96 protein-coding genes and 1 other annotated feature (2 of these 97 only partly in view) are annotated in these 115343 nt (G+C 46.3%); of the genes, 43 read left to right on the top strand and 53 right to left on the bottom strand.

Annotated elements, in window-relative coordinates:
* From OH458_RS01120 to OH458_RS01110, 3 genes are all read right to left on the bottom strand, one after another.
* Window positions 1-462, bottom strand: partial view of a lipid A deacylase LpxR family protein gene (locus OH458_RS01120; protein ID WP_443088492.1) — the 5' portion only. 534 nt of this gene lie to the left of the window's left edge; only the first 462 of its 996 coding nucleotides appear in the window; the start codon lies at window positions 460-462; its stop codon lies beyond the left edge, outside the window.
* Between the two features lie 186 nt (window positions 463-648).
* The gene (gene pflB, locus OH458_RS01115) at window positions 649-2925 is read right to left on the bottom strand and encodes a formate C-acetyltransferase (protein WP_269977000.1); all 2277 of its coding nucleotides are present in this window, start codon (window positions 2923-2925) and stop codon (window positions 649-651) included.
* 327 nt (window positions 2926-3252) lie between these two features.
* Window positions 3253-4800, bottom strand: a complete 1548-nt coding sequence (locus OH458_RS01110) for a DUF3360 family protein (protein ID WP_269976999.1) — start codon at window positions 4798-4800, stop codon at window positions 3253-3255.
* A gap of 665 nt (window positions 4801-5465) precedes the next feature.
* On the opposite strand from OH458_RS01110, the gene OH458_RS01105 reads away from it, so the two are divergent.
* The 5 genes from OH458_RS01105 to OH458_RS01085 all read left to right on the top strand — a co-directional run bounded on the left by OH458_RS01105 (window position 5466) and on the right by OH458_RS01085 (window position 11439).
* Window positions 5466-6236: an ABC transporter ATP-binding protein gene (locus OH458_RS01105; protein ID WP_005475015.1), complete on the top strand. Its 771-nt coding sequence runs from the start codon at window positions 5466-5468 to the stop codon at window positions 6234-6236.
* Window positions 6237-6300: 64 nt separating this feature from the next.
* Entirely contained in the window at window positions 6301-7071 is a 771-nt protein-coding gene (locus tag OH458_RS01100; RefSeq protein ID WP_269976998.1) for an ABC transporter substrate-binding protein, read from the top strand.
* Window positions 7072-7154: 83 nt separating this feature from the next.
* Window positions 7155-7895 (top strand): ABC transporter permease, encoded by a 741-nt coding sequence (locus OH458_RS01095; RefSeq protein ID WP_269976997.1) that lies wholly within the window; start codon window positions 7155-7157, stop codon window positions 7893-7895.
* Between the two features lie 3 nt (window positions 7896-7898).
* Window positions 7899-8576, top strand: coding sequence for an ABC transporter permease (locus OH458_RS01090; RefSeq protein WP_038191156.1), 678 nt, complete (start codon window positions 7899-7901; stop codon window positions 8574-8576).
* 142 nt (window positions 8577-8718) lie between these two features.
* Window positions 8719-11439 carry an ImpA family metalloprotease gene (locus OH458_RS01085; protein ID WP_443088487.1) on the top strand — a complete coding sequence of 907 codons (2721 nt, stop codon included), beginning with the start codon at window positions 8719-8721 and terminating at the stop codon, window positions 11437-11439.
* 50 nt (window positions 11440-11489) lie between these two features.
* Here OH458_RS01085 and OH458_RS01080 read toward each other — a convergent pair whose 3' ends face one another.
* Entirely contained in the window at window positions 11490-13172 is a 1683-nt protein-coding gene (locus OH458_RS01080; RefSeq protein ID WP_038191153.1) for an aspartate:alanine antiporter, read from the bottom strand.
* Between the two features lie 192 nt (window positions 13173-13364).
* Window positions 13365-13634, bottom strand: coding sequence for a GrxA family glutaredoxin (locus tag OH458_RS01075; protein ID WP_269976996.1), 270 nt, complete (start codon window positions 13632-13634; stop codon window positions 13365-13367).
* A 266-nt stretch (window positions 13635-13900) separates the two neighbouring features.
* Between OH458_RS01075 and OH458_RS01070 the strand changes: the two genes are divergently transcribed.
* A complete protein-coding gene (locus OH458_RS01070) occupies window positions 13901-15160 on the top strand; it encodes an iron-containing alcohol dehydrogenase (RefSeq protein WP_269976995.1) in 1260 nt (419 codons plus the stop codon).
* A gap of 25 nt (window positions 15161-15185) precedes the next feature.
* Here OH458_RS01070 and OH458_RS01065 read toward each other — a convergent pair whose 3' ends face one another.
* The 5 genes from OH458_RS01065 to OH458_RS01045 all read right to left on the bottom strand — a co-directional run bounded on the left by OH458_RS01065 (window position 15186) and on the right by OH458_RS01045 (window position 20605).
* Window positions 15186-16040, bottom strand: a complete 855-nt coding sequence (locus tag OH458_RS01065) for a MurR/RpiR family transcriptional regulator (protein ID WP_005474070.1) — start codon at window positions 16038-16040, stop codon at window positions 15186-15188.
* A gap of 282 nt (window positions 16041-16322) precedes the next feature.
* Window positions 16323-17969, bottom strand: coding sequence for a pyridoxal-dependent aspartate 1-decarboxylase PanP (gene panP, locus OH458_RS01060; protein ID WP_269976994.1), 1647 nt, complete (start codon window positions 17967-17969; stop codon window positions 16323-16325).
* Window positions 17970-18110: 141 nt separating this feature from the next.
* On the bottom strand, window positions 18111-18623 hold the full coding sequence (locus OH458_RS01055) for a hypothetical protein (RefSeq protein ID WP_005474104.1): 513 nt from the start codon (window positions 18621-18623) through the stop codon (window positions 18111-18113).
* A 140-nt stretch (window positions 18624-18763) separates the two neighbouring features.
* Window positions 18764-19669, bottom strand: coding sequence for a lysine exporter LysO family protein (locus OH458_RS01050; RefSeq protein ID WP_269976993.1), 906 nt, complete (start codon window positions 19667-19669; stop codon window positions 18764-18766).
* Window positions 19670-19684: 15 nt separating this feature from the next.
* Complete coding sequence (locus OH458_RS01045; protein ID WP_269976992.1) at window positions 19685-20605, bottom strand: HDOD domain-containing protein; 921 nt, start codon at window positions 20603-20605, stop codon at window positions 19685-19687.
* Between the two features lie 356 nt (window positions 20606-20961).
* Here OH458_RS01045 and OH458_RS01040 point away from each other — a divergent pair, with 356 nt between their 5' ends.
* Window positions 20962-21549, top strand: a complete 588-nt coding sequence (locus OH458_RS01040) for a TfoX/Sxy family DNA transformation protein (RefSeq protein ID WP_269976991.1) — start codon at window positions 20962-20964, stop codon at window positions 21547-21549.
* Between the two features lie 92 nt (window positions 21550-21641).
* Here the strand turns inward: OH458_RS01040 and OH458_RS01035 are convergent, their stop codons facing one another.
* The 3 genes from OH458_RS01035 to OH458_RS01025 form a co-directional block, all read right to left on the bottom strand.
* The gene (locus OH458_RS01035; RefSeq protein ID WP_005474055.1) at window positions 21642-22190 is read right to left on the bottom strand and encodes a hypothetical protein; all 549 of its coding nucleotides are present in this window, start codon (window positions 22188-22190) and stop codon (window positions 21642-21644) included.
* A gap of 164 nt (window positions 22191-22354) precedes the next feature.
* Complete coding sequence (locus tag OH458_RS01030) at window positions 22355-22852, bottom strand: response regulator (protein WP_269976990.1); 498 nt, start codon at window positions 22850-22852, stop codon at window positions 22355-22357.
* 20 nt (window positions 22853-22872) lie between these two features.
* On the bottom strand, window positions 22873-24798 hold the full coding sequence (locus OH458_RS01025) for an ATP-binding protein (protein WP_269976989.1): 1926 nt from the start codon (window positions 24796-24798) through the stop codon (window positions 22873-22875).
* A gap of 170 nt (window positions 24799-24968) precedes the next feature.
* Between OH458_RS01025 and OH458_RS01020 the strand changes: the two genes are divergently transcribed.
* From OH458_RS01020 to OH458_RS01010, 3 genes are all read left to right on the top strand, one after another.
* A complete protein-coding gene (locus tag OH458_RS01020) occupies window positions 24969-26237 on the top strand; it encodes a DUF945 family protein (protein WP_269976988.1) in 1269 nt (422 codons plus the stop codon).
* Between the two features lie 125 nt (window positions 26238-26362).
* Window positions 26363-27445 (top strand): 3-phosphoserine/phosphohydroxythreonine transaminase, encoded by a 1083-nt coding sequence (serC, locus tag OH458_RS01015; protein WP_269976987.1) that lies wholly within the window; start codon window positions 26363-26365, stop codon window positions 27443-27445.
* A gap of 153 nt (window positions 27446-27598) precedes the next feature.
* Window positions 27599-28120, top strand: coding sequence for a hypothetical protein (locus OH458_RS01010; RefSeq protein WP_269976986.1), 522 nt, complete (start codon window positions 27599-27601; stop codon window positions 28118-28120).
* A 42-nt stretch (window positions 28121-28162) separates the two neighbouring features.
* Here the strand turns inward: OH458_RS01010 and OH458_RS01005 are convergent, their stop codons facing one another.
* Window positions 28163-30487 carry a YgiQ family radical SAM protein gene (locus OH458_RS01005; protein ID WP_269976985.1) on the bottom strand — a complete coding sequence of 775 codons (2325 nt, stop codon included), beginning with the start codon at window positions 30485-30487 and terminating at the stop codon, window positions 28163-28165.
* Window positions 30488-30735: 248 nt separating this feature from the next.
* Between OH458_RS01005 and OH458_RS01000 the strand changes: the two genes are divergently transcribed.
* From OH458_RS01000 to OH458_RS00985, 4 genes are all read left to right on the top strand, one after another.
* Window positions 30736-33183, top strand: a complete 2448-nt coding sequence (locus OH458_RS01000; protein WP_269976984.1) for a sensor domain-containing protein — start codon at window positions 30736-30738, stop codon at window positions 33181-33183.
* 100 nt (window positions 33184-33283) lie between these two features.
* Entirely contained in the window at window positions 33284-35761 is a 2478-nt protein-coding gene (locus tag OH458_RS00995; protein ID WP_443088486.1) for an EAL domain-containing protein, read from the top strand.
* A gap of 72 nt (window positions 35762-35833) precedes the next feature.
* On the top strand, window positions 35834-36514 hold the full coding sequence (locus OH458_RS00990; RefSeq protein ID WP_269976982.1) for a hypothetical protein: 681 nt from the start codon (window positions 35834-35836) through the stop codon (window positions 36512-36514).
* A gap of 72 nt (window positions 36515-36586) precedes the next feature.
* Window positions 36587-36787: a DUF4250 domain-containing protein gene (locus tag OH458_RS00985; RefSeq protein ID WP_005474111.1), complete on the top strand. Its 201-nt coding sequence runs from the start codon at window positions 36587-36589 to the stop codon at window positions 36785-36787.
* Window positions 36788-36828: 41 nt separating this feature from the next.
* Here the strand turns inward: OH458_RS00985 and metR are convergent, their stop codons facing one another.
* Window positions 36829-37740 carry an HTH-type transcriptional regulator MetR gene (gene metR / locus OH458_RS00980; RefSeq protein ID WP_269976981.1) on the bottom strand — a complete coding sequence of 304 codons (912 nt, stop codon included), beginning with the start codon at window positions 37738-37740 and terminating at the stop codon, window positions 36829-36831.
* 268 nt (window positions 37741-38008) lie between these two features.
* Here metR and metE point away from each other — a divergent pair, with 268 nt between their 5' ends.
* The gene (gene metE / locus OH458_RS00975; protein WP_269976980.1) at window positions 38009-40291 is read left to right on the top strand and encodes a 5-methyltetrahydropteroyltriglutamate--homocysteine S-methyltransferase; all 2283 of its coding nucleotides are present in this window, start codon (window positions 38009-38011) and stop codon (window positions 40289-40291) included.
* A gap of 77 nt (window positions 40292-40368) precedes the next feature.
* Here metE and OH458_RS00970 read toward each other — a convergent pair whose 3' ends face one another.
* Window positions 40369-40791 carry an organic hydroperoxide resistance protein gene (locus OH458_RS00970; RefSeq protein WP_005474031.1) on the bottom strand — a complete coding sequence of 141 codons (423 nt, stop codon included), beginning with the start codon at window positions 40789-40791 and terminating at the stop codon, window positions 40369-40371.
* A 113-nt stretch (window positions 40792-40904) separates the two neighbouring features.
* Between OH458_RS00970 and OH458_RS00965 the strand changes: the two genes are divergently transcribed.
* Window positions 40905-41363, top strand: coding sequence for a MarR family winged helix-turn-helix transcriptional regulator (locus OH458_RS00965; protein ID WP_038134254.1), 459 nt, complete (start codon window positions 40905-40907; stop codon window positions 41361-41363).
* Window positions 41364-41429: 66 nt separating this feature from the next.
* Here the strand turns inward: OH458_RS00965 and OH458_RS00960 are convergent, their stop codons facing one another.
* Together OH458_RS00960 and OH458_RS00955 are read right to left on the bottom strand one after the other, a co-directional pair.
* Window positions 41430-43316, bottom strand: coding sequence for a bifunctional diguanylate cyclase/phosphodiesterase (locus tag OH458_RS00960; RefSeq protein ID WP_269976979.1), 1887 nt, complete (start codon window positions 43314-43316; stop codon window positions 41430-41432).
* 262 nt (window positions 43317-43578) lie between these two features.
* Entirely contained in the window at window positions 43579-44280 is a 702-nt protein-coding gene (locus OH458_RS00955) for a DNA-3-methyladenine glycosylase I (protein WP_269976978.1), read from the bottom strand.
* Between the two features lie 129 nt (window positions 44281-44409).
* On the opposite strand from OH458_RS00955, the gene OH458_RS00950 reads away from it, so the two are divergent.
* Window positions 44410-44580, top strand: a complete 171-nt coding sequence (locus OH458_RS00950; RefSeq protein WP_190277896.1) for a membrane lipoprotein lipid attachment site-containing protein — start codon at window positions 44410-44412, stop codon at window positions 44578-44580.
* A 47-nt stretch (window positions 44581-44627) separates the two neighbouring features.
* Here the strand turns inward: OH458_RS00950 and OH458_RS00945 are convergent, their stop codons facing one another.
* Together OH458_RS00945 and OH458_RS00940 are read right to left on the bottom strand one after the other, a co-directional pair.
* Window positions 44628-45227 carry a thiol:disulfide interchange protein DsbA/DsbL gene (locus OH458_RS00945; protein WP_038134258.1) on the bottom strand — a complete coding sequence of 200 codons (600 nt, stop codon included), beginning with the start codon at window positions 45225-45227 and terminating at the stop codon, window positions 44628-44630.
* Between the two features lie 487 nt (window positions 45228-45714).
* Window positions 45715-46791: a helix-turn-helix domain-containing protein gene (locus OH458_RS00940; protein ID WP_269976977.1), complete on the bottom strand. Its 1077-nt coding sequence runs from the start codon at window positions 46789-46791 to the stop codon at window positions 45715-45717.
* 197 nt (window positions 46792-46988) lie between these two features.
* Here OH458_RS00940 and OH458_RS00935 point away from each other — a divergent pair, with 197 nt between their 5' ends.
* Both OH458_RS00935 and OH458_RS00930 read left to right on the top strand, forming a co-directional pair.
* Entirely contained in the window at window positions 46989-47321 is a 333-nt protein-coding gene (locus tag OH458_RS00935) for a DUF805 domain-containing protein (RefSeq protein WP_269976976.1), read from the top strand.
* Window positions 47318-47800: a hypothetical protein gene (locus tag OH458_RS00930; protein WP_269976975.1), complete on the top strand. Its 483-nt coding sequence runs from the start codon at window positions 47318-47320 to the stop codon at window positions 47798-47800. Before OH458_RS00935 ends, OH458_RS00930 begins: the two co-directional genes overlap by 4 nt.
* Window positions 47801-47827: 27 nt before the next feature.
* On the opposite strand, the gene OH458_RS00925 is transcribed toward OH458_RS00930, so the two are convergent.
* Both OH458_RS00925 and OH458_RS00920 read right to left on the bottom strand, forming a co-directional pair.
* Window positions 47828-48676, bottom strand: coding sequence for a sterol desaturase family protein (locus tag OH458_RS00925; protein WP_269976974.1), 849 nt, complete (start codon window positions 48674-48676; stop codon window positions 47828-47830).
* A 12-nt stretch (window positions 48677-48688) separates the two neighbouring features.
* Entirely contained in the window at window positions 48689-49708 is a 1020-nt protein-coding gene (locus tag OH458_RS00920) for a DUF2804 domain-containing protein (protein ID WP_269976973.1), read from the bottom strand.
* Window positions 49709-49838: 130 nt separating this feature from the next.
* On the opposite strand from OH458_RS00920, the gene OH458_RS00915 reads away from it, so the two are divergent.
* Window positions 49839-50924, top strand: a complete 1086-nt coding sequence (locus OH458_RS00915) for an AraC family transcriptional regulator (RefSeq protein WP_269976972.1) — start codon at window positions 49839-49841, stop codon at window positions 50922-50924.
* A gap of 147 nt (window positions 50925-51071) precedes the next feature.
* On the top strand, window positions 51072-52247 hold the full coding sequence (locus tag OH458_RS00910) for a lytic polysaccharide monooxygenase (RefSeq protein ID WP_269976971.1): 1176 nt from the start codon (window positions 51072-51074) through the stop codon (window positions 52245-52247).
* 59 nt (window positions 52248-52306) lie between these two features.
* On the opposite strand, the gene OH458_RS00905 is transcribed toward OH458_RS00910, so the two are convergent.
* From OH458_RS00905 to OH458_RS00895, 3 genes are read right to left on the bottom strand one after another with little or no spacing between them, the layout of a single operon-like run.
* On the bottom strand, window positions 52307-55117 hold the full coding sequence (locus OH458_RS00905; protein ID WP_269976970.1) for an Hsp70 family protein: 2811 nt from the start codon (window positions 55115-55117) through the stop codon (window positions 52307-52309).
* Between the two features lie 56 nt (window positions 55118-55173).
* Window positions 55174-57138 (bottom strand): Hsp70 family protein, encoded by a 1965-nt coding sequence (locus OH458_RS00900; RefSeq protein WP_269976969.1) that lies wholly within the window; start codon window positions 57136-57138, stop codon window positions 55174-55176.
* On the bottom strand, window positions 57138-57770 hold the full coding sequence (locus OH458_RS00895; RefSeq protein WP_269976968.1) for a DUF2760 domain-containing protein: 633 nt from the start codon (window positions 57768-57770) through the stop codon (window positions 57138-57140). Before OH458_RS00895 ends, OH458_RS00900 begins: the two co-directional genes overlap by 1 nt.
* Window positions 57771-58076: 306 nt before the next feature.
* Here OH458_RS00895 and OH458_RS00890 point away from each other — a divergent pair, with 306 nt between their 5' ends.
* Complete coding sequence (locus OH458_RS00890; protein WP_269976967.1) at window positions 58077-59606, top strand: sensor domain-containing diguanylate cyclase; 1530 nt, start codon at window positions 58077-58079, stop codon at window positions 59604-59606.
* 87 nt (window positions 59607-59693) lie between these two features.
* Window positions 59694-60224 carry a 3'-5' exonuclease gene (locus OH458_RS00885; RefSeq protein WP_038134275.1) on the top strand — a complete coding sequence of 177 codons (531 nt, stop codon included), beginning with the start codon at window positions 59694-59696 and terminating at the stop codon, window positions 60222-60224.
* Between the two features lie 73 nt (window positions 60225-60297).
* Here OH458_RS00885 and OH458_RS00880 read toward each other — a convergent pair whose 3' ends face one another.
* The 5 genes from OH458_RS00880 to OH458_RS00860 all read right to left on the bottom strand — a co-directional run bounded on the left by OH458_RS00880 (window position 60298) and on the right by OH458_RS00860 (window position 66149).
* A complete protein-coding gene (locus OH458_RS00880; RefSeq protein ID WP_269976966.1) occupies window positions 60298-60618 on the bottom strand; it encodes a hypothetical protein in 321 nt (106 codons plus the stop codon).
* Window positions 60615-63119 carry a reprolysin-like metallopeptidase gene (locus OH458_RS00875; protein WP_269976965.1) on the bottom strand — a complete coding sequence of 835 codons (2505 nt, stop codon included), beginning with the start codon at window positions 63117-63119 and terminating at the stop codon, window positions 60615-60617. The genes OH458_RS00880 and OH458_RS00875 overlap by 4 nt, the downstream gene beginning before the upstream one ends.
* A 226-nt stretch (window positions 63120-63345) precedes the next feature.
* Complete coding sequence (locus OH458_RS00870; RefSeq protein WP_269976964.1) at window positions 63346-63798, bottom strand: tellurite resistance TerB family protein; 453 nt, start codon at window positions 63796-63798, stop codon at window positions 63346-63348.
* Between the two features lie 77 nt (window positions 63799-63875).
* The gene (locus tag OH458_RS00865) at window positions 63876-65780 is read right to left on the bottom strand and encodes an alkaline phosphatase D family protein (protein ID WP_269976963.1); all 1905 of its coding nucleotides are present in this window, start codon (window positions 65778-65780) and stop codon (window positions 63876-63878) included.
* A 3-nt stretch (window positions 65781-65783) separates the two neighbouring features.
* Complete coding sequence (locus OH458_RS00860; RefSeq protein WP_005474039.1) at window positions 65784-66149, bottom strand: hypothetical protein; 366 nt, start codon at window positions 66147-66149, stop codon at window positions 65784-65786.
* 109 nt (window positions 66150-66258) lie between these two features.
* Between OH458_RS00860 and OH458_RS00855 the strand changes: the two genes are divergently transcribed.
* The 5 genes from OH458_RS00855 (at window position 66259) to OH458_RS00835 (ending at window position 73610) form a co-directional block, all read left to right on the top strand.
* Entirely contained in the window at window positions 66259-67587 is a 1329-nt protein-coding gene (locus OH458_RS00855; RefSeq protein ID WP_269976962.1) for a MipA/OmpV family protein, read from the top strand.
* A gap of 120 nt (window positions 67588-67707) precedes the next feature.
* Entirely contained in the window at window positions 67708-71652 is a 3945-nt protein-coding gene (gene hrpA / locus OH458_RS00850; RefSeq protein ID WP_443088485.1) for an ATP-dependent RNA helicase HrpA, read from the top strand.
* Between the two features lie 105 nt (window positions 71653-71757).
* Window positions 71758-72255, top strand: a complete 498-nt coding sequence (locus OH458_RS00845) for a porin family protein (RefSeq protein ID WP_269976960.1) — start codon at window positions 71758-71760, stop codon at window positions 72253-72255.
* A 96-nt stretch (window positions 72256-72351) separates the two neighbouring features.
* Window positions 72352-72867, top strand: coding sequence for a porin family protein (locus OH458_RS00840; RefSeq protein WP_269976959.1), 516 nt, complete (start codon window positions 72352-72354; stop codon window positions 72865-72867).
* A 128-nt stretch (window positions 72868-72995) separates the two neighbouring features.
* Window positions 72996-73610, top strand: coding sequence for a DsbA family protein (locus OH458_RS00835; protein WP_269976958.1), 615 nt, complete (start codon window positions 72996-72998; stop codon window positions 73608-73610).
* A gap of 47 nt (window positions 73611-73657) precedes the next feature.
* Here the strand turns inward: OH458_RS00835 and OH458_RS00830 are convergent, their stop codons facing one another.
* From OH458_RS00830 to OH458_RS00795, 8 genes are all read right to left on the bottom strand, one after another.
* Window positions 73658-74917 carry a dicarboxylate/amino acid:cation symporter gene (locus OH458_RS00830; protein WP_269976957.1) on the bottom strand — a complete coding sequence of 420 codons (1260 nt, stop codon included), beginning with the start codon at window positions 74915-74917 and terminating at the stop codon, window positions 73658-73660.
* 338 nt (window positions 74918-75255) lie between these two features.
* On the bottom strand, window positions 75256-76062 hold the full coding sequence (gene trpA / locus OH458_RS00825) for a tryptophan synthase subunit alpha (protein ID WP_269976956.1): 807 nt from the start codon (window positions 76060-76062) through the stop codon (window positions 75256-75258).
* A complete protein-coding gene (gene trpB / locus OH458_RS00820) occupies window positions 76062-77252 on the bottom strand; it encodes a tryptophan synthase subunit beta (protein ID WP_269976955.1) in 1191 nt (396 codons plus the stop codon). Before trpB ends, trpA begins: the two co-directional genes overlap by 1 nt.
* A gap of 58 nt (window positions 77253-77310) precedes the next feature.
* Window positions 77311-78750, bottom strand: a complete 1440-nt coding sequence (gene trpCF / locus OH458_RS00815; protein WP_269976954.1) for a bifunctional indole-3-glycerol-phosphate synthase TrpC/phosphoribosylanthranilate isomerase TrpF — start codon at window positions 78748-78750, stop codon at window positions 77311-77313.
* A 13-nt stretch (window positions 78751-78763) separates the two neighbouring features.
* Window positions 78764-79762: an anthranilate phosphoribosyltransferase gene (trpD, locus tag OH458_RS00810; protein ID WP_269976953.1), complete on the bottom strand. Its 999-nt coding sequence runs from the start codon at window positions 79760-79762 to the stop codon at window positions 78764-78766.
* Window positions 79763-79773: 11 nt separating this feature from the next.
* Window positions 79774-80367 carry an aminodeoxychorismate/anthranilate synthase component II gene (locus OH458_RS00805; protein WP_269976952.1) on the bottom strand — a complete coding sequence of 198 codons (594 nt, stop codon included), beginning with the start codon at window positions 80365-80367 and terminating at the stop codon, window positions 79774-79776.
* A gap of 6 nt (window positions 80368-80373) precedes the next feature.
* A complete protein-coding gene (locus tag OH458_RS00800; RefSeq protein ID WP_269976951.1) occupies window positions 80374-81951 on the bottom strand; it encodes an anthranilate synthase component 1 in 1578 nt (525 codons plus the stop codon).
* Window positions 81952-82081: 130 nt separating this feature from the next.
* Window positions 82082-82185: a sequence feature (Trp leader region), on the bottom strand.
* A complete protein-coding gene (locus OH458_RS00795; protein WP_005472031.1) occupies window positions 82132-82269 on the bottom strand; it encodes a tryptophan operon leader peptide in 138 nt (45 codons plus the stop codon). Its footprint overlaps the feature before it by 54 nt.
* Window positions 82270-82352: 83 nt before the next feature.
* On the opposite strand from OH458_RS00795, the gene rnm reads away from it, so the two are divergent.
* From rnm to rluB, 3 genes are all read left to right on the top strand, one after another.
* Window positions 82353-83204, top strand: coding sequence for an RNase RNM (gene rnm / locus OH458_RS00790; protein WP_269976950.1), 852 nt, complete (start codon window positions 82353-82355; stop codon window positions 83202-83204).
* 65 nt (window positions 83205-83269) lie between these two features.
* On the top strand, window positions 83270-83890 hold the full coding sequence (locus OH458_RS00785) for an L-threonylcarbamoyladenylate synthase (protein WP_269976949.1): 621 nt from the start codon (window positions 83270-83272) through the stop codon (window positions 83888-83890).
* A gap of 106 nt (window positions 83891-83996) precedes the next feature.
* Window positions 83997-84965, top strand: coding sequence for a 23S rRNA pseudouridine(2605) synthase RluB (gene rluB, locus OH458_RS00780; RefSeq protein ID WP_005471913.1), 969 nt, complete (start codon window positions 83997-83999; stop codon window positions 84963-84965).
* Between the two features lie 41 nt (window positions 84966-85006).
* Here the strand turns inward: rluB and OH458_RS00775 are convergent, their stop codons facing one another.
* Complete coding sequence (locus OH458_RS00775) at window positions 85007-85570, bottom strand: flavodoxin family protein (protein WP_269976948.1); 564 nt, start codon at window positions 85568-85570, stop codon at window positions 85007-85009.
* A 412-nt stretch (window positions 85571-85982) separates the two neighbouring features.
* Here OH458_RS00775 and OH458_RS00770 point away from each other — a divergent pair, with 412 nt between their 5' ends.
* Both OH458_RS00770 and OH458_RS00765 read left to right on the top strand, forming a co-directional pair.
* Window positions 85983-86900 (top strand): leukocidin family pore-forming toxin, encoded by a 918-nt coding sequence (locus OH458_RS00770; protein ID WP_038191063.1) that lies wholly within the window; start codon window positions 85983-85985, stop codon window positions 86898-86900.
* 70 nt (window positions 86901-86970) lie between these two features.
* Window positions 86971-87660, top strand: coding sequence for a topoisomerase I (locus tag OH458_RS00765; protein WP_269976947.1), 690 nt, complete (start codon window positions 86971-86973; stop codon window positions 87658-87660).
* Window positions 87661-87680: 20 nt separating this feature from the next.
* On the opposite strand, the gene OH458_RS00760 is transcribed toward OH458_RS00765, so the two are convergent.
* On the bottom strand, window positions 87681-88418 hold the full coding sequence (locus OH458_RS00760; RefSeq protein ID WP_269976946.1) for a chromosome partitioning protein ParA: 738 nt from the start codon (window positions 88416-88418) through the stop codon (window positions 87681-87683).
* Window positions 88419-88519: 101 nt separating this feature from the next.
* On the opposite strand from OH458_RS00760, the gene OH458_RS00755 reads away from it, so the two are divergent.
* On the top strand, window positions 88520-89416 hold the full coding sequence (locus OH458_RS00755; RefSeq protein WP_269976945.1) for a response regulator: 897 nt from the start codon (window positions 88520-88522) through the stop codon (window positions 89414-89416).
* An 87-nt stretch (window positions 89417-89503) separates the two neighbouring features.
* Here the strand turns inward: OH458_RS00755 and cydC are convergent, their stop codons facing one another.
* The 3 genes from cydC to trxB form a co-directional block, all read right to left on the bottom strand.
* A complete protein-coding gene (gene cydC, locus OH458_RS00750; RefSeq protein ID WP_269976944.1) occupies window positions 89504-91225 on the bottom strand; it encodes a heme ABC transporter ATP-binding protein/permease CydC in 1722 nt (573 codons plus the stop codon).
* Window positions 91218-93005, bottom strand: coding sequence for a heme ABC transporter permease/ATP-binding protein CydD (gene cydD / locus OH458_RS00745; RefSeq protein ID WP_269976943.1), 1788 nt, complete (start codon window positions 93003-93005; stop codon window positions 91218-91220). Before cydD ends, cydC begins: the two co-directional genes overlap by 8 nt.
* A gap of 129 nt (window positions 93006-93134) precedes the next feature.
* Window positions 93135-94097, bottom strand: a complete 963-nt coding sequence (gene trxB / locus OH458_RS00740; RefSeq protein WP_269976942.1) for a thioredoxin-disulfide reductase — start codon at window positions 94095-94097, stop codon at window positions 93135-93137.
* 391 nt (window positions 94098-94488) lie between these two features.
* Here trxB and OH458_RS00735 point away from each other — a divergent pair, with 391 nt between their 5' ends.
* Together OH458_RS00735 and OH458_RS00730 are read left to right on the top strand one after the other, a co-directional pair.
* Window positions 94489-95148: a 2OG-Fe dioxygenase family protein gene (locus OH458_RS00735; protein ID WP_038213843.1), complete on the top strand. Its 660-nt coding sequence runs from the start codon at window positions 94489-94491 to the stop codon at window positions 95146-95148.
* Complete coding sequence (locus OH458_RS00730) at window positions 95132-96373, top strand: cysteine desulfurase-like protein (protein WP_269976941.1); 1242 nt, start codon at window positions 95132-95134, stop codon at window positions 96371-96373. Before OH458_RS00735 ends, OH458_RS00730 begins: the two co-directional genes overlap by 17 nt.
* Window positions 96374-96427: 54 nt before the next feature.
* Here the strand turns inward: OH458_RS00730 and OH458_RS00725 are convergent, their stop codons facing one another.
* Window positions 96428-97252, bottom strand: a complete 825-nt coding sequence (locus OH458_RS00725) for a DUF2797 domain-containing protein (RefSeq protein WP_269976940.1) — start codon at window positions 97250-97252, stop codon at window positions 96428-96430.
* 257 nt (window positions 97253-97509) lie between these two features.
* Here OH458_RS00725 and OH458_RS00720 point away from each other — a divergent pair, with 257 nt between their 5' ends.
* Window positions 97510-98811 carry a GGDEF domain-containing protein gene (locus OH458_RS00720; RefSeq protein WP_269976939.1) on the top strand — a complete coding sequence of 434 codons (1302 nt, stop codon included), beginning with the start codon at window positions 97510-97512 and terminating at the stop codon, window positions 98809-98811.
* On the opposite strand, the gene OH458_RS00715 is transcribed toward OH458_RS00720, so the two are convergent.
* Genes OH458_RS00715 through OH458_RS00705 form a run of 3 tightly spaced genes read right to left on the bottom strand, consistent with a single transcriptional unit; the run spans window position 98801 to window position 101603 of the window.
* Window positions 98801-99547 carry a SanA/YdcF family protein gene (locus tag OH458_RS00715; RefSeq protein ID WP_269976938.1) on the bottom strand — a complete coding sequence of 249 codons (747 nt, stop codon included), beginning with the start codon at window positions 99545-99547 and terminating at the stop codon, window positions 98801-98803. The two genes, OH458_RS00720 and OH458_RS00715, sit on opposite strands and share 11 nt — an antisense overlap.
* Entirely contained in the window at window positions 99547-99876 is a 330-nt protein-coding gene (locus OH458_RS00710; protein WP_005472107.1) for a DUF3392 domain-containing protein, read from the bottom strand. Before OH458_RS00710 ends, OH458_RS00715 begins: the two co-directional genes overlap by 1 nt.
* Window positions 99877-99914: 38 nt before the next feature.
* Window positions 99915-101603 (bottom strand): NAD-dependent malic enzyme, encoded by a 1689-nt coding sequence (locus OH458_RS00705; protein WP_005471895.1) that lies wholly within the window; start codon window positions 101601-101603, stop codon window positions 99915-99917.
* A 155-nt stretch (window positions 101604-101758) separates the two neighbouring features.
* Here OH458_RS00705 and OH458_RS00700 point away from each other — a divergent pair, with 155 nt between their 5' ends.
* The 3 genes from OH458_RS00700 (at window position 101759) to OH458_RS00690 (ending at window position 105486) form a co-directional block, all read left to right on the top strand.
* Window positions 101759-104104 (top strand): helicase-related protein, encoded by a 2346-nt coding sequence (locus tag OH458_RS00700; protein WP_269976937.1) that lies wholly within the window; start codon window positions 101759-101761, stop codon window positions 104102-104104.
* 203 nt (window positions 104105-104307) lie between these two features.
* Window positions 104308-104685 (top strand): hypothetical protein, encoded by a 378-nt coding sequence (locus OH458_RS00695; RefSeq protein ID WP_038134322.1) that lies wholly within the window; start codon window positions 104308-104310, stop codon window positions 104683-104685.
* A 165-nt stretch (window positions 104686-104850) separates the two neighbouring features.
* On the top strand, window positions 104851-105486 hold the full coding sequence (locus OH458_RS00690; RefSeq protein WP_269976936.1) for an outer membrane beta-barrel protein: 636 nt from the start codon (window positions 104851-104853) through the stop codon (window positions 105484-105486).
* Between the two features lie 59 nt (window positions 105487-105545).
* Here the strand turns inward: OH458_RS00690 and OH458_RS00685 are convergent, their stop codons facing one another.
* Window positions 105546-106736: an amino acid aminotransferase gene (locus OH458_RS00685; RefSeq protein ID WP_269976935.1), complete on the bottom strand. Its 1191-nt coding sequence runs from the start codon at window positions 106734-106736 to the stop codon at window positions 105546-105548.
* A gap of 330 nt (window positions 106737-107066) precedes the next feature.
* Here OH458_RS00685 and OH458_RS00680 point away from each other — a divergent pair, with 330 nt between their 5' ends.
* Window positions 107067-108578, top strand: a complete 1512-nt coding sequence (locus tag OH458_RS00680) for a vWA domain-containing protein (RefSeq protein WP_269976934.1) — start codon at window positions 107067-107069, stop codon at window positions 108576-108578.
* A gap of 51 nt (window positions 108579-108629) precedes the next feature.
* Here OH458_RS00680 and OH458_RS00675 read toward each other — a convergent pair whose 3' ends face one another.
* Together OH458_RS00675 and OH458_RS00670 are read right to left on the bottom strand one after the other, a co-directional pair.
* A complete protein-coding gene (locus OH458_RS00675) occupies window positions 108630-110120 on the bottom strand; it encodes an HD-GYP domain-containing protein (protein WP_269976933.1) in 1491 nt (496 codons plus the stop codon).
* Window positions 110121-110634: 514 nt separating this feature from the next.
* Complete coding sequence (locus OH458_RS00670) at window positions 110635-110934, bottom strand: hypothetical protein (protein ID WP_038134328.1); 300 nt, start codon at window positions 110932-110934, stop codon at window positions 110635-110637.
* 187 nt (window positions 110935-111121) lie between these two features.
* Between OH458_RS00670 and OH458_RS00665 the strand changes: the two genes are divergently transcribed.
* On the top strand, window positions 111122-112498 hold the full coding sequence (locus OH458_RS00665) for an aminotransferase-like domain-containing protein (RefSeq protein ID WP_269976932.1): 1377 nt from the start codon (window positions 111122-111124) through the stop codon (window positions 112496-112498).
* A 104-nt stretch (window positions 112499-112602) separates the two neighbouring features.
* Entirely contained in the window at window positions 112603-112812 is a 210-nt protein-coding gene (locus OH458_RS00660) for a hypothetical protein (RefSeq protein WP_269976931.1), read from the top strand.
* Window positions 112813-112848: 36 nt separating this feature from the next.
* Here OH458_RS00660 and OH458_RS00655 read toward each other — a convergent pair whose 3' ends face one another.
* The 3 genes from OH458_RS00655 to OH458_RS00645 all read right to left on the bottom strand — a co-directional run.
* Entirely contained in the window at window positions 112849-113088 is a 240-nt protein-coding gene (locus tag OH458_RS00655) for a hypothetical protein (RefSeq protein WP_005472123.1), read from the bottom strand.
* Between the two features lie 177 nt (window positions 113089-113265).
* Window positions 113266-114666 carry an asparagine--tRNA ligase gene (gene asnS / locus OH458_RS00650; RefSeq protein ID WP_038134331.1) on the bottom strand — a complete coding sequence of 467 codons (1401 nt, stop codon included), beginning with the start codon at window positions 114664-114666 and terminating at the stop codon, window positions 113266-113268.
* Window positions 114667-114846: 180 nt separating this feature from the next.
* Window positions 114847-115343, bottom strand: the end of a protein-coding gene (locus tag OH458_RS00645; RefSeq protein ID WP_269977388.1) for a methyl-accepting chemotaxis protein. The gene runs 1117 nt beyond the window's last position; the window shows 497 of its 1614 coding nt (coding positions 1118-1614); its start codon lies beyond the right edge, outside the window; it ends in the stop codon at window positions 114847-114849.

Genomic DNA, 115343 nt, shown 5'->3' with positions numbered 1-115343 from the left:
CCAGCCGTTTGGCTCTTTTGACCCTGTGAGACCGTGTACGATACTTTGAGCTCTATCAGCAAGAGAGCTCTCGCCCGTTGTACCAATTGTCAAATTGAAGCGTTGTGCTTGTTGTGGGTGGAGGCTGATGTAGTTGAATTCAGTGTGTAAGTAACCCGCGTATGGACGCTCATTTTCCAAAGGATAATCGGCTGAAATGTCGCTAGGTGTATACATTTTGTGGCCGAGCGTGAACTCAATTTTATCGAGAGACGCTGCCCCCCAAATCGATAAACTCAATGGACTGAGAAGCCAGTGAGGGTTTATCGCGCTAGAGGTGTAAGTGAGAAAAAGACCATTGGTGTAGTCTTGATCCACACCAAACAGCCCATCATTGTCTAATGCAAATGTAAAAGTTGAACGCTCTGATGCTTGAGCATTCAAAGAGAGTAAGAGCAATGGAACTAAGCAGGTTTTTTTAATCATCATTATTGTTAACCGCGGCATACAAAGTGTGAAAGCTAAGCGAAAAGTAAATTTAGATCTATCACTGATATAAGCAATTATTATGCCGGGGAAAATTTGACGATAGGGGATACATTGGGGGGTGTTTAGGGTACAAAAAAAGCCCCGCTTTTAAAGCGGGGCTTTCGATTCATTCAACTGAGATTATAGAGACTCAGTGAAAGTACGTGCGATTACGTCAGCTTGTTGCTCTGCAGTTAGAGAGTTGAAGCGTACAGCGTAACCAGATACGCGGATTGTTAGCTGAGGGTATTTCTCAGGGTGCTTAACTGCGTCTTCTAGAGTGTCACGGTTAAGTACGTTAACGTTCAGGTGCTGACCGCCTTCGATACCAGCTTCGTGGTGGAAGTAACCATCCATTAGACCAGCAAGGTTAGCGCGCTGTGAATCTTCTTCTTTACCTAGTGCGTTAGGTACGATAGAGAAGGTGTAAGAGATACCATCTTTAGCGTGAGCAAACGGCAGTTTACCTACAGATGTTAGAGATGCTACCGCACCTTTCTCATCACGGCCGTGCATTGGGTTTGCACCTGGAGCGAATGGAGCGCCTGCACGACGACCATCTGGCGTGTTACCTGTCTTCTTACCGTATACAACGTTAGATGTGATAGTAAGGATAGACTGAGTAGGAACAGCATCACGGTAAGTCTTAAGCTTACGGATCTTGTTCATGAACACTTCAACAAGTTCACAAGCGATGTCATCTACGCGAGCATCGTTGTTACCAAATTTAGGGTAGTCGCCTTCAATTTCGAAGTCGATCGCTACGCCATCTTCGTCACGGATTGGTTTAACTTTCGCGTGCTTGATTGCAGATAGTGAGTCAGCAGCGATAGATAGACCAGCAATACCACAAGCCATAGTACGGTAAACGTCACGGTCGTGTAGCGCCATTAGTGCAGACTCGTAGCTGTACTTGTCGTGCATGAAGTGGATGCTGTTTAGTGCAGCAACGTACTGCTTAGCTAACCAGTCCATGAAGTGGTCTAGGTTGCTCCACACTTCGTCGAAGTCTAGTACTTCTGAAGTGATCTTAGGCATAGCTGGACCAACTTGCATCTTCAGCTTCTCATCAACACCACCGTTGATTGCGTAAAGCATAGTCTTCGCAAGGTTCGCACGAGCGCCGAAGAACTGCATTTGCTTACCAACAACCATTGGAGATACACAACATGCGATTGCGTAGTCGTCTGACTCCATGTCTGGGCGCATTAGGTCATCATTTTCGTACTGGATAGAAGACGTATCGATAGATACTTTCGCACAGAACTTCTTGAAGCCGTCAGGTAGTTGCTCAGACCAAAGTACAGTGATGTTTGGCTCTGGAGAAGGACCCATTGTGTATAGAGAGTTTAGGAAACGGAAGTTCGTACGAGTAACTAGCGTACGGCCGTCAAGACCCATACCACCCATAGATTCTGTTGCCCAGATTGGGTCGCCAGAGAATAGGTCATCGTACTCAGGAGTACGTAGGAAACGAACCATGCGTAGTTTCATTACGAAGTGGTCAATCATTTCCTGAGCTTCTACTTCAGTGATCTTACCTGCAGCGATATCACGCTCGATGAAGATATCTAGGAACGTAGAAGTACGACCTAGAGACATAGCAGCGCCGTTTTGAGATTTAACAGCAGCTAGGTAACCGAAGTAAGTCCACTGAATAGCTTCTTGTGCAGTTTCTGCTGGGCGAGAGATATCGCAACCGTATTTCTCAGCCATAACTTTCATTTGGCCAAGAGCGCGGTGTTGCTCTGCGATCTCTTCGCGAAGCTGCATAGTCATTTGAAGATCTTCGCCGTTCTCAAATTTCTCTTGTAGAGAAGCGAACTGAGCTAGCTTGTCTTTGATCAGGAAGTCAATACCATATAGTGCAACACGACGGTAGTCACCGATGATACGGCCACGACCGTAAGCATCTGGAAGACCAGTTAGAACACCAGATTTACGACATTTTAGGATATCAGGAGTGTAGATATCGAAAACACCCGCGTTGTGTGTTTTACGGTAATCTGTGTAGATTTCTTTGATTTTAGGATCCAGTTCACGGCCGTAAACTTTACAAGAACCTTCAACCATGCGGATACCACCATTAGGGATGATAGCGCGCTTAAGAGGAGCATCAGTTTGAAGACCAACGATAGTCTCTAGATCTTTTTCGATGTAGCCTGCATCGTGAGCAGTGATGGTAGAGATAACGTCAGTATCGAAGTCAACAGGTGCGTGAGTTGAGTTCTCAATTTTGATACCTTCCATTACCTTAGCCCAAAGCTTGTTAGTTGCTTCAGTACCTTCAGAAACTAGGAAAGATTCGTCGCCTTCATACGGTGCGTAGTTCTTCTGAATGAAATCACGAACGTTTACTTCATTTTGCCAATCACCTTCAGCAAAACCTTCCCAAGCTTTAGCAAATTGCTCTGCCATGACATACCTACCTTTTTAGTAGAAAAAACACGTACCTATCTGATCCGTTGAGCGAGTCAGATTCCATATAATGGGACGGTACACTCTTATGAATAACAATATGTATAGCCTTTAAATACGTTTATCGAAAGAACATAAAGCTATAAATATTGTCACTAGTTTTTACATGCTGTCTTATCAACTTGGCTTTAAGGGTAAACTAAAATTTTTTTGCAAACCTTAAACTAAATCAATAAAACGCCTTCTAGCTAAAAAAAATTTTAAAATATTTATTGAAACTAAAAAAAAGTTGAGAGCCCAAACAGGCTCTCAACGTCTATTGTGTTTTTATAGGAATGCTGGGATTCCATATTGCCCTTCTAGCATACCAACTGCAAGCATAGCAACTAAACAGATAATCAGAACGCCAACTGGGATAACGATTTTGTCGACAAACGACAGGCGTGCTGCACGCTCTTTGTCACCAATTAGACCGTTGTTGTCTAGCAGCATTGTCAGCGCCCAAGCAAGAACTGGGTTAACAACTGCTGAACCAAAGATACAGATACCTGCTGCTTGAGAATCTTTCGAATCTTTTACCATTTGCATACCCGCTTCAAGTAGAGGTAGAGATACACCTACAAGAAGAGCAACACGCATTACTGGTGGCCATACCGCGATGTCCATTGGGAAACCAAGGATTGCGATGATCATTACTAGCAGACCTAGAAGGATTGCACCACCAGGGATAGGACGCTTAGCGATTGCTGCAGGGATCATGTAAGTACCCCAAGATGATGTGATGTTACCACCACCAACCGCTGTACCTACCATTTGACGGATAGAACACATTGTCATCGTGTCATCAACATCCATCAGTACTTTTTCAGTTTTCTTAGGGTAGTTCAGTTCTTGGAAGATACGGTGACCTAAGAAATCAGGAGACCACATCGCCACTGCAAGGATTGCAAACGGTAGTGATGCGATGAAGTGCTCCATATTAGGAAGACCTAGCATCCAACCTTCTTCTGTGCTGCCCCACCAGTAAACAGGGTTTAGGTTAGGAAGACCCGTTTCAGTAACGAACTTGATATCGAAACCTGCACCTAGAACGAGTGCAATGACCAAACCTGTGAAAGCACAGACTGGGATAGCTAACCAACGCTTGTTTACTTTCGCAAGGAATGCGTACAGTGCGATAGTCACTGCCAGTACGATAAGACCAACATAGCCCATGCTGCCAGCTGCTACTGTCTCAGACTGTAGACCAACCGCCCAAGCTTGGATCGAGTTGATTTGGCTCATGGTTCCGGTTAAACCAAGGAAGATAAGCAAACCGCCTGCGGTCCCCTGAGAGGTGAGGTTTACCAGCTTAGAGCCACCTTTAAGGAAGCTTAAAAGCAGACCAAATACACCGATAAGGATTGCCAATGCAAGAGGGTGTGCACCTGCTAAAGCGATGGTGCCGATAAGAGGGATCATTGGGCCGTGGTTACCGGCGAGGTTCGCTTTCGGGTTAATGAAGCCTGATGCGAGTACGCAGAATAGTAACGCAGGGATTAGCATTTCTACACGAGCAACCTCAATGGCGAAATCTTTACCAAGGTTTACGTGATCCCATGCTGCTGTAAGACCCTCTGCCCAAGACATCATTACCGCAGAGTACATCGCGATAATACCGATAGTACCTGCAAGCGCTGGTACCAAATCTTCTAATTCGAAACGGAAATCGCGACCAGGTAGGTTCAAACCAAAGCGGCGTGGCTTCATGATCTGAAGTTCGTGATCTAGATAGTCGCTACGGCTTTCAAACTCTGAAGCTGGACGGTGCAGCTCTCGGTAGCTCTTGTTTTCGATATCCGAATCAGAGTGCGGTTTATTGACTGCGTCTGACATAGATTCCTCATATTTAAAAAAGTTAATGATTCTTGGAAGAGTCGCCCTTAATTATTGTTTTCAGGCGTTCCTATAAAAACTCGCACAGCTTCCTGCATAAAAGTCCTTGTTCTATTGTTTTGTAGCGCAAACCCTTCGTGCTTAAGCTTAGACAATAGAAAAGACAAAAATTCGCTTATTGAGGCTTTTATCTTTGAGGCGAGTTTAACGTGCTAACCCTTAAGAGTGATTGATTTAGATCACTTTATGACAGAATGTGAAAGAAAACTACACACTTATAGGTTGTGGTTTAAATGGTGCAAACCCAAGCTGAAATTAATTTTCATAATGTAAGGTTTATAAGACAAGTTTTATAGTGTGCTTTCTGGTTCATATCGATTTCATGTTGAAGATTGCGTTAGATCTTGTTTTTATAAAAATGTTAATTGCTGGGTGTGTGATTAATTGTGCCTCCTGGTTTGATTTATGCGATAAATAAAGCCTTTTAAACTAAAAAGTGAATGATTAGTCGTAGGATCTAACTTAATATCCTAAAAATGCAGGTTAATAATTTGTTGCAACTTGCGAGTCGTAGTGCTAGTTTGTAGCGAAATGTGAGTTAACACTCCACATTTACCCATCACACTGATGAAGGATGGGCAAAATAATAACAGGGAGTTGAGCGCATGAATGAAGTAGCAGCGCTGGATATAAAAGATTTACACAAGACCTTTGGTCAAAATGAAGTGTTAAAGGGTATCTCATTAGAAGCCCACAAAGGGGACGTCATTTCTATCATCGGATCTTCAGGGTCCGGTAAAAGTACCTTTCTTAGATGTATTAATCTTCTTGAGACCCCAACTGCTGGGGAAATTTGGGTTAACGGTGAGCTAATCCAAATGAAAAACAATCGTCAAGGAGAAGCCATTCCTGCCAACGAAAAACAAGTTCAGCGTATCCGTTCGCGCTTAGCTATGGTTTTTCAAGGCTTTAATCTTTGGTCACATTTGACCGTTCTGGAAAACGTTATAGAAGCACCTGTGCACGTATTGGGTGTACCAAAAGCTCAAGCGATCGAAAACGCAGAACTTTTACTGAAAAAAGTTGGCCTCTATGAGCGCAAAGATTACTACCCAGGTCACTTGTCAGGAGGCCAGCAGCAGCGCGCTGCCATTGCCCGCGCGTTAGCCGTAGACCCAGAAGTTATGTTATTTGATGAGCCTACATCGGCTTTGGATCCAGAGTTGGTCGGTGAGGTTCTCGGTGTAATGCGTGATTTGGCAGAGGAAGGCCGAACCATGTTAGTGGTTACGCATGAAATGGCATTCGCTCGAGATGTGTCTAATCACGTGATGTTCTTACATCAAGGGTTAGTCGAAGAGCAGGGCCATCCCGACAAGCTATTTACAAATCCAGATTCTGAACGCTTGAAGCAGTTCGTATCTTCTATCTACTAGCTGTAGTGACACAGCAAACACAACATAAGCAATATTTAAAATAAGAAATCACAGGAGTATGGAAATGAAAAAGTGGTTATTAGCAGCAACACTGGCAGCAACAGCGGTATCTGGCGTTGCCCAAGCGAAAGATTGGAAAACAGTTCGCTTTGGCATTGAAGGCGCATACCCTCCATTTAGCTGGACAGAAGCAGACGGCTCTCTGAAAGGCTTTGACGTTGACATGGCCAACGCGCTTTGTACCGAGATGCAAGTCAAATGTAAGATCGTTGCGCAAGACTGGGATGGCATTATCCCTTCATTACTTGCTCGTAAATACGATGCAATCATTGCGGCAATGTCTATTACAGAAGAGCGTAAGAAGAAAGTGGACTTCACTGGCAAATACGCGCTTATCCCTAACAAGTTCATCGCTAAGAAAGGCGCAGGTCTTGATTTTGACAACTTAGACGGCCAAAAAATTGCGGTACAACGTGCAACAACGCACGACAAATACCTAACTGACAACTATGGCGACAAAGTTGAAATCGTGCGTTACGGCTCTTTTGATGAAGCGTACCTGGATCTAGCTAACGGTCGTGTTGCTGCGGTATTAGGTGATGCTTCTGCACTGGAAGAAGGTGTGTTGAATAAAGCGGGTGGCGAAGCATACGAGTTTGTTGGTCCATCACTAACAGATCCTAAGTGGTTCGGTGACGGTTTTGGTATTGCGGTTCGCAAGCAAGACAAAGACCTAACTAAGAAGCTTGATGCAGCGATTCTTTCTCTACGCGAGAAAGGTGTCTACCAAGAAATCGCAGCAAAATACTTCAACTACGACGTTTACGGTAAGTAAGCTCGATAATAAGGCCGCTGATAGGTTCCTAGAGGTAATCAGCGGCCAAGTTATATTTGAGTCTAGGGATCAGGAACTCACCTATGCTAGATCTACAAGGATACGAAGCCTCAATATTCAAAGGGGCCATAGTGACCATAGAAGTGGCACTACTTTCATTATTGCTCGCTGTTGTATTGGGCATGCTTGGTGCGCTTGCAAAAATGGCACCTTACCGTTGGGCGAGAGCCATAGCCACTATTTACACAACAGTGATTCGCGGCATTCCCGATTTAGTCCTCATGATGCTGATTTTCTTCGGTGGACAAATCTTACTTAACAACAGTCTGTATTCCATCAATGAGTCGCTTAACGAGTGGTTTGCTTCTAGCGATCCAAATCATGAGTGGACATCTTACTTACCGGATTATATTGATGTCAGCCCTTTCATTGCGGGAGTTTTGACGATCGGTTTTATCTTCGGTGCATACATGGCGGAAACCTTCCGTGGTGCGATCATGGCGGTTGATAAAGGCGAACTTGAAGCGGGTAAAGCTTATGGTATGAGTCCAATCATGTCATTTCGTCGAATTCTTTTACCACAGATGATTCGTCATGCTTTGCCTGGCTTTGGGAACAACTGGCTGGTACTGCTCAAGACCACCGCTCTGGTCTCCATCATCGGTTTAGAAGATATGGTTCGCGTGAGTGCTTTAGCGGCAGGCTCAACAAAAATGCCATTTACATTTTATATGGCGGTCGCGATGATTTTCCTTCTATTCACCAGCATCTCAACGGGCCTTCTTAAGGTGGTTGAGCGCAAATTTAGCATTCATGCGAGGTAGATTATGGACTTTTCATTAATCGTCGAAAGTTTACCTGTCTACTTGGAAGGTTTGTGGACGACTGTATGGCTGGTTTGCCTTGCACTGGTTATCGGTTTAGTTGTTGCGATACCACTTGGTGTTGCTCGCAATAGCCAGAACTATTTTATTTCAGGACCAAGTTGGGCGTTTATTTACTTCTTCCGTGGTACCCCGTTACTGATTCAACTCTATTTGATCTACTACGGAATGGATCAGTTTTTCCCAGTTAAAGACACGCTGTGGGAGAATGCTTGGTTCTGTGCTTTGGTCGCATTTGTACTCAATACCTCCGCTTACACAGCAGAGATAATCCGTGGCGCCATCAACGGTTTACCAAAAGGTGAAGTGGAAGCCGCGAAAGCTTATGGCATGAGTCATTTTATGACTTACCGAAGAATTATTTTGCCAAGTGCGTTGAGACGAGCGTTGCCAGCTTACAGTAATGAAGTGATCTTCATGCTTCACGGAAGCGCAGTTGCAGGCATCGTGACTATCGTTGACTTAACGGGTGCTGCTAGATTGGTGAATTCGCGTTACTACGCGCCGTTTGAGTCTTTCTTGACGGCCGGATTATTCTATATGGCGCTTACCTTTATCATTCTTTGGTGTTTCAAACATGCCGAGAAGCGCTTCTTGGCTTACCTAAGACCTCTGAGCTAATCAAAAACGGCACCTTTTGGTGCCGTTGTTATTTTCGTTTTGTTATCACGCTTCAAACTTTCAAATTCGCTTTTCACCACCAGATTACTTTGCCTCTTTGCTCACTTACACTCGCGAGATTGACATAACAATAATCAAGAACATGAGTAAAAAACAGACATACACAGGTTTAGCCTTTACCTTATCTTTCTTTCTAATGGGTTGCGGTGGCGGAGGGGGTAGTGATTCGCCCGCAAAAGAGACGTTAACCGAAGTAGAAAGAGCACTCATCTCCGGAAATGCACTCGCCGTGAAAGACGCGAACGCGTTTATCTCGTACAACCGAACATGGGTTGCAAGTCATAAAAAGGTATTTGATCAGGTTAAAAAGTCCATTAATGGTGAGACAAGCGGCCTATTCTGGGATCCGACTCATGACGCGGCGATTTTGTCTCCAACCTATGGTTTCAACGATACCATCTTAATGACCAACAAAGCGATGCAAGATGGCTACACGGATCAGACGCTATCGATTGGTGTCGCTGGCGTTGAACCCAGTCGATATGCCGTTTTAGCAAGTAATCCATTTCGTACGTCAAAGCGCTTTCCATCTTCGGTCAATGCACAAATGGCACAATGGATGGATAACTTACTGGTTTGGCTAAATGGGGCTCCATTCGCAGGCGAGACCAACGTGGTCATAGCGCAAATGGATCAGTCATACTACTTTCCAGACGAGACAGCAACGCGAGAGTGGCTAGATGCTCGTTACAGAAACAGGCTCAAATATAACGACGCAAACACTTGTGACGGTGCATCGCTGCTGGCTTGTGTTGAAGCCAAACCTAATTTACTGATTCTCTCTCAGCATCTTGAGCAAGCAGACGAGCTTGATTTGGTAGAGCAGGCTGTGGCGAGAGCTAAGCAACTTAACATCCCCATCTTGTACCTACATTGGGATGGCGGAATGACCGCATTAGGACAATCGCTGTTTCGTGAATTTCGCGTCAACTACGTTGGCGATAACTACTGGCGAAAGCTAGGCGTTTCCGATTGGAATGGTAACGAACTGCTGAATACGGTTCCTGAACACATTGAGTTGCAGCAAGCACTGCTCAAGCGTTTGGAGGATGACTCATTCACGGTTGATTTAACCCTATGTGACGACAAATCCTGTCCCGATGAGGCGAACATGGCGCCGGAGTTTTACTCCGCGGCGCAAAGTATTCGAAATCAGCTAGGTTTGTTGGATGAGCAGGGGATTCGTTTGTTCGACTCAAAAGGCTATGAGTATGAAAAATCCATTGTGCTATTGGCAGACCATTACCGCCAAGACGTACAGTTCCCAATGGATAAAAGCACCACAGAGCGTATCAATTTTCTGCGTTCCTACTTTGCTGACTACGTTCAGTACAATAGTCGCGACATTAACCCCGCGCAACCAGACATGGGTAACTTCAGCCGCAGCGAATTCGATGATCAAGTCGAGCGCGTTACCCATACCGTAAATCTGGAGTCAAAACGGAACTTTCGCGCTGCGGGTGTTTATGCTTTGCCTGGAGAAACATTCACTGTTACCCGAAATGATCGCTCTCCGGTGACAACAAAAATTGTCGTCAACACATTGCGAAGCGGCGCCACGCATGAGTTTTCCAAAAATGGTTACTCTAGACCTAAATTGCTAACGTCACATGCCTACACTGTACAACCGGGTGAAACGATTCGCTTAACGTCGTCCTACGGTGGTCCTGTTCAAGTACACTTTGATACCAATAATCAACCTGTGGAGCTGACATTCCAAGGCGTGGCCCGTCATCCCGTTTGGCGAAGTAGTGCAGATAACGAGAGTTTTGTGACTCAACTGAATGCAGGGCAATTTGACTGGGCGGAGTTGATAACCCCGGGTTTCGAAGTACATTCAAAAACAGACAAAATGATGGAATCAATCGGCGCGGAGGACTGGGCTCAACCTGCCGATATGGCACTAGCAACCGAGCGCTACGTGCATAACTTGCCCCATGCACTGGCGGGATTTCAAGGACCGGGAATTGATAAGATTGCCGATATCCATCAATACGCTGAAACCAAAGGTTGGCAGATCGAAACGATTGATATCGTGAAACACATGAATGCGGACCAAGCGACGTGTGGTTATGGCTGCTCTGGAAATCCATATGATGCGTATTGGTCTTTCCACCCATTGGGGCATGGAGATTTGCACGAACTGGGTCATGGATTAGAAAAGGGACGTTTCAGATTTGCTGGCTGGGAAGGACACTCGACCACTAATTATTACTCCTACTACAGTAAGTCACGCTACCTCGCTGAGACGGGTAGGGAATCAACCTGCCAGAATTTGGATTTTGCTGGTCAATACCAGTTGTTGCAACAAAGTCGTTTGAACCCAGACCCTAACGCTTTTATGGCGGCACAAAATCAGACTGGCTGGAGTTGGGGCGCACGAGTTTTTATCCAAATTATGATGCAAGCAGAGAACCAAGGTGTGGTTAACAATGGTTGGCATTTGCTTGGTCGGTTGCATATCTTGGAACGAGAGTTCAATCGCCTAAAAAGTGATGATGAACTCTGGTTGACAAACCGAGCCAATATCGGCTTTGCGAGTTACAGTCGTGATGAAGCAAATGCAATCAGCAATAACGATTGGCTGCTAATTGCATTTAGTACGATAACTAGCCGCGATATGCGCCAGTACTTGGATATGTGGGGATTCAGCTTCTCGGACAAAGCGAAGCAAGGAGTGATCGCGAAGAGCCTACAGTCGATGCCTCTGAGCTACTTTGCAACAAGTGGGACGGGCTATTGCCGAGATGAGTTCGCGAAGACAGAGATTCCTGTTGATGGGACAACCGTTTGGCCGCTATAAGCTGTAAACAAAAAGAGGAGGCTAGGCCTCCTCTTTTACGTTGTCTAGGGTCAACTCAATATAATCAAAATAGTACCTGCCAACGTCATCAAGATATTGGCGATAGCATATGTGCCAGCATAGCCTAAGGCTGGAATCGTCGACTTCGCATAGTCATTCACAATGTCCATCGCCGGAGCGCAAGTGCGCGCACCAATGATGGCACCAAACAACAAGGCTCGGTTCATCTTAAGTAAGTATGCGCCAACTAAGTAAGCACAAACAACAGGCAGTACGCTGACCAAAAATGCTAACCCGATGACCTGAACCCCCACTTGTGAGAGATGCTCAAACATTTTTCCACCGGCACTTAAGCCAATGCCGACCATGAATATCATTAAACCTAAGTCTTTGACCATGTTGAGCGCCCCCTGAGGGACATAGCCGAACGTAGGGTGATTCGCACGTAAAAAACCTAGGGTTATGCCAGAGAGTAAAAGACCAACCGCATTACCCAAGCCAAATGACACATGCCCGAAGGTCATTGTGATCAAGCCGAACATGATGCCAAGAATAAAAAAGCTACAAAAAGCGAGCAGATCCGCCATTTGGCTATGAATTGAGATGAAACCGATTTTCTCTGCAAGACCATGGACGCGACTTTTCTCGCCACTGACTTGCAGTACATCACCTTTGGCTAGAACAATGTCCAAGTCCATCGGCATTTCAATTTGAGCGCGAACTACACGGTTCAAGAAACAGCCGTATTCAGACAGGTTGAGGTCAGAAAGACGCTTTCCTGCAATCGCATCACTTTTGACGACGATTTCTTCTTCGACGATGCGTAGATCGAGCAGGTTACGATCAAATACTTCTTTGCCGTTTCTAAAGCTTGGGTCAAGGCGAGCGTGGCTATCAGGGAAGCCGACTAATGCTATTTCGTCACCTTCTTGCAGAATGGCGTCACCATCAGGGTGGGCGAGAATCCCATTACGACGGATTCGTTCAATATAACAACCGGTTTGACGATAAATCCCCAGCTCTCGAAGGTTTTTGCCATCAATCCAATCGATCAGCTCCTGGCCGACTCGGTAGGCGCGGATGATCGGTAAGTAGACCTTTCTTTGCCCGGTGCTACCAAGACCACGTTCCTGAGCAATTTGCTGGGCGGAATCCGATAAGTTTTGTTTTTGCAACTTGGGTAACAGCTTTGCAAACATGATCATGCTGATCAGACCAATCAAGTAAGCCATCGCGTAACCCACAGAAAGATTCTCAAGCACCAACGAGAAGTCCATGTTGCGTGGAACCGTTGCTAGGCCAGAAGTTAATGCATCCTGTGCGCCAACTAAAACAGGAGTTGAGGTGAGTGCGCCTGCCATCATACCGGCTGATAATCCGAACCCTAAGCCGAGGTAATGACTGCCAAAGTAAGTGATGCACACAGCTGTCGACAACACCACCATACTCAATATGAAATAGTGTTTACCATCGCGGAAGAAAATACCAAAGAAGTTTGGCCCAGCTTCTATACCAACACAGTAAATAAACAGCATGAAACCAATGGTTAATGCGTCAGCGTTGAAGGTGAAGCCAAGGTGTCCCATGACCAACGCGGTAACCAATACGCCGATTGAATTACCAAGTTGAAGGTTTCCGAAACGAATTTTGCCAATCGCGAGACCGATGGCGAGAACCACAAAAATGAGGAGGATAGGGTTTTGCTCGAGCAATTGTACGACGTCGATGTTCACTGGGCAGGTCTTGTATTTTGCCGGGGTAAGTTAAGTATGTGAATTGTATCTCAATGCTGTGAAATGGATAGTGAAATTTTTTATATTTTACTCTGAGTTTACATAACAAGAACGAATGCCAAATATCGGTCAAGCGGAGCGAACTATAGGCATTAAAAAAGCCGCGTTAAGCGGCTTTCTTGAAACAGTGGATTACTCGTCGTCGAATAAACCTAGGTGCTCTTTTGCGTATGCTTCGAAGTCATCACAACCACCGATGTGGTCTTGGTCGATAAAGATTTGAGGTACAGTCTCAACCGGTTTGCCTACTGTCTTCTCTAGGTCAGCTTTCGAGATGCCTTCCGCATGAATGTCTACATAGCGGTAGTTGAAGTCATCGCGTTTTGCTTTCAGCGTTTCAGCGTGCTCTTTCGCACGAACACAGAATGGGCAAGCTGGGCGACCAAAGATAACTACGAACATATTCTTTCTCCTATTTTTTGTTAAAGCAACTATGCCCGATCCAGAGTCGGAAATAAAGAAGCAATTACCTGTTGTTTCGATAGATGAAACCTATTGACGAAAATTTGATCGGTACTAGTGAGGTAGCGGTATAAAAAGCGAATTTGGTCGATAAAACACTATTATTAACAAGGTTATTTTGTACAAGTTGCACCAGTTCAATTTTATTTCACCTAGACAAAGGCATGCTAGAAAGAGTTTAGGCTTGCTTAAGGGGAGTCCTGTTTATGTTTCAGTTTATGACCTCCACAAGAATCATTTTTGGTGAAGGGGCGCTTCAATCCTCTCTGTCTGTACTCAACCAGTTTGGGTATAGCGTTTTATTGGTTTCCGGAAAAACGACTGACCGTGCCTCAGTACTTATCAATTATCTAAAATCACAAAACATGCGTTATCAGCACGTAGCAATATCTGGTGAACCCAACATCACCATGGTTGAAGAAACGGCGTTAGTCGGACGTAAGTTCAAGCCAGATATGGTGGTGGCGATAGGTGGTGGTAGCGTACTTGATATGGGTAAAGCGCTCGCTGCTGTGATACCCAATCAAGGGGATGTGTATGACTATGTCGAGGTGGTAGGGCGAAATGTCCCTCTAAAATCAAAACCTATACCCTTTATCGCCGTTCCAACGACCGCAAGTACGGGATCGGAAGTGACTAAAAATGCTGTGCTGCGCTCAGGACAGGATCAAGTGAAAGTCAGCCTTCGTAGCCCAGATATGCTCGCTGACGTTGCGATTGTTGACCCTACCTTAACCTATGGCACCGATCTCTATACTTCGGGTAGAGGGGCGATGGATACCTTTACTCATTTAATGGAAGCATACGTGTGTGGCGATCCTAATCCATTGACGGACATGATTTGCGAAGAGGGTCTACGACGGTTAAGCCGCTCGTTGCTTGCTGGTTGTATTGATGATGACTTTCGAGCCCGTTCTGATTTGTCTTTTGCTGCGATGCTAGGAGGCATGGCCATTACCAATGCGAAATTAGGTGCGGCTCACGGACTTGCGTCTGCACTAGGGGGGAAGTTGGAAGCACCGCACAGCGTTATTACGGCTAGACTCGCTCCTCACGTTATGGCTGAGAACATCAAGGTAGCGCAACAGCAGGGAAGAAACGATTTGTTGAGCCGCTATACGCATATGGCGAAGCTGTTAACTGGAAAAGAAGACGCAAGTCGAGAAGAAGCGATCACTTGGGTAAGTTGGGCGCTCGCTAAGCTAAACTTGCCGCAACTGAGTCAGTTTGGGGTGTGCACAACGTCGTTTGAAACCGTCGCGGAAGATGCGCTTAAATCCGTGGCGATTCGTGGAAACCCAATACCACTGACGAAAGAGAGACTTACTTACATTCTTGAGCAAGTGTGTGAGTGTCGGGGGGATTGTGAGCAAGCTCAACCGGTTGGTGAGCTGTCGAAAACTGAACTGATCCACAGTAGTGGTTACGTGGAGCCAAACAAAACGTCAAACTTACAACAAGAGTAATAAAAAAGGAGCCTAAGGCTCCTTTTTAAAACTGAGATAGCTTGTCGTAACGAGAATCTTTTAATGCGTCTTTAACACGCTTAAGGTTCTCTCTAAAGCCTGTGCCTCTACGCAATGTAAAGCCTGTTGCAAGAACGTCAATCACGGTCATCTGAACAACTCGACTTGCCATTGGCATGTACACGTCTGTGTCTTCTGGGACATCAAGAGAAATCGACAATGAACTTGCTTTGTCAAGTGGTGAATCTTTCGCGGTAATCGCAATCACCGTTGCACCATTTTCGCGAGCAAGGTTGGCAATCTCAACCAAACTTTTGGTTCGACCCGTATGAGAAATCAACACAACCACATCATTGTCAGTACAGTTAATACAACTCATGCGTTGCATCACGATGTCTTCAAAACAAGTAATTGGAATATTGAAGCGAATAAACTTGTTTTGCGCGTCTTTCGCCACTGCAGAAGATGCACCCAAACCGAAAAACGAAATTCGTTTCGCTTGGGTTAGCAGATCTACAGCGCGATTGATTTGCATCGAATCAAGGCTGTTTTTCGCAACATCCAGACACGCCATAGTAGATTCAAAAATCTTGTGCGTGTAGGCGTCTGGTCCATCGTCTTCTTCGACGTTACGATTTACATAAGGCGTACCGTTCGCCAAACTTTGGGCTAAATGCAGTTTAAAGTCTGGAAAACCTTTGGTATCCAAGCGTCGACAGAAGCGGTTAACCGTTGGCTCACTGACATCAGCCATCTTTGCCAGCGTAGCAATACTAGAGTGAATCGCAGTTTGTGGGGACGCCATAATAACTTCCGCTACTTTGCGTTCTGACTTACTGAAATTCTCTAGGTTTTTCTGAATTTTTTCTAATGTGTTCATAGTGTTCACGAGGGTAAGAGAACAACTCGCTAGACATACCAATCGAAATATTCGAGAGGAAACAAACTGTTCCCTAATAGGTACTCACTATCTAGCGCCATAGGGCCAGTATAAACCTAAGCCATAGGTTTACAGTAACAATTATCGGCTCGAAGTGGTGATAATATGACAAGCCTCAAACTAAATTTTGTCAAAACTACACAAATGAAATCTAACCCGCACATTTCATTGCTTATTTGGCCAGTATTGTTGCTCGAATTACAAGATCTTAGAAAGAAACTTTCACTTGTTGCTGATTGAATCGACGACTGATTCGATTCTAGCCATTAAATTCGGTGCTGTTTTTGCGATCTCACGTTGCTCGACCAAAACAGAGCTAAGAATGTCTCGGCTGGTTAACGGGTTGGCTAACACCACTCGGAATACGATGGTATTCAAACGCTCCCACTGACTAGGATTTAAACGAGTCCTTGATACGAAGGACTTACCCGTTTCACGTTGACGCTTTTGAATGTATTTCGTCAACTCGTTGAGAAGATCATTTAGTTCTGCTTTTTGGGTGGAGTCTGCTTTTTCTAGCGCATCACGCACATGAGTTGGAATGTAGCGATAGGTGAGTAAACACAGTTCTGGTTCAGAAACGAGTTCAAAGTCATGCTGCTGTTTGATCAATGAAGCAAAATACTTGGCTTTCTCGATACTCTGATCGATCAACAATTCATACCCAGGACGGCTGATAATGTGCATGGCTGCGTAAACCAGCATCGCCATACCGGAACGTGATCCTTCCAGTGTGTGGCTACCAAGGTCTTTCGACCCCTTACGCAGAATATATTGAGCGTGGTGTTCAATAGACTTCATGGCGTCAGGGTTTTTAAACAGCACCATTCCCGCACCCATTGGGATGTAGAGCTGCTTATGCGCATCAATAGTCACTGAGTCAGCCAGTTCTACCCCATCGAGCAGTTGACGGTAGTTGTTTGACATCAAAGTCGCGCCACCCCAAGCGGCGTCGACGTGGAAATGGCAGTCTTCTTGTGAACAAATATTGGCGATATCACGCAAAGGATCGATATTGCCTGTTTCCGTCGTGCCAGCTACACCAATTACAGCGAATGGTTTGATGTTGCTTTGCTTTAACTCGGCGATTTTCTCTTGCAAGGCAACAGGGTCAATACGGTTGTTGTTGTCGGTTTTGACAGCAACCAACCCTTCTTGGCCGATGCCTAAAACATCTGCGGCTTTTTTCAATGAATAGTGGCCGCGCTCTGAAACCAATACCGCTAATCCTTCATAGCCGTAATGCTTCATCGCTTTGAATAAGCCTTCTTTTTCTACACCTTTGAATTCACCTTGTGCTCGCAGTGCATTATTGCGAGCGACCCAAAGCGCGGTGATGTTGGCGATAGTACCACCCGAGCAAAAAGCGCCAAGGGAATGATTTGCGCTGTGCATCCACTGGCTGTAGAAAGAGTCTTCGCGGTGATAGATAAGGCGATGAAGCATCCCAAGAACTTGACGCTCTAGCGGAGTAAACGCTTTTGATGTCTCAATTTTCACCAAGTTTTGGTTAAGTGCGATCATGATTTTAGACAAGGGCATTAGAAAATAGGGTAATGCGGATGTCATATGACCAATGAAGCTTGGTGCCGAAGTATGGACGGAGTGAGAGACGAGTGTGTCGAGCAGGTGTTGTGTATGGTCCGAAACGAACTCCGGTTGCTCAGGAATCGTCGCATTAGAGAAATCTTTCTCAATTTCCCAAAGCGGTTTTTCTTCAGCAACGATATGCTCACGCAAAAACTTATTTAAGTTGCGTGATAGCTCTTCGTCAATTTGGGTTAGCGTTGAGTCTGGCCCTTCAGGTACTGTGAAAATTCGAAGTAAACTTTCGAAGCTCACATCAGCCGTTTTATGTTCAGATACCATACAGCTACATTGCTCTAATCTTTTTTCTTGCAAGCGGGACAATCTAAACGAAAACGGGCACAAAGTCCCGTTTTAAATTCGCTAATCTTAGTTTTAAGTCCGTCAAATTGGTTGCGATTTGAGCGAAAAATCGGCAATACGTTATTGACAGTTAATCGACTCTAACTCTTTGATCGCTGCATTATAGCGCTGCAATGCGGAGTCGATTTTTGTAGGGTGACTTAAAAGATCGGCAAAGGCTGAACGCAATTCGTAGTTCTTTTCGTGTGGCTTGGCTTGGCGGTCTGCAAAAGTAGTTTTGGCCAGTTGTCCTAGCTCATCACTACGCGACGCAAGTACTTTGATGTCTTTTTGTTCCAACTGTAACCAACCTTCGACTGGTTGGGCTGTTGCAACTTTCGTTGCGTCATTGTCAAGGTAGTAGTGGACAGCGGCACGATTAAGCTCAAAGTGGTTCACACGACCGTTCAGAAACCACTTAGAAACTTCGGCTAAATCCGGATATTGCTCAGCAGTGAGTTTTGACAAATCTTCATACCAATGCAGTGATGCATCGATATAAGCATCGTATTTTTTTGATAGACAAGCATTGTCGGCTGCAACAGCGAGGGACGATGAGGCACTTAGAGCGAGTGCAACAATCAGGCGTTTCATATTGATTCCTTTTGAATAATCGTTCTTATAGGCTCCGTAGATTGTATTTCAATTCTACGGGCGACTTTAAATTAGGGCTTTCTAAATTAACATTGAGCGTCGTGGTTAATATAGTGAATTTTGATAATGATTCCTGAGATCTAGCTTGCAAGAGAGACAAAGAACAGCATCATAACAGGGACAAGCAGACTGAGAATAAACCCACTGACGATAGCTATAGGCACACATCGAACGCCACCTGTGGTTTGTATGACCGGCAAAGTAAAGTCCATGGCTGTTGCACCCGCGTAGCCGATTGCAGTGCATGGTCGCGTGCGAATGAATAAAGGAATCAGCACCAGTGCGATCAACTCTCGCAGCAGCTCAATCATAAATGACGCGCCACCGTAAATCGGACCAAATGCATCACCCATCAAGATGCCTGCTAATGAATACCAGCCAAATCCAGAAGACATCGCGAGCGCTTTGAACAGGTCAATTTTGAGGATTTGCGCGGCGATAATCCCTCCAAGCATCGAGCTCACTATAATGAGTAATGCAATCACCATCCCATGCTTGTTGAGAAGTATTTGGCGTAATGTTAGACCGCTATTGCGCAATTGAATGCCAATGAAGAAAAGCAACAAGAAGAGGATCCATTCGCTCGCGGTATCGACCCAATTGAGTTCATAAGGCAGTGCCAATCCGACAATTAAACCGCTGCCGACCACAAGGATGAGTTTAACCGACTCCAACGCCATACTAGACAAGGGAAGTTTGCTATTGCTCGCGTCGGTTTGGATGGGTAAAAACTTATCGACTAAGGGCAATACCGCTAGGTTGGCTAAGCTCAGGCAAGTAAAGAACACCGCAGTGAACTTCAAAATAATTTGCAGATTTTGCCCGAGGTTGTCGAGCGCAGCCAAGCTCAAACCCATCAGCGCAAGTATGACGTAGATAAGGTTTGAGGTGGTTTTATTGATTTTATTGAGCAGTGACTGGCTTGATATCGAAATGAAATACCCGACAACAAGCGGGGTAAAGATAAACAACATCCCTGAAAACATGATACTTCCTGTACATTACAATCCACTCGCGCTGATTAACTCATCAATTTGCGCATTGAACTCAATATCACTTAAATTACTGAGTTTGTACAGTATATCTGCACCTGTAACGTCAAATTCTACCGAATGTTCATCTATGTTTTCGTCTTGACGGCGGAACATTAAGATATGATTCGCGATTCTCGCCAACGCAAGATAGCTGACCGCTTCCTCCGTTGGTTTAATCGCTTGATTCGAAGCAACCTCTAAGAAGTCATCATCAAATCCCCAGCTTTCTAAAACAAGCTTGCTCGCTTTGGAACATTGATTATCGAAGATCTGGAAAGCGATTTCTTCGTCAAGGTAGTTGCCGTTTTCCAAATAGTAGTGGTATTCGTTGACGATACAGAAAAGACCGATGTCAGCGAGCAAACCAGCAAGTAGCGCTTTGTCCACTTCTAGATGCTTGTATGCCTGTGAGCCACTTTCACGGAACCCTTTTGCCACTAGGACCATAGTTGCCGCCAATTCGCGAGAATTCGCCGCACTTTGAACTAAGATTTTGTTGCAAGAACCGCTTAAATTGACAGAGTGTTTCAACTGCTCAATCGCTTGTGCAGTCACGATATCTCGTACTCGAAGAATGCCCAACCGAGATACCGCAGTAACCAAGTCGGTACATGTGATGTTTCGGCGGTTAAATATCACCGAATTTGCCACGCGAATAACAATAGCGGCGAGCCCAGGATCTTCCAACAGTGAGTCTGCGACATCTGCTACCGTGGTTGTATCTTGGGTGCACAAACGCTGAATCTTTAAGACTACGTCAGGAATTGGAGGAAGTGATATTTTCTTATTAGCGATAGAATGCTCAATAAGTTGAGAAAACTCAGTCTCAATACCTTTGACTAATAGGTCTTTATTCTGTGGGAGCCAGTAAAATGCTAGGTGATTCATACAATATTAGAAAGTAAATTCAACGTTTACAGTGTAACGTTTCTCTCTGTATTTAAGCAAACAATTGCTTTCTAATATTGATATTTTTCGCAACGACATATTTCAAGAGCGAAATTGCTCGCACTTCTGCATGGTAGGGACTTAGGCGTGATTGATCTCTCATAAAATTCGTCATTAAGTTTAATCGATGTGACCTATGCACAGACTTATTTCGTTTCGTTAACTATCATTTGGGTACTTGCTGTGGTTGGACGAACAACATTATAAATTTCATAGTTCAACCGACAGATTTTTCGCTTTTAACTGCTGCTATCTGGTGATCGTAAATAATCGGGGTTTCGATATTTGAAGGATCAATGGATATGACAGAGCAACATTTTATTCAATATGTAAACAAGTTTGGCATGTTTCAAAAGCGTTCGATGTTTGGTGGAACAGGATTGTTCAGGGAAGACGCCATGTTCGCTTTACTTAGCGCAAACAAGATCTTTATCCGTGGTGGGGACCATTTAGATAAAGAGTTTTCTCAGCTTGGTTGCGAGAAATATCGCCATGTTAAGAAACAGACAACGGCGACCGTAAATTATTATGATATTACGGAGCTGTTTGAATCGGACAGCGATCGTTTGGATGACCTTGTTAAGCAATCTATCGATTACTCGGTGTCTGAACGACAGTTTAAACGTTCTGCGGCAAATCGTAGACTGCGAGACTTGCCAAACATGCAGCTCACTTTAGAGCGTATGGTAAAAAAAGCAGGCATCGATGATGTTGATACGTTTATGGAACTAGGTGCTCCGGCGGTATTTGCTAAAGTTAAGCAAGCCTACGGAAGCGATGTAGACGTGAAGCTACTTTGGAAATTTGCCGGTGCTATCGATGGTATTCACTGGAAATTAATCCAAGAGCCCCGCAAACGTCAGCTATTGGCAAACTGCCCATAAAGGTTGGTTTATCAACTTGTTATTATTGCGGCAATCAGAATGAAAAAACCGAGGCAAGTGCCTCGGTTTTTTTGTTTGAGATTCTAAACGGATTAGAATTTGAAACGCGTGGTAAACATCAATTGATCACCATACGTGTCATTGATGCGCGCTTCACCGCCGATCGAAAACAGCTCTGTTGAGTGGAAACGTGCATATGCAGAACCAATCCAATCTTCTTCACTATCGATAGAGGTGTAACCAACTTTGCCGCCCACTTCGAGTTGCGGGCCAAGCCATTGGCGAACTCCTAGGTTCAGTTCAAGACCTGTGTCGGTGCCGCTTGTGTCATCATTGTCCACCAAACGGAATAACATTTCACCAGTGAAATCAGCCCAGTTATTGATAGGTGCGTGGAAGCCAAAACCCGCGCCTGCGTCAAAATCACCTTCGAATTCAGAGTCAATACGGCCAATAAGGTGGGCATTTGGGTGAACAGTTTTGCTCATTGCAGCACCAAAAGTCACTGGGCTTGCGCCAATTCGAGCTTCAACGTAGTCGTAGCTAAAGTTGCTCATTACGGTTGGGCTGTTTGGATCAATTTGAGCGAAAGATTGACCAGATGCTAGCACTAAAGCTGCGGCTAAGATTGTTTTACGCATAAGGACGATAAACCTTTATCTTGTTAATTTCCTTGGTCTTAAGCGACGACTCGCTATGACGATAAATCGACATCATAATGCATCCAAGCGGTTGCCACTATAAAAATGTCATTGTTTTGTCGTGATAATAAGAATCTAGCAAGCTATGTGCCAAAATCGTTTAACTACTCACCATAGTTGAGGCGATTTTTCGCCATCTCCTCAAATATTCTTTCAGTGTTTAGTACCGATGACCAGGGCATGAGTTCAGGCTCGTTCTCAATCATGTATTGGGTCAATTGTTCTTTGATGACGTTACGTAACTCATCGCCACGCCAAGGTTTCGCAATGTAAAAGTGAAGGCTAGAGTGGTTAATGGCTTCGACCGTATCTTCGAGTCCTGCTTGGCCGGTGAGGAGCAGTTTTCGGGTCGCTTGAGTGGATGCTTGCTCGTTTAGCTCGATAAGAAAACTGATCCCAGTTTGCTCGGGCATGATATGGTCGCAAAGGATGAGCGCCAATTTTATGCCGTCGCGTTCAGCATCTTCAATGATCTGTTTGGCTTCTTGAACAGATTCGGCTGCCTCTAACGAAAAATGCTCTTCGAATTCATCCAAATCTTGGACAACGCTATCGAGAACTTCTCTTTCATCGTCGACGCATAAGATAAGGTATTTACTCATGTTAAGTTCCTCGTTATTGGTTAGTCTTGGCTAAAGGGCAGCCAAACCGACATTTTTGTGTATTGGTGTTGTTCTGACTCCACGCTGATGAAGCCGCCGTGTTGTCGAACGATTTGTTGGCAAACGGACAACCCAATCCCTAAACCGAAGTTGCCTTCTTTTTTAGTCGTGAAATTCAATTCAAAAATCTGCTGCTGAAGTTCAACAGGGATACCGTGTCCATTATCTTCGAAGCTCGCCACAAACCATTGGCGTCTGTCTTTTGTCATCAGCTCAGTCGTGATGCGCAGTTTTCCTTTTGCGGGGAACGCATCAATGGCGTTGGAAATTAAGTTGGTCCAAACCTGCTGAAGGGCGATGGGCAAACAGTACACTGAGTTTGTCGAGCAAAACGCTTTTTCTACCTTGTGAAGTTTGAGTTTGCTTTCGAATATCACCAAGGTGTCTTCGATACCCTCGTGGATATCCGCTCGGTGGAATCGTTCATCATCAGAACGCGCGTACCCTTTAAGACTTTTGACCATATCGGCAATTCGTAGCGCACAGACGTTGATTGATCTTAGCGTCGACCCAGCAAGGTAATAGTGTTCAAGTTGCTCTAGATCGCCGAGCAGGGTTGGATCTGAGTTTTGGGCGCGATCGAGCCAAGGTTGATACTGGTGTAAGTTTAACTTAACCAGTTTTTTGGCTACTCTCCGGTTGTTGATTTGCTCGTTGACCGTGTTGACTAACGCACGTTCGTCTGCGGTTGATCGCGGTTTTGCCGAAAGTGCGTGCGTCAATATTTCGATGTTTTTGCTATTACTATCGAGTTTAGGTGCGTCGACCAAGATCTGTATTTTATCGGTTAACGTCTCCGTCCCGCGCAAGATGGCGGCGACTGGGTTGTTGAGCTCGTGTGCGACACCTGCAATCAGCTGGCCTAGCATGGCCATTTTTTCTCTCTCAACCAGTTGTTTTTGTGCCTGTTCGAGTGACTCTAGCGTTTTCTGCAATTCAAGTTTTGTCGTGATGCTTCGCTGCAAGCGACGATTAAAGTGACGCAGCAGTAAGTTAGTGAATAGCGGCAATAATTCGGTGTTTGAGTGCATCACCTCGGCAAACACTTCCCGCTTGAGCTTGATCACCTCGGTCGGTTTAAGCGTAATCGCCGTTGAAAAAGAAGGCTCTCCTGTCACAAAGGACATCCCCCCAACAATGTTACCTTGTGTATGCCTAACGACTTCTCGTTGTACGCCCGTGTCGTCTTTCTTGTAAAGCGCAACTTCACCTTTGGTAATGAACCACAAAAAGCTATTTTCTTCCCCTTCTCGGGTTAGTAGGTGATCGGTGGAGTACGTGCGGCAGGCTTTGGTTTCATCTTTGTCTGCGAAAAAGGCGAGTAGGGCGTCAGTGACTTGTTGGGCGAGCTCTTGATCGGAGAGTCGATGGTGTTCACTAATAAACCCTTCTCGATACGAGCGCATTTTATTGTCGATGTGGGCTCTAAGTAGGCGCTGGTGGTCGAGTATTTGGCTGTAATGGAGCAGGTTTTCTGAGTCATTCTCGAGAATGAAGGTCGTGAGTTCTTTTTGGACGGTTTTATGGACGAGGTTGTCTTGTAGCGGTTTAGTTAAACAGTGATCTAGGCGTCCGTCGTTGACAGCAGACAGAATGGCTTGAATGTCTTGACCGCAACTGATCAGGATTTTACGAGCTTGCTGAGTGTGGCTCATTTTGTCGAGCTGGATTAAGAAATCCGCACCATTGAAACTTTCGTTGTGGCTGGCGATAACTAATGCGACGGTCTGCTTTTGCTCCAAGCAGTAATCCAATGCAGCGTTTGCATCGTCAATTGAGTCTTCCGTATGTAGATCGAATCGAGATGAAAAAGGGCTCAACTCACGACGCAGTTGTTCGACACTGACGGGATTATTATCAAGACACAAAACGGCAAATTGATTCACGTATGGGCTCTCATTCGACAAACACATTGGCTACTGTATCAGGCTCGCGCGAATTTGTTTGAGAGCTGAGTATTAGAATGCTTGCTCATTTTGGAAGAAAGCCAATACTCTGATTTATCTCAATGTTTTTTGGTGTACACTAAATCAAATTTATTGTTAAAGATGATGACATGAACCAGCTTAAAAAATATGGCGCTATTGGTGGCGCGATTGCTCTTGCTTTGTGTTGGCCACTTGCGGTTGGTCAAATCGGTCAGAATGTGGTGACTGATGGTATAAACCAACTGAATTCGGGGAGTGTAACGGCAGAAATCGTCAAGTATGACCGTGGCTATCTCTCTTCTGAAGTGCAAACGCGATACGTGGTCACCGACCCAGAAATGGCAGAGATGCTAGCCGCAGATGGCTTACCTAACCAGTTTGTGGTGAATAGTCATGTTTCTCACGGTTTACTGAGCCTAAAAGCACATTCAGTACTGGATGATGTCGATGAACTACCCGTGACTCTTGATACGGTGACACAGTTAAACGGCAATACCGACTTTACCCTTACGTTTGACGCTTGGCATCAAGCCACTGACGATGTTGACGGCGCGATGGTGTCTATTTCTCGTTCTGTTCTTAAGGGTCATGCGACTGTTCTTGGGGAGATAACCTACGATCTCAACGTACCTTCAGTCGAAGTGGATTTTAATAGTGGTGAGAAATTACTGCTGTCTGCACTGAAAGGTAGTGGTCAAGGTCGTATGTCAAATGGCTTATGGCTTGGTGAGCAAATGATGCGTTTTGGTGATGTTTCTATCTCAAGCACTGACCAAGTGACTATGTTTGGCATGAAAAACGCACAGTACGAGTTTTCTTCACTAGTAGAAGAAACGACCCAGCGCGTCAGTAGTCAGCATGTCTTTTCGGTAGAAGATCTGGTGACCACAGAAGGAACGGTAGACAAGTTATTGGTTGATGTGGAACTGGGTAACCTCGACAGCGAGTCGTTTGAACATTTGTTGAATCTTTATCAAAGTAACCCAGTGTTAACGGAAGAAGATGTACAAAGCGCTATCCCTTACGTGGAAACTTTGGTCGAAAAAGGTTTCTACTTGTCGATGAACAAAATGGCCTTAACGCTAGGAGACAATGGCGAGTTTGAAAGCCAGTGGAAAATCACCTTGCCTGAGGGTACAGACAACATCACCCAAAACCCTGCGATGATCCTTCCAGCACTGACTGGTCAATTGGATACCTTCTTCTCCAATGAATTGGTTGAGCAATACCCATTTATTAAGCAAGGTGTTGATGAAGCGATCGTGATGGAGTTTGTCGAGCAAACGGACAAAGGCTATCAAATCAACGCAGAGCTAAAAGAAGGCAATCTATTGTTTAAGAGTGGCCAAGAAATTCCCCTTATGGCTCTGCTGATTTCAGGTGCGATGCAGCCATAAGTATTCTTTTTCAATGTTTATTAAGAAAAGAGGTCTAAAGACCTCTTTTCTTGCTTTTTATCGCTGAAAAAACGTGGTATTAATCCTGTTAGTTCTCAATTGAAGCATGAGCAAGGAAACTCAGAATGGATAATGTATATAACTTTAGTGCAGGCCCTGCCGGATTGCCTAAAGCCGTGATGGAACAAGCGCAAGCTGAATTTATCAACTGGAATGAACTGGGTACTTCGGTAATGGAAATCAGCCACCGTAGTAAAGAGTTTATTAAAGTTGCTGAAGATTCGGAGCAAGATCTGCGCGATCTACTTAATATTCCTGATAACTACAAAGTTCTATTCTGTCAGGGTGGTGCTCGTGCCCAGTTTGCTGCAGTGCCACTCAATTTGCTTGGCTCGGCCAAAAAAGCGACGTACATCGATGCGGGTTACTGGGCAGAAAGTGCGGTTCAAGAAGCGCGTAAGTACTGCGACGCTGATGTGTTTGACGCAAAAGTAACCAAAGCGGGCAAAACTGCGGTACGTGACGTTAGCGAGTGGGTGATTGATCCTGAAGCGGCTTACGTTCACTTCTGTCCAAATGAAACCATTGATGGTATCGAGATCAGTGAGCTTCCTGATACAGACAAACCGATCGTAGCGGACATGTCGTCAAACATCTTATCTCGTCGAATTGATGTGTCTAAGTACGGCGTTATTTATGCGGGTGCGCAGAAAAATATTGGTCCAGCGGGTCTTTGCATCGTGATTGTTCGTGATGACCTTCTCGATCTTGCGAATGACTTGCTACCAAGCTTTATCAATTACAAAACCTTGGCTGAGAAAGATTCGATGTTCAACACGCCACCGACCTTCGCGTGGTATTTATCAGGCTTGGTGTTTAAGTGGTTGAAAGCCAATGGTGGTGTTGAAGCGATGGAGCAAATCAACCAAGAGAAAGCGACACTGCTTTACAATGCGATTGACCAGTCCGACTTCTACCGCAATGAAGTGCATCCAGACAACCGTTCGCGTATGAATGTGCCATTCCAATTGGCGAAACCAGAACTTGACGAGTTGTTCCTAGAGCAAGCTAAACAACGAGGTTTGGTCTCTTTGAAAGGACATCGTGCTGTTGGTGGGATGCGAGCGTCAATCTATAACGCGATGCCATTGGCAGGCGTACAAGCGCTTGTAGACTTCATGCAAGAGTTTGAAGCACAAAACGCTTAATTAAGCAGCCGCGTTTTATTGAGTAAGGCTTAACCTATTGGGTTAAGCTTTTTTTATTATTTCTCGTTCACAACGCTGACGAATCTAAACTAAGCTATTAACTGAATTGTCATTAAATGTGTGGTTTCCGTGACTTTCTATCAACGAAACTTGATGGCTTTGTGCGCTGCTGTGGCTGGGATTCAGATCTTACTGCTAGGCTTCACTCTGCCTGCTCTTGTAAGCACGGTAATAATCTGTGGTCTAGTAAATATGGCGATGAAGGCGGCTGAAAAAGAAGCGAATGAAGCGTTATTGCGACTCACGACGTCGTTGACGGATTGGGTTCTCCCTGAGCTTGAGCAGCAGGCTGAGTCACTTCAAAAATATACAACTGAAACATTTTCTGACGTATCTCGTGCATTAAGTCGCTTAAAAAAGTGCCGCAGTGTGCTAGACAAAATTCCTGATCGTGCGCCAAAAGAGATCAAGCTCGCTCTGAAAGGCATCACTTTGATGCAAAATGAAATGTCACAGTCACTGATTGAAAGTAAGGTGCTAGGTATAAAGCACGAACACCTAGTAAAAAGCCTCGAGATGACGAAGAAAGAGCTAAAACGGGCGAAAATCTCTCAATGGCAAGATGAACACCTCCTCAAAGTGATCAGAAGGCGCGATAACTCTAGTACCCATTGAACCGATGAAAAAATCGCAGCCGAAGCTGCGATTTCTCAATGTTTAGCGGTGTTTAGGTTTTCGATTGCCGCTCGGTTTTCCACTGTTGCTGGCTTTGTTAGCACCAGTTGGTTTACCACCACGGCCGTTTTGCGGTTTGGCGTTAGGCCCCGCGTTTGGTCGACTGCCTGACGGTTTACTGCCTGGTTTACCATTGCGGTTACCCGGCTTACCGCCTTTGTTTCCACCACGGTTATCACCATGCATTTTCTCAAAACCAGGTTGGCTTTTGGTGTGCTTGGTCGCAAATCGCTGGGAGCCATGACGTCCTGATTTTCTGCGCTGCGCTGGCGTTTTCGCATCAAGATCTTCTGCTGGGATCAAACAACCAGGTTTATCGCCGATTAGATGCTTTTTGCCCATGTTGATCAATGCTTCACGAATCATTGGCCAGTTTGCTGGATCATGGTAACGCAGCAGCGCTTTGTGGAGTCGACGTTGTCGCTCACCTTTTGCCACTGGTACGTCTTCGCGTTTTTTGTATTTCACGCGTTTAAGCGGGTTGGTCTCTGAGTAGTACATCGACGTCGCATTACACATCGGTGATGGGTAGAAGTTTTGTACTTGGTCACACTCAAAATTGTTTTTCTTCAACCACAGCGCAAGGTTGAGCATGTCTTCGTCTTCGGTACCTGGGTGGGCCGAGATAAAGTAAGGGATTAAATACTGCTTTTTACCCGCTTCTTCGCTGTATTTTTCAAACATCTCTTTAAAGCGGTCGTAAGTTCCCATGCCTGGTTTCATCATCAGATCCAGCGGGCCCTTTTCAGTATGCTCTGGTGCAATCTTCAAGTAGCCGCCCACGTGATGAGTCACAAGCTCTTTTACGTATTCTGGTGATTCTATGGCAAGGTCGTAACGTACGCCTGATGCAATCATCACTTTTTTCACGCCTTTCACTTTTCGGGCGGCGCGGTAAAGATCGATGGTGTGTTTGTGGTCCGTATTGAGCTTATTACAGATCCCCGGGAATACACATGATGGACGACGACAGTTCGCTTCTGCTTTCGGATCGCTACAGCCCAAACGATACATGTTAGCAGTTGGGCCGCCGAGATCAGAAATTGTGCCTGTAAAGCCGGGGACTTTGTCGCGGATTTCTTCCAGTTCGTTGAGGATCGATTCTTGCGACCGGTTTTGGATAATACGTCCTTCGTGCTCGGTGATCGAACAGAAAGAACAGCCACCGAAACAACCACGCATGATGTTCACCGACGTTTTGATCATGTCATACGCTGGGATTTTTGCTTTGCCATACATCGGATGGGGAACACGCGCATAAGGCAAGCCAAACACGTAGTCCATCTCTTCGGTGGTGAGGGGAATTGGCGCTTGGTTAACCCACAATTCGCGGTCTCCATGGCGCTGAATCAATGCGCGACCTGAGTAAGGGTTTGTCTCTAGGTGCATGATTCTGCTCGCGTGAGCATAAAGAATTCGGTCGTTATTGAGCTTTTCAAACGGCGGAATGCGAACGGCTGTGGTCGCCGCGTCGTGACGAGATGGGCGAATAGTTATTGGTTTCGCCTCGGTTTCTTGTGCTTTGGCTTTGGTATCACACTGCTCTTCGACCACGTATGGGTTCGGCGGAATAAAGGCTTCTTTGCGCGGTTTCTCGATTCGTGATGAATCAATCACGTTGTAGCCTTCTGGCGCGGCAGCGAGGTTTACTGCCGTACCTCGAATATTGGTTAGTGTTGAGATCTCTTCACCATCGGCCAACCGATGCGCGACTTCTACCAGCGCGCGTTCAGCATTACCAAACAGCAGAATATCTGCTTTTGCATCAAACAACACTGAGCGGCGTACTTTATCTGACCAATAATCGTAGTGCGCGAGTCGACGTAAACTCGCCTCAATTCCACCTAAAACAATGGGTACGCCTTTGTATGCTTCACGACAACGTTGTGAGTAAACTAAAGTTGCACGATCAGGGCGTTTGCCCCCTTCATTGTTTGGCGTGTAGGCATCATCATGACGCAGTTTTTTGTCCGCGGTGTAGCGGTTAATCATGGAGTCCATGTTACCGGCGGTAATACCAAAGAAAAGATTCGGCTTACCTAACGCCATGAAGGCATCTTTGGTGTTCCATTCTGGTTGAGCAATGATGCCGACTCGAAAGCCTTGCGCTTCAAGTAATCGACCGATGATCGCCATACCAAAACTTGGATGATCAACGTAGGCATCGCCGGTTACGATAATAATGTCACAGCTGTCCCATCCAAGAGCGTCCATTTCTTTTCGGCTCGTTGGAAGAAAAGGTGCGGTGCCAAAGCACTCTGCCCAATATTTCTTTTGCTCGTGAATAGGGGTGTTTTCGCTGTACATATTTTGCTCTCGGATCCAGGGAGCGCGAATTATAGCGGCTTGGCGCCCATCTATCTAGCCTTACATATCCTTAGATTATTGGGGGATTTTTAAGTGGTTTGTGTAGTTTATCCGCTGGCTAAACTAATTGGTGAAGGTCAAAGGATATTTGCCCAATTTGTTAGCGGATTAACGTCAACATTGCGCTAAATGCGATAGATTTAATTATAGAAGTATAAAACTGGTTGGGTATTGAGATGGATGATGTCATGAATGAGCCGCATGCTACTGCGCCTCAGCTACAGGGCAGAAAAAGCAAGTACGTTGTTTACGACTGGGCGATGAACCTTAAAACACAAGCCTTCTATTGCGATAACGAAGGGCAAACCTTGATGTTTGGCGAGGTGTATTCAACCTTCTCGGCGACACGTTTGATTCGCTTAGTCCCACCAGGTCAAAGAGATAGAGTGAAGCGCGCGTTTCAAACCGCGTTGACGACTGGCGAGGATTGTTACCTCCATTGCTGCCTTGTGACACCCACATCACTGTTTACATTCGTTGAAATCTACATGTACAAAGCGGATGAATATCACCTGAAAGGCACGATCTCGCCTTGCTTGGTCATTTCGAATGCGCAAGAAGCATCAGAGATATTTTACGGCATTTTTGAAAATCAGCATCACGGTGTGGTAGTGACTGATTCGGATACGCGCATCCTTGCCTGTAATCACTATTTTGAAAAGATGACGGGGTATCTTCGCAATGAACTTGTCGGACTAAAAACCAACATCTTTAACTCTTCGAGTCATGATGACGAGCATTATCGGGCACTATGGGAATCATTAGCTTCCAAGGGATATTGGAATGGGGTACTGCTTTCACGTCATGCACAAGGTAAGGTGTTTCCCCAGAGCTTAACGATCCAGAAAATTGGCTTGGGGAGTGGGGAAGACTATTATATCGGCTTGAGTACAGATCTATCGTCTGATCTCGATCGATTGGAAGACACCCAGTCTGGCGGGGTTGATATCCTGACGCAATTACCGACGTCGGATCATTTTCTTGCCCAGCTGACCAAGCGATGTAAAGCGACGGACCGAGACAATACCTTACTGGTTCTCGCCATCCAGCCGCGCTTTGCTTCAAAGGGCACCAACGAGCAAAAAAAACGTTTTGCCGCTTATCTAAAAGAGAAAACCAGCGCGTTGTTTTCAGGGTATATGGACAGCGGACGCTTTCTAGCCTGTTTGCCTGTGGTGGTTGAACACCCAGAGCAACGGGTACGAGACATCGCCAAGACATTAACGACCTTTTTCCATTGTTTTAAGCATGCTACTAAGGATATTCATGAGGTTTTAAAGACTGGGCTGTTGGGCGTTTCAATCTATGGTGTGGACGCTGAGACGCCCAATCGGCTTGTGTCTCATGCTTGCCAAGCGATTCTCGAACTTCATTCAGGAGAAAATAAACGCATCGCGTTTTATGATCGCTCGATCCATTTGCAAATTGAGCGCAAGAAACGCCTTGAAGCACATGTGCAAAAATCGATGCTGAACAAAAATGTAGAGGTCTATTTCCAACCCATAGTCAGCGTAAAGCAGCAGTGCGTAGAGAAATTTGAAGCGCTGTGCCGTTTCCCCCCTTTGGAGTCGGAACCTGCGACCACCCAAGACTATATTCAGGTCGCTGAAGATATGGGCAAAATTTTCGAGTTAGATAATTTGGTCTGTGGGATGGCATTTGAACAATTCAAAGCACTACAAAAGCGGTTTGGCGACACCTTGCAGTTGTCAGTCAATCGCTCATTGAATACCGATGTTGGCATTGTCGATGTGCTGAAGCATACCGCACTCGCGCTAGATGATGCTGGTTTGTCCCCAGATTGCTTAAACATAGAATTTACCGAAAGTGCTTTTTTGGACAATTCAGACAACAGCCAGCAACTGATTCAAACGCTTCGCGATGCAGGGGTAAAAATTGCTGTTGATGATTTCGGCTCTGGATGTGCCTCGTTCCATTACTTAACCAAGAGTTTCTTTGATGTACTCAAGATTGATCGCCAGTTTATCTCCGGATTAGAAAAAGAAACGCGGGAGTATCATATTGTCCATACGCTTGTGCATCTGGCACATCAGCTCAATCTTGATGTGATTGCCGAAGGGGTAGAGACAGAAAGTGAGTTGGCTTTGCTGACTGAACTTGGGGTGGACTACATTCAAGGTTACTTGTTTGCAAAACCAGAAAGTACAAAGCAAATCGTCGCCCACGAGCATTATTGCCGGTGGCCGAAAACCGCACCAAGTGCACCAGAACAAACTCTCATGAAGCTGGTTAGCAAAAATAGCCATCACCTTGATCCAGGAGATCCGTTATCCCTCGCGCATCAATATTTTAATGTGTCTCATGGCGATTACTTGGCTGTGATTGACAATAAAAAATGTGTCGGTGTGCTGTCGCGAACAACCATGCATTTACATATGACGCCAACGATGGGCACGGATCTCGAAACAAGCAAAGAGAAAAATAATTGGCATAAGAGTGTCAACCGAATGATGACCCCCGGAGGAACGGTACTCGATTGGCATACGCCAGTAAAAGAGGTTCACCGACTCGTTACGCAAGGCACGCCTTTGCCTTGGATATTGACTGATGAGCTTGGGGTGTTCAAAGGGTTAGTGGAAATGGCGACGGTATTGAGTTTCTGTGTAGAAGATTAAAGTTAAATTTATCAATTGTTATTCTAATGCTTAGGTGTAACTAAGACTCTTGTCCTAAAGTTAAGGGTAAAGGGAGCTAATTTTAGGTGAGCAGTGGATAATGCTTAGTGGGCCAAAGGTAACGGAATCTGACTTGAGTCGTGAAATAGGGGCGCCGCTCACTTCTATTGCTTGGACTTGGGACATTAAACATCACAAGCTCGATGTTGACAGACAAGCGCTTGGTTTGCTTTTGCAGTCACGTTTGCCCAATGTGTCAGGAAACGTAATACTTGCTTGCTTAGATTACAGCGATCAAACCAAATTTATTGACCTCATAAAAGAAGCATGTCGTTGTCAGCGGACGTTAAATTATGCCTGTTGTATGACGCTCGATGGTGACCAGTGTTGCTACGTCAATTTCTCTTTTAGTGCAGAGAATACCTTGACGGTAAAAGGGCACATTACCCCTTTGCTCTATTTTTCTGTCTCTACTGCACTATTCAATGAGTTCTTCCAGCAGTTGTTTGAAAACCCGCATCATGGCGTTGTGTTACTCAACAGCAACAAGTCGATGCTTGCCTGCAACACCTATTTCCTCGATCACACTGGTTACAGCGCCAGAGAGTTGTTGATGAAGTCTGTTGATACACTCAACTCAGATAAGCATAGTGAAGAGTTCTACCAATCGATTTGGTCTGATGTAGACAGTAAAGGGTATTGGTCCGGTGTTGTACTCATCAAGCAGGTCGATGGCAAAACCATACCCCAAGATCTGACTCTACAAAGAGTGACGTTTGCTGGTCAGCTGTTTTACCTTGGCTATTATCTGGATTTGTCGAAAAATCTATATCGCGTCGCAGACATTGAGCTCGGTGGCGTCGAGCTGTTAACTCAACTTCCCACCGAATCGCAATTTACCCAGATGGTGGCGAAGCGTTGGATAAACGATAGCTCCGAGGCGATCAGTATGGTGGTGGCATTTGTCCCTCGTTTTGAGCAGAAGGACGATTTTGAACTCAAATCGACGCTTTCGGAACACCTGTCACGCAATCGTATCGCGCAGCAAGTGGGGTATATTGGTAACAACCATTTTGTGGCGTGTTTAGAGTGTCCGAAAACGGATTCTCCCGGCCAAGTGCGGATCATTCACCAAACCATTCGCCGTTTTTTCTCAACCCTGAATCAGTCAGCAGGCAAAGCAATCCACCGCGCGATTCTAAAGGGAAAAGTGGGCGTTTCAGTGCTCGGTCACGATACTTACAATCCCAAACTGCTGGTTAGTCATGCGGTGCAAGCCTTATTGGAGCAAAGCAATAACAGCCAAGGGCAGATTACGTTTTATCATGGTGCGATTCACAAAGAGGTATTGAGACGAAAAGAGCTAGAAGAATGGGCGGCCAAGCTGATTAAATCGCAAAGTGTTGAGGTGTATTACCAACCGATTGTCGACGTAAGAACGTGGGACATTGTGAAGTTCGAAGCGCTAAGTCGATTTAAAGGGCCAAATGGGCAGATGCTCAATACGCAAGAGATGGTGACCATCGCAGAGGACCTCGATCTCGTGGCTGATTTGGATTGGTGCGCAGGGAAAAGGGCGCTCGAAGAGCTGACAGCAATTCAGGAACGTTTTGGCGCCAAGCTAGGTGTGACAATAAACCGTTCACTCAACACCAAGCTGGACGTGGACGAAGTGCTGCAGAGCGCCGAATCATTGATTTATCAGTACGCAAAAACGCCGGAACTTGTGACCATCGAGCTTACCGAGAGTGCTTACTTTGATAGTGAATCTCGCCAATCTGCATTGATTCGCAGCATTCGCCGTAAAGGAGTGAGCATCGCGATTGATGACTTTGGCACAGGCTACAGCTCATTCAGTTATTTAAGTGATTCAAACTTTGATTTGCTTAAGATTGATCGAGAATTTGTCACCGATATTAAAATGGGCTCGCATCAGTATTTCATCGTCAAAATGATCACAGAGCTGGCGCATACACTCAGCGTTAAAGTGGTGGCGGAAGGTGTGGAAACGCGACATGAATTAGAAGTGTTGTGTGGACTAGGGGTGGATTTTATTCAAGGCTACTTCTTTTCTAAACCGCTGCCTCTCAATGAGTTAGAGAAGGCGTGGGGCTATTACGACAAGTTGGAAGACTTTCTCAGTCGCACGTCGAGTATGCGTAAAGTGGGTATACTTAGCATTACCCAAACTCATATTCCTACTTTGGCGCCAAGAGATACCTTGGATCAGGCGTTGGAGATATTTGAGTCTGGTCGTTACAACATTCAAGTTGTGCCAATCATTGATGGGCAGACTTGCTTGGGTATTGTCGGTCGCAAGGAGCTCAACTTCCACATTACGCCTACGTTAGGGACCAAGCTCGAAACGACCAAAGACATGACCATAGCGAAAAAGCGGTTAAACCAAGTGATGCAGCCAGAGGTACACAAGATCTCCTATCAGATGAAGTTGATAGAGATCTCCGATCTGATTCGAAGCGGGATCAAATTGCCTTGGATTGTTGAAAACGAGCTGGGTGAGTACCTCGGGATCGTTACGACGCAAGATGTCTTAAACTACTTTGCGAGTTTACGTTAACCGCCACGCTAACACCCAAGCGGTAAGTTTGCTATTATCCGCACCCATCACTTTCAAACAGAACATGACATCATGGTGCAGCAATTTTTGGCCGTGTCGGCTCCGATGCTTTTGGGCGCACAGCTTATTTTGACGTTAATCTTAATTAAAGGTGAAATTTGTCCCGGTCAACGTGGACGAATTCACAAAGTACTCCCAGCCCTTGCTGTGATGTGGCTTGCCGTTGCTTCGTTGAAGGTAGAAGCAATGATGGTGGTGTTTGCCATCGCCTATTTCTACTCCCAAGTACAAACCAAAAAGACCCGCGATCAGGGCCCACTTTGGGTGATGTATCTAGCGAATGGTTTGGCGCTCTCTTATGTCGCAATCATGATCGCAGAGCAAGCGAGTCTCGCAGGGGGCATTAATGTTTTTGTCCAGATCGCGCTGCTTGGTGCATTGTTTGCGCATCTGTTGCTGACCGTCGCACGAACTCGACTTCAGGCGTTTCACCGAATTCTTCCCGTGTCGGGTGTCATTTCTGCGATGCTGATGACACTGGCTATTGCACTTAAAGCGGCATCTTTGGATGAGCAGGTGCTGATGAGTGTGCTGCAACCCTTGTTGATTGGTTTTGCACTCATGATTGCTGCGGTTGTTGTATGGTGCTGGCACATGTTGCTATCGCGCGAAATCAGCAAGCCACAGTTAGGATTTGCGCTTGCGGTGATGCTGCTGGCGGTGACATCCAACCAAGCTTTGTTTGCACTTTAGACTGGGCTCACTTTAAATTTGCTCAATTGTGGCTAGGCTTGTTAGTAGGCGTACTAAGAAAGGAGCGTGGCTATGGATCTGAGCAATGTGAGCCGCTTTGATAGCGTCATTCTGCTAGGTATCGTTAACGAAAAGCTTCGGTTGGAATGCGGTAGCTTTGATGAGTTAGTCAGTATGTACGAAATGGACGTTGAGTCCGTGGTGGGGAAACTGGATGTGTTGGGCTACCAATATGATCCGCTCACCAATCAATTTAAGTCTTATTCTAGATAATCGACCACTTTATAGTGAAAAGGAGGCAACTGCCTCCTTTTTTATACTGTTTTTATCCCTTCCAAATGACTCTTTGATTGCTGGCGAGCGGTATTGAAAAAGGCTTGCAAGTAACGCTTATCCTTATCAGCATGTCGCGTTGCGGCAAACAATCTTCGCCATAATCCTTCACCAAGCGGGATACTCGTAATCAATCCTTGACGAGAGAACTCGCTGATGGCCCAGTTGGGCAGTGCTGCAACCCCAAGGCCGGCCGAGATCATCTGGATCAGCATCAGCGTATTGTCAGACTGCTTCCAACGAGCGGGCTCAATGCCAGCTGGCTGAAGGAAATGTTTGACCACATCGAGACGACTTTTCTGAACCGGGTAAGAGAGCATGGTTTGATCGGCTAAGTCCTGAGGTTCAATGCGCGCACGGCTTGCCAGAGGGTGTGTGGTTGCCGTTACAAGTCGCATTTCAAAATCAAACAACGGCTCGTAGTGGACTTCTGAGCGCGGGGCAATGTCAGATGTAATCACTAGATCCAATTCCCCTCCAATCAATGCTGGCAAAGGCTCGAACCCAAAACCGGAGGAAAAGTCTAACGTAACACTCGGCCACGCGACTTGATACTCCCTTAATGCGGGCATCAGCCATTGAAAACACGAGTGGCATTCGATCGCCATGTGCAATCGTCCGTTCACATCTTCTTTCAGGCTGGCTAACTCGTTCTCTGCCTTGGCCAAACGGGGAAGCACATCATCCGCAAGCCGAAGCAAAATCTCACCCTCGGAGGTGAATTTTACTGGTCGAGTTTTACGCAGAAACAAAGCGCCTCCAATCCGAGCCTCTAGATCCTTCAATTGATGTGATAGGGCCGATTGAGTTAGGTGCAAAGCGGTGGCAGTGGCGGTCAATGATCCTGTATCACGCAATGTGGTTAACGTTTTTAAATGCTTGAGCTCTACCATGAGTTCCTTTCAAACTGAGTTATTCCGCATGAGTGTTTTCAACATACGTCGTTTATAAAGAAGTGTAAACATCTAGACGTCTAAAATATTTGGTTTTCTTCATTTTGCTTCAATATTGTCGAGCCATCATGAACAAAACTAATAAACAAGTTGAATATTTGGAGATTGCTTCGTCTAGGGTTTAGCGCAATATTTTAGCCATCCAGACGCCTTTGGTGTGCTAAAAAATATAAACATTGTGAATGAAAAGAATGACAGGACGACGATTATGACAACAACGACTCACATCCTTGGCTATCCCCGTATTGGCGAAAAACGAGAGCTAAAATTTGCCCTAGAGAAATATTGGCGAGGCGAGATTGACCAAGCTCAATTGAAATCGGTTGGTTCAGAGCTACGTGTCAGCAACTGGCAAACTCAGCAACAAGCTGGCTTAGACTATGTGACGGCAGGCGATTTCGCTTGGTATGATCATGTTCTCACTACCACGTTATTGTTAGGTCATGTGCCTAAACGCCACCGTTCTGGTTTTCCTGATTTAGATACCTTGTTTAAGGTTGGTCGCGGACAATCTCAGGCGAACTGCGGTTGCAGCGGCAGTGCGGCGTCTGATATGACCAAGTGGTTCAATACCAACTATCACTACATTGTGCCAGAGTTCAGCCAAGAAGATACTTTTGAGGTGAGTTGGCCTCAGCTGTTTGAAGAGGTGAATGAAGCAATTCAAGCCGGTCACAAAGTTAAACCTGTCCTACTAGGGCCGCTGAGTTACCTTTATTTGGGTAAAGAGGTGGAAGAGGGCTTTGATCGCTTGAGTTTGTTGCCGCGTCTGTTAACAGCTTACCAAGCGATCTTGTCAAAGTTGGCCAACTTAGGCGTAGAGTGGGTCCAAATTGATGAGCCTATTTTATCTCTTGAGCTTGAAAAACCATGGCTTGACGCGTTTAGGCTAGCGTATCAAGTGATTCGAACAGACGTAAAAGTGCTACTGACAACCTATTTCGATTCTGTTCTCGATACGTTAGACAAAATTGTTGAGCTCAACGTTGACGGCTTGCACATTGACCTGTCGGCATCCCCAGAACAGTTGGAGCTGGTGGCAAATAAATTACCTAAAGATTGGGTATTGTCTGCGGGTGTGATTAATGGGCGTAACGTGTGGCGCGCAGACTTAAGCGCTCAGCTTGCACTGCTACAACCGGTTAAAGACAAACTGGGTGATAAACTGTGGGTGGCAAGTTCTTGTTCTCTGCTACATAGCCCTGTTGATCTATCGCTTGAAACAGAACTTTCTGAGGAAGTGCGCAGTTGGTTTGCCTTCGCTAAGCAAAAAGTGACGGAAGTTGCGCTACTTGGCAAAGCGCTTGATGGCGATCAAGAGGCGATTCTGGCTTGCGATACTTATAGCGCCCCAATTCAAGCGCGTAAAACCGCGACTCACGTAAACAAACCTCAGGTACAGGCTCGCCTAAACGGAATTACTAAACAACTCACTGAGCGAACGGCCCCTTACCCAGAACGAGCAGCGCATCAGAGTGAAGTTTTAGGGCTGCCTTTGTTCCCAACGACGACCATTGGTTCATTCCCGCAGACCAGTGAAATTCGAGTCCAACGCAGTGCGTTTCGCTCGGGTCAATTGTCGCAGCAAGAGTATGAAGTGGCACTAAAAGGGCACATCGAAGACGCCGTTAAACGCCAAGAGGCCCTTGACTTAGATGTCCTTGTGCACGGTGAAGCAGAGCGTAACGATATGGTTGAATACTTTGCCGAGAATTTGGCTGGCTTCCAAACCACTAAGTTCGGTTGGGTTCAAAGCTATGGTTCTCGCTGCGTGAAACCGGCTATCGTTGTGGCGGACATTGAACGTGAAAAACCGATTACCGTAGAGTGGTCGACCTACGCACAATCCCTTACCTCCAAGCAGATGAAAGGCATGTTGACTGGCCCGGTGACCATATTATGTTGGACTTTCCCAAGAGAAGACATTTCTCGCAAACAGATCGCCGACCAACTTGCGCTGGCGCTACGTGATGAAGTCTCTGATTTGCAAGATGCGGGCATTAACATCATTCAGATCGATGAGCCTGCGATTCGTGAAGGTTTACCGCTGAAAAAGCGCGATCACAAAGCGTATTTGGAGTGGGCGGTAGACGCATTTAAGATCTCTGCATCGAGCGCTAAGCCAGAAACACAAATCCATACCCACATGTGTTACTCGGAGTTCAATGAGATCATTGATTCAGTAGCCGCTCTTGATGCAGATGTGATTACCATTGAAACCTCTCGCTCAAACATGGAACTGCTGAAAGCATTTGAAGAGTTTAACTACCCAAATGAAATCGGCCCTGGCGTTTATGATATCCATTCGCCAAATGTACCGACGCAAGAGTGGATAGAAGGATTGTTGACGACTGCGGCGGAGAAGATTCCTGCACAGAGGCTTTGGGTGAATCCAGATTGTGGTCTGAAAACCCGAAACTGGGAAGAGACGGAAGCCTCGTTAGCCAACATGGTGTCAGCTGCGAAGAAACTGCGTAAAGAGTACGCATAAAGCGCGAAAGAGAAACGAAACAAGCCGATCACATGATCGGCTTGTTTTCTATGGCAGTGGATGAATGTGTCGGCTGATTAAATTGCTTGGCCGTTCACCGTGACTTTAACGTCAATGTTACCACGAACCGCGTTTGAGTAAGGACAAACTTGGTGGGCGACTTTTGTCAGTTCCAGTGCTTGCTCTTGAGGTAAATCCAACTCTGCCGCTAAACTCACCGTTAAAGCAAAGCCCCCTGTTTCATTAGGACCAATGCCCACTTCAGCAGTAACTGGCGCGTTTTTTAGCGCAACTTTTGCTTCACGAGCGACATGTAGAATAGCGTTTGAGAAACACGCAGAGTAGCCCGCAGCAAATAACTGTTCTGGGTTGGTCGCAGCGCCACTGCCCCCCATCTCTTTAGGGTAAGAAAGTTCTAAGTCGAGAAGTCCATCATCTGTTTTTACTTGGCCATTACGACCTGCGAGTGCTGTTGCTTGAGTCTTGTATAGGGTAGTCATGGAGAGTTTTCTTATTAATTTAAGTTGCGCGCAATTTAATTGCTTGCAATCTTATATCGAAATCCATGTAGAATGCAACTATATTGTGCGCAATTTATTTTTTAGGTGACATTATGAGTGAATGCCAAACGCAACCAAGTTTGAGTGATGATGAGAAACTGCTGCTTGATAACCAGATCTGCTTTCCACTTTACAGTGCGGCAAATGCGGTGATTCGAGCTTATCGTCCTCTGCTTGACGAATTGGATCTGACTTACTCTCAGTACTTGGTGATGATGGTGCTGTGGGAGCAAGATGGCGCAAGTGTCAAAGATGTTGGTTCGCGCTTGCACCTTGATTCTGGAACATTGACTCCCTTGTTAAAGCGTTTGGAAAGTAAAGGCTACGTGCTAAGAGGGCGAAGCGAGACGGACGAAAGGGTAAGAGTGCTAAACCTCACCTCATCTGGGCAAACGCTCAAACAAACCGCAAAAGCCGTTCCGAATGCGATGAAGTGCAAAATTAACTTAGAGCTTGAAGAACTTATCTCGTTGAAGACGCTGTGTGAAAAAGTACTGAGCAAGCTAGGTTAATTACCCCACCAAGCCGATGGGGTGATAAGTGTCTATTGTTGGCGAATGCCAATACGCTTGATTCAACTAAAGTCCATTGGTCATTTGTTGCGTGAACTCATCAGCCGGAACTGCTTTACCATACAAAAAACCTTGAGCGTAGTTGCACTCTTCGGTTCGAATAAAGTCTTCCTGATAGCGCTCTTCAACCCCTTCGGCTATCACCATCATATTAAGTTTGCGTGCCATTGCGATAATGGCTCTTGTCAGCTCTCGGTTGTGTTGATTGTGCTCTAACTGACTAATAAAGCTGCGATCAATTTTTAGCGTATCGAACGCGTATTTTTGCAGATAACTGAGTGAAGAGTACCCAGTACCAAAGTCATCAAGAGAAATGCTGACGCCAAATTGACGCAACTGAGCAAGGACATTTTGCGCATACTCTTCATCTTGCAACAGAATACCTTCTGTTAGTTCCAGTTCAATGCACTTCGCGGGCAGTTGGTAAAGTTCAATGATGTCTTGTAAGTGTTGGACGAAGTGCTGCTCTTGGAATTGGATTGGTGAGATGTTGATCGCCATTTTAAACGAGTGCGGGGATGCGCGATGCCACTCTGCAGCTTGCTTCAGTGCTCGATGCAAAACAAAGTAGCCGATTTCTATTATTTGGCCGTTGCTTTCCGCGAGAGGGATAAAACGGTCTGGCGACACTTGCCCCAGTATTGGATTGTTCCATCGTAATAGCGCTTCAGCACCAATGATCTTTCCCCCTTGTTTGAGGCAAATGATTGGCTGGAAATGAACCTCGAGTTCGTTTTTCTCCAGCGCTTTAGAAAGGTGTGATTCTAGTCGTAAGCGCTCTTCAGCGGCTTTTTGTGCTGCCGCATTAAAGTAAGCAACCTGCAAACCTTCTTTTTTACCTTCACTCATTGCTGAGCAGGCTCGCTGAATAAGGCTAAATGAGTCTGTTGCATCCATTGGGAAGACAGCAATTCCCAAGTTACATTGCAAATTGATACTCATACCGTTGACATTAAAAGGCTGAGTGCATGCATTGGTAATTCGTTCTATGGCTTTTTCTTGCTGCTCGGGGGTACGCAGATGCTGAGCGGCGAGAACGAAATCTGAGCCAACAATTCTGGCCAGTTTCCACTTTTTGGGCAGCTTGTGGCAGATTCGTTGGCTCAGTGACGACAAAATCTGATCACCGAACATGTAACCATAGCTTGCGTTCACAAACTTAAAGTTTCTCAAACTGAAATAAATCAGGGTAATTTGTTCATCGTCTTCTAGAGAGGACATCTGTTTGGCGAGATCGTCGGCCAGTGTGACTCGGTTGGGGAGTTTAGTGAGCGGGTCGTAGTGAAGGTGAAAATCCAAGTGGCTTTCCGCTGCGGTGCGCTGCTCAATTTCTTTGAGTAAGCGACTGCTGAGATCGGCAAGTGTCTTGGTTCTTTCTGCGACTTTGTTTTCTAACTCCTGATTGAGTACGGCAAGCTCTGCTTTGCGATATAGGGTTTCTAGCTGGCCCTCGATGGCTGTTTGAAAACGACCAAGCAGCGACATCGCATCTTCATCAAAGTAGCGCTCTTGGCTGTCGAGCATGCAGATGGTGCCAAAAGGGGTGTCATCTGGCCAAAACACAGGCAGTCCGCAGTAACAAATCATACCCAGCTTGATGTCTGGATTGCTATCCCATTCTGGGTCGTTGAGCGCATTGGGTACGTTCAGCATACGCCGCTCGCTAATCACGGTTTCACAGTACAGACCATGCCCGAGTGAGTCTTTGGCATTTGGTGCGTAAGGGTTGTTTTCGCTTCGACTACTAGAAAATACCTCAATGTCATTTTCATGAATACGCATAACTAGCGCGGCAGGGCATTGCGTCATCTTGGCAACCAAATCAACAATTTCTTGCCAGCTATTAAGTACAGAATCTGGAACGACTAATTGAGAGGTATCTATGTCTGCCATGACGCTAATCCTTTGCCTGATAGTGACGGTGTTCACTCAGCGATGAGTTGAGTCGCTTTGATTTTTAGTATAGGTGATATGAATCCATAATTGCTGTAAATGCTTTAATGTTAACGTTCAAAGCTAATTTCTACAGGAATTCAAACTCAAAAAAGTACGAATCAATCACCTCACATACGAGTAACGGTTCAGCTTACGGGTATGCTCAATTGAAGAAATTGTTGGTCGTAATTTGAAGTAAGCTGAATGGACGGGATTTTTGCTATTCAATCGGACTCTGGACACGATTGTCTCCACCGCTAAAGGCGATCACTTGGCTAATATGAGTCAGACTGCGGCCACTCTCTTTCTGCCAATGAGCAAAGGCTTTGTTGACAGACTCCAGTGAACGTTTGGTGTCTCTGCCGCCTTCAATCACTTGGTAACTGCGTAGGTATGCCTCAACATCCTTAGACAAGATAAAGGTGTCCACGCCCATTTGCCTAAGACTGTAAGGCCCTGTGTTTCCGCCCAGTCGTTGTCCCTGTTTTTTTAAGTAGGACCATAGACCTGTGATGTCATCATCTGGCCAGTTGGCGATCATCTGACCAAAGCTGCCGTGTTTCAGTGAAGCTTCATAGATCATTTGCGCGTTGGCGCGTATCGATTTGACTTTGGTATGGTGGCGGATAATTCGGGTATCGGCTGCTTTGTCGTCCCACTGTTCGTCCGACATCATCAGCAAGGGCTCTATTTTGAAACCAAAAAACACCTCTTCAAACTGAGGCCATTTGTTACGTACCACTTTCCACGATATGCCACTTTGAAAGACCTTCATGCTCAATGCAGATAGCCAGCGGTCATTAGGGATTGACGCGATTGCGTTTTTGCTTAATGGCGTCGCAAGTATGGATTCAAGTTGTTTTACTCCGCCTTTTCGCTTGGCGGCGCGTTGATAGATGTCTGCAAATTTCTCTAAAGCCAATGTGATGACTCCTTGTAACGTTTAACTTTCTTCTCGTCTTAACCGAGTCAAGACACGAATTAACGACTCAATGACATTCTAAGGCGTGGCAAACATAAAGTCAGTGACCTAAACGTAAGGAGTAAAAAGATGAAGAAAACCTGTTTTGCATTGTGCTTTGCTGCACTGCTTGCTGGCTGCCAGATCACCAGCGTGGAGGGCGAGTACAGAGATGTGGAAGTCAAACTGAAAAATAAAGAGTCTTCGACAAGCGGTGATCGTTTCTGTCCTCCTGGTCAAGCGAAAAAGGGCAATTGCTAGATTAAAAAAGGCCAGCGTGATGCTGGCCTTGTTGATTGGTTTGGTCGCTACAGGGTCAGTAAGTAGTTAACCAGTTGGTTGTACTCTTCAAAAGAACGGATTTGGTCCGCTTTGACGATGTATTTGTCGTTTACCACAACGCCAGGAACGCCAGTTAAGGTGCTCTGCTTAAATTGCTTATCAAAGCTGCGCTGCATAGAGCTTACGACAAAGCTGTTGTACGCAGAGTCAAACTTTGCGCCATCGATACCGTTGTCGATAAAGACTTGGCGCAACTGCGCTTCATCTTTTGGTGCGCTGCGTAGGTCATGAATTTGCTTAAACATCGCTGGCACCATCGTCTTCTCAGCATTCAATGCCACCATGGTCGCGTATGACTTTGCCATTGGGACTGCCATGTTGCCTCCCATAAAAGCGACGTGCACTTTTTCAAATGTGGCCCCGTCTGGCAGTGAGGCTTTTAGGTTGTCAATCACAGGTTCAAACTTGTAACAGTGGGGGCAGTAGAACGAAAAATACTCAGTGACTTTCGGCTTGGAGGCCTTCTCTCCGGATAAAACTGTGTAGTGTGTCCCTTCTTCAAATTGTGCCGCGTGTACATTTAGCGCCAGCAATAGCGTAGAAAATAGTGCAAATAACGTCTTCATTGCATAATCCTAAATTAAGTGAATCAAATAGTGCTGCAGCATCAGGCCGCAGGGTGTTTGCGAAATTTAGGACGTAATAATAGGAGGGCGAAACAGTGTTTGAATTCGTGTTATCGCTTTTTGATTATCATCTTGGCCAATAAGGGCGAGTGAGGAAATCGGTAAAGAATGGGTACTAATGCAGTGGGCGCAAGGCATTTTAAGCAAGCAAATGGACGCGCAGCATTGATGGTTGCTGGTGCTAGTCGGTTCGTGCTGAGTACACTCCAAGTTATGTATTGGCGCAATCACACTTAGCAGGTTACCAGCATGAGGGTTAAGCGGCCAATGATGTTCCTCAGCTTGCACACTCACCGCTACGCAGGTAAAAAACAGCGCAAATACAGCTAAAAAGGTAATACAAAACTGGCGTTGAACTGGCAATAACCCATCCTCAAAATACATCGCCGCTAGCTTAACTGATTTAAAACTAAATAAAAACGTTCTGTTAACCGTTATTTGTTGCATCCGTTTTTACCGCGCGATGTTCTTTGCGATATTGACTCGGTGACATGCCGCTAACGCGCGAAAACTCTCGGTTGAAATTTGATTTAGTCTGAAAGCCACTGCTCAGTGATATCTGGGTGATGCTGTCTTTGGTTTCTACCAGTGCTTTCTGGGCGTGTTGGATCCGATATTCGTTAATGAGTTTGGATATATTGCGTTGATGGACTTGGTTAACGGCGATGGAGATCTGTTTTGCTGGGTAACCAAGCTTTCTCGACAACTTGGAAAGCGTCAGTTCAGGATCAAGGTAGCTTGATTTACGACGCATGTTTTCGTCGAGTGCTTGGATGATCTCTTTTGCAGTTGACTCGGGTAGGGATGTTTCTGCTCCAGTTGTTGGCTGCATTCTGCTAGTGGTACAAGGTTCCTTTGACAGCGACACGTCTAACACCTCCTCTTGTATCGGCGTGTGGATGGCGGCAGTGACGACGGCCAGTGATAGGATCGGTAAAAGCAGTAAGTGAGCGGTGGTTAAAATGTAGATGGCGTAGGAGCCTTGATTGATGGCGAAATCAACCGATATGCCAATGTCGATGACTGCCGATAAGAGCAGAGCGGTTGCAGCGATTCGTTGTGATTTTTGAACTGATTCCCAGTGACCTAAAGAGACATTGAGCATCGCATTGCGAAGCTGCGATTGTCGCAATAGAGCGAAACCGTAACCAAGGTAGATGAGCGTTAAGATAAAGTCGACGGAAACCATCAGCCAATCTTGGATCGGTAAGCTAACGATGACGACAAGCGGACTGATCAAGTGAGTGTGGGCTCGGCTTTTTTCCCCAATATGAGCAAAGGTAATCCACGCAGAAACGGGAATCAAACACGCCAATACAGGTTGTACATAGTGGAAAACTGGGAGCGGTAAATACCATCTTAGCCCCACGACAAATGTCGTGACGCAGCAGAGCAACAAAAACCCACAAGCGCCCTTCGTTTGCTGTGAATCTCGCATATATAAGGTAATGGCGAACAGTCCAAACAGCATGGAGACAACGAATGGGACGGGAATGGCTAACATTTCTCTTTCCTTGATTTTATGGAAACGTTTCTTGGTAGTTACCTTGTACTGACAAGCTCTTAGGATAATCAAACCCTTGTCCAATAAACAGTCTGCGATGGACGAAAATCGGTTTTAGAACGTCCTAGAACGGGTTTTAGGACGCATGCTCATCGTTATTTTCCTACTGTGTTCTCTGACAAACTAAGGAGGACACGATGTCTTATTATTTTCTGGCATGGAAACACGCATTTCAGTTTGATGGCCGTGCATCTCGTCATGCATTTTGGTCTTTTACCGGGGTACACATAGCGGTGACTCTGCTATGCATTACATGGGATGTGATGACGGCTGCAACAATTGGGGCGGACCTTATTTATGGCGTTGTCAGTCTTGTGCCCATGATTTCTATCGTCGTACGCCGTTTACACGACATTGAGCGTAGTGGTTGGTGGGGATGGGTATTTCTTGTCCCGGTCATTGGTCCAATCTGGCTAATTTGCTTTCTCGCAAAACCCGGTGTTGGTTTAGCACGTGAGGAGGCGGTATGAAAATCTGGATCATATTTGGACTGCTACTCAGTTGTTCTGGTTATGCCGTTGCTAAGCATCACCCTGAGCTACCCAAAGATGCAATCGGAGTCTTGACCGTGGAGTCAACCACACAAGGTGAGTTGCTTTGGATAAAAGGGAGAGTAGGCAGCGGTCAATACATCAGCATTGATCAACAGGGGCGTCACTGTTCGCTGGAGGTCCCCGTAGCAATCGGAGAGGTCGGTGATGTGGATATTGGTATCGAATCGGCTAAGGGATTAACGATGATTATCACCAGCCAAGCGTTAAGTGATGCGCTCAACCAAGGAAAAAGAGTTAACAGCACCGATTGGCGAATCTCCTACGTGACAGAAGCTAGGCAAGCCGATGCTAGAATCGTGAGCGGCATTACCGCAGGTGAAGGATTTATCCTTAACTCGAGAAGGCGTTGGATCTCTTGGTTGCTGGATGACCGACCTGCGCCTATCTGTTGGTAAAATATTCGGGCCGCCGAACCTGATCATTTAGTCCTTGGGAGGCGAAAACAGTACGCTGAGTCTTTGCTTAACAGAGAGTGGTTTGCCAAATGCGGCAGACCACATTTCTCGCCATTCATGAAAGGTGACGGTAATTGGGTTAAAACTGTGGATCGGTTTGGTAATACCATAGCGTACAGGCTCGATTTCTGGCTCAAAGGTGCCAAACAGTTTGTCCCAGATGATCAATACGCCAGCGTAGTTCTTGTCGATGTATTGTGGGTTGGTACCGTGATGAACACGATGGTGAGAAGGCGTGTTAAAGATGAACTCAAGTGGCCCCAAGGTTCGAATCCACTGGGTATGGACGAAAAACTGCAACCCAAGGTTGAGTAACACAACGAAGATGACCCACTTTGGCTCGAAACCGATGATTACAAGCGGCACCCAAAACAGCCACATGCCTGCGAGCGGGTACATTAAACTTTGCCGAAATGCGGTGCTGAAGTTCATGTTTTCAGAGCTATGGTGTGCAACATGGGCTGCCCACATCCAGCGAACTCGATGGCTTGCTCGATGAAACCAGTAGTAGCAAAAATCTTGCAATATCATTAGTGCGAGAAAGCTAAGCGCCGTCATCGAAATATCAAACAAGCGCCAATCAAATAACCAAAGATATAGATTGGCGATAACTAATCCGGTAAGCAGATCGGCTATTTGGTGCATTCCTGCCAACGTAAAGTTACATAGTGTTTCTGGTAATGAATAGCGTGAGTTTTCTGGCAGTTTTTGCCTGCGTTGCCCCAGCCAATACTCCGCAAGCATACAAAGAACAAACACAGGTGCGAGAACGATCAACAGCCATTCTGGGTGATTGACTAAACTATCGACTGTCATTTTTACTTCCTCCTACCAACGCGCAAAATGGTCTTCCGTTAGCCCTAACACGTTATCGAGTGTATGAACTTGACCACTGTTATCTTTAAGTGTGCCTGAAAAGTGACCGATGAACTGACGAAAGTTACTTTTGAGCAGCCAAAGGTTTAGCTTTTCACTGCGTTTGTTTTTCGGCGTAAATAGCAGATCGACTTCTCCTGATTCTGAAAACAGTCGCCAATCACAGTGAGGAGACGTACGTTGAAACTCAAAGTGGACTGGACCGAGTAAGTGTCGTTGACCGTTGACCCACATAGCGTTTTCGCAGCTGCCGGTTTCGTTAACGCCCGCCGCGAGGTTTAGGCCAAGTGTAGCGCCAGCACTTTGTGTGCTGATGCTAGCCCAGCGCCAACTCGTTTCTCGACGCATATAACCCGCCGAAAAATCATAACCCGCTAAGGCGCTATCAAGCTTGATTGGTAATCCGTTGATAGTGAGCTCTCCTGTCACACTCAGGGCATTGTGTTTCGCAGTATACGTCCAACCTGAATAGCCTGTTGGCGTGCACATCGACAGTGGCTTGCTGTCTGGTGGGGCGGTTAAAGAGAGGCGGGCTTGAATGGCAGAAGTGTTGATTGAAACCTGCCAACTAGCGTCAAGAATGTGAAATTGGATTCGCTTTCCGGCAATCCAACTGGTGCCTTGGTACGGGGAATCAGACATTTGCTTATCAAAGTGAAGAGGACGAAGCCAGTTTTCTTCGACCATTCTGTCTTCATTAAGGTCGTAAACGTAGCAAAATGCCGATCCAAGATAGCGGATATCAGCGATAGCCACGCCGATCACAAAGTGGTCGACAAACACGCTGACAAATTGAAATTGCTTGTAGGCAAAGTGTTTGCTGAGCGATCCGACGGGTTTATCCATGTCATTCAGGCGTTCATAGTGCTCAAGCCCCAACTTTTTCGGGATACCGTTGATTTGACCAAATAGAGGACGACCATCCTTATTGATCAATGTCTCTGGGGCTGGAAAAAGATGATGCTCTCGCATGAGTTGATTTTAACCTTTTGTTCACATTTCTATTATTCTTGCTTGAAACTTGCCTTTTTGTGAGGTCATATTCGGACATTAAAGTCATCTTGATCACTTTAATTCAACTTGATGCCTAAGGAGACATGTCTTGCAACTGATCGCCCAGTATCTCGCGATGGATCACCGCAGCCAGCTCGGTACATTGGATATTGCCTTGTTAGTTCGGGCTTTGGAGTCAAAAGGCGCTGACCTTCCATCGTTGTTGGCGCAGCAAGGTATTGCTGAATACGAGTGGAGCCGAAGTGAGTCGACATTAAGCTATACAGACAAGCTCAGATTGTTTCACGCGGCAGTGCAATTGTACCCAAACGAGGGGCTAGGATTGCTTGCGGGTAGACAAATGGATTTACATCAGTTCGGCGTCCTTGGCTATGCGATTCGAACCAGCCCCTCAGTGTTGGATGCAGTGAAAACTGGCTTTAAATATTTGAGGTTGAATGGTCCACTATTTACAGTGCGATTGACTGTAGATGGCGAACGCGCGGCGCTGCAGATAGAAGAGGCGCTCGACATTAGTGAGTTGCTGCCATTTTGCTGTGAGTTTTTTCTCGCCGCAGTCGTGTCGATATATCGCCAACTTACGGGGCAGGCAATGCCGTTGATCCAACTCTCCTTGCCGTATTCCTCCCCGATTTATTGCCATCAGTATCGGTCGGTATTTGAGTGCCCTGTAAATTTTAACCAAGCAAACATTGAACTGATTTTTCCGCGTTCAGCGCTTGAGTTGCCAGTTGCTCAATATGATGCGGTGGCTTTGAGACACTCACTGCGCTCTTGTCAGTCAATTGTTGAGACACTTGAATCACCTCAGTCGCTTGTTCAACAGATCAAATCTCGCTTTTATCAACAGCCAATGACGCCGCCGTCTTTAGAAGAGCTTGCTCAAGATTATGGCTGTTCTTCTCGGACGATGAGGCGAGAGCTTGCCAAGTACGGTGTCACGTATCAAGCGCTTCGCAATGAAGTTATGGCCAGCTTGGCGACCGAGCTACTACTGCAAACGGAACTTACTGTGGAAGAGATTGGCTATCGTTTAGGGTATAGCGATGTCGCCAATTTTCGCCGTGCATTTCGAACCATGACAAAACTTACGCCTTCGAGTCTGCGTAGTACCCACGTGCAAGGGGAGGCCAGCTTTGAAGTGACTCGAAAAGATTTTTTACGTGCTACTTAACATGACAAAAATGTTGGAAAGCAAACGATGCTCTAACAAAGTTTGATATTAATTCGTCAGATAAATAAAAGCAGCCTGCTAGTTTTGTGTTGTCCATAGTTAACTACTTGTTTTTGAGTAGATTGTCAGCACATTTAAGGATGAATTATGAAATCGAAGTTAAATATCGCACTGTTGAGCCTAGGGGGGGCCTCCGCGCTTTTCTCGTTCAATGTTCACGCTCACGGCTGGGTGGAGTTTCCGAATGCCCGTCAAAACATTTGTTATGAAGATGGCGGGTTCTGGACCAATGAAATTCCAAATTCAGCATGTCAGGCAGCGTTTAATGAGTCTGGCGCGTATCACTTCGTCCAGCGAAGTGAGGTTGCCGCGAACGTACCTAACTATCGCGATATGGCCCATGTTAAAGCGATCGTTCCAGATGGCCAGTTATGTTCAGCGGGCGATGCAGCGAAGAAAGGGTTAAGTATTCCGTCGACGCATTGGCAGCGCACGAATGTCAATCCGGATGAAAACAACCAGATTGAATTGGTCTTTTTTGGCAAAGCGCCTCACAACCCGTCTTACTGGGAGTTTTACTTAACCAAACCAGGCTACGATGAAACGCAACCTTTAACGTGGGACGATTTAGAACTCATAGATACAGCTGGCGATGTGCCTGTCGATGCTGAGAAGCGCTACCGAATGAAGGTCACGTTTCCTGCAGAGCGCACAGGTGATGCCATTCTTTATACGCGTTGGCAACGTATTGATGTAGCGGGTGAAGGCTTTTACAACTGTAGTGACATTACATTGAGAGGAAATGGCACCACGCCGCCAACGAACCCCGGAGAGCCAACAGATCCAGGTAATAATCTAACGGCTCTAGGTTACTTTGTTCCTCAAGGCTTTGGACCTGTAGAGGCTGGCGACACTGTGCGTTTCCGCACCTTTGATGCATCAGGTCAGGAAATTGTTGATATCAATCACCCGATTGGTGCAACCAATACAAACACATGGGCGGCTGAGCTGGCGGATCAATTTAACGCGCAGCAAACGGGCGATTGGTATGTGGGTATTTGGCATCAAGAGATGAACCACTATATGTTCGACTCATCAAATATTTACGCTAATCAAGTGCTAGCACCAAATGGGACATACAGCTATGCGCTGTCATTGATTAAAGCGGATGTACCGCCGGTTGAGCCGGTCAATCAGTGGAAAAAGGATGCGGTTTATACTCAAGGCGACACCGTGACTCATAACGGTAAAGAGTGGACGGCGCAGTGGTGGACCACAGGAGAGGAGCCTGGAACCACGGGAGAGTGGGGCGTGTGGCGCTAATACTAGACGTCAGTGACCATTAAGCAAACTGCCAGCATAGCTGGCAGTTTTAGGTTGGATTAATGGCTAACGAGCGTTAGTCCACTCGGCAGTGCATCACCAAAGACCCGCTTCGACTCGCTCTCAGACAGCTCTTTGACTTCTTCAACCAGTGATACCCAAGATTCAGGTACCTTGCTTTGCTTCAGCTTGGTGAGAACTTGTTCACGGTAGTCGTCTGAGATGTCGAATAGGCGGTCGCCCGTCTTACGACAAATCATTACGGCTGCGAAGGCGATCATTGGCTCTTTCTGCCAGTTCTGCTCAAGCAGTTTAGGTAACCACTGTTCCGCTTGTTCACGAGGAATGACATTGTGCTGGCTACCATAGAGAGGCGTACGCGATGCCAAACGACCCATAGCCCACCAGTGTGCTTGCTCGAACTGGTTATGGTTGATGGCTTTGCTCAAGAACCAAGTCGCCAATAGAACTTTGTCTTCGACTTCTAGGTGTTCAAGCGATGCCGCTAATCGAACCATGGATTCATAACCCATATCTTGTGCTGCTTTGGCGGATTGTGGGTTCTTCATCGCACCCGGGTGTAGGTATTTAGCGATATCCGCCAAGATGGTCTCTTGCTGCTCTTGGCTTAGGCCACCTGCGATACGACGCCAGAAGACCCACCAATCTGTCCAGCCTTGGTGGTTTTTAAACTGGATACCTTGCTGATAAAGTCCCCATACTTGCTCAATACGCCATGAATCCGTGGCATCACCAAATCCCGGCCTTAAAGAGAAGCCAGCCAAACGCAGCCAGTTTTTCTCGTGTGGTTCGGAACGACGCCGACGCTTGCGGCCCTGCGCAAACGCATCAAATAGTTGACGTAAGGTCGTGAAATCCCATTCATCGCGCTTGCCAAGTTTTTTCTCAAGATCTTTGGCTAAGGTTTTGATCTCTTTACCATCAGCGCTTTTTTTATTGCCGCTGTAGATTCGACCGATCAGTTCTTTACACTCATTGAGGCGAGGGTGCAGTTCGACCTGATCGCCTTCCTCGGTCTGCTTGTTACGAACTTCGAATTCCAGCTCCCAACGTTTGCTATCGTCTTCTGCGCTGACACATTCCATCTTAAGTGTGCCGACTTCGGTCAACTGACACGCCAGTTGCACTTCTACACGCTCTTTCTGGTTGGCTTGCAGCTCGGCGCCTTCACCTTCAAGGGTGGTGATATAAGGCGGAAGAGGAGCAAATAAGTCAGGATCAACGTCCACCATCACACCGTTTTGAATGGCAGTGTTATTGGTTAAGGTATCGTGGGTAGAAGTCAGCAGGTTAAAGCGAACGGGTTCACCTAGGGTAAGCGAGAAACGACGACCACTTAAGCGGATCTCGTGTCCTTCTTCTGTACCTTTTGCAAGCAAACAGAGCGCTTTGCCCATCTTGTTCTTTTCTTGAAGATGCAAGAAGTAAGAACGCGCAGCACCCCCACCAATTTTTAGCTGTGCACCACGACGTGCTTTACCAAACGCTACAGCACCTAGTGCAACAGACCAATCTGGATGTGGGTTATCTAATACCGTAACCGGAGCACCGCGCCAATCGGACAGTAGGGTAGTGACTCGCTCAGTCACAAGTTCACTATTGAATACACCACCATTGAGTAGCAAACCGACTGGAATGGCATTTTGTTTGTCGTCTTCGATACCAAGAGCGGCACGAGACACTTGCTGATGCGTCGTTAAGAACTCGGCAACGTGTTTGCTCACTGCTGGGTCAGCAACATATGGAAGACCAAACTCGACAACCGCGCTACGGCGTTTGTCTGGTACTTCACTGAAATCAGAAAGCGGGAAGAAGCCATCCAAAGCGATTTGGTGCACTTCTTGTTTGCTCAGCCCAATACTCTTTGTTCCGCCAAGAAGTTTCGAGCCGCTGCCCAGCATGGTGATCTTCACTTCTTCAGGTGCATTCGCTGAAAGCAAGTTTTCTTTCGCTTTGCGAGTTTGCTGAATCAGCTTAGTCAGGCTTGCTGCAGTGAGCTTTTTACTCTGGTTGAAACGGCTCTCTGCAAGGTGCGCTAATGCTAAGTCGAGGTTGTCACCACCAAGCATCAAGTGTTCGCCTACGCCAATACGATCAAGGGCTAGCTCATCTTGAAAAGAGAAACTGGCTTCAATCAAGCTTAAGTCGGTAGTACCACCGCCCACATCGCACACAAGAATTAGTGGCAGCTCTTTGAGCTCATCAGCTGCGGTTTGCTGGTGGCGCGCATACCAGTCGTAACAGACCGCTTGTGGCTCTTCGAGCAGGACGATTTTCTTTAAACCTGCCAACTCAGCGGCTTCAAGCGTAAGCTTACGAGCGGTTTCATCGAACGATGCAGGAACGGTCACAACCACATCTTGGTCTTCTAGCTTGTTGCTAGGGTGTCGATAGTTCCACGCTTGGCGAATATGGTTGAGGTAGCTTGCGCTGGCAATGACGGGAGAGACTTTATCTACGTCTTGCGCGCCCGCCCAAGGAAGAATGTCTGAGCTACGATCCACTGCTTGGTGCGATAGCCAGCTTTTAGCACTGGATACCTGACGTCCTTCCACCTTAGCGCCTAATTCACGAGCCCATTCACCCACGATCACATTACTAATGTCGCCAGAAACAGGTTCGTTTTCCCAAGGGAGTGTCAGGTCAGAAGGGGAGATTTGACCAACCGCAGGATGGTAGCGGAAAGAGGGCAGCAGTGGCTTACGAACCACTTCACCCGGACCAATCAATTGGTCGATGTCGAATAGGGATACTTCGGATTGTTCAAGGTTGTCGGTGATTTCACAGTACGCCACCACAGTGTTAGTGGTGCCAAGGTCAATACCAACAAGAAAACGAGGAGATGCCATACAAACCTTCGTGTATTTAAAAACGGCACCCGATTGGATGCCGTTTGATTTTCTATTTATTCTTCTTCGTTTGAGTCGCTTTTCGCGTCTTCGCGCACATCGAACTCAACATGCCATTTTTGACCGTTATCAGCGGCAATGGCTTCTAAGTAAAGCGTACCAAGCTCTGTGACGCGAGAGGCTAGGGTTACCGGAACCACTTCACCTTCACGGCGACCTTCAGATACAGGCAGCGTTACTTGAATTTCCGGAAGCTCTTCAAGCTCTTCTGGTGCCCAGTAGTCTAGGTGAGTACCCGCTAGGTCATCACGACGAACGGTTGAGCCGAAGAATTGGAAGTTAACTGGCTGACCAATGATCAAACCAAACTCTTGGCTTGGTACGTCAACGCTTGAGCCTTCTTCCATACCAAATGGTGCAACACACAGTGCTTCCATTGGAGGCGCCATGCCCGGAATCGCTGGCATCGCACTTTCGATACCCACGTAGTACGCCGAAGCAATACCACCACGGATACGAACGCCTTGACCACGACGTACAGAGCCGTAGTAAGCCGCACCGCTAGCAACCGCAAGGTCTAGATCCACACCTGTTAGGCGTTTCGCCATTTCTGCATCTGCTTCAAGTAGCCATTCGTTGATCGTGTCTTCTAGACGAGTTGCTAGAAGTTTCGATTTCAGAACACCACCGTTAAATAGGATGGCGGTTGGCTTGATGAAGTCAGCCGATTGCGCAGCATCCGCACCTGGCATACCAGGCATGTTAGCGAATGGATTGAAATCTTGAGCTGCTGCTTCTGCGCCATTTCCTGAAGCAGAAAGAGCATTGGCTTGCTTAGACAAGAACGCAGCAATGTGACGAGTAATGCCTGCATCTTGCGCGTAAGGCAGACCCATTTGCGTTAGTGCACCACGGTTACGTTGAACAGGGTGGTCAGTAATCGCAACTTGAGGGAAGAAGCCGTCAACCAGTGTTTGTTGTACTTCTTCTTGAGTCAGTTCTGTTTTCAGTGTTGCGCCAAGCAGTTTAGAACCACGGCTTGGTACTACGATTGGCACTGACTGAAGCTCGCTGTCGTTCAATAACGCTTCTTTCGCGTCACGACATGCGTGCGTCATTGCCTGAACTTGCCATGGCTGTAGCTCTTTGCCTTCTTGCGCTAGCTTCATCTTCAAGCGGTACGCAAGTGCAAGGTCCATGTTGTCACCGCCAAGTAGGATGTGTTCACCTACCGCGATGCGGTTCAGAGTTAGGTTGCCGTCGTCTTCAGTTACTTCAACCAAAGAAAGGTCGGTTGTACCACCACCGATATCGACCACAAGTACGATGTCGCCAACTTCAACTTCGTCGCGCCATTTGTCGTTGCTGTTATCAATCCAGTTGTAAAGCGCAGCTTGTGGCTCTTCGAGAAGCGTTAGGTGCACAAAACCAACGTTGCGTGCTGCTTCTGCTGTTAGGTCACGAGCGGCAGGATCGAAAGAAGCTGGAACCGTGATGGTTACGTCTTGATCGGCAAGGTTGTGGTTTGGATTGGTGTGATTCCAAGCGTCTTTTAGGTGCTCTAGGTAAAGCTCTGTTGCGCGAAGAGGGGATACTTTTTCCACTTCTTCTGGGCTACCTGCTGGTAGGAAGGCATCACGACGGTTCACACCTGCGTGGCAAAGCCAAGATTTCGCACTTGCAACAAGACGAATTGGTGTTTTTGAACCTAGGTTACGTGCAATCGCACCAACCAGAGCTTTTGGCTCGCTAGACCACGGAAGAACGCGTGATTGCGGGTTCATTTCGTGTTCGTGTGGTTGGTATAGGAAAGAGCCTAATTGGCTGCGAGTCTCTACCGTGCCCGGCGCAGCCAACTGCGGGATAGGCATCACTTCAACGCGAGCGTCTTCGTCGTGTGTATCAACAAAAGACATCACACAGTGCGTTGTACCTAAGTCGATACCAACACTGAATTTAGGCGTCTGTTGAGTTTCAACAGACGCTTCTTGGGAATGGTTTTCTTGGTTCATGTGTTCCATTACAGCTCAACCTCAGCTGGAGCGATCACAGATGCATCGTAGTTCTCAGCCAGTTTAGGCAACGTCATTGATGTTGCTTTCCAACCTTTGTGAACGAGCGTGCCGTTGAATGGCGCGCTGCCTGTTACGTTGCCAGTTAGGCGGATTTCTTGTGGGTTGAAGCCTTCTTCAACCGTAATGCGAGTTTCTTCGTCTTCGTTACGAACGTGCGCAAGTGTTACGTAGTCGTTTAGTACTTTCTGACCGCCAGTGTGGATTACGCGAGCAGCTGCGCCTACTTCTTCATCAGAGAATGACGTTAGGTCTTCTTTTAAGAAGTCAATCAGACGAGCTTCTTGTTGCATGATAGAAAGCAGCTGCATTGCAGAATCTGTAGATGCAGTAGCAAGTTTCGATTCAACTTCTACAACACGTTCTACGACTTTCTCAACTTCCACTACTTTTTCTACTTCCACGATCTTCTCGACAGGCTTCTCAACCTCGACGACTTTCTCAACCGGTTTTTCTACTACTTTTTCGATCACTTTAGATTTGCGTGATACCGCGATCAAAAGAAGCAAAACGCTCGAAGCAGCGAGGCCTGCGTGAAGCATATCGAACGTTTGAGGAATCATTTGTAAATCGAATGTCATGACATTTCTCTTTTGTTTAGTTTTAGGAGAGATTGGCTCAATCTCTGCTTTGGCTTATTGCCGAATTATTCTGATAAATTGGGGCGAATAGTAGCATATTCAATGCAGCGCGCTGCTAGAATTGAGCCTAAATCTGTGTTCATTGGATTTAATTGCGCTGTTTTTAATCACTTTCTTCCCCATAAAACCTTGAATGGTGAAGCAGGCGCCATTTTTTCTGTCTAGGATTCAATAACACTTTATGTTGCTGATTGTATAAGGCTAAGATACTCAGGCACTCTCGCCAGTAATGAACTCTCAGTTATTATGCTCTTAGGAACCCAAAAGAAGATTCTCTACCCGCTTATTGCGTTTTTAGCCACGACATTAATAACTTCGCTGGTCGTTTATTATTCCTACAAGTCGCAGCTTAAATACAGTAGTGCTTTGTTTAATAATCTCGCCCAGCAGCAAACAGAAAATTTGTCTCAAGTGCTGACGAGTGATCTTCATTTCATCGGCGCAGGCGCTAACTTTTTCCATGCCACTAAGCCTGAAAACTGGGGACAATTTCACCTTTTTGCTGAGGAGTTGGTTTCTTCTTCGGATACATTAATTGGGCTGCAGTGGATGCAGCGTGTCGAAAAACAAACACTGCCTGAATATCTCGATAAAGTCCGCCAGTCATACCCAGACTTTGAGTTGTATACCGTACCAAAAGATGGTCCCAAAACGTCTGGCTACATCATGCCAAACGATGAAGACATTTACGTTGCGACAGATATTTATCCTCTTAGCGATACAAACTTAAAACTACTTGGCTTTTATTCTTCTCGCCTGCGGTTCCAGCTTATCCTTGATGGTATTCGTGCAACGGGTGAGCCAAACGTTTCAGACAAAGTACGTCTGTTGCAAGATGGCCTTGATCGCACATTGGAGAAAACAGGTTTACTTGTCTACCATCCTGTCTTTGATGGAAACTCGTCAGAGCGCTTAATTGGCGTCGTGATCGGAGTAATTCGAACGACTCGCTACTTCGAGGAGCTAATAGAACGGACGGCATCAGGCCAGCAATTGTTGGTCAAGGTGACGGATTTAGGGTTCGACGCGGAAGATGATCCAATACTTTACGCCAGTAAAGGATGGGAGAGCGAAGCGGGGCTTCAAGTCAGTAAAAAAATTGCCTTGCCGAATCGAGAGTGGATGATTGACTTTAAGTTGGCTAGCCGCGTAACCAACAATGATCGTATTGTTTTGCGTGGTATTGCTTTAGGTGGCTTGGTAATCGCTTGTTTGCTCGGCTACATCGTGTTTCTTCAGGTGAGAGAAAAAGAACACTTATCTGTATTACTTGATGAGCGAACTGAAGAGCTGCAATTTTTGGTCAACCATGATTCGTTGACTGGGCTGCTCAATCGAAGAGCATTCAGCAAAAAGCTAGACCAGTTAACCAAGGACGACGCCTGTTTTGCGTTGGCGGCATTTGATATCGATAAGTTCAAGACGCTCAATGATAGCTTCGGTCACGTGGCTGGGGACGAAATGCTGATTCATGTGGCTAACACAGTGGCGGAAAGTTTGCCTGAAGCCGACTTGCTCTATCGTATGGGCGGAGATGAATTCTGCATATTATCAGAGAACACAGATCCGACTGCTCTTTCTGAGCAGCTAAATGCGATAGGTCAACGGGTGGCTTCGTCATATCATCAATATGATGTTAATCAGATTCAGTGTTCATTGAGTATTGGTGCCACAATAAGGACGACAGAGTCCACAGAGGACATCCTCAAGAAAGCCGATACTCAACTTTATCGGAGTAAAAAAGCTGGGCGTAATCGTGTAACGGTTGCAGAATAACTAATCATTTAATCGGGCAAAGTTCGAATTGTGTGTGAATCTCATGTAGAATCGCGCCCTTTCAAATAGTTTCAAGTAAGGCAAGTGATGAACCATAACCGTATAGTTTGTTTCGATTTAGAGATGTGCTGTTGGAATGAAAACGGTGTCGGTACGACAGGTGAAATCATCGAGGTTGGGTTGGCAGAAATCGATCTTGTTAAAGGCGAGATTGTTAAACGCGCTCAATATTACGTGAAACCAGAGCAAGATGAAGTGTCACTCTTCTGCGTAGAACTGACGGGTATCACGCCGAGAAAAGTTGAAAAGCAAGGCCGCCCACTCGAAGAAGTCCTCAAATCTGTGGTGAAAAATTTTGGTGGGTCGAACAAGATCTTTGCGTCTTGGGGGCGAGATGATGTCGTCTTAGCGAAAGAGTGTGAAGCGAAGGGCATTGAGATGCCGTTTAAAGAGTTTATCAACCTCGCTACGCTCTATCGCATTCAAAATCGCCTGAAAGACAAGCGTATTGGCCATAGAGCTGCTCAAGAATCGAAAGGCATAGAGTGGGAAGGGCGTCAGCATTCGGCCTACGTTGATGCCTACAACTTGGCGAAATTAGCGTTGACGATGCTTTAGAATGAACCATGCTTTAGAGAGTAAAAAAGGGAGCGATATGCTCCCTTTTCTATTTAAGTTGATTTGAGATATTTTACTGCTTGGCTTTTTTGCACTTAGGGTAAATGTGGAGGTTGTACTGCGTCGCGTACTGAGTCAGAAGTTGACGTTTTTCCAACTCCTCATCACTTTTTACAACATCGCTAATACCTTCAACGATTTTTACCCCACACAACTGAGCAGCTAACGCTCTTTCTTCGGTTTCGATACCAGGAAGAACGTTGCCGCGTCCAGGCATCTGATAAAGACGATAGTCATCAGCGTTTAGCGCACTTTGAGCATCAGTTTGTGCCTGATTTTCAGCGGCACAGCCACTTATAACGACGAGTGCAAGGGGTAGAACGATTTTGATCATTTGTTTCTCCTTACCCAAAATGCAGCCAGCATCAACAAGCCAAACCAGTTTAAGCTACCGCCGCCACCGCCACTTGAAGACGATGAAGTGCTAGTCGTGGTTTGTTCCGCTGCGACATTGATCGTCACCATAGCAGTAAAGGTTTGAGACGCCTCGTCGGTGATCGTGTAGGTAAACGAATCCACACCGGCGAAGCCTTGCGCAGGCTGGTAGCTGATTGAGGTACCTGAGTTAAGAACTGTGCCACTGCCAGAGTAGTTGATAGCACTGATGGTTAACTCTCCTTGGCCAGCATCGTTTGCCAATACATCGAGCACTGTCGCTGGGCTGTTATGGTTAAGATTATAGCTATCATTTTCCGCTGATATCGCAGCTGTGCTGGAGTTAACGGTAACGGTCAGTGTACCTGTAGCCGTTTGGTTTGCGCTGTCCACAATGGTGTAAGTGATGGTTTCACTGCCAACAAAGCTCGCATCAGGTTGGTAGTTGATCGCAGTAGCTGTATGAGAAACCGCACCTGTACCATTGTAGGTTGTTGCGGTTATTTGAAGCGTGCCTTCACCCTTATCGTTTCCAAGGACATTGAACGATGTTACCGCGCTACCTTGAGTGACCGCATAAGCGTCATCGACCGCTTTCACTTCTTCAGGTATCGCCACCGAGAAACCATTTGATACAGCAAAGAAGATATTGTCACGACATTGGATCATCAAACGAGCATTGCTGAACGTTTGAGCAGGGAAGTTGACTGACTGTGAACCATCATTCGGAGTGTTAGCAAGTAAGGTTTGATCGAACGTCACCCCACCATCGGTTGACAATAGAATATCAACGGCGGAACAGTTTACAGGGGCTTGTGCTGTACCTGCAACGTCCCATTCCACGTTTGAGCTGCCGACAATTGTCGCGCCTGATGACGGCGCTACTACGGCAAATGGGCCACTGTTGCCATCAACGGTTATCAAGGTATCATCATTTGCTACGCCGCCTTCACCATCTCGGACTGTCAGTCTGAAGTTTAAATCACGGCTGGTGGTTGCATACGTTTCACCTTTGGCCTGTGTGCCATCCACCACATCTTCCAACCTTGGTAAATAACGCTTCGGTTCCGTTGTTGGCATCCAAGAGCGAAATAGTGGACCACTACCAAAATCGGTAGTTAGGTTTGAGGTACCAGTACCCGAGTCCATCTGCTCCCAGACATAAGTTAGGCTACCCGTGCCTGTCGCTGATCCAGTTAATACGATAGGTGTACGCGCCGGAACAGTGTAGTCACTACCGGCATCGGCAGTGGGCACTTCCGTTGTCGAAGTGGTTGTGGTTCCACAGGTTTGAGTCGCGAGGTAGTCGTTGATTTCTTTGATACTCGCAGCATGGAAGTAGGCGTCTGAGTTAACTTGTATATTATCGTTACCACAGATACCTGCGTAAGCCATGATGGTGCTACCACTTCCTGGCTCGAAGGCGGTTGGGTCGTTGCGGTTTGAGCCTTCACAATTCCACATATTGCCATTAAATGTATGGTTTGCACCGAACTGGTGACCCAGCTCATGGGCTACGTAGTCGATGTAAAAGGCGTCGGTTGTTGGGTCAGAACGGCCCGTTACCCCCGCGCCTTTTGAAAAGTCATTACAGACCGCCCCTAAGGCGGCTAAGCCACCACCACCGGTAGTAAAGATATGGCCAACATCGAACGCGGCACTACCAAATTTACTCGTTAGATCGTTGTGGTTGCGACCAATGTCCTGGCCAGCATCCGAATCGGTAAATGGGTCTGTCGCCGCATTGGTATAGATATTGAAGTTCACTAGCTCAAGCTTCACTGCCAAGTCTGACTTGTAGACCTCATTGACTCGGTTGATGGCTGTTGTGATCGCAGCGCGAGTCAAAGTTTCTGTACCACCATGGTATTGCGAGTACTCGCCTGTCGCAGAGACAATTAGGCGGTAAGTGCGAGATTCAATGTTGGCGCGCGGCGCAACCCGACTTTGCACCGTTTCAGCTTGATTATTGTTTAGGTACTTTAAAACCTGATCCTGAAATGGGCTAGAAAGCTTATGATTGTATGAGACATAGTGACCTGAACCATCTGGCTTTGGTTCTACGTAAACGTATTTGCCATCGTGGCGAAACATGCCGTGGAAGCCTTTTGGTGTGAAGTCGAATCGACCTTGGATATCTGCATCCCCAATAGCATGGCCAGTGTAGGTCTTTAGCTCTGGGAATTTCTCTTGCATATCGGGTGAAAGGATGGAGTCGTAGGTCAAAACGAAGTCAATCAATTCTCCATTAGGTAAAGGAACTTGCAGTGTTAAACCGCTTTTGGCTTGACCATGGACAAAGTGATTTTCTAACTTGGACGTATCAACAGCAAAGGTGGTTGATGATTTACTCGTTGCTGAACGCTCAGAATGGACAGGCTGCCAAAGATCGCTTGATAAGGCATCTGCACTGAACAGCAGCGATAGGGATAACGCGCCGACTAACTTGTTGTACTTCATTATTATTCTCTAATGCATCTATTACGTGAGTGAAATATTTGACGAAAGTAGTATAGATACAGCGAATGCTCAATGATTTACAAATGAACTCAGTCATTTATGGAGTCCAGTTCTAGTTTTCCTCAATTAATATAACTATAGGATAGATGCCAATGTGCCACCTTTGACAGCTTTTTGGTTGTTATTTGTTCGTTTTCGCTATTTTAAGGTTAGTCAACAGTTGCGATTAGGACTGGTCTTTAGTGGCGGATAGTTTGGCACGGATGAACTCACTATGGTCAACGTAAAGCAGTTCGGCCGTTTTGCGAATCACAGAGTCTTCAAGTGGATCAATGTCGCCATCGGCATTCGCGACCTGCCACATGGCTTTTATTAGCTCAAATCGAGTCTCTTGAGTTAGATCTCTTAGCTGTGAGGTAAAGTCATAAAGCGATGTTGATTGATTGCTTTGGGTTCGAGCGCGAGAAAGCAGCACTTGAGCGTTGGATTTCTCTAGCCCTAACAGACGAGACAAAAGCGTTAATTTTGCCGTTTCTTCCCGCTCATCAAGTTCGTGATCAGCGCCTGCCACTTCACACAACAAACATGCGATGGCGAGGTTTGGATCGCTGTGAGCATGGTCGCTAAGATCATTTCCCTCTAGGAGCTGTTTAAACAGTTTGGTAATGGAGTTCAGCATATCAATGGCCTCAAATTATTCTCTATTGTTATAGATAGTGATAATCGGAGGCGATCACAAGTGGCTTGACAGAAACCTTACGTAGATTTGATATCTGGAAAGTCGACCTCTTCGCCATTACTCAGCAAAATAGAGATCCTTTTGGGCTTTCCGCTTGCGTCCAATTTCAGTTCACCAATCGCACTGGCATTGACTAACCGGCGTACGCCCGGCGTGTTTGGATCGCGTTTGTAGATTTTGAGTCGCTTCCTTTTCGTTAGGAAGTTGAGCGGAGAGCGAGGTGAGTAAAGCAATCTATCGACATGGTCACAGATTGCCAACAGTGGCTCGGGGAAGAGATTCTTCAAGCCGCTGCACGTGATCTGGTAGATGTTTGGGCTACAACGGCGAAAACGCAGCTTGATGTCATAGGCAAAGGAGTAGTGCACATCACCCGATAAGATCACAAAATTGGTTGGGGTCTTGGTGTGCGTGAAAATGCTGATCAAGGTATTCGCACTACCTGGGTGCGCCATCCAGTTCTCGGCATCGATCACTAACGGCTGACCGAGCATAGTCATTCCTTTTTGTAGCGCTTCAATGAACTTGACACCAAACATTGGCGCCGCAGAAACAATGATTACCTTGTCTTGATGCATCAGCTCTTGTTGAAACTCAATTAACGCTTCCCAATCCATCAGGCCGGAGGGCTTGTTCATTCGAGATTCTGAGCGCCAACGACGCGTCCGCGTATCCAACACGACCACTTTAGGCGAGGTATGAATCGTGTAATGCCATTTCTCAAAGCTGTATAAGTACTGAATGAATTGGTCTTGATGCGAAGCAGAGGGCTCATCGAAATACTGATTTGCTAACTCCAGAAACTCTTGATTGAAGTTGTCTGGCTCGTTGCCCCAACCCTGACATAGCCAGTAAGAAAGCAGACCATTGCCGATGATTCGTTTGGCGAACGGATTCTCGTAAGCCGCTTTTTCCCAGCCTACGGTTAAGTTCCAATCATCGGTGACATCGTGGTCGTCGAATATCATATAGGTGGGAATGTGCGCAAGAAGGCGTCTTACTTTAGGTAGCCCAGCGACAAACTCATCAATAATAGGCTTGTGGTTGAGCCACTCTTGTTGCCATCTGGGTTCAAGTTCTTTGCCTGCATGAGTGAATTTATTATCAAGCAGACGGTTGGTATTGACGTATTGCCATAGCGTCGGGGACCACACCAACAAATACATGGCAAAAAATTCGGCAAAAGTGACTAAGTGGTTTTCGCACTCCGTCGAGCTAAAAATGGGGGCGTGCCGCTTGGGGAATAATGTGGTCAACCAAGGCCCATCATCAACGTAGTGAGGCAGCAACCTATCGCGCCCGTAGTAGTAATCAGGATGTTGGCGCAGAGCGTCGCAATTAGCGAGAGGTGCGTCTGAAAACGTTTCTTTTGGCAAACCAAGGAGATCGATGACTTGATCGATAGCATCTAAGGTCGGTCCTGCAACGTGGTCGGCGTAGATTTGGTCGCCGCTCATCATAAGTAGGTCTGGTCGCTCACCAATCTCGAGCTCAGATACTTTTTGGTCTGCCGCTACTAGGGAATCCGCACTCGGGTGATGAGGATTTCGACAAGAGCCATGCAATACATAATCGGCTTTGTCGGAGATGACAATACTTGGGCGCTGCTCGTTGGGATAGCAGAGATCAGGCGCTAGCGTCTGCAAGTCTCCGGCTTGGGTAACAAAGTCGTAGCTCAGGGCGGTATTGGCTGGGAAGTCGTGACGAAAGTCAGCAAGAGTCACATACGCATGCTCGCCAACTTTCACCGATTGGCACTGCCCTAGGTCGAACTGGAAAACGTCATTGTCGTCCAATCTGTGGTAAAGCTTGAATTGTCCTGTGAGACGCTCGCGAGTGACCAACCAAAATACCAACTGCTTGTGGGTGGCTTTTCTTAGGATGGGTCCAGCGATGAGAAATGGAAGGCTACTTTGTGTCATCTATCAATCATTTGGGTCGTTAGGAATGTCGGGGTCTTCAAGTATTTCAATGACTTCAGAGCTTGAAAGCTCATGACCCATTAGAAATAGCGCAAGCATAGCGTCAGCTTTTGTTTTTGTGTCTGAGCTCTCGTCGAGGATTTGTTCGAAGCGGTGGCGAATCATGTCTATTTCATGTTCTACGAAACCACGTCCTTCTTCTTCGCCTTGCGATTCTTCTGGTGCGTTGTCGAACTCCATAAACAGTAAGTCACCATCTAACTGGGTACGGACTAATCGCTCAGGCAGCCACATTTCTCCGCACACGATGTCGGGGTCTTGGCCTTCAGGAAGAGATTCTAGCAATTTCTTTAACTTTGATGCTTTCACAATTTTTTGATTTAGGAGAACATATGTTCTTATTTTAACGACGAATCGCTAATAATCATAAGCATTAAGTGACTCAATAGGTCAATTATTGAGTCTTTAGGACATAAAAATGACAAATCAGTGGAAAATTTGCCGCACAGCAGTGGGGATTGGTGCCGCTTTTCTTTCGACTTCGCTCTTCGCTACAGAAACGCCTGCTATCGGTGAACAAGAATGGGGCATTGCTGCGATGTATCGAATCGCCTCTGTACCGTTTGATACCGACAGAAGTGATCAATCCGTCAGTACCTTTGTACCAATGATGTACTTTGATAATGAGTATATTTTTATTGATGGGCTAGAAGGTGGTGTGCACCTTTATGAAACTGACGATGAGCAATGGCAGGTTAACGCACTCACTCGTTTACGATTTGTCGATATTCCAAAGTACTTCCAAAACGCCAACGAAGGCGATTCAGCGGACTTTGGCGTGCAACTGCGCTACAAAGTGGATGACAACTGGCATTTTGACACTGAAGTGATGACAGACGATGAGTATCGTGTACATGGTAACCTTCGCGTGTCCGGTGAGTTTGAATCAGGCGATTGGGAAATCAAACCAAGTGTGACACTGCGCTACAAAGAAGCCGAATTTAACAGTGTTTATTATGGTTTTTCGGAGTACACCAACGATCGTATTGGCGCTGGAGCAGACATCAACGTTGGGGTTGAAGCTCGTTACCACGTAGTGTCGAACCTATACTTGCTCGGTTCAACAAGTATCACTCGATTGGATGACAACGCCTACAATGCGCCGCTGGTGGAAGACCGCTACCAAGGTGAGCTTTTCGTTGGTTTTGGATTCTTTAACGATAAGACTAAAGCTCCAAAATCAGAGCTGAGCAATAAACGCTATTGGCGTGTTGCTCACGGCTGGGCGACACCATCAAATATCGGTGAGATTTTTGGCTTTGAAAGTGAGAAGGATGAATACAACAACCAACTCACGTCGGTCTTTTATGGTCACCCTTTAACGGATGAACTGTTCGGATTTCCTATTGATATCTATTTGACACCCGGACTCGTGCACCATTGGTCTTCAGAGGTGCAAGGCGCAAGTACCGAATATGTGGCCGCGATTAAAGCGTACTACACCTTCAATTGGCCGACGCAGTGGCGATTTGGTGTAGCGGAAGGTTTGTCTTACATTGATAACGTTACCTACATCGAACAAGACGAGATGGATAGAAAGGGCTATACCGCAAGCCATCTACTCAACTACTTGGATTTCTCCTTTGATGTCAATGTCGGTGACTTGTTTAATGCCCCAGAGCTTAACAACATGTGGTTTGGTTACTCACTTCACCATCGTAGCGCAATCTTTGAAAAGGCCTCCCAGTTTGGTCGAATCAAAGGAGGCAGTAACTACAACACAGTTTACCTCCAGTTCGACTTCTAATCAGGTTCAAGTTTAAGTTATCGCCCACGCTAAAATGTCGTGGGCGTTTTTTTTCTATCGTATAAACAGCTTGTGATACAATCCGCGCAGTTTTATGTAATGAAAAGAATAGGAAACGCTTTGACTTCGTCACAGCCTAAAAAATCTGTCGACAGCGAACAGAACTCTCAAGCGCCTCAAGCTCAGGTGAACAGCGCAGCGTCCTTACGCAAAGCACTCGGTGAGTGTATGTTGCGTGACCGCTTTCGCTTGAGCAAACGCATTTCTGGCGCAAGCAAAATTAAAAAAGAAGCGTCACGCAACGCCGTGTTTGACGAAATCGCGCTCGATATTGCTAAGTCCATGATGGAAGCTGAGCAGCGCGGCAATGCTCATCCAACAATCGAATACCCAGAAATCCTGCCAGTCAGCCAAAAACGCGACGACATTGCGAAAGCGATCGAAGAAAACCAAGTGGTTATCGTTGCGGGTGAAACCGGCTCAGGTAAAACCACTCAGCTACCAAAAATCTGTGCTGAGCTTGGTCGCGGTAAATTCGGTCTGATTGGTCATACTCAGCCTCGTCGTCTAGCGGCGCGTTCGGTCGCAAACCGTATTGCCGAAGAGATGGAAACCAAGCTTGGTGAGTTTGTTGGTTACAAGGTTCGATTCAACGACCAGATCTCTGAAAATACCCAAATCAAATTGATGACCGATGGTATCTTGCTGGCTGAAATTCAGCATGACCGCTTCTTGAATCAATACGACACCATCATTATCGATGAAGCGCACGAGCGCAGTCTGAACATCGATTTCATCTTGGGTTACTTGAAAGAGTTGCTACCACGTCGTCCTGATCTGAAAGTGATCATCACCTCGGCAACCATCGACCCTGAGCGTTTTTCAAAACACTTCAACAACGCACCCATCATTGAGGTATCAGGTCGAACTTACCCAGTAGAAACGCGTTACCGTCCACTGAGCGGTGATGACGATAACGATCGTGACCAACTTGAAGGTATTTTCGAAGCGGTAGACGAACTGTGCGATGAGGGTTTAGGTGACATCCTGATCTTCATGAACGGCGAGCGTGAAATTCGTGATACCGCGGATGCACTGTCTAAACGTAACCTCAAGAGCACGGAAATTGTTCCGCTTTACGCGCGTTTGTCGGCGGGTGAACAGAACAAAATTTTCCAACCCCATGCTGGTCGTCGCATTGTACTGGCAACCAACGTAGCGGAAACCTCGTTGACGGTTCCGGGCATCAAATACGTTATCGATCCGGGTACGGCGCGTATCAGCCGATACAGTTACCGTACTAAGGTTCAGCGTCTTCCAATCGAGCCAGTTTCTCAGGCGAGTGCGAACCAGCGTAAAGGTCGTTGTGGTCGTGTGGAAGAGGGTATCTGTATCCGTCTGTACTCAGAGGAAGATTTTGAGTCACGTCCGGAGTTTACTGATCCTGAGATCCTGCGCACCAACCTAGCGTCGGTTATCTTGCAGATGACCGCACTTGGTTTAGGCGACATTCAAGCCTTCCCGTTTGTGGAAGCGCCTGACAAACGCAACATCCAAGACGGTGTGCGTCTACTAGAAGAGCTAGGTGCAATCAATGCTGATGCTAAAGACCCGAAAAAACGTCTAACCAGCATCGGTCGTCAACTTGCACGCCTTCCAATCGACCCACGTCTAGCTCGTATGGTTCTTGAGTCGCCAAAATATGGCGCGACCAAAGAGCTGATGATCATCGCTTCCGCACTCTCAATCCAAGATCCGCGAGAGCGTCCTTCAGACAAACAGCAATCTTCGGATGATAAACACAAGCGTTTCTTCCATGAAGAGTCAGACTTCCTGACGTTTGTGAACTTGTGGGATTACATCCAAAAGCAGCAAAAGAAATTGTCTGGGAACCAGTTCCGCAAGCAATGTAAACAAGATTACTTGAACTACTTGCGTGTACGCGAATGGCAAGACGTCTACTTCCAACTTCACCAGTCTATGCGCGAAATGGACTTTAAACTCAATGACGAGCCAGCAAATTATCAAGGTGTGCATTCTGCAATCCTTGTTGGCCTGCTTTCTCACATTGGTATGAAAGACCAAGAGAAGAATGACTACCAAGGCGCGCGCAACGCTCGTTTTCATATCTTCCCTGCATCGGGTCTATTCAAGAAACAACCTAAGTGGATCATGTCTGCTGAGTTGGTGGAAACCTCAAAACTTTGGGGGCGCATCATCGCTAAGATTCAACCTGAGTGGATTGAACCATTAGCGAAGCACTTGATTAAGCGCAGCTACAGCGAGCCGCATTGGTCGAAGAAACGTGCAGCAGTCATGGCACACGAGAAAGTGATGCTTTACGGCGTGCCAATTGTACCGAAGCGTTTGGTGAACTACGGCAGTATCGATCCAACCGTCAGTCGTGAGCTATTCATTCGTAGTGCGCTGGTGGAAGGTGAGTGGGAAACCAAACACGCGTTCTTCAAGCAAAACCGTAAGCTTCTTCAAGAAGTGGAAGAGCTCGAACACAAATCTCGTCGCCGCGACATTTTGGTTGATGACGATGAGCTATTCGATTTTTACGACCAACGCGTTGGTACGGAGGTGGTTTCTGGTAAGCACTTCGATACGTGGTGGAAGAAGGTATCGAAAGAGAACAAAGAACTGCTCAACTTCGAAAAAGAGATGCTGTTCAAGGGCGATGCAAGCCATGTTACCGATTTGGATTACCCGAACTTCTGGTATCAAAACAACCTGAAACTGAAGCTGAGCTATCAATTTGAACCAGGTGAAGATAGTGACGGTGTCACGGTGCACTTACCACTGCCTATTCTGAACCAAGTTGAGCCTGCAGGCTTTGACTGGCAGATCCCAGGTCTGCGTCATGAACTTGTGGTGAGCTTGATCAAATCGCTGCCGAAGACAGTACGTAAGAACTTTGTTCCTGCGCCAAACTACGCTGATGCGTTCTTAGCTCGAGCAACACCAATGGAAGCGCCACTGCTTGACTCATTAGAGAAAGAGCTGCGCCGAATGACGGGTGTAGAAGTTCTGCGCGAAGATTGGAATATGGATCAAATTCCGGAGCACTTGAAGGTGACTTTCCGCGCGGTTGACCATAGAAATCGCAAGTTGAAGGAAAACAAAGACCTTCACGAATTGAAAGAGAGTTTGAAAGACAAAGTTCAAGAAACCCTTTCAAAAGTTGCGGATGACGACATCGAGCAACAAGGTTTGCATACGTGGAGCTTTGGCGAACTGCCTAAGGTATACCAACAAAAACGCGGTGGTTACGACGTTAAAGCGTACCCAGCGATTGTGGATGCCAAAGACAGTGTTGAAATTAAACTGTACGAGACCGAATACGAGCAGGTCACGGCAATGCAAGCGGGTCAGCGTCGCCTGATTTTGCTCAATGTGCCTTCGCCAATCAAATACCTGCACTCCAACTTGCCGAATAAATCGAAGTTGGGTCTATACTTTAATCCTTACGGCAAAGTACTTGATTTGATTGATGACTGTATCGCGTGTGGTGTTGATAAGCTGATTGAAGAGCAGGGCGGCTTGGTTTGGGAGCCAGAGAAGTTCGACGCGTTGAAAGAGCACGTACGAGCTGAGCTTGGTGATACGGTGGTGGAAATTGCACAGCAAGTGGAAACCATCCTGACGACGGCTTTCAATATCAATAAGAAGTTGAAAGGTAAGATCGATTTCACCATGGCGTTCGCATTGTCGGACATCAAAGCACAAATCGAAGGATTGATCTTCAAAGGTTTCGCGACAGAATGTGGTTGGAAGCGTCTTCCAGATATTCTGCGCTATATGCGTGCGATTGAGCGTCGTATGGAGAAGCTGCCGATCGATCCAAACAAAGATCGTTTGCACATGCTGAAAGTGGAATCAGTGACGAGCGACTACAAAGAGCTGCTCAACAAAATTCCTAAAGGAATGGTGGTTCCGGAGAACGTGAAAGAGATCCGCTGGATGATCGAAGAGCTTCGAGTGAGCTTCTTTGCTCAACAATTGGGTACGCCATATCCAGTGTCTGACAAGCGAGTTAAGAATGCGATTGACGCGTGTTAGGTACGTAAATTGCATTATATTCGGTACAGGATAGTTTTTTGACTAACATGGGCAGCGGATTGCCGCTTGGTGCCACTGCCAAAGGACATGACAAGAAGGTTAATTATGAAAAAGACACTTTTAGCACTGGCGCTGATTGGCGCATCAGCAACAGCTTCTGCGGACTCTTGGATTTATGGTAGTGCAAGTGTCGGTCAGGCTGATGTCGGCGGGGAAACCGCTTCTTCTTACAACGTTCACGTAGGAACGGGCATTCTACCGTTTATTGGACTTGAGGCTGGCTATCAAACCTTCGGTGAGTTCACAGATGCACGTTACGATGGCAAAGACTTAGACCTAGAAGGCTCAGCACTTTATTTTGCAGCTAAACCAAGCATCGACTTCGGCCCTCTGCACGTTTACGCCAAAGCGGGTCTGCATTCGTACAAACTTGAAGACAGCAGTGCTGACTTTGAAGAAGACGAAATTGACATGATGTACGGCATTGGTGCTGAGTACTTTATGGCTGGTCCAATTTCTATCGGTGCAAGCTACAATGTATTTTCTTTAAAAGAAGATGATGTGAAGAACTTCTCGATCAACGCGACGTTCCACTTCTTATAATTGGGCATCTTTTTTTAGAACGATACCCAGCAATTTTGCTGGGTATTTTTATTTTTTTATTGGTATGTTATTTGTCTTGTTTGTGGGATTTATAAAATGAAAAAAACACTTTTAGCGCTATTAGTTATGGGCGTATCCGCTTCTGCTTCTGCTGACTCTTGGCTCTATGCGGGTATCCAAGGCGGTAAATCTAACTTGGAAAGTGAAAGCTCAACAGCGTACGGTGTTCATGTTGGTACCGGTATTTTGCCTCTTATTGGTTTAGAAGCAGGCTACTTCAATCATGGCTCTATCGACCTTGAAACTCGCAATATCAACGGTAGTGCGGATTTCACGTCTTTTTATGCTGCGGCTAAGCCAAGTATCGACTTTGGTCCACTTCATATCTACGCAAAAGGTGGCCTGAACACCTACAACGTAGAGTTTACAGGCGATTTGAGCTCTGTCTCGGATGATTCAGGTATCGGCTTAATGTACGGCTTTGGCGCAGAATACAACATCTTCCCTGGTCTGACAGTGGGCGCGAGTTACCAGTCGTTTGGCTTTGAAGTTGACGGCAGTGGTGAAAACGTTGATAGCTTTACCGTCAACGCGACCTTCCACTTCCTATAAGCGAAGAACCTCTCCAGAAAAGCGACCTTTGGTCGCTTTTTTTGTGCGTATTTGCAGGCAAGGTCATATACATTTGTCTCATTTTTGCTTAATTTGAACGGGTGTTCAATTTAATCAAGAGGTAGAAGATGACTAAAGCGAAACTCTATTATGTTTATGATCCAATGTGTTCATGGTGTTGGGGGTACAAGCCCACGTGGAGAGCAGTCGAAGATGCACTGGAGGGTAAGGTTGATATTCAGTATTTGGTTGGGGGACTTGCCGCAGATTCTGATCAGCCAATGCCGCAAGAGATGCGACAGCAAATCGCGTCCTATTGGAAGAAAATTGAAACTTTATTAGGCACTGAGTTCAACTACGACTTCTGGACCACCAACACACCTCGTCGCTCGACATATCCCTCATGTCGCGCCGCCATCGCTGCGCGAAAGCAAGGCAAAGAAAAAGAGATGGTGGACGGCATTCAGAAAGCCTATTACTTACAGGCGCGAAACCCGAGTGATGACAGCGTTTTGTTTGATGTTGCTCGTGAGCTTGGATTGGCAATGCGTGAGTTTGAACATGACTACTATTCAAATCGGCTAGAAGAAGAGTTGCAAGATGAGTTAAGGTTTGCCCGCGGTATCGGTGGAAACCATTTCCCTTCGTTGTTTTTGAAAACGCAGGAAGGGCTTCTCGAACTACCTATCGATTACCATTCCCCAGAATCGACGCTTAGTCAGATTCAAGCACTGATAAAATGAAAAAAGCCACTCTAGCAAAGAGTGGCTTGGATACTTTTATTCAGAGATTATGCTTGTTGCTTTTGTAGCTCAGTTTCTTTCTCTTCGTCTTCAATCAAAGAATCAACAATGACTGCACACGCGGCGTCGCCCGTGATGTTAAGTGCAGTACGAATCATGTCGAAGATACGGTCTAGAGCGAACAGCAGTGGTAGACCTTCGATTGGAATGCCCGCTGCAAGCAGTACCGCAACAACAAGGAAAGAAGGACCTGGAACACCCGCTTGACCTACCGCACCTAGCGTAGAAGTAACGATAATCGCGATGTATGCGCCCATGCCTAGGTCAATGTTAAACAATTGAGCAAAGAAGATGGCAACTAGGCCGTAGTAAATTGCGTTACCTGACATGTTGATTGTCGCGCCCAGTGGCAATACGAATGAAGCGGTAGAGTTCTTAACGCCTAGCTCATGCTCAACGGTGTCTAAAGTAACTGGTAGTGTTGCCATAGAAGAAGCGGTAGAGAGTGCAACAGCTTGTGGCTTCTTCATTGCCGTTAGGAACTTCTTCGCTGAGGTCTTAGTGAAGATATGAACCATAAGTGGGTAAGCAACAAAACCGAAGATTAGGATCGCAGCAACGTAGACAACGAATAGCTTAAATACCACCATTAGGGCACCAAAACCAAACGTACCAACGGCTTCCGCCATCAGACCGAATACACCGATAGGTGCGATGATCATCACTTTGTTGATCATCCAAACCATCGCATCAACAATTGCGTTAACGCCATTGATGATCGGCTCACGCTTTTCTTTTGCTTGCTTAGAGATAGCAATGCCAAAGAACATACAGAAAACCAGAATTTGTAGAATATTCGCTTCGTTCAGTGATTGGAAAACGTTGGTTGGGATCATACCAGTGATGGTCGCCCAGAAAGTAGGTAGTTCACCTTTCGCAGCGTATTCTGAGGAGAACATGCCTTCAACGCCTGAAACGTCGATGCCCATGCCCGGTTTAAATACTTCACCCATGAATAGAGCAAGGGCGACAGCTAGCGCAGAAGTAAGGCCGAAGTAACCTAGCGTTACAACACCAACTTTACCAGCAGATTGGCTATTTCCTAGACCTGCAGCACCTGAAATAAGTGCGACAGCGACAAGAGGGATAACCAGCATTTTGATTAGATTAATGAAGATCGCACCTAATGGAGCGAACATGGTTGCGCTGTCACCCATGAAGGCACCAACGGCAGTACCTACGATCATGGCAATGACTACTTGCACACCAATATTGCTTAGCAAACTCTTTTCTTTTAACACTTCCATAACCTCTGTGCTAATTAAAATTAAAAATCCAGAATTACCATCTGAGTGCAAACCCCAAAATGGTTAATAATTTCGTCTCGCTTTTTACACGTTATTTTTACAATTAGCAATATGTGACGGTACTGAGAGAGACATTTAAAGACACTTTTATTGATAATTGACAATTTTTTGCCCAATAGCAAACGTTTGCCTTGGGTTTGAAGAGGGTGTTGCTGAATGAAGTGTTATGGAAGTATTGTTTAGTTGAATGGTTCTGAAGAGTGTGGATTGTTAAAAAAAAGATCGATTTCATTATGATTTAAGAAACCGATCTCATAGATGTTTAGATGGCTAACACGTTACTTCTGTGTTGCAGCCTTCATGGAAGATACAAAACCTGCGAGTTGTTGTAACATCTCGTCGGGTTTTTCTGTATAGGATTCAATGATTTTCACTACCGCCGAACCAGAAATTGCACCAGCGGCACCAGATTCTAGAGCTTGTTTCACCTGTGCTGGCTCTGAGATGCCGAAGCCAAGTAGCGCTGGTGGTGCATCGAACTGGTTCAGCCTATCTAGCATGTGACCAACAGGCATGTTTGCCTTAGTCTCTGCGCCGGTAACCCCAGCACGAGAGAGTAGGTAAGTGTAACCACCACCTAGCTCTGATACTTGCTTGAGTGTTTCATCACTTGCTGTTGGTGGAGCAATAAAGATAGGGTGAATACCAAACTTCTCTGCTGCTGCAACAAACTCCGCACTCTCATTGGTTGGTACGTCTGCAATCAACACAGAATCGATGCCCGCTTTTGCACAGCGCTCGTAGAAGTTTTCGATACCACGTGAATACACAAGGTTTGCGTACATCAAAAGACCGATTGGAAGATCTGGGTACTTGGCTCGAATCTTACCAATTTGCTCGAAGCAGGTATCTGGCGTAGCGCCTGAGTCTAATGCACGAATGTTCGCGCCTTGGATCGTTGGGCCATCGGCAAGTGGATCTGAGAATGGGATGCCAAGTTCTAGTGCATCTGCGCCAGACTCAACAAGCGTTTCCATGATCTTGTAAGATTGCTCTGCGTTTGGATCGCAAACCGTCACAAACGGTACAAATGCGCCTTGGTTTTTCTCGTTTAGGCGCGCAAACATCTTCTCATAACGGCTCATTAGATTGCTCCTTTTTCTTCCAAGATAGCGTGCACGGTGAAGATGTCTTTGTCACCACGACCTGATAGGTTCACAACCAATAGTTGCTCTTTTTCTGGATTCTCACGAGCCATACGCAATGCATGGGCAAGAGCGTGAGAAGATTCTAAAGCTGGGATAATGCCTTCGTGACGCGCAATTTCTTGGAATGCTTCTAGCGCTTCATCGTCCGTTACGTTGTCGTATTCAGCGCGGCCAATCGCATTAAGGTGCGCATGCTGAGGACCTACTGAAGGGAAATCAAGGCCAGCAGACACCGAGTAAGACTCTTCAACTTGACCGTTAGGATCTTGCATCAATGGCGCTTTCATACCGAAGAAGATGCCTGTTTTACCATGCTTAAGTGGTGCACCGTGTTGGTCAGTATCGATACCTTTACCTGCTGGCTCAACACCAATTAAGCGAACGTTTTCTTCTTCGATGAAGTCAGCAAACATACCAATCGCGTTTGAGCCACCGCCCACGCATGCGATAACTGCATCAGGAAGACGACCTTCACGCGCCAAAATTTGATTCTTCGTTTCTTCACCAATCATTCGTTGGAAATCACGCACGATGGTTGGGAAAGGGTGGGGACCCGCCGCTGTACCGAGTAGGTAGTGCGCGTCTTCATAAGTTGCAGACCAGTCGCGCAGCGCTTCGTTACATGCGTCTTTAAGTGTTGCTGAACCAGAGTGTACCGGAATAACTTCTGCGCCCATTAGTTTCATACGGAATACATTCGGGCTTTGACGCTCAACGTCTTTTGCACCCATGTAAACGCGACACTTAAGGCCAAGCAGTGCACATGCTAGTGCGGTTGCAACACCGTGTTGGCCTGCACCTGTTTCTGCGATGATTTCGTTTTTACCCATGCGTTTCGCAAGTAGAGCTTGACCTAACACTTGGTTGGTCTTGTGCGCGCCACCGTGAAGCAAGTCTTCACGTTTTAGGTACAGTTTGGTTTTGGTTCCTTTGGTGAGATTACGAGTAAGCGTTAAAGCAGTTGGACGACCAGCATACTCTTGAAGAAGCGTCATAAATTCACTGCGAAACTCTGGGTCTTCTTGCGCGTCGATAAACGCTTGCTCGAGCTGCTCAAGCGCAGGTACCAATATTTGTGGGACGTATTGTCCGCCGTATTCACCAAAGTAGGCGTCTAGTTTTGCCATCATGTCTTCCCTTTAATTCGTTTGAGTCGGCATTCCAACTCAAGAAATTTTGTTTGTGTTAGTAGTCTCTAATCGCGGCAAAGGTTTGCTGCAGCTTGTCTAGGTCTTTTTTACCTGGAGAGTGCTCTACGCCTGAGTTCAAATCTAAGCCTAAGCAGCCTTGCTGTGATGCTTTTTGTGCATTGAAAGGATTAATTCCACCCGCAAGCATCACCTTTTCTGGATTGGAAATGAGCGACCAATCAAAAACCAGTCCGGTGCCGCCTGTTTGCGATCCAACTTTAGTATCCAAGAGGTGACGATCAACGCCTTGCGCGACCAACTCTGGCACCTTATCGGTAACACCGTAAGCTTTCCAGACTTCTACGTAGTTAGGCAGTTGTGACTTGAGAGCGGTGACAAACGCTTGATCCTCTTGACCATGCAGTTGTACCGCTTTTAAACCTAACTCAGACACTCGCTGGCAAATAAAGTCTGCCTCGTGGTTTTGGAACACGCCGACATACTGGAGTGGCGCACCACTCATGGTTAGCCGAGCCGTTTCCAAATCGACGTAGCGTTTTGATTGTTCAACGAAGATTAAGCCACCAAAGATGGCGCCAGCTTGATATGCTTTTGCTGCGTCATCGGGATGAGTAAGGCCGCAGACTTTGTTTTCACCCAGTGTCACTTTGCGTACTGCGAGCTCTAGGTTCTCTTCTGCCATCAGTGAACTGCCAATCAAGAAGCCATCCGCATATTCGGCTAAATCTCGAACCTGTTGGTGCGTGTAAATGCCAGACTCTGAAATCACCGTCGCGTTTGGTGCCAGCTCGCGAATGGTTGGTGCCAGCTCTTTGGTACGGTTAAGGTCGGTGCTGAGATCGCGTAAATTGCGGTTATTGATGCCGATAACTCGAGCACCTAGCTTAACCGCGCGATGAAGTTCTTCTTCATTGCTTACTTCGGTCAGGATGCCCATGTTTAGGCTATGTGCCGCTTCCTCTAACGCTTTGTACTCTTCGTCATCAAGGACAGACAGCATCAGTAATACGGCGTCTGCGCTGTAATGACGCGCTAGGTACACTTGATAGGTATCCACCATAAAGTCTTTACACAGAACAGGCTGTTTTACTTGGCGACGTACCTGCGGTAGGAAATCAAAGTTACCTTGGAAGTATTTCTCGTCTGTTAGGACTGAAATTGCGTCAGCGTGATTGTTATAAACTGACGCGATGTAATCCAAATCGAAATCATCACGAATCAAGCCTTTAGAAGGGGAGGCTTTTTTACATTCAGTGATAAACACCGTTTTCTCACCGCTGAGCGCATCGTAAAAGCTGCGGTCAGATGGCAGTATATCAGACTGAAATGTGCTCAGTGGTTGAGACACTTTACGGTCTGCGACCCACTGATACTTATCGCGAACAATTTTCGCTAGGACTTCTGCCATTTCTGCTTCTTTCTTAGAAACGTGTTCAGACAGGTTGTCAGCTTGCTGAGTGTTGAAGTCAGTCATCTTCTTCAATTCCTTAAGCGTGTGCGGCAAGTTGTTGTACCAATTGGTACGCCTTACCTGAATTCATTGCCTCAATCGCTCGTTGCGTGTTGGCTTTTAAATCTTCGTGGCCGAATAGGCGCATCAACAGAGCAACGTTCACCGCCACTGCGCCCAATTGTGCGTCTGTCCCTTTGCCGGTCAGAATATTGGTAATGATCGCTTTGTTTTCTTCAGGATCGCCACCTTTAATCGCGTCTAATGGGTGCGCTTGTAAACCGAAGTCTGCTGGCGTCAGCGTGTATTCGCTGATCTTCCCGTCTTTGATTTCGGCAACGGTTGTTTCACCGTGAATTGCCACTTCGTCCAAACCGCTACCGTGTACCACCGCGGCGCGCTTCATACCCATTTGTAGCATGGTTTCTGCGATAGGACGAACCAGTTCCTCACTGTAAACGCCCATCAGTTCGATGTTTGGACGAGCAGGGTTTATCAGTGGGCCGAGAATGTTGAAAATGGTGCGCGTTTTCATGGTTTGACGCACAGGCATCGCGTGACGCACACCTCCGTGGTATTGAGGTGCAAATAGGAAAGCAACGCCGATATCGTCGACGGCTTTTCGCGTGTCTTCTGCACTCATCGCTAAATTGATGCCAAACGAGTCAAGAAGATCCGACGACCCCGATTTGCTTGAGACGCTACGGTTGCCGTGTTTCGCGACTTTCAGACCACACGCTGCCGCAACAAACGCCGCAGTCGTCGAAATGTTAATGGTGTTGTGGCCGTCTCCACCTGTTCCAACGATATCTGCGAAATCGTAATCTGGGCGCGGGAATGGGTTGGCGTTGGCTAACAGTGCTTTTGCTGCGCCCGCGATCTCATCGGGTGTTTCGCCTTTTATTTTGAGTGCAGTCAGTGCCGATGCCATCAAAATCGGATCGAGTTCACCACGGATGATGATGTCGAACAGCTGTTGGCTCTCTTCTTGAGTCAGCGATTGTTGGTCATATAGTTTGTTAATAATCTGTTCCATGAATAATCTCCTTAATGCTGCTCGTTGTGTTGTTGAGCCCAATCAATCGCGTTAGCCAATAAGGTTGCGCCGTAGGTGGTCATTATTGACTCTGGGTGAAATTGGAAGCCACACACCTTGTCTTGCTCGTTGACCACGGACATCACCAAACCATCAACTTCTGCGGTAATAGTTAAGCTGTCAGGAACCATGGTCGCGACCAAGGAGTGGTACCGAGCAATGGCGAGCGGTGAAGGTAAACCAAGATAAGTTGGATGGTTTTGGTGTGCCATCATCGACACTTTGCCATGAATGATTTCACCCGCGCCTGCAACAGTGCCACCGTATGCTTCAACAATGGCTTGGTGACCTAAGCAGATACCGATCATTGGCACTTTGCCTTTCAAGCGTTGGAGCAGCTCTGGCATCGAGCCCGCTTCAGAAGGAGCGCCAGGACCTGGTGAGAGAAGAACCACAGCGTTGTCGAGCTTAGCTACCGCCGCTTCAATCGTTTCTGCTGCAATATGGTTTCGGTAGATGGTCACTTGGTGGCCTAGCGAACGGAATTGGTCAACGAGGTTGTAAGTGAAAGAATCAAAGTTATCGATGAATACAATGTTAGCCATGTTCACTTACTCCTTGTCTTGGCGTGCTTGATGGGCGGTTTGAATGGCAGAGATAACCGCTTGAGCCTTACCACGTGTTTCGTCTGCTTCCGCTTGTGGATCGGAGTCAAATACCACGCCAGCACCGGCTTGAACTTGGGCGATGCCATTTTCGACATACGCTGAGCGAATCACAATACAGGTGTCGAGTGTGCCTTCGCCCGTTAAGTAACCCACAGCACCGCCGTAACTGCCACGACGCGCGCCTTCCACATCACGAATCAACTGCATCGCGCGAATTTTAGGCGCGCCCGTTAATGTGCCCATGTTCATACAGGCTTGATAAGCGTGCAGGGCATCTAAGTCTTCACGTAGTTGGCCAACCACACGCGACACCAAGTGCATGACGTGGCTGTAACGGTCGACTTTCAGTAGGTCAGCGACATGGCGAGTACCTGCTTGAGAGATGCGCGCGACATCGTTGCGCGCTAGGTCAACCAGCATCATGTGTTCAGCGTTTTCTTTTTTATCGCTGCGCAGTTCAAGCTCAATGCGGCTATCTAGGTCAAAATCGATCTCACCATTCGGGCGTTTACCGCGACGACGAGTCCCGGCAATTGGGTAGATTTCAATCTGGTTGGTGTCGGTTTCATACTTAAGCGCGCTTTCCGGTGAAGCGCCAAACAGAGTGAAAAGCTCATCTTGCATGTAGAACATGTAAGGGCTTGGGTTACTCACTTTCAGCTCTTTGTATGCCGCCAGTGGAGAAGGGCAAGGTAGAGTAAAGCGGCGCGATGGAACCACTTGGAATACATCGCCTTTGACGACAAACTGTTTCAAATCACGCACGGTTTGGCAAAAATCTGCATCTGATACGCTTGGAATGGCTTCGACTGTGGTCAGTTGGTTGGCGCTCGGTAAGTGCTTTAACTGTGCGCACTCAGCTTGTATTTGCTCAACTCGCGCAGCCAGTGCCGCTTTTTGATCGCTGTTTGCAAACAAGGTTGCCTTTAAATCACACGTTTGACGCTGGTGATCGACGACCAATAAGGTTTCAGCAACGTAAAAGACGTAATCCGGGCATTGGTTAGTTTGCTCAGCATCACCGAGTGGCTCAAAGTTTGCGACGAGATCATAGGCAAACAGTCCGCCTAAGAATAGGGCGTGTGGGTGCTGATCGCTAAGGTCGAAACTATGTTGGATAAGGCGGAGAGCATCAAACGAAGAGGCTTCACGTAGTCTTGAATCTTCATCAAGGGTATCGCAAGGAGCGTCAAATTCTAGTGTGAGCACTTGGCCTTCAAAATGATGCGTAACGTTTGATTGAATGTTTTGCGCTAGGTGAGCGAGTAAGTGCATGCCGTTGTCGGTGAGCGCTGTCATGGTCACGGTATGGCCAAAGCAGACGATACGAACGGCAGAGTCGACGATGAGCAGGCTTTTAAGGTCTTGTTTAGAGTCGATTTCAGCGGACTCTAACAGCAGGCTATCGGTTTTATTCTCACACAAGGTGTGGAACAAACGCGTTGGGTCCTGCGCGTAAGGCGCAGAGGCTTGAATAACTTCAAGGTTTCCTAGCTTTCTGATTTCAATGGCCTTGTTCACAAGACCTCCTTTTTATATAAAACTTTAAATCTTCCTGTCGTACATAGTGGCACAAAGCAAACGTTCACCCAATCGGGTTTTGGTTCAAATTGTCGATTGTTTAAGCACTTAGATGTGAGACAGACTACAAAACAAAAAGCCCGCTACTTGAGCGGGCTTGGGGTATTCCTTTCTAACTTTTTAGAAGTACACGCTAGCCCACCAAGAACTTGTCCAAGTGCGCCACCAAATAAGATTACCTGCATCCACAGAAGAGTTGTGGCTCTTTGAGAGCGCGGCAACTTTCAGTTTCTGGTCACGGGTAATTTCTTGTAACATAGTTGGCCTTAAATTCAGGTACTTCGTATTTGTGTACTAGTTAACTAGTGCAGAGGTAAAAAGTCAACTAAAAAAATAGAAATATGAGAATTGATTTACACAGCCATACCACTGCCTCTGACGGAAGACTGCCACCGAACGAACTGATTGATCGAGCGCTCAGTTTCAATCTTGAGGTATTAGCGATCACCGATCACGATACCGTCGATGGGTTAGCGCCTGCTCACGGCTACATTAATGAAAACCAACTGCCAATTAAGCTTATTAATGGCATTGAGATTTCCACGGTGTGGCAAAATAAAGACATCCACATTGTTGGGCTGAATATTGATCCAAACTCGCCAAAGTTGCAGGCGTTGATTGCGCAGCAAAAAGCCCACCGAGAAGGGCGCGCGGAACTGATCGCACATCGCCTTGGCAAAGCAACTCGCGAAGGGGTTCTAGAAGAAGTCAAACAAATAGCGGGCGACGCGCCTATCACTCGAGCTCATTTTGCGAAATGGCTGGTTGAAAATGGCTACGCGAAAACGATGCAGCAAGTGTTTAAGAAATATTTGACGCGCAATAATCCCGGCTATGTACCGCCTGCATGGTGCTCGATGAGTGAAGCAGTCGAGGCTATTCACGCTGCGGGTGGGCAAGCTGTCCTCGCTCATCCTGGCCGCTACGATTTAACGGCAAAATGGATAAAACGCTTGTTAGCGGCATTTGTTGAAGCCGGTGGTGACGCGATGGAAATCGCACAGCCACAACAAGGGCAACAAGAAAGACGCAACTTGGCTGATTATGCTATACAATACAAACTATTAGCTTCTCAAGGTAGCGACTTCCACTATCCGTCTCCGTGGATGGAGTTAGGGCGCAACTTATGGTTGCCATCAGGTGTTGAACCTGTATGGAAAGATTGGGGTATCGAGCCTTCAAGCGCAGAGTAATTTGCCCGGATTAAGTCGATATCAATTAACTATAGAGTCGAGAGACTCGATAATGAGGAATTACAATGAGCCAGTTTTTTTACGTTCATCCAGAAAACCCACAGGCTCGCTTGATCAATCAAGCTGTAGCAATCATTCGTAATGGCGGGGTAGTGGTTTACCCAACAGACTCAGGCTATGCATTGGGTTGCCAACTAGAAAACAAACAGGCTTTGGAACGTATCTGTCAGATCCGTCGTCTTGACGAGAAACACAACTTTACTCTGTTGTGTCGAGACTTGTCTGAGCTCTCTCTTTACGCGCGTGTTGATAACTCGGCGTTTCGTTTACTGAAAAATAACACCCCAGGACCTTACACGTTTATCTTTAAAGGGACGAAAGAAGTTCCTCGTCGCTTAATGAACTCAAAACGTAAGACGATCGGTATTCGTGTGCCTGACAACCGAATCGCGCTTGACTTGCTCGAAGCGCTTGGTGAGCCGCTGATGTCGACCTCATTGATTTTGCCTGGTAATGACTATACAGAATCAGATCCAGAGGACATCCGTGACAAACTAGAGCATGCCGTCGATTGTATTTTGAATGGCGGCTACCTTGGTGAGCAACCAACCACGGTGGTTGACTTCAGTGATGATGAACCTGTCATCGCTCGACTGGGTTCGGGTGATCCAACGTCATTTGAGTAATCAAAAGTTCGTGATTTTCGACACACTTTTTGCGATAATGTGCGGCCGCGATTTCGGGTCGCACATTTTTATTCGACGTCTGCGAAGACGACACATAGGTAAATAAATGAACGAAAAATTACAGAAAGTATTAGCACGAGCAGGTCATGGATCACGTCGCGAGCTGGAAGCTTTGATTAAAGCGGGCCGTGTCAGTGTGAATGGCGTTGTCGCTAAACTTGGTGAGCGACTAGAAGATGAAAACGCCATTGTGCGTATTGATGGCCATACTGTGTCTGCAAAGGCTCAGGAAGAGGTTATCTGTCGTGTTCTTGCTTACTACAAGCCGGAAGGTGAACTGTGTACTCGTCATGACCCAGAAGGTCGTCGCACTGTATTTGACCGTCTACCAAAAATCCGCGGTTCGCGCTGGATTTCTGTTGGTCGTCTTGATGCTAACACATCAGGTCTGCTGCTATTCACAACCGACGGTGAGCTGGCAAACCGCCTAATGCACCCAAGCCGTCAAGTAGAACGTGAATATTTAGTACGTGTGTTCGGTGAAGTGACCGAGCAAAAAGTGAAAAACCTAGTTCGCGGTGTTGAGCTGGAAGATGGTATGGCACGTTTCGAAGACGTTGTGTACGCTGGTGGTGATGGTATGAACCACACCTTCTATGTCGCAATTAACGAAGGTCGTAACCGTGAAGTTCGTCGTCTTTGGGAATCTCAAGAGACAACGGTAAGCCGTCTTAAACGTGTTCGTTACGGTGACATCTACCTAGACAAGAAACTGCCACGCGGCGGTTGGATGGAGCTAGACCTCAAGCAAGTAAACTACTTGCGTGAACTTGTTGAACTTCGCCCAGAAAAAGAAACGTTACTCGATGAAAACAAAGCGAACAGCTCTCGTAAACGCGAGCGTTCTCGTAGCCAAAAGATTCGTCGCGCCGTTAAGCGTCACGAAGAGCGGGTAAACAGCGGTGGTGGTCGTAGCAACAACCCATCACGCCGTAAACCGCGTAAAGGTGCTGGAGAACAAGGTTCTCGCGCTAAACAAGGTAATAGCAAACCTCAACGCCAATCGCGTAAGTAATTGAAAAAGCAGCCTTCTGGCTGCTTTTTTCGTTATCACCTTCAGGTTTTTATCCGTTTTACCCACTGAGCCATTCTTTCTCCTAAGTACTTCGCAGTTGCAAGATCTGATGGGTGCACCTCACCATTAACCCCTTGGGCCACAACGCCTGCTTGGGTGCCAAGCCGATTGAGCCCCAGCTCACCTGTTCCTGTCGTCTTGTCTAGACCTAACCACAGCATGCCATGCTGACCAGCGAGAGTCTGGATGTATTGAAGGGTACTAGATTGGTCGCCATTCATCGCGCCCCCACTGGTAAATCCCGCTGCTATTTTCCCCGACCATTTTTGCTCTACCCAAGTGTCACTGCTGGCGTCAGCAAACGCTTTGAACTGAGCCGCGACGCCACCCATATAGGTTGGGGAGCCGAAAATTATCCCTTCGCAATCCACCAATTGCTGAAATAGTTCAGCATTACAAAATCGGCCTTCGACAATCTTTCTGCCTGCTATTCGATGAGAGATCACTTCAACTCCGCCATGGCTTTCAATCCCAGCGGCAATCGCTTTGGCCAGTTGGGCAGTGACGTCAGTTTGAGAAAAATAGATAATCGCAATCTTAGACAAATCATGTTCCTTTTTAGTCAAGTTAATTGGGTTGTAGAACAGGCTAAAACCTCAACCATACTTAAGGTCAACGGAATTTTTCATCTATTAGTAAAGAGTAGAGTTCGGGTTGGTGTTGTATTGAAAAATGGGTGAATATAAATTCACCTAGATTAACTAACTATTGGTAACATATTATTCTTATAAATATCAATATGGTGAAAACAGTTTGGTTAAGTAATGGAACAAGTATCCCATCGAAATATTATTCTGCTTTTTTTATAAAATCCGGCGAAGCATTATCCGGATGAATGCTGCTAGTTAGCATTTATCTACTTAAAAAATAAGTAGTTAATTAAGTTTTTCCTAATAATGGTTTAATGCTTTTATTAGGTTTTAATAATATATAAAGCATAATTAACAGGATAATATAATGAATAACCAACGCGTGACCCTGAGTGCGGTAGCACTTACTTTAATTGGAGCCTTGGCTCCCGCTTACGCTGCAGACACCTTGAAAGCGTACACCTCGACCTTACTGGAACTTGACGACAGTGACGCGAGATCGAAGAAGATTCGCCTTATATATTCGCTAGAAAACGTGTGGAATAGCTCTTTGTTACCAGATGGAGCGAAAGAGGCCAAATTACTACTGAACGGTGGGTCGGGTTTTGACATGACCAATGTTCCGAATAAGGAACAAATTTATGGTTTTGCAACCGGAGGAGATTACCGTTATACCGTTCCAACGGCGTTCAAGCTTGCGTTGAGTTACGCCAACGGTGCCCCTTTGCGCCATATGAGCCACGCGCCAGAAAATACCATTGCGACCGCTTCTGTGAGTGAATCCCTAGACTTTAATTTGGGTTTCACTGCCTCTCAATCGCCTTCTATTAATGCAGGGGTATCTTGGAGCAACCGTGTGACGTATGACCAACCGGAGTTTCAAACCGTTGCTGACTTCAACCAGACCAATGAAAGCATCAGTTGGTTAATTGAAAACCGAACTATTCGAAACCATACACCAGCAAAAGATTGGTTGTTGTATCGCTGGACAAGTTGTGGGATGGGAAATCTAATTGACTACAACGAACTGCCAATCGTCATGCGTTCTGACTTCAAACCACAAGTTGGCGCGGTTTACCGTAAAGAAAACATCAATGACGGCCAAAATACGACGGACATCAAACTGGTCGCTGGCTGGAGAAAAACCAATTACTACTTCGGTCGTGACTGGTGCAGTTGGTATACCTCATACCAAAACAGCTGGAAGAAAAACCGAGACAGTAGCCACTGGACGCAAACAGACCGCACGGTGACGATTGCTTGGAACGATAACCTTTACCACTAACCCGAAAAGCCATTACCGCATGCCAATACGTGCGGTAATGGCAACACTACTCTTGGATAGGATTCAAAACATGACAAAAAGAAACGTGATTGTCGGGGTGTCGCTGGCTTTAGGTGCACTTTACCTTGGGCTCAACTTCATGGGAGATGAGGGTGTGCAGAATCGACCGATTGAGTCGAGTTCTGATAGTCTGTCAGTGACTCAAGATGATCAACAGCCACTTAAGTCTGAGCATGCGACGTCGAGTGGAAATCAGGAGCGTGCAAACGATGCGACTGACACGATAGTAGAAGAGCTAACCCTACCAGAGACGGCGTGGTTGTCTGACCCGATCAATCAACTCAGTAACGATCTTTATGATTTTATTGAGTCAGAGCAGGTACGCTACATCAATACTACCGATTACCCGTTTGATGAGGAAAAAGAGCGCCAATTGAATGCGTTGATACAAGCCGGTGAAATGATCATGTTTGATAACACCGACCCTGATTACTTGGATAGTTATGGCGTGAGTGAAGCGCAAGTGGTGTCCGAGTACTTTGGTACTGCGTCAAAGGGCGATGTAATTGTTGCGACAGCGGTTGTTTTACCAGAAGGTGGGATGCATTACTTGGTTTTGCCGTTACAGAGAAAGTCCGTCGACGATGATGCGACGTTGATTAGTGACGTTAAACAAGCCGTTACGTTACTCAAAGACCAAAAATTTGATTTGGTTAAACCGAGATCAACAGAAGCGGGTTCTAGTGATAGCACGTCATAACGTCAAACAGCAGCGTATTATTAGCTGTTCTCGTTGATTAAATCCAAATATTTCTTCTCAACGAAATCCTTCTCTTTGGTGATGTGTTTGAGCTGCTGTTTAACATTGGCCAACTCTTGCTTGAGTTGGTCAATGTCACCCACCGAAGCGAGCTTTTTCTTATAGTTGTCAATGGTTGCCAGCAGTTGCTCTTTCTCTTGTAAATGTTGTTTGAAGCTATCGGGTGCACCACCAGATTCGCTAATTTGGATATATTCATGCTCAAGTTGGTCGAACTCTTTTTCTATTTGCGCTTTCTCTTGGCGTAGGCTTTCGACGGTATCACGTTGCTTTCCTAGCTTGGATTTTGCTTTACGTAAACCACGCACACTTCGGTCGAGGTCGGTGCGAAGTTTAGTGATCAGTTGATGAGACTTGCTCAGCTTCGCCGTTAAAGCATCTACCGTTTCCTTGTCTTGCTCACTCAGCATGCGATCATTTTCTGCTTTAATCTGTGAAACCTGTGCTTCTAGCGCTTGTTGAATCTCAATGAGGTCATTGAGCGTTTGGCTGTTGTCATTGGTATAGTTCAGCGCTTTATCAACCGACTCTTGGCACAACGAATATGTGGCAGGATCCATCGCTTTGTTTCCTGATACCTCCGTTGCGAAACGGCGAAACTCACGAAGAATTAACCAAAGGACAATGAACCAGGCCAGTAAAATAAGCAGACCGGCATCGACCGCGAGTGCAGTTAGGTTCTCTGGTGTTAGGGTCATAGCATTACCTAGGTTGGTTGAGATAATAGGGTAAGTTTAGTTGTCGATGAAAAATGTACCTATAATTGAATCAGTTGATAGAGTGAAAGGACGCACATGACGTGAAGATTTTGATCGTTGATGACAGCAAAGCGACGCTTGAAATTGTGCGCCGCGCTTTAGAGTCTTTTGGGTATCGAAAGCTATCGATCAAGAAAACCCCGTGTGCGACCCAAGCGCTTGAACTTGTGGCAACGTGGCAACCAGAAATTGTGTTAACCGACTGGTACATGCCGGAGATGACGGGGTTGGACTTGATTGCTAAGGTCAAAAAGTCCGCGCCGAATGTCAAACTCGGTATGATCACCACTGTTGATGAACAGAGCCAAGTAGACCTTGCTCTATCAGCTGGCGCACAGTTTGTGCTCTCTAAGCCCTTTGAAGATGAACAATTGCATAGAGCCTTGCTTCCTTTAGTTCAGGGAGCAGAAGAAGATGAGTTGTTGATTGAGCCAGAAGCCGATGTGCAACCAGAGTTGGCGCTCCCCAAGTTATCACAGTTAGCCAAGCTATTGACCAAGGTGCTCGGAGGAGAGGTCGGGATTCATACTATTCAACTGCAGCAATTTGATGAGAGTAAACTACCTTGCCTGATGGCCGTGTATGAAGATGCGGAAACGCAACGCTTAAAAGCGATAGCCCTGCTTGATCTTTACGCTATATGCGTCTTTTCACAGGGAAACAAAACCGTGACCGCGGCAGATATCCATACCGCGATCCACAGCAAAGTGGTGTCGAAGAGAATACTCGACAGCTGTCATAAAGTTCTTGAGCAATCTTCCATCGCGTTTTTGGATTCCAACTCTCGAAAAAGCTTACGTTTGAAAAGCGTCAACTTCATCACCAAACCATTTGAAAAACTCAAACACCTCTATGAAAAAGATCCGGCCACTCGGCTCGACTTTTCATGTCAAATCCCAGATATGGCTCAAGGCAAAGTGACGTTGATTGGCTTTTGAATATGCGCAGCCAACACAAACTGAGTTAAGACAAGCTCAATAGTAGAAGTAAAAAAGCCGAAGTGTGGTGACTTCGGCTTTAGTTGTTTATAGCGTTTGGTTGAGTTGATAGTAACGACCTTTTTGCTGGATAAGCGCATCGTGACTGCCGTATTCGACAATCTCACCTTGCTCAATCAGACAGATGGCATCCATCTTATCGAGATCAACGAGTCGGTGAGTAATGAACAGAACGGTTTTATCGACGAAATGCGACTCAAACAGCTGCATGATTTGCTGCTCTGTTTGCTTATCAAGACCTTCGGTTGGCTCATCAAGCAATAAGATCGGCGCATTGTGCAACAGTGCCCGCGCAATACCAATTCGACGTTTTTCGCCCCCTGAAAGCTGACGTCCACCGTCACCTAGCCAAGTATCTAAGCCCGTTTCAGTAAGAAGTTTTTCTAGACCAACCTTAGCTAAAATCGCAGTTAACTCTGCATCATCGCAATCTGGGGAAGCCATGAGCAGGTTGTCACGTAGAGACCCGTTTAGAATATCCACGCGCTGACTGACTACGCTGATTGCCTGACGAAGCTGGCTCTCACTCCACTGTTTAATTGGCTGACCTGCGATGAGAATCTCGCCTTTTTGTACATCCCAATAACGGTTAAGCAGCTGAAGCAGCGTTGACTTACCTGAGCCCGTTTGGCCGACAACCGCAACCCTTTGACGTGCCGGAATGGACAAGTTGATATTGCTGACCACATCAACATCACTATCAGGGTAGTGGAAAGTAATGCCTTTGTACTCAATAGAATACTCGTTAGAGTGCTCGATATCTTGCTGAGTGAACTGAACATCAGGTTCCGACAATGTGATGTCGTTGAGGCGTCGCGCCGAGGTGAGCGTTTGGCCAAGATGTTGGAAGGCGCCCGCGATCGGCATCAGTAACTCTACACTTGCCATGGTGGCGAAAACGACAAGAGCGATCATAGGATCTGGGGTATTGCCTGCAACGCCGTCTGCTGCGAGCCAAAGCATCAGTACGACCGTCCAACCATTTGCCAACATCAGTAAGGCTTGAGCCAAGCCTGCAAAATGTGCGTTGAACAACTGATTTTTCAATAAACGTTGTTGAGTGTCTAAGATTGCCGTTCTGTAGCGTTCTTGAGCGCCAAATAACGTCAGTTCACTGTAGCCTTGTAACCAGTCAAGAGTAGCAATTCTTAGGTCAGCCTTGTTTTGTGTTAATTCTGAACCGTTACGTTTACCTAGCTTATAGAACAGCACTGGCCATGTGAGTAGCAGCGTTAACAGAATCGCACCTAAAATTAACCCAAGATCACGATCAAACCAGCAAAGCAGGGCTGTAAGACCCGCAATACCGAACAGGCCTACCACCATTGGGCTGACCAGTCTTAGATAAACGTGATCCATTGCGTCGATGTCTGCGACAAGGCGGTTGAGTAGATCGGCGTCTCGCAAGTTTGAAACTCGACCAGGAATCAAAGGGGCGAGTTTGGAGAAAAAGAACACGCGCAAGTCGGTGAGTAGCTTAAAGGTCGCGTTATGGCTAACAACGCGCTCCCCCCAACGTCCTGCGGTTCTGCCCATTGCGAATCCGCGCACAAAGGCACCAGGCAACATGTAGTTGAAGGTTTCACGGGCAATGGTTAAGCCAGCAACGGCAGCGGCAGAGAGGAACCAACCGGATAAGGTCAGCAAACCGATCGATGCGGCAATGGTTAGAAAGGCGAGGAGCATCCCGAGTGATAAACCAAACCAGTGTTTCTTATACAGTTTTAAGTAAGGGAGTAAATCACGCATCGAGATTCCCCTTATTTGCTTGGTCGAGTGCCTGATTGGCTTTTAACATCTGTTTGAATAGTCCATCTTGAGACGAAAGTTCATCAAATGATCCTGCTTGCGCGAGCTGGCCATTTTCCATCACTAGAATGTGTTCAACCCGTTTCAACGGCGTCAGCTGGTGGGTGACCATTAACGTTGTTTTGTCTGTAATCTGGCTTTCAAGGCCTTGCATTACCAGGCGTTCACTGCGCGCATCGAGGCTCGCGGTAGGTTCATCCAACAGCCAAAATTGTCCGTTTTGGATCATGGCGCGGGCAAGCGCGAGGCGCTGCGCTTGACCAACAGAAAGCCCACCAGAGCGGTCCGAGACTTGATACTCCAAGCCATGTGTTTCGACAAATTCAGCGGCGTGCGACTCATTAAGCGCCTTGGCAATGATTGAATCAGAAACGTGGCTTTTGCCTAGAGTGATGTTGTCACGAATAGAGCCATGCAGTAATAGTGGATTTTGCCCAACCCAACTGATTTTTTCACGCCAACTCGCGAGATCAAGTTCGGTTCTTTCTAGACCGTTGATAGTGAGAGACCCTTTATAGGGTAAAAATCCTAATATAGCATTGATTAAGCTCGTTTTACCTGCGCCACTAGGGCCGACAAGCGCGGTTGTTTGGCCGGCATTTAACTCAAAGCTGATTGGCCCAAGCAGTTTGACGCCTTCGGGAGAATAGACTTCGAGGTCGCGGGCGCAAATGGTAACTGTTTCGTCGCCATCGAGTTTTTTATCGCCTGAGCGAACGGTATCAACGTCGGTTTCCAAGAACTCGACAATGCTCTCTGCGGCGCCAACGGCTTGCTGTTTCGCGTGGTAGAAAGTGCCTAGGTCGCGCAATGGTTGGTAAAACTCAGGAGCAAGAATCAATATAAAGAGCCCGGCAAACAGAGTCACACCCGCGCCATAGTCGCCAAAGTTGAGTTCACCGATAAAAGCAAAACCAAAATAAACGGCGGTCAGTGCGATCGAAATAGAGGTAAAAAATTCGAGTACAGCTGAAGACAAAAACGCGATTTTTAAGACGTCCATGGTGCGAGTTCGGAATACTTCAGAGGCACCACGCATCATTTCAGTTTCCGCTTTTGTTCTATCGAATAAGCGGATCGTCGTCATTGATTGCAGACGGTCGTAAAAATGACCCGATAATCGTTGCAGGGCCTTAAAGTTCTTGCGGTTGGCGTCCGCCGCTTTCATCCCTACAAGTGCCATGAACATAGGAACCAACGGCGCAGTGAGTAGGAAAATCAATCCAGCTGCCCAGTTCACGGGGAAAACGACAATTAAAATGACAAAGGGTACAAGTACTGACAATGACATTTGCGGCAAGTAACGTGCAAAGAAGTCGTGCATGTCTTCGACTTGTTCAAGCAGCAAGGTTGCCCAAGCGCCAGCTGGTTTACCTTTTATGTAGGCAGGGCCAAGTTCTCTGAGCTTGTCTAAGACCACTTGACGAATGTACACGCGAATCTGTTCACCGCAACGATATCCGGCGATTTCTCGACCCCATGAACAGAGCGCGCGAACTGCGATAACGATCGCTAAGCCAGCAAAATCGGGGAGTAAAGTGGATTTATCAACTTGTTCAATGATCAACGAATGTAGAATGTTGGCGAGCAAGGCCGCTTGAGCCAGCAGTAACACGCTTGAAAAGACGCCAAGGCCAACAGCGATCATCAGCCAGCGTTTTGCTAGCTTACTTTGCTGTTTGAGCCACTTGTTCAAGCCGCGCTGTTTCTTTTTATCCATTATGAAGGCTTAATGATAATTATTATTGCAATTAGAGCGGGGCATTATACAAAAGAAAGCCCCACGGGAATACCGCAGGGCTTTAAGGATTTGAGCTAAAAATGAAAAATATCTTTTAGCGACTGATAATTATTGACCGTCTGCAAGGCCGTCTAAGTAACGTTCTGCATCAAGGGCTGCCATACACCCTGTTCCCGCCGATGTAATCGCTTGACGGTAGTTGTGATCCATCACGTCACCCGCGGCGAAAATGCCAGGGATGCTTGTTTGGGTCGCGTTGCCTTCTAGGCCCGACTGGACAATGATGTAGCCATCTTTCATCTCTAGTTGGCCTTCGAAAATCGCAGTGTTCGGCTGGTGACCAATTGCGATAAACGCACCCATGACATCAATCTGTTCAACCGCGTCTGAGCGAGTATCTTTAATGCGAACGCCAGTTACACCCATATCATCACCAACTACTTCTTCCAGTGTGCGATCGGTGTGCAAGATGATGTTGCCGTTTTCAACTTTATCCATCAGACGCTTAACGAGAATTTTCTCTGCTCGGAAACTATCACGACGGTGAATCAGGTGAACTTCTGACGCGATATTCGATAGGTAGAGCGCTTCTTCAACGGCTGTGTTACCGCCACCTACAACTGCCACTTTTTGGTTACGGTAGAAGAATCCATCACACGTTGCACATGCTGAAACACCACGTCCTTTAAACGCTTCCTCAGACTCAAGACCTAGGTATTTCGCCGAAGCGCCAGTCGAGATAATAAGCGCGTCACAGGTGTATTCACCGCTGTCCCCTTTCAGGCGGAAAGGGCGCTGGCTGAAATCGACTTGATTAATGTGGTCAAACAAAATTTCGGTTTCGAAGCGCTCCGCGTGCTCTTTCATTCGATCCATCAGGCCAGGGCCGGTTAATCCTTCAGGATCGCCAGGCCAGTTTTCGACTTCAGTGGTGGTCGTCAATTGGCCACCTTGCTGCATGCCTGTGACAAGCACCGGATTTAAATTTGCGCGAGCGGCATAAACCGCGGCTGTGTACCCAGCAGGACCCGAACCAAGAATTAGTAATTTACTGTGTTTTACGTCGCTCATTTGTGCTCCATAGCGGTGACGCTTATTAATTTTTAACGCTTTCGATTATATGGGGGTAAACCGCCAGTTCACAAGGGATAGAACTGTAATAAATGGTTATAGATTAGAACGCAAACGTTACCTTCCTTGCGTTTGGAATAGGTGGTAAGCCATTGAAATTATTTCGAAATGAATCCTTGTTAGTGAAGTCTTCTAGTTTTTTAGTTATGAATTGTTCAATATTGGCATCTATCACTGGTAAGCAATGGAATTGTGGTTATTTGTATTTAATTTGTAAAAATGTTGGATATAAAAACTAAAAATTCTTGATTTGACGGAATAACTACGCAAATAATGGTTGTGAACAAGATGTTAAGAATAAATTACTTTATGTACACTCATTAAGGAGATGATGATGTTACATACTCGCGAAACAACCCTACAACTCACCAAACTCAGCGACAATGCCATTTCTCAACTTGCCCCATCATTTACTAAGTTACCAAACACGGAGCATGCAGATGGTCAGTATCGATTACGTCGTTACTCCGTCGTTGAATTTCGAGATGGCAAAGTGATCGATCTAAATAAAAACGAGTTTATGCAAACTGATGAAATCAATCGCTTTCAAGGTAACGTTGTTCGCCAATTCGAACCTGTAGAACAAACCACATTAGCAAGCGAAGGAATGCGCGAAATCTGCGAAGTGTTTGTTCAGGCAAATGGCCTTGCCAATGGGCAGGAGATCGAAATTCACCAAATTCGTATCTCAGCGGTATACGATGAAACACAAGTTGCGCCAGAGGGTGTTCATCAGGATGGGTTTGATCACATCGCTTTGATTGGTATGGGGCGTCACAATATTGAAGGTGGCGATATCATGCTTTACAACAGTTTTAATGAAGCGCCATTTTTCCGTAAAACGCTACAAAGTGGAGAAGTTGCCATGTTGGCTGACAACAAGCTTTGGCACAACGCGACACCAATCCGCTCGGTTATTGAAGGCGAAGCGGGCCACATGGATGTATTTGTATTAACAGCGAAGGAAGCGGTGAATGAACTTCACTCCTAATTTAGTTAGGGCGCAGTTTAGCGCCTTACAGCAGACTCACGATGATCTTCCGGTCATCTTTTTGGATGGGCCGGGTGGCTCTCAAGTTCCTCTGTCAGTATTAGAGGCAATGAATGCCTACCTGGGTTTTTATAATTCCAACCTTGGTGGTCATTACTTTTCGAGCAAGCGTACCACTGAGCTGATGAAAGATGCCCGTGAACACGCCGCCGCACTCGTGAATGCAGAATCGGCTGACAACATCGTCTTTGGCGCCAACATGACATCACTCACTTTCCAACTTAGTCGCTCTATTAGTCGAGGTTGGCAGTTAGGTGATGAAGTTATCGTGACGGCGCTCGACCACTATTCGAATGTGTCGAGTTGGCAACAAGCGGCAGAAGACAAAGGCGCTATTGTTCATCAAGCAAGAGTTGTAGAAGGTGACTGTACTCTAGATATCGAGCATCTGCTTTCATTAATCAATCAAAACACCAAGTTAGTTGCGCTGACCTATGCGTCTAATACCACGGGATCCATTGTCGATGTTAAGCGAGTGGTTGATGCCGCTCATCAAGTCGGAGCAATGGTTTATGTCGATGCGGTTCACTACGCGCCACATCATCTTGTGGATGTACAAAAGATAGGATGCGATTTTCTCGCCTGCTCAGCCTACAAGTTTTTCGGACCGCATGTCGGCATTGCCTACGTTGCTCCGAAATGGCTTCAGACCTTGCAGCCGTATAAAGTTGAACCGGCAACGGATATTGGCCCAGGAAGATTCGAAACCGGAACACAGAGCTTTGAAGGGCTTGCAGGTGTGATTGCGGCGGTCAAATACTTGGCTCAATGGGGCTATGATGGTGACCCGCTACGAACACGTTTGGTGGATTCGTTTCAGCAGTTCAACCAACACGAATGTGCTCTGAGTGAGCGATTCTTGAAACGTTTGGATGAGCTTGAAGGCGTCACATTGTGGGGGAGAAAAGAAGCGGACAGTGCACTTCGCACGCCGACCTTTGCACTGACCTTTGATGGTATTTCTCCCGAGGAAGTGGCACGCAAACTCGGTGAACGCAATGTGTGTGTTTGGAATGGACACTTCTATGCATTGGGCTTGGTGAGGCAACTAGACTTGGAAAAATCGGGCGGTGTCGTTCGTATTGGCTTCATGCACTACAATACGCTCCAAGAAGTCGATTTCTTGTTTGATGAGCTCAAAGCGATCCTCAACCCGCAACGATGAAAAAGACCTCCCAGTTGGAGGTCTTTTGTATGTCACTAAAAGCTGGCAGAAATCCTAGTTACTGACTTCCACTTCGTAAGATGTGAATTTGCGAATGTTGATCACGCCAGTATCAAAGATCATGTACTGGCCTTTAATTCCTTGAAGTACGCCTGTAACTTCAGGGTTCTTATCAAAGTTGTGAGAAGTGATTTTGGTTGGATGCTGCGTTACCGGATATTGGATAGATGTGGTCTCTGCATTGAGCACTTCAATCGCATCATCACCAAATTGAGCACGAATTTGTGCGATTTTGTCTTCCACAAGCGGCAGCAACTGCGCGAACTTTTCTTCCAGCGCCATTGGTTCTCCATCGCCTTTGAGCAGCGTGCGCCAATTGGTTTTGTCTGCAATATGCTTGGCGAGCTCTACTTCGATCAACCCTGAGATATGACGAGTTTTGACTTTAAAGATCGGCAAGCCTTGTGTGGCGCCTTGGTCAATCCAACGGGTAGGGATTTGAGTGTGGCGTGTAATACCGACTTTCAGGCTCGACGTGTTCGAAAGGTAGACGAAATGGTCCACCATACAGTTTTCTTCACCCCATTGCGGTTCGCGACACGTACCTTGATCGTAGTGACACGTCTCAGGTTTCATGATGCACATGTCGCAGCTAGCGAGCTTTTTCATGCACACAAAGCAGTGCCCTTGAGAGTAACTTTTTTTGGTTTTCTTGCCGCAAGAGCAGCAGTAAATACTGCCGGTATGCGTCAGAGTCAGGGTTTGACCGATGAATGGTGCTAGGTCGATTTCTTCTTCTCCGACCGGAAGGCGATAGTGAACCTCGCCTTCGAGAGAAGCACGCATTTTATTTAGCGTACCTTTTGCTATTAAAGACATGACATTGCTCTTTAGTTTTGTGTTTTTAGCCGCGAATTATAGCAAAGCAGCGTTCAAAACGGTTTATCAACGCCAAAAATAACACGAGTACTAAAAATCATTTGTTTAAATAGCGGGCAGAAACGCAAGTTGTTTTAGGACTCACCTCAAGTTTTTATTGCATATGCATCAGTAAAAAAGGGATAAAATGGAACTAAAGTTGTAGTATTGCCAAAACGGCATTTTGTATCTTTAGTTGTTACTGCTAGGAATCCTCATTGAAGATCGTTCATAAAATCATTTTTTCTTTGGTGGTCGTTACGATACTCATCATGCAACTGTATTGGATGTATGGCAGTAGTCGTGTTTACACTATTTCCCCTGATGCTTATCAATTTCTCGCGACCAATGACCAAGTTGTAGGTGGGCAGAGCCGTTCATCTATCCGAGTGGAGGACGGAAAAGCCATTCTTAGCTGTGAATTGGTCAAGTCAGCGAACTACGCTTGGCCCTATTGTGGCGTGTCTATTAGCCTTACCGACAAAATCTTTGACGGCATGGACCTGACTCATTTCCATACGGTGAAAATGAACATTGACTTTGAGCAGATTGATCGCCCCGAAAGTCCAAGAATGCGTTTCTATCTACGCAATTTTAACTCTGCATATTCTCAACCTGACAACGAGTACACACAAAAGTACAACGGCCTCGAATACACGCCGGGCTCGGGTGGAGGCTCAATCGACATTCCGATTAAAAATCTACAGGTAATGACATGGTGGTTGGTCGACAATAAAGTGCCAATTCAGCACGCAGCTCCTGAATTTAGCAATGTCACTAAAGTCGAGATCGCGACAGGATCGGGGCACAGTGAAGGAGAGTACCAAATGACAATACACAGTATTGAATTTATTGGGTACTACGTGTCTGCTGAAGGACTGATGTTCGGTTTGTTGCTGTTTTGGATCTCTCTCGCGTTGATTTACAGCGTGATCGAGATTCGCCGCAGTCACAAACTTATTTTGCATGCGCACTTTCGTCAAGACCACTTACGCAAACTCAACAAAGAACTGAAAGAGCAAAACATACACTTTGCTGAACTGGCGAATCGTGATGCGCTGACGGGCGCGATGAACCGCCATTCGATTCGCGATTGGTTAGATATTCATTACCCAGCGACAGGGCACGTCGGTAAGCTGTTGTCGGTTCTCTATCTTGATATCGACCATTTCAAGTCAGTTAATGATTTGTACGGACATGCGATGGGCGACGATGTGTTAAGAGAATTCACTATGGTTGCTTTAAGTGCGCTCAGTGCCAGCGACCGTTTGGTTCGCTGGGGCGGGGAAGAGTTTGTGGTGTTTTGCCCCGGAAGAGACAATCAAGACGCCGCTGAACTTGCCGAAAGCATCCGTCATAAAGTGGAGTCACATATTTGGATTCATGGCGACCCACTGACGACCAGTATTGGGGTTGCCTCTTTAGGTGACGAGCGAGTTAACGAAATGCTGACCCGTGCAGATGAAGCCCTTTACGTGGCTAAGCAACAAGGGCGTAATCGAGTTGAGGTCAGTGAGTAGGCAACGCGGCTGAGGTTGCTAGCGGCGAGAGTTCAACCTGAGGGTTTTCAGTTTGATGGATGGGCTCTTTAGGGCCGAGAAACTTGGGCTGAGTATTGGTGACGTAAACATCAAGAAACGCTTTCGCGCGCGCAAAGACTTCACGAATTCGTACCTTTAACCCCGAATGACGAGACGGCCCCGGTACCGCAAAGCAATGAGCGTTGATGTTGTGCGAGTTGGCAATGAACAACGCACGTTCACAGTGAAACTTTTGCGAGATGATAAGAAAATCGTCGGTGTCAAAAATTTCTTTCGCGCGGACAATCGAATCTAGCGTGCGAAACCCAGCATAATCAAGGAAGATTTTCTCCTCTGGAACCTCAGCTTTAAGCAGATCTCGTTTCATCGTCCATGGCTCATTGTACGAGCGATGGGCGTTATCCCCACTAAGCAGAAAATAGTCGACTTTCCCTTGCTGAAACAGCGTTATCGCCGCATCAATTCGATGGCTGTAGTACTCATTTACTACTTTGCCCAAGTATTTACTGGTGCCCAGAACAACCGCAACGTCAAAGTGTGGCAACGTTTGGTAATCAGTAAACAGCTGGTCTTTGGCTTGATGAGTGATCCAGCGGTCAGCCGCCAATAAGATTGCCGCCAATAAAACGCTGAGTATCACCAGATACTTAGTTGCCTTTAGCACTAGCGCTAAATAAGAGCGAGTATTCTGATGGCGATGAAAAAGTCGTCTCACTATATCTGTTTGTTCCGCTGTGCCCATGTCCCGATAATAATAAAACTGACGACCACTGTGCTAAACATGATGCCAGCATCAAGATTGGCGAGTGTCCGAGACAGGTAAGGTGTTGCTTTAACGATGATTAAGCCGTAACCGAAGGCGTTAATCAAGATGAAAACAACCGTTCTGAGGACAAAGTTATAGTTTCTTAATGCGCGCCTAACCACTCTGTTTATTTCACCGCCAGCCATCACCAACAAACAAGCGATCAATGCGGTTGAAATCTCATTGAGGTAAGGGGTTAGATACGCGCCAGCAGGAGCAAGAAAATTGAATACATTCATAATGTAAACAGCCCCTGTTTAGGGGCTGTATCGTAGCGTTAGAATGCCGTGCGCTTATAGCGGCGGTAAACAGGTTGCCAGAAGCTGCTGTCGATTGACTCTTCAAGAGCTTCGTCCGTAATTTCAAGCGCAACGCCTTGCTCAATGGCTTTTTTGGCAACGGCGAATGCGATTTTCTTCGACACGGAATGGATTGCTTCAAGCGGTGGCAGCAATGCGCCTTGACCATTGATGGCCAATGGTGAGCAAGTTGCCAGTGCACGGCTTGATTCCATCAGCATTTCGTCGGTTACGCGTTTTGCTTGAACGGCAAGAACGCCAAGGCCGATCCCAGGGAAAATGTAGCTGTTGTTACACTGAGCAATTGGGTAGGTCTTGCCGTCAAGAACAACAGGATCAAATGGGCTGCCCGTTGCCACTAATGCTTCACCGTTGGTCCAGCGGATGATGTCATTTGGTGTCGCTTCAACGCGGCTTGTAGGATTTGACAATGGGAAGACGATCGGGCGAGCACAATGCTTGTGCATCTCTTTGATAACTTCTTCACTAAACAAGCCAGGAGCACCCGATACGCCAATCAATACGGTTGGCTTAGCATTGCGCATGACGTCAAGCAGTGAGTATCCATTGCTCTCTGATTCCCAATCTGCGGTGTTGCTGTGTTTTTGCACCAGTCGCTGTTGGAAGTCGAGCAGATTAGGCATGCCTTCCTGCAATAAACCCCAACGATCAACCATGAATACTTGAGAGCGAGCTTGTGCGTCAGAAATGCCTTCCGATACCATTTGCGCGATAATGGCTTCCGCGATACCACAACCTGCTGAACCTGCACCCAAGAAGGTGACCCGTTGCTCTGAAAGTTTGCTGCCTGCGGCTTGGCATGCTGCGAGTAGCGAACCAACGGTTACCGCAGCGGTACCTTGAATATCATCATTGAAGCAGCAGACGCGATCTTTGTAGCGCTCTAGAAGAGGCATCGCATTTTTTTGTGCAAAATCTTCAAATTGGATCAATGCATCTGGCCAGCGGCGTTGAACTGCTTGCATGAATTCTTCGACAAAAGCGTCGTACTCTGCGCCCGTAATACGCGGATGACGCCAGCCCATGTACATAGGATCAGCAAGGCGTTGCGGGTTATTTGTGCCTACATCGAGTACGATCGGGAGTGTGTAAGCTGGGCTGATACCACCACATGCGGTGTATAGTGCTAGCTTACCGATTGGAATACCCATACCACCGATACCTTGGTCGCCAAGGCCGAGAATACGCTCGCCGTCAGTCACCACGATCACTTTCACGTTGTGGTTGGATGCGTTGTTCAAGATGTCATCAATACGGTCTCGGTTTGCGTAGGAAACAAAAAGACCTCGACCGCGACGGTAAATGTTAGAAAAGTTTTCACATGCCGCCCCAACGGTTGGGGTGTAGATGATTGGCATCATCTCGGAGATGTGGTTTTGAACTAATCGGTAAAATAGCGTTTCGTTTGTGTCTTGGATATTGCGCAGGTAGATGTGCTTATCCATATCGTTTTCGAAGTTGCAGTACTGTTGGTATGCGCGTTCAACTTGCTCTTGAATCGTTTCCGTATTTTCAGGCAACAGTCCTTCAAGATTAAAATATTTTCTCTCCTGTGCGGTAAATGCACTGCCTTTGTTGAGCAACGGAGTACTTAACAGTGCTGGACCAGCATAAGGAATGTATAAAGGGCGTTTATCGTTATTCATCACTTGCCTTAAGTAGGGTGTAGGGCCAATAGACCAATGGAAACAGGAACCCGAAAATGATAGGGATTCAAACCAGTATTGTAAACTGATATTCCTGCAAACAAGGGTGGTTTCAAGATATACTTCACGGCCCTGCGGTTAACTTTAGACAAACAATGAACGACCTACCAATTAACGCCATAAAAACCACGTTTTTAGACCAGATTCAGTCACATGATTTGATCGTTGAAGCCGAGACCGGATCGGGGAAATCGACCTGCTTACCGCTTTGGGCTGCGCAAACTGGTCGGGTGTTGGTTGTCGAACCGAGGCGCATTGCGTGTACGTCACTTGCCCAATTTTTGGCTGAGCAAAAAAGTGAGCCTGTCGGTGAGTCCATCGGTTACGCGATCAAGCTTGAGAATCGATTCTGTGAGGCCAGTGAGATTGTCTTTGTCACTCCTGGGGTTGCGCTTCGCTGGTACGCAGAAAACCAATTGGCTGAATTTTCGACGATCATTGTTGATGAATTTCATGAACGACGTTGGGATACCGATTTGCTGGTGGCTTTGCTCAAAAAAAGGTCAACACATCGGGTAGTGGTTACCTCTGCGACGATCGAAGGCAACAAACTCGCCAGATATGTTGGTGCCGAGCGTTTGTTCGCAGAAGGGCGAAATTTCGATGTCGCGATAGGGCATCGCGCGACCGATTCACGACAGCTTCCTGATAGTCGACATCTAGAACAAAGAGTCAAAGCCGAAGTTGAAGCATTGCTTGATATGGAAGGCGATATTTTGGTCTTTTTTCCGGGGCGAAAAGAAATCACTCAGTGCCAAGCGGCTTTAAAGGCGATTGAAAATATTATTGTCGCGCCGCTTCATGCTTCTGTGACTGATGAGCAGCGCCAAGTCGCTCTGACTGTTCAGGCGACTAAAAAAGTGGTTTTAGCCACTAACGTTGCAGAAACTTCCCTGACTATCCCCAATATTGTTGCCGTGATTGATTCTGGGCTTGAACGACGGACAGAGCAACGCAACGGTCGCACAACCTTGAGCTTAAAACACATTTCCAAAGCCAGCGCCAAACAACGCGCAGGACGAGCAGGGCGAGTAATGGATGGCATTTGTATTCGTCTTTATGGAGAACATGCGGCGTTGTTGTCGGTGACTCCGCCCGAAATGCACAGGGAAACGCTTACCGAAGCGATGTTGTGTGCCGCCGACTGCGGCCATCCACTGACTGCGCTTGAATTTCTCGAGCCGCTATCGGAAAAAGCACTCCACCAAGCGACCGGTGTGTTGACTTCGATGGGAGCAATCGATGAGCACGGTCTCGCGACGCCACATGGGCACAAAATTTCTCCATTACCGATAGACGCTCTATACGCCGATCTTGTCACGCGTATGCCAAGTAAAGCGTTGAAAGAGGCGATGGTCGACCTCACGGCAGTATTGGCAACGCCCGCAACTCTGTATCGAATGTCCTCAAATGAGGAATTGCTAGAAAAGCTGGATCAAGAGGAACCGGTCGGTTGTGACGGTGAACTGGCGATTCGTTTAGTGAGAGGCGAAACCCTAGCGGGAGTTACGGTTGAACCAGAGGTACTTAAAGAAGCTCAAGGCCTGGCAAGGCAGATGCGTGAAGCCTTTGAACTGCCGCAACTTTGCGTTGCTTCACGTTATGATCGCCATGCATTAGTGGAAGCGATTGTATCGCTGCATCCAGAGCTCTTGTTTGTGCGGCGAGAAAAACGGCAAGACGCGCTAGCAAACGGTGAGTTAGAAGTCTTGCTAGGACGACACTCTCGAATCAAATCACGCACCCAAGCAGTGATTGTATTAGATACTCACAGCCTACCTGGGCGTGGTGTGAAGCAGACGCTAAACTTAGCGACCTTTGTGATGCCTGCAGAGCTAACTTTGGTTGAAAAGCTAGGAATGGGAGCGTGGCGGCAAGGGGAGGTGATTTATGATGATGGGAAAGCAATGCTGAACCTAGAGCTTTACTATGCGGGGCGCGTAGTCGCCCACAAACTGGAGGCCGCACAAGGAGAGTATGCAGTCAAACCGATATTAGAGCAGGTCAAGCGTGGTGAATTACTGCCTGGTTTCGCCGAACAGCGAACTCGTCAAATTGAGCATTGGAAATTGTATGTCGAGTTAGGTTTGGCAGGTGAAGAGACTGACATAGATCAGCTCAACTTTGACAGTTGGTTTACCCTACAGCTTGATCTGCTAGAGCTCAGCGATGCCTCTGAGTTAGAAATTTTTGGTAGCGACGATTTTGTATTTGAGGGCGTTCCGTACTGGGAGTATGACGATTTCGCTCAAACTTACCCCTTTGAGTTGGCGTTGGGTGATTTGAATTTAACGGTCGAGTATCAGCCGAAAAAGAAACTGGTTTACGTAGTTTATAAAAATGGCTTGCGCAAAGGCGATCCTAAGCGTTGGGAGTTACCGAAATGGCAAGGGTGGCGAGTTCAATACAAGAAAGCCAGTCGCATTGTTGATGTTCGCTAAATGAAATTATTTACAGGGTAAAATATTAAGCAACTGGATTCTTATATATTCAGGTTGTTCACATGTTGTTACAACGTTGGTTTTTATATAGCTTTTTCAAACGCAAAAGGGGTATAAAAGATGATTGTTTTATATCCTATTGCTATATCAAAGACCTTGATAGATATTAAGAACACTGTGTTGCCGTTATTACGGGGGATGATATGGAGCATCAAGGCAAGACAAGTGTTGTGTTTGACTATACTTCTTTTCTCGGAGCCTCATGCAGCAAGAGATGGACTTTCTTGGAAGCAATGAGTACATTCGCACCAATTTTTAGCTTGGCGTGGAAAGATACGATTAAAGAAACGGTATCAGTAGAAGACCGCTTGTGGGAGCAAGCATTAAAGTCACTTTCAACCAGTCGAAGCGATGAAGTAAACATCGTGACTTTAGTTCAGCTTGCAAAGAGTGAAGGCATAAAAGAAATAAAACTCGTGATGCCTTACGAACTAGACAACGAACAAATAGAGAGAATGAGTAGCCGCGCACACGCAAATATTCAAAGACTCCAACAAGATGAATTTATGATCACCTTTTAAGGCCTCAATCGAGGCCTTTCTCTTTTCTTGGGTGTTTGTTTTCTGTATTGCAACACCCAACTTATTGCCTTCAGTCTCCATAAGTACCTAAATTAACGCTATATTGTAGTTATAAATAGAGCATTTTTTTCTCTAAATTTGGTCAATTAAATCGCAGAGGTTGACATGGATGTGACATCAATATGGCGAGTTTTCCCCTTCGTTTTTGCCTTTTCAACGGCAACCTTCGCCCAACAAACAGAACCTACTTCACCTATTGATTACGATTACGTCTACGCCGAGGTCAGTGCGGGTTCTCTCGATGAGTATATCGGTGTCAATAGTGATGTCTCTTCCTTCACCATTGGTGGTTATTACTCACTCAATCAATCTTGGTTGTTAGCGCTGGATTATGAAGCGCGGTTTATTCACCCGGAAACAACTACCACGGAGATATATACCCTTCTTCCGGGTGTCGTTTACCGATACAACATGTTCGATTCTTTTGATTTGCTGGCAGGCGTTAAAATGGGGTTGCTGTGGGCGAATCAGACCAACAACGAGACGGACAAGTTTATTTCCAAAGATCATCGGTTTATGTTGGGCGGCAATCTGACTGCGCGATATCAGTTCAGTCCAAACTGGAGCGTAGAAGGGAGCATGGAAGTGCGGCGCAGTGATACGCTAGATGAAGAAGTTTACGTTTTGAGAACCGATTATGACCTAACGGAAAGAATCTCCCTTGGTGGGTTTTACAAACACCGTCATGAGAGCACGGCGACAACGAATGAGGGTGGCTTGTCGATGCGATTTTATTACTGAGCTTTGACCCACAAACAAAAAAGAGCCAGCAATTGCTGGCTCTTTTACGTCATTTGCTGTTAAAGAACAGCGGCAATACCTTTACACAGTGGCAGCATGTTTGACTTGGTCATGCCTGCAACACTTATACGGCCAGAGCCAACAATGTAAATACCAAATTCATCTTTTAGTCGAGTGACTTGCTCTTTGCTTAGGCCTGAGAAAGAGAACATGCCGTTTTGACGTTCGATAAAGCTAAAATCAGCGTCGACGCCTTGCTCTTTCAGTGTTGCTACGAAAAGCTCGCGCATCTCTTGGATACGGTCACGCATTTCTGCAACTTCTGCTTCCCACTCTGCGCGTAGTTCAGCGTTATTCAGAATGTGAGTAACGACAGCACTACCGTGAGCTGGTGGGTTAGAGTAAATAGAACGGATGATGGCTTTAACTTGAGAAAACGCAGTTGTCGCAACTTCTTCTGATTCTGCTACCAGTGTGAATGCACCAACACGTTCGTTGTACAAACCGAAGTTTTTCGAGAACGAGCTCGCAACCAAGATCTCTTTATTGTGCTGTGCAAAAATACGCAGGCCTTGAGCATCTTCTTCAACGCCTTTAGCAAAGCCTTGATAAGCAAAGTCAAACAGCGGTAGAAGCTTCTTATCTGCGACCAGTTTAGCCAGCACTTCCCATTCTTCAGCTGTTGGATCAATACCTGTTGGGTTGTGGCAGCAGCCGTGTAAAAGGACGATATCGCCTGCTGATGCCTTTTCTAGGTCAGCAACCATAGCGGCGAAATCTTTATCTTTTGTCTCTGCGTTGTAGTAGCTGTATTGAGCCGTCTCGATGCCAGCAGCGGTAAACACACCGTTGTGGTTAGCCCAAGTTGGATTACTGATCCAAATCTTAGCGTCACCCAGTTGGCGTTTAATAAACTCACCAGCAACACGCAGAGCGCCTGTGCCACCTGGAGCTTGTGCTGTTTTTGCAAGTTTGTGGGTAACGATGTCTGAATCCGCACCAAATAGAAGTTTTTGAACCGCTAGGCCGTACTCTGCCGTACCTTCAATGGTTAAATAAGACTTGGTTTTTTCTGTCTCGATCAAAGCCGCTTCTGCTTTCTTAACTGTCGCAAGAACGGGAGTCTCACCTTGCTCGTTTTTGTAAATACCAACGCCAAGGTTGATTTTCTCTGCACGAGCGTCTTTTTTAAACTCTTCAGTAAGGCCAAGAATAGGGTCTGCCGGAGCAGCAACTACTTTTTCAAACATATTGATCATCCGTGTTAGTCGAAGTGGGTATACCGCTATTTATACCTTTCTCCCTACTTGGGTACAACCGTTAATCAGAACAAAAGTAAACAAAATGGTTCGTAGACAAGGAAATAGGTAATAGAGGTTAATTTTCGTAGTTTTTATGCTGTGTATTGTAGGAGTGAATTCTACGTGAAAAATAAATTACAAATTTGTTAGTGCACAATAATGATTATCAATTGCATGCATATGTTGATGCGGTTCTCATTTTGCAAGTTAGGCTCTTCAATTTTGCAGTGGCGTTTATATTTTGTGGTCTCATTTATAAAGCTAATTAAGGGTAAGGGAATGATTTCTAGAGTAAATGGTTTGGCCTTTGCTATCACTTCGGCGGTAATGCTGAGTGCATGTGGTGGAGGGAGCAGCAGTGACGGAGCTGCACCAGTTGGCGACTCGAATAGCGGGGGCTCGACAGGGAATTTATCGACCTATTCTGGCTCTTTAGTGATTCCACAAAGTGTAACCTCTAGGAGCGCTCGAGCTATTCAACCCAAAATTTTCGCAAGCTACAGTAGTACTTGCCCTAACGTGCCTGACGGTTATGAGCCTATGGCAAACGCTACGGTTGCTATGAAAGATGCAGATGGTAACCAGTTGGGAGAGTCGACTACCAGCGATACTTGTGGTTTGTTCAAACTGCAGATGACTCAAGATGAAGGCGTTGATGAAAACTCAGTGATTAGCGCAAGCCTAGCTGGGTATAAAGAGCTGAAAGCACACGCTCAAAACTTCGAACAGGGATCTGATGACGTGTCAACTGACGCAATTGCGTCTACGATACCTGCGTCTGCGACGTATTTGATCAGTGCTATCCAAAAAGCAAGTGGTGATGAGCTGATGTTTTCAGTTACAGACACCGTTTCTAATAATGCTGTTATACAGTTAACCAAGGCTGCATTTAAAGTCAGTGTAAATAATCAGCCGTTAACCATTTCGTCGCTAAATACATCTGATCAACTTGGTGTTGCGAGTAGTAATGTCATTTCTCTTGATGCAAGTGGCTCTATGTTCGGACAAGTTCGAGATGAGAATGGTGATATTGTTATTGATTCGAATGGATACGCCTATACATTGCATCGCCTTACTGCATTGGCAGCGCATCAGTTCATTTCAGAGAAAAGCTCAGCTGATGAAATCGGTGTGATGGCATTCGACAGTAGCGTCGAACTCATTAACAATGCATTACTTGCTCAATACAATTTGTATGATGAGAATGATGCGGATATCACATTTGACTATTCTGATGAAAACTTTGTCATCGACAAAGCCAAATTGCATTTTGCTGTCGACATGTACAATCCAACATCACCGTTGTGGATGGATAACTTCTATGATGCGAAACATACTGGCCGCACTGACAACGTTGACTCGATTGGTAGTGGTTATCGATGGGGTGGTGGTACAGAGTTAGAAGGGGCTATCAATGACTCTTTAACTGCATTGCAACAGCGTAGTAATGCCATCAAGCGTACTTTTGTAATGACAGATGGGAACAGTTCTTTTGATGATCGACAAGGGCTGATTGATACCGCTGTCGCTAACTCTATTCCAGTACATGCCATTGCTGTTGGTGCTGGAGCGAATGAAACTGATCTGAAAGTTATTGCAAATCAAACGGGCGGAACGTACTACAAGATAGTAGATGGCCAAAACCTTGTTGGTATTTACTCATCGTTGCAGACTACTATTAAATACGCTTATTTAGCGAAATTGAACGCGCCTCTTCAAGCCGGTGATGAGGTTAAACTTAGTTTAGAGATCAACGGTGAAACAGTAGAACGAACAATTACACTTCAGTAAATAATAGGGCGCCTAAGTTATAGGCGCTCTAATCTTTCAGTTGTTATTTGCTTAGGACGCTTGATTAAGCTCCATTTCATTTTCTTTTCGTTCCATCTCTCGATACTTGTCTGCGATGGCGACAAATTCATTTTCGATGGCTAGAAAAGCGTCAACCAGCTCTGGGTCAAAATGGCGACCTTTGCCTTCTAGGATGATCGATTTTGCTTTGTCGTGGCTAAAGGCTTTTTTATAAACGCGTTCAGAGATTAGCGCATCGTAAACATCAGCCAGCGCCATTAAACGGCCAGAGAGTGGGATATCTTGACCTACTGATTGATTGGGATAGCCAGACCCATCCCACTTTTCATGGTGCGTGAGCGATATCTCTTTTGCTAATTGAAGGAAACTGTTGCTCCCTAGCTGCTTCTCCGCCATCGACAGAGCCTTGGCCCCTATTTCAGGGTGGTCCTTCATGATTTCAAACTCTTCATCCGTCAACTTACCGGGTTTGAGCAAAATACTGTCTGGAATGCCGACTTTTCCAACATCGTGAAGAGGGGCGGATTTGTACAGCAGTTCGATGTAGCTTGGCGTCAAAAGCGCTTTATGGTGTTCAAATTGGCTCAGGTAGTTAGCCAGCGCACGAATGTATTCTTGCGTTCGTAGAATATGGGCGCCCGTTTCGTTATCGCGGGATTCCGCAAGTGCCGATAAGCTCACAATGGCCACATCTCGCGTGGTTTTCACCTCTTCCTGGCTTGATTCTAAGCTATCCAGCATTTCATTGGTGAGTGACGCCATTGAGCCGAGCTCATTATGTTCGAAGATTGGCAAGCGAGTACCAGTATTGCCTTTGGCGACATCAATAAGAGAGCACTCCTGCGCAAGCAAGATTTTTTTCATTACTCTCGACCATAACACCATAATGGTGATCGCATATCCACCTAGTACCAAAGATAGGTAAATGAACTCTTTGATCACGCTGATCTTACCCGTTCCATCAAGCACTCGTTCAGGGTTGTGTTCTAGCCAGAAAATGTCTTTAACGGCGATCATGGTGAGCATGGTGGTTAACGTGATGAGTAGCAGGCTAACCATCATAATCATCTGCTTGACTAACGATTGGCGTTCGCCTGTCAATTCGAACGCGTAAGCCTGCTGTCCTTTAAGTTGTTCTAGTTGAGTGAGTTTGGCGATTAGCTCCAAGATAAGTCCAGTAAAAAAACCGAACAGCGTCATACCAAACAGCACCTTAAGGTTGCTATCTAGGGTGAAGTCATATTGCAGGTTATAGAAGGTAGCTAAAGGGATACTGGCAAAAAAGAATAGGGTAGCATCAAGTCGAGCAAAGCGGTTTTCTTTAACCAGTGAGTGGTTCTTGAGCAAAAAGTGTCTGACCAAGTACACACCAGTGAAAGTGACGCAAATATGAAACAGTATCTCGCTAGCGGTAAGCGACTCTAACATAGGGCATACTCTGCCTCCGTAGGTGCCAAAAACCAGTGCCGCGAGCAAATACAGCTTTAGTGTTAGGGGTGCATTGTAATTCGAGTCGACCATTTTCTCGCCCTTGCGTTATCACGACTTCCTTTGTGGGGACTTTAGACTTCCATTGCCTTAATTAATAAAAAGACCGGGAATCATAACTTCAAATTTCGTAAATGAACACTCATTTACAACATTAGTACTAGGGTCTGTTGATCTTTCGAGCTGATTTTTGCAGCAGTTTGTGGGAAATTTATACAAGAAAGAGGCTTTGAAGTGTAGCTAGCCTACATGAAAAGCCGATAACGCAGTAGAAATGACCCACAAACGCTGCCCGAAGGGTTCGGCTGCGCGCCCCGGACTAAAATCGTTTTATGCTTTGTTAAGGGGTATTTACTTAGAATGACTAGGCTACACACCCCTCGCCGCGCCTAAAACGATTTTGACTAGGCGTCCCCATCCGAACAAAATTTAACCACGAAAGGTCAACAGACCCTAATACCAAAGGACTGGTTGAGGATTTGTTAGGGCTGAAACAAAAAAGTTGCGTGTTTTATGCACGCAACTTTTGAGGGCACTTAAGGCTGGGTTATTTCTTCAAGTTGATTTCTGATTCTCGAGCTTGTGTTTCGATATCAGGGTTGGCGTTTAGTTTGCTTTTTGCCCACTCATTGAGATGAGAAAGGATTGCTTTCACGGCATGCTTTTCTGTAGGTTGTTCGCCCTGAGGTAGGTCAAGCTCAGTTTTTGGGTGAGAGCCGGTCGCGTCTTCTGCGATATGTAGCCAATCTGGGTGCCAGTAATACGGTTGACCAGAAGGAGATGTCCAGCTGTGAACGCCGTTGCTTTCGCCTTTGTATTCGATGTCGGTCTCGTTATATTTTGTCATTGTATTCATCCAATCAATAAGGTTATTTAGTTCACTAATACGCAGTAAATGTAACAAAGTCGTAAATAATTAATGTGATAAACCTCTATAAATTAAGCGTACTAAGGAGAATCGATAATCGTTTCGTGGTCTAGCGCTGACTTTGTGACACGTTGTGATATGTTTGCCTGATTGATGAGAGGGAAGTATGAATCGCTATCAAGAGCTGGCTAACGAGATTAAGCAGCAGATCCTAACTAATACTTGGCGTGCAGGGGAAAAAATCCCGTCGGTACGTAAAACCAGTCAAAACTACTCACTCAGTGCATCCACGGTATTGCAAGCCTATCAATTGCTTGAATCTGAGGGATGGTTATTGGCAAAGCCTCAGTCGGGCTATTTTGTGACTGCACAAATGGAACGCCAAGCGTTTGAAGCTCTTCCTAGTATTCGACCCGCATATAATGATGAGTTGTACGACTTTTTGCAGACCAACGTTCAAGCGGCGGTGTCGTTTGGCTCTGCGCTTCCAGACCCAAACTTATACCCTTTTGATAGCCTGACTCGGCATTTGGCGAGCGCTGGGCGTAAAGTGTCGGCTCGTGCGATCATTGAAGACATGCCTCCTGGCAATGAAGACTTGCGCCGTTTAATTGCCCAGCGCTACTTGAATCAAGGTGTGAATGTTTCTCCAGATGACATCATCATCACATCAGGGGCAATGGAAGCACTTAATCTCAGCTTACAGGTCTCTACTCAGCCTCAAGACACGGTCGCGATTGAGGCTCCCGCATTTTATGGAGCGCTTCAGGCGGCGAAACGGCATCATCTTTCTGTCGCGACGATACCGATTGATAGCGAAAAAGGACTCGACCTAAATAAGCTCGAAGCATCCTTTAGGCAAGGTGTGAAAGCGTGTTGGTTGATGCCCAATTTTCACAACCCAACGGGGGTGACGCTCAGTGATGAAATGAAGCGAACCATTGTCCAACTTGCTGACCAGTATAAGGTGACTCTGATAGAAGATGACGTTTACTCTGAACTCTATTTTGGTGACATAAAGCCAAAGCCGCTCAAGTATTGGGATACCCAAGATCGTGTGATGACCTGTGGCTCTTTCTCTAAATCGCTTTGCCCTGGTTATCGAATCGGTTGGGTCATAACCCGTCAATATGGCGAAAGAATTCAAAAGCAGCAGCTCATATCAACGCTCTCCGGAAGTTCGCCCATACAACAAGGCATCGCGCATTACCTTCAGTTCGAGAGTTATGACAACCATTTGCGCAAGCTTCGCAAACAGCTGCAAGAAAGGCAGCGGGTTTATTTGGACTACATCCACGCTCACTTTCCGGCAAACTGCCAAGTTGTTAAGCCAGATGGCGGTTATTTTCTTTGGCTACAATTGGACAAATCGATTGACAGCTATGAGCTATATAATGCGCTCAAGAGGGAAGGTGTATCTATCGGTTATGGGCGATTGTTCAGCTCTCAACAACAGTACCAAAACTGCATTAGGTTGAACGTTTCATTTTCGTTTGATGGCGAGATAGAAGCGGCGCTCAAGCGGATTAGTGATTTGCTGTAAAAGTAACGTAACATACTGTTTGGCTGTTTTTCGTCACAACTGTGTTGTTGTGAATTGCTTGTTTCATGTTTCAATGACTTGGTATTTGAAAGTTGAGGTTAAACATGGAAAAGCAGAGTAATAAACACGAGTTTCGGTTAATCGGTATCGCGATTGTCTGCGCGGGTTTGTTGGTGTTTGGGCACGTTATTCTAGCCAAATCTTTTGCAGGGCTCGCTTGGACTGAGTACACCGCAGCAGCGATACCTTTTGTGATGTTAGCACTATGCTGGCTAAGCATTCGTTATGCGGCGAATGCGGATACGAGCAGTTGATGTAAATCAGCCTCTTTGACCTAGAGGCTGAATGTTCTATTGACTGTCTCGGTCATTTAAATGGTTAATAATTGCCTGTTTTGCGTGCTCTTCGGTTGCCGTCTCACCTTGGGCGAGGTCCAGTGGTTTTTGAGCATGTAATCCGGTTATGTCTTCTGCAATATGTAACCAATCTGGGTGCCAGTAATAGGGTTGGTCACTGTTTGGGTGATCCCAACTGTGAACGCCTTTTTCCACACCATTGTAGGAAAGATCTTCGATTTTAAAGAGTGCCATTGTTATCTCCTGCCAAATTTCGCTTTCCTAATTACCTTAGTGCTATCTCAGCAAAATTTCTAATCGTAAATCTGGTAAGTAAGAACCCATTTAAAACGCGTTCGTTTCAGGAACTCTAGGTATAAAAAAACCTCCACGAATGTGGAGGTTTATCGATTCTATACGCTCTATTTTTGCTTAGAAGTTCGCAGAGCGAGGAGTACGTGGGAATGGGATAACGTCACGTACGTTGCCCATGCCAGTTACGTAAGAAACGAGGCGCTCAAAGCCTAGACCAAAGCCTGCATGTGGCACTGTGCCGTACTTACGTAGGTCACGGTACCAGTTCATGTGCTCAGGATCGATGCCTACTTCACGCATACGCTCATCTAGGATCTCCAAACGCTCTTCACGTTGAGAACCGCCGATGATTTCACCGATGCCTGGTGCAAGTACGTCCATCGCTGCAACTGTTTTACCGTCATCGTTCGCACGCATGTAGAATGCTTTGATGTCTTTCGGGTAGTTCTTAACGATGACAGGCGCTTTGAAGTGTTCTTCCGCTAGGTAGCGCTCATGCTCAGAAGACATGTCGATGCCCCATTCAACTGGGAACTCGAATTCTTTACCTGAGTCTAGAAGGATCTGGATTGCGTCAGTGTAGTCCACTTGAGCGAAATCAGAAGAAACGAACTGCTCTAGACGAGTGATTGCTTCTTTATCGATGCGTTGAGCGAAGAACTCAAGGTCATCACGGCACTCTTCAAGTACGGCTTTGAATACGAACTTCAACATATCTTCAGACAGTTTTGCGATGTCGTTTAGATCTGCGAACGCAACTTCAGGCTCAACCATCCAGAATTCAGCTAGGTGGCGGCTAGTGTTTGAGTTTTCTGCACGGAAAGTAGGACCAAACGTGTATACCTTACTTAGTGCACAAGCGTAAGCTTCAGCGTTTAGCTGGCCCGAAACCGTTAGGAACGTCTCTTTACCGAAGAAGTCTTCGTTGTAATCCACATCGCCTTTATCAGTGCGAGGTAGGTTTTCCATGTCTAGCGTAGAAACGCGGAACATTTCACCAGCACCTTCTGCATCAGAAGCTGTGATCAGCGGAGCAGAGACCCAGAAGAAACCTTGCTCGTGGTAGAAGCGGTGGATCGCTTGAGATAGGCAGTTACGAACACGGGCAACTGCACCGATAACGTTAGTACGTGGGCGAAGGTGCGCAACTTCACGTAAGTACTCGATTGAGTGACGAGTTTTTGCCATTGGGTAAGTGTCAGCATCTTCAACCCAGCCTACAACTTTAACGTCAGTTGCTGCTAGCTCGAAGTCTTGACCTTTCGCAGGAGATTCAACAATCTTACCAGTTACTTCAACAGAACAGCCAGTCGTTAGCTTAAGAACTTCGTCGTCGTAATTATTAAGATTATTAGGGACCACGGCCTGAATCGGGTCGAAACAAGAGCCGTCGTAAATGGCAAGGAAAGAGATTCCAGCTTTGGAATCACGACGTGAACGGATCCAGCCACGAACAGTTACTTCACTGTCTACTGCTAGCTGACCTTTCAAAACGTCTGATACAGGCGCGTAAGTCATGTTTTAAATATTCTCCATTGAGGTAAAAATTCAACCCAATGTTAGGTGGTGTTCACTGTATGTGATAACCAAACATTGGGTTGATTAGAATTTTACAGATTCAATGGAACATATTACCTTTCAATTTGTTCGCATCAACCTTTATTCGCTTGAATAGAAGGAAAAGTTGCTTAAAAACCGCTATTTTCTCTGCGAAAGGGCAAACTGATTGATAAGTGATTCCAAATGCTCCGAAAGTTGCTCAAGATTCATACTAATATCACGAGTCTTAGCCGCTGAGTGAGACGTTTCATCCGCATGTTGGGTGATCACTTCTACCTTGCCTTGAATTTGTGTGTTGATCTCAGTGGTGCTGCTGGTTTGATCTTGGATGCTGCGCGCATGGGCTAAGGCTTGTTGCATCTCAGAAACCACTTCGTTCATCGCAAGAGAGAGCGATTCCACTTGATTTGAACGCGTATGAGCCGTTTCACAGACTGCATCAACCGACGTTAATGATGTTTTGCTGTCTTTTTGGAACTGAGCAATGATGTTTTCGATACTGCCTGTTGCCTCTGCAGTTCGGCTGGCTAGTTGGCGAACTTCGTCTGCAACCACGGCAAAACCTCGTCCTTGCTCTCCTGCTCGTGCCGCTTCTATCGCTGCATTTAATGCCAGCAAATTGGTTTGTTCCGCAA

The organism is Vibrio sp. MarTm2 (assembly GCF_027587055.1).
GTDB lineage: Bacteria > Pseudomonadota > Gammaproteobacteria > Enterobacterales > Vibrionaceae > Vibrio > Vibrio sinaloensis_D.
This window is presented reverse-complemented; position numbering and strand designations above follow the sequence as displayed.

Excerpts from the sequence above, each read along its gene's own strand:
- OH458_RS00845 (WP_269976960.1), top strand. The coding sequence starts at position 71,758 with ATGAAAAAGACACTTTTAGCACTGGCGCTGATTGGCGCATCAGCAACA.
- OH458_RS01100 (WP_269976998.1), top strand. The coding sequence starts at position 6,301 with ATGAAAAAGTGGTTATTAGCAGCAACACTGGCAGCAACAGCGGTATCT.
- trpD (WP_269976953.1), bottom strand. The coding sequence starts at position 79,762 with ATGGAACAGATTATTAACAAACTATATGACCAACAATCGCTGACTCAA.
- OH458_RS00760 (WP_269976946.1), bottom strand. The coding sequence starts at position 88,418 with ATGACCCTAACACCAGAGAACCTAACTGCACTCGCGGTCGATGCCGGT.
- OH458_RS01020 (WP_269976988.1), top strand. The coding sequence starts at position 24,969 with ATGAACCAGCTTAAAAAATATGGCGCTATTGGTGGCGCGATTGCTCTT.
- OH458_RS00940 (WP_269976977.1), bottom strand. The coding sequence starts at position 46,791 with ATGTTAGCCATTCCCGTCCCATTCGTTGTCTCCATGCTGTTTGGACTG.
- OH458_RS00870 (WP_269976964.1), bottom strand. The coding sequence starts at position 63,798 with ATGCTGAACTCCATTACCAAACTGTTTAAACAGCTCCTAGAGGGAAAT.
- OH458_RS00660 (WP_269976931.1), top strand. The coding sequence starts at position 112,603 with ATGGAAAAGCAGAGTAATAAACACGAGTTTCGGTTAATCGGTATCGCG.
- OH458_RS01110 (WP_269976999.1), bottom strand. The coding sequence starts at position 4,800 with ATGTCAGACGCAGTCAATAAACCGCACTCTGATTCGGATATCGAAAAC.
- OH458_RS00795 (WP_005472031.1), bottom strand. The coding sequence starts at position 82,269 with ATGTTACAAGAAATTACCCGTGACCAGAAACTGAAAGTTGCCGCGCTC.
- OH458_RS00880 (WP_269976966.1), bottom strand. The coding sequence starts at position 60,618 with ATGATCAAAATCGTTCTACCCCTTGCACTCGTCGTTATAAGTGGCTGT.
- OH458_RS00885 (WP_038134275.1), top strand. The coding sequence starts at position 59,694 with ATGAACCATAACCGTATAGTTTGTTTCGATTTAGAGATGTGCTGTTGG.
- OH458_RS00840 (WP_269976959.1), top strand. The coding sequence starts at position 72,352 with ATGAAAAAAACACTTTTAGCGCTATTAGTTATGGGCGTATCCGCTTCT.
- OH458_RS00960 (WP_269976979.1), bottom strand. The coding sequence starts at position 43,316 with ATGGCAGACATAGATACCTCTCAATTAGTCGTTCCAGATTCTGTACTT.
- OH458_RS00965 (WP_038134254.1), top strand. The coding sequence starts at position 40,905 with ATGAGTGAATGCCAAACGCAACCAAGTTTGAGTGATGATGAGAAACTG.
- cydD (WP_269976943.1), bottom strand. The coding sequence starts at position 93,005 with ATGGATAAAAAGAAACAGCGCGGCTTGAACAAGTGGCTCAAACAGCAA.
- OH458_RS00935 (WP_269976976.1), top strand. The coding sequence starts at position 46,989 with ATGTCTTATTATTTTCTGGCATGGAAACACGCATTTCAGTTTGATGGC.
- OH458_RS00910 (WP_269976971.1), top strand. The coding sequence starts at position 51,072 with ATGAAATCGAAGTTAAATATCGCACTGTTGAGCCTAGGGGGGGCCTCC.
- OH458_RS00765 (WP_269976947.1), top strand. The coding sequence starts at position 86,971 with ATGACAAAAAGAAACGTGATTGTCGGGGTGTCGCTGGCTTTAGGTGCA.
- OH458_RS01085 (WP_443088487.1), top strand. The coding sequence starts at position 8,719 with ATGAGTAAAAAACAGACATACACAGGTTTAGCCTTTACCTTATCTTTC.
- OH458_RS01045 (WP_269976992.1), bottom strand. The coding sequence starts at position 20,605 with ATGAATCACCTAGCATTTTACTGGCTCCCACAGAATAAAGACCTATTA.
- OH458_RS00995 (WP_443088486.1), top strand. The coding sequence starts at position 33,284 with ATGCTTAGTGGGCCAAAGGTAACGGAATCTGACTTGAGTCGTGAAATA.
- OH458_RS01035 (WP_005474055.1), bottom strand. The coding sequence starts at position 22,190 with ATGCGTAAAACAATCTTAGCCGCAGCTTTAGTGCTAGCATCTGGTCAA.
- trxB (WP_269976942.1), bottom strand. The coding sequence starts at position 94,097 with ATGAGCGACGTAAAACACAGTAAATTACTAATTCTTGGTTCGGGTCCT.
- OH458_RS00970 (WP_005474031.1), bottom strand. The coding sequence starts at position 40,791 with ATGACTACCCTATACAAGACTCAAGCAACAGCACTCGCAGGTCGTAAT.
- OH458_RS00725 (WP_269976940.1), bottom strand. The coding sequence starts at position 97,252 with ATGTCTTTAATAGCAAAAGGTACGCTAAATAAAATGCGTGCTTCTCTC.
- panP (WP_269976994.1), bottom strand. The coding sequence starts at position 17,969 with ATGGTATCTGAACATAAAACGGCTGATGTGAGCTTCGAAAGTTTACTT.
- OH458_RS00685 (WP_269976935.1), bottom strand. The coding sequence starts at position 106,736 with ATGTTTGAAAAAGTAGTTGCTGCTCCGGCAGACCCTATTCTTGGCCTT.
- OH458_RS00830 (WP_269976957.1), bottom strand. The coding sequence starts at position 74,917 with ATGGAAGTGTTAAAAGAAAAGAGTTTGCTAAGCAATATTGGTGTGCAA.
- OH458_RS00920 (WP_269976973.1), bottom strand. The coding sequence starts at position 49,708 with ATGCGAGAGCATCATCTTTTTCCAGCCCCAGAGACATTGATCAATAAG.
- OH458_RS00710 (WP_005472107.1), bottom strand. The coding sequence starts at position 99,876 with ATGAATGTATTCAATTTTCTTGCTCCTGCTGGCGCGTATCTAACCCCT.
- OH458_RS01090 (WP_038191156.1), top strand. The coding sequence starts at position 7,899 with ATGGACTTTTCATTAATCGTCGAAAGTTTACCTGTCTACTTGGAAGGT.
- OH458_RS00835 (WP_269976958.1), top strand. The coding sequence starts at position 72,996 with ATGACTAAAGCGAAACTCTATTATGTTTATGATCCAATGTGTTCATGG.
- OH458_RS00770 (WP_038191063.1), top strand. The coding sequence starts at position 85,983 with ATGAATAACCAACGCGTGACCCTGAGTGCGGTAGCACTTACTTTAATT.
- asnS (WP_038134331.1), bottom strand. The coding sequence starts at position 114,666 with ATGACTTACGCGCCTGTATCAGACGTTTTGAAAGGTCAGCTAGCAGTA.
- OH458_RS01000 (WP_269976984.1), top strand. The coding sequence starts at position 30,736 with ATGAATGAGCCGCATGCTACTGCGCCTCAGCTACAGGGCAGAAAAAGC.
- rnm (WP_269976950.1), top strand. The coding sequence starts at position 82,353 with ATGAGAATTGATTTACACAGCCATACCACTGCCTCTGACGGAAGACTG.
- OH458_RS00670 (WP_038134328.1), bottom strand. The coding sequence starts at position 110,934 with ATGACAAAATATAACGAGACCGACATCGAATACAAAGGCGAAAGCAAC.
- trpA (WP_269976956.1), bottom strand. The coding sequence starts at position 76,062 with ATGAGCCGTTATGAGAAGATGTTTGCGCGCCTAAACGAGAAAAACCAA.
- cydC (WP_269976944.1), bottom strand. The coding sequence starts at position 91,225 with ATGCGTGATTTACTCCCTTACTTAAAACTGTATAAGAAACACTGGTTT.
- rluB (WP_005471913.1), top strand. The coding sequence starts at position 83,997 with ATGAACGAAAAATTACAGAAAGTATTAGCACGAGCAGGTCATGGATCA.
- trpCF (WP_269976954.1), bottom strand. The coding sequence starts at position 78,750 with ATGACTGACTTCAACACTCAGCAAGCTGACAACCTGTCTGAACACGTT.
- OH458_RS01065 (WP_005474070.1), bottom strand. The coding sequence starts at position 16,040 with ATGAACACATTAGAAAAAATTCAGAAAAACCTAGAGAATTTCAGTAAG.
- OH458_RS01010 (WP_269976986.1), top strand. The coding sequence starts at position 27,599 with ATGGCTTTGTGCGCTGCTGTGGCTGGGATTCAGATCTTACTGCTAGGC.
- OH458_RS00675 (WP_269976933.1), bottom strand. The coding sequence starts at position 110,120 with ATGGTCGACTCGAATTACAATGCACCCCTAACACTAAAGCTGTATTTG.
- OH458_RS00665 (WP_269976932.1), top strand. The coding sequence starts at position 111,122 with ATGAATCGCTATCAAGAGCTGGCTAACGAGATTAAGCAGCAGATCCTA.
- OH458_RS00785 (WP_269976949.1), top strand. The coding sequence starts at position 83,270 with ATGAGCCAGTTTTTTTACGTTCATCCAGAAAACCCACAGGCTCGCTTG.
- metR (WP_269976981.1), bottom strand. The coding sequence starts at position 37,740 with ATGGTAGAGCTCAAGCATTTAAAAACGTTAACCACATTGCGTGATACA.
- OH458_RS01095 (WP_269976997.1), top strand. The coding sequence starts at position 7,155 with ATGCTAGATCTACAAGGATACGAAGCCTCAATATTCAAAGGGGCCATA.
- OH458_RS01005 (WP_269976985.1), bottom strand. The coding sequence starts at position 30,487 with ATGTACAGCGAAAACACCCCTATTCACGAGCAAAAGAAATATTGGGCA.
- trpB (WP_269976955.1), bottom strand. The coding sequence starts at position 77,252 with ATGGCAAAACTAGACGCCTACTTTGGTGAATACGGCGGACAATACGTC.
- OH458_RS00925 (WP_269976974.1), bottom strand. The coding sequence starts at position 48,676 with ATGACAGTCGATAGTTTAGTCAATCACCCAGAATGGCTGTTGATCGTT.
- OH458_RS00905 (WP_269976970.1), bottom strand. The coding sequence starts at position 55,117 with ATGGCATCTCCTCGTTTTCTTGTTGGTATTGACCTTGGCACCACTAAC.
- OH458_RS00695 (WP_038134322.1), top strand. The coding sequence starts at position 104,308 with ATGGAGCATCAAGGCAAGACAAGTGTTGTGTTTGACTATACTTCTTTT.
- OH458_RS00705 (WP_005471895.1), bottom strand. The coding sequence starts at position 101,603 with ATGAATAACGATAAACGCCCTTTATACATTCCTTATGCTGGTCCAGCA.
- OH458_RS00895 (WP_269976968.1), bottom strand. The coding sequence starts at position 57,770 with ATGACATTCGATTTACAAATGATTCCTCAAACGTTCGATATGCTTCAC.
- OH458_RS01075 (WP_269976996.1), bottom strand. The coding sequence starts at position 13,634 with ATGTTCGTAGTTATCTTTGGTCGCCCAGCTTGCCCATTCTGTGTTCGT.
- pflB (WP_269977000.1), bottom strand. The coding sequence starts at position 2,925 with ATGGCAGAGCAATTTGCTAAAGCTTGGGAAGGTTTTGCTGAAGGTGAT.
- OH458_RS01030 (WP_269976990.1), bottom strand. The coding sequence starts at position 22,852 with ATGAGTAAATACCTTATCTTATGCGTCGACGATGAAAGAGAAGTTCTC.
- OH458_RS00730 (WP_269976941.1), top strand. The coding sequence starts at position 95,132 with ATGAACTTCACTCCTAATTTAGTTAGGGCGCAGTTTAGCGCCTTACAG.
- OH458_RS01105 (WP_005475015.1), top strand. The coding sequence starts at position 5,466 with ATGAATGAAGTAGCAGCGCTGGATATAAAAGATTTACACAAGACCTTT.
- OH458_RS00700 (WP_269976937.1), top strand. The coding sequence starts at position 101,759 with ATGAACGACCTACCAATTAACGCCATAAAAACCACGTTTTTAGACCAG.
- OH458_RS00855 (WP_269976962.1), top strand. The coding sequence starts at position 66,259 with ATGACAAATCAGTGGAAAATTTGCCGCACAGCAGTGGGGATTGGTGCC.
- OH458_RS01055 (WP_005474104.1), bottom strand. The coding sequence starts at position 18,623 with ATGAAACGCCTGATTGTTGCACTCGCTCTAAGTGCCTCATCGTCCCTC.
- OH458_RS01070 (WP_269976995.1), top strand. The coding sequence starts at position 13,901 with ATGTTTCAGTTTATGACCTCCACAAGAATCATTTTTGGTGAAGGGGCG.
- OH458_RS00805 (WP_269976952.1), bottom strand. The coding sequence starts at position 80,367 with ATGGCTAACATTGTATTCATCGATAACTTTGATTCTTTCACTTACAAC.
- OH458_RS00900 (WP_269976969.1), bottom strand. The coding sequence starts at position 57,138 with ATGGAACACATGAACCAAGAAAACCATTCCCAAGAAGCGTCTGTTGAA.
- metE (WP_269976980.1), top strand. The coding sequence starts at position 38,009 with ATGACAACAACGACTCACATCCTTGGCTATCCCCGTATTGGCGAAAAA.
- OH458_RS00890 (WP_269976967.1), top strand. The coding sequence starts at position 58,077 with ATGCTCTTAGGAACCCAAAAGAAGATTCTCTACCCGCTTATTGCGTTT.
- OH458_RS00875 (WP_269976965.1), bottom strand. The coding sequence starts at position 63,119 with ATGAAGTACAACAAGTTAGTCGGCGCGTTATCCCTATCGCTGCTGTTC.
- OH458_RS00655 (WP_005472123.1), bottom strand. The coding sequence starts at position 113,088 with ATGGCACTCTTTAAAATCGAAGATCTTTCCTACAATGGTGTGGAAAAA.
- OH458_RS00930 (WP_269976975.1), top strand. The coding sequence starts at position 47,318 with ATGAAAATCTGGATCATATTTGGACTGCTACTCAGTTGTTCTGGTTAT.
- OH458_RS01050 (WP_269976993.1), bottom strand. The coding sequence starts at position 19,669 with ATGTTTTCAGGGATGTTGTTTATCTTTACCCCGCTTGTTGTCGGGTAT.
- serC (WP_269976987.1), top strand. The coding sequence starts at position 26,363 with ATGGATAATGTATATAACTTTAGTGCAGGCCCTGCCGGATTGCCTAAA.
- OH458_RS00950 (WP_190277896.1), top strand. The coding sequence starts at position 44,410 with ATGAAGAAAACCTGTTTTGCATTGTGCTTTGCTGCACTGCTTGCTGGC.
- OH458_RS00690 (WP_269976936.1), top strand. The coding sequence starts at position 104,851 with ATGGATGTGACATCAATATGGCGAGTTTTCCCCTTCGTTTTTGCCTTT.
- OH458_RS00865 (WP_269976963.1), bottom strand. The coding sequence starts at position 65,780 with ATGACACAAAGTAGCCTTCCATTTCTCATCGCTGGACCCATCCTAAGA.
- OH458_RS00990 (WP_269976982.1), top strand. The coding sequence starts at position 35,834 with ATGGTGCAGCAATTTTTGGCCGTGTCGGCTCCGATGCTTTTGGGCGCA.
- OH458_RS00735 (WP_038213843.1), top strand. The coding sequence starts at position 94,489 with ATGATGTTACATACTCGCGAAACAACCCTACAACTCACCAAACTCAGC.
- OH458_RS01040 (WP_269976991.1), top strand. The coding sequence starts at position 20,962 with ATGGATATGACAGAGCAACATTTTATTCAATATGTAAACAAGTTTGGC.
- OH458_RS00680 (WP_269976934.1), top strand. The coding sequence starts at position 107,067 with ATGATTTCTAGAGTAAATGGTTTGGCCTTTGCTATCACTTCGGCGGTA.
- OH458_RS00945 (WP_038134258.1), bottom strand. The coding sequence starts at position 45,227 with ATGAAGACGTTATTTGCACTATTTTCTACGCTATTGCTGGCGCTAAAT.
- OH458_RS00985 (WP_005474111.1), top strand. The coding sequence starts at position 36,587 with ATGGATCTGAGCAATGTGAGCCGCTTTGATAGCGTCATTCTGCTAGGT.